The following is a 110623-nucleotide window of genomic DNA, read 5'->3' as shown; positions in this document are numbered from 1 at the left end:
CTGACGACCCACACTTTTGCCGGATTCGAAAAACTGGTCGAGTTGAACCTGGCGGCCTCCAAGGCTGCTTTGGCTGAATCTTTCAACTACGCGCGAGCCGCTCTGGGCGCCAAAGATGCGCAGCAGCTGCTGGCCCTGCAAACCGGCTTGCTTCAGCCCCTGGCCGAGAAGTCGGCTTCCTATGGCAACCATGTCTACAGCGTTGCCGCTGAAACCGGAGCCGTATTCACCAAGGCTTTTGAAGCCAAGGTGGACGAAGCAAAAAAAGCTTTTGCCGTTGCGGTGGAAAATATGACGAAGAACGCCCCCGCTGGAACCGAGTCCGCTGTTGCTGCTTTCAAGAGCGCTGTGAACGTGAGCCAGAACGCTATCGAAACCGCCCAGGGAACGGCAAAGAAGGCCGTCGAACTGGCTGAGGCCAACTTCACGGCCGTGACCAAGCAGGCTGTCAGTGCAGGCGCCGCTGCTTCCAGGAAGCGTTAATGGTTGATTGGGTTGATTGCCTTACGGCATAAAGGCATAACGGCATCAATAAGCAACTGCTTTCCGGCAGTGAAAACTCTGGAACAGTCCCTCAAGAAATGCCTCGCTATCGCGGGGCATTTTCATTTTTGTTGCTGGCTCCGTTGTTTTTGCGTTTTCCCCTGGCCGATCTTCAGCGGCAGCGGAACTTGTCTCAATTCCTGTCTCAATTCCGCTCGGCATCCGCGAGCATTCCCTGTTCATCATCGGTTAATCCAGCCACAGGCGTAGCCTTGGCCAGTGCCATCCATACCCCCAGCGGCAAGGGCTGTCGTGAGCGCCGGGGCGCTGCGCGGGCGACGGCCAGGCGATCGGCATCCATCACCATGACGCCGCACTCCAGCGGGATCTCATCGGCCGTGCCAATGGGCCGGCCTTTGGCGTCGCAACCCAGTACGTACCAGCATTCGCCGCCCAGGTCCAGATAGGCGGCACGTTTTTCGGGACGGCGAAGGTCGCCCAGCAAGTCGGCGCGATGGACCTTGACCTCGTGAACGATGGGGTCCACATACTCCTGCACCGAGGTATTGCGGATAGAGAACACGTCAGGGCGTGCCATGCACCAGCGCGCTGGCACGCCTTCGCCAGCGGCAGGCAATTGCGCACGTAGGCCGAGGCCACGCCAGGTGATGCGACCTGCGCGCACCATCTCGCAGGCCACGCGCTCTACCAGTGCTTCGTGCTTCGACAATGCCGCGCGGTTGCGTACCAGGGTGGCGGCGAGGTAGGCCACGCCCGTATCGGTGACCCGCAGGGTTTCATGGCCTGCCGGGCCGGCTATGCGCTGCAGCAGGCCGGCCGCCAGCAGTTCAATTTCCAGCACATCCTGGCAGGGCCAGCCGGCCGAGCGGTAGACCTCGCGCAGGCGCCGGGCGTGCGCGCGGCCGAGCGGCGCAGTAAACGATGCTTCCAGGGGGGTGGTGGCGGGCTGGGTGTCGGTCATGGCTCAGAAGTTTCGATTTTGCCTCGCAGCTGGGGCATATGCACTGCATGGTCGCTGCATGGCCAGGATTCGCGGCAAGGGGGCAGGCTCTACCGGCCGCAATGAAATCACACGTGCCCGACGGCCACCCTGCGTGCTAATCTTGACACTGATTTGTCCCCGTTCTTCACATTGATCATGGCCACACAGCATGCAGACATCAGGTGCATCTCTATCCAGCCTGTTGGCCCGATAGCCCCCGGCTTGCAAGCCCTGCCGTATTCATCCGGCGTCGAAAGAGAGGTCCAGCATGCATAACCACGCTTGGTATTCCCGATTTGCGAAGGCGGCGGCGCATTTTTGCGGCCGGCCGAGGGTGTTTGTTCTTGCCGTTGCCGTCATCGCAGCCTGGGTTGTGACCGGACCTCTGTTCGGTTTCAGTGACACCTGGCAATTGGTCATCAATACCGGCACCACGATCATTACCTTCCTGATGGTCTTCCTGATTCAGAACACCCAGAACCGGGATACGGAGGCGATCCAGGTGAAACTCGATGAACTCATTCGTGCAACCCAGGGTGCGCATAACGCGCTTCTCGATCTGGAGGAACTGGAGGAGGGGAGTCTCGATGCATTCCGGGCCAGGTACGAAGCACTTGCCGCGGTAGCGAGGGCGGAGTTAACGCGTGGATTGCAGGACACCGGAACGCCAGAGCCCTGAAGCACCCGTAGTTGAAACGCGCCGCAGTTGAAACACCCGGGAGTGGTGGGTCCGGACCGGCCATTCGGGCAGTTGCTGATTGGAGAGGATTGGTATGAGCCGGTACCAATGTGCCCTCAGCCGCGAATCTCAAACCGCGCATCTCCCATCTTTTTGCCCAATGGCCTGAACGCGGCCACGATGGCATCGGCTTCAGCCTTTTCCCACAGCGCGATGACCTGTTGCTCAGCCTCGGCTAGCGATTCAAGGGGCGAGTTTTCGTTGAGTGTGCGCACGAGCAGGCAGGCCTGCAGCGTGGGCAGCACGCTATCGGGCCCGCCCAAGGCAAATTCAAGGGCCATGCGAAAGCGCAGTTCGGCGGCGCTCCGCTGGGCGGCGCTCAGGCCGGGGGCGTCGACCAGTTTGACGGTGTAGGCGGCGGGGGGGGGGCAGTAGTCATGGCCAATTGTCGCGGGCGAATGACGCCATCCGGGCGCCATCAGGCAGTTTGTGTCTGGCGGGTGCGCCGTCCTACAGTGAAATCACTGGTGTCTGACAGCAGGCGTGCATGCTAGTCTTTAAATTAACTCATCTCCTCTCCTCCTTCAGACTTCCGATTGCCCATGGCCATACAAAATGCAGACCTCAGCCGACCCGACGCCAAACCTGCCAGCCCGGCAGCTCCAGCGTTACAAACCTCGGCTTCAGCAGCGAAACAGCCTGCACCGTCCGGGAAAACCGCCCATGCCTGGCCATTCATGGTGCGTCCGGGAGATGAGGCGAAGGCGCAGTGACGTAGTGAATGACGGGTGCCCTGCCTGGATGGCGCCTTACGTGGCCTGCCTGAAGGGGCTGCGCCGCTCCAGCTCTTCCATGTAGTTTTCAATTCCTGCGCCTTCGCGGGCGAGGAAGCGCTCGACGGCGTCGGCAAACGAGGGGTGTGCCAGCCAGTGGGCGCTGGTGGTTTTGACAGGCAACAGGGCTCTGGCCATTTTGTGCTCGCCCTGCGCGCCACCTTCAAAGCGCTGGTAGCCGTGTTCTATGCACCAGGCCAGCGGCTGGTAGTAACAGGCTTCAAAGTGCAGGCAGTCGACCCGCTCCAGGGCGCCCCAGTAGCGGCCATAGGCTATTTTGGGTGAATTTTTTAAGTTCGACTGATCTGTAGCCTCAGCCCCTGTAGATCCTGGATCGACAGCTATCAAACTAGTAGCTATTTTGCGTCCCCGTCGTTCCGCTACAAATAGCAGCCAGTTCTCGGGCATGGTGCGGGCCATGCGCGCGAAGAAGTCGCGGCTGAGATATGGCGCGTTGCCATGCTCGTAATAGGTGCGTTCGTAGCACCGGTAAAAGAAGTCCCAGTCCCCTTTGCTGATGCCCTCGCCCAGAGACCAGCGGAAGGTCACGCCAGCTTCAGCGACCTTGCGTCGCTCCTGACGGATTTTTTTGCGCTTTTCCTGGCTGAGGGTCATCAGGAAGTCGTCGAAGTCGCGGTAGCCGCATCCGCTATCGTTTTGGCAAGAAGTGTCTCCGGTGCTCCCTGAGCTGCCTGTCCTGTGCAGCACCGAAAGGGCGGAAGAGCTGACCGAGGCGGGAGTTGCACCGGCAGGCTCAGCCCGACCGGAACCGGTTTCAGTGGTCGGGGGGAGGTTATTGCTTTTGCTTTTGTTCTGCCAGTGAAACTGCACGTTGTGGCGCAGCATCAAGCCTGCTTCTTCGCAGGCCGCTACGTCCTCGTCGGCGGCAAACAGCAGGTGCAGTGACGACAGCTTTTCTTTTTCGCACCAGGCCACGAGCGCCTGGATCAGCAATGTGCGTGTCGCCGCGTCGCGTGCGAGCAGCCGCGCGCCGGGTACCGGGGTGAAGGGCGGGGCAACCACGGCTTTGGGGTAGTAGGCCAGGCCGTGTTGCTGGTAGGCGTTGGCCCAGGCCCAATCAAATACGTATTCGCCGTAGGAGTGGGTCTTGAGGTAAAGCGCGCAGGCGCCCGCCAGCACATCGCCCTGCCAGAGGGTGATGATGCGGGGCGTCCAGCCGGTCTCGGGCGTGGCGCTGCCGCTCTCATGCATTGCCGCCAGGTATTCATGGCGCATGAAGGGGTTCATGCCGCTGTCCGGACTTTGCGCCATCAGCAGGGAATTCCACGCAGTGCTGCTGATTGCCAGCGGCGAATCCAGCACGCGGATGACATAATTGTTTTCAGGCACGCAATCCCCCATACACCCTGAGTTCAGCCTGCCCTGAGCTTGTCGCCGGGGCCAGGGGTTGTGTGCATTGATTGACCAAGGCTTCGACAAGCTCAGCCCGAACGGAATTTGTTGTTTTCATGACCCTCAAAATCTGCGTTGCCCAATTGAACTACTGCGTGGGCGACATGCCGGGTAACGCGCAAAAAATCATTGATGCGGCCCGCACTGCCTATGCGGATGGTGTGCGCTTGCTGCTCACGCCCGAGATGGCGATTTGCGGCTACGCGGCCGAAGACCTGTTTTTGCGCCCATCTTTCATCCAAGCCTGTGATGATGCCGTGAATCTGGTGGCCCGTGAGCTGGCCGGGTTAAAAGGCCTGACGGTGGTGGTGGGCACACCTACGCGCGGCGACAACGGCAAGGGCCTGCGCACCAAGAGCGTGGAAGTACAGCAGCGCTACAACGCCGCCAAGGTGTTGCATGAAGGGCGCACCCTTGAAACCTATGCCAAGCGTGAGCTGCCCAATTACCAGGTGTTTGACGAGCGCCGCTACTTCACACCCGGGCAAGGCGTGTGCGTGTTTCAGGCCGGGGAGGGCGAAGACGCTATCAGCATCGGCCTGCTGATCTGCGAAGACGCCTGGTTTGAAGAACCGGCGCGGCTGGCCAAAGCGGCCGGCGCCGAACTGCTGGCCGTCATTAACGCCTCGCCGTTCCACGTGGGCAAGGGAGGCGAGCGCGAGCTGATGATGCGCAGCCGGGTGCAGGCCACCGGCCTGCCGCTGGTCTATGCGCATCTGGTGGGTGGTCAGGACGAGATCGTGTTCGAAGGCCATTCGTTTGCACTGCAAGCCGACGGCGCATTGGCCGGACGGGCTGAAAGTTTCAAGGAGAATTTTTTTGTAGTTCAGGCGGAACGTACGCCGGATGCTATCAAATTAGTAGCTGATATTGAACCAGATCGCAGCAACGAAGCCGACTTGTGGGACGCGCTCGTGCTCGGCGTGCGCGATTACCTGGGCAAAAATGGCTTTCCAGGCGCGATTCTGGGCCTGTCAGGTGGCATCGACTCAGCTCTGGTGCTGGCCATCGCGGTGGACGCGCTGGGCGCCGACAAGGTGCGTACGGTCATGATGCCGTCCCCTTATACGGCTGACATTTCATGGGTGGATGCGCGTGAGATGGCGCAGCGCCTGAAGGTGCGCTATGACGAGATTTCCATTGTTCCCGAGTTTGAAGCTTTCAAGGGCTCGCTGGCCCATGAGTTCAAGGGCCTGAAGGAAGACACAACCGAAGAAAACATCCAGGCGCGCATTCGCGGGGTGTTTCTGATGGCGCTGAGCAACAAGTTTGGCTCCATCGTGCTCACCACCGGCAACAAGAGCGAGATGGCCACCGGGTATTGCACGCTGTATGGCGACATGGCTGGCGGCTTTGCGGTCATCAAGGATCTTGCCAAGACGACGGTGTTCAAGCTGGCGCGCTGGCGCAACGAAAATGATCCGTATGGGACGGGTGCCAATCCGATTCCCGAGCGTGTCATCACGCGGCCGCCGAGTGCCGAGCTGCGCCCCGACCAGACCGACCAGGACAGCCTGCCGCCCTACGAGGTGCTGGACGCGATCCTGGAGCGCTACATGGAAAACGACCAGAGCGTGGAAGCCATCATTGCCGCCGGCTATGAGCGCGCGGTAGTTGAGCGCGTGGCCAGGCTCATCAAGATCAACGAGTACAAACGCCGCCAGGCCCCGGTGGGCATCCGGGTCACACACCGCAGTTTTGGCAAGGATTGGCGCTATCCTATTACCAGCAAATTTCGCGCCTAGAGCCGGGCTTGGGAGCCGCATTGGCGCTACATTCAAGGCAGTAGCCAATATTCAGAATTCAGAACCAACGGAGATCTTTCAGTGAAACAAATTACCGCGATCCTTAAACCCTTCAAGCTGGAAGAAGTCCGGGAGGCCCTCGCTGAATGTGGGGTCACTGGCCTCACCGTGACCGAAGTCAAGGGTTTCGGTCGCCAGAAAGGCCATACCGAACTCTACCGTGGCGCCGAATACGTGGTCGACTTCCTGCCCAAGGTCAAGGTGGAAGTGGTCGTGAAAACCGACGACGTGGAACGCTGCGTGGACGCCATCGTGCGCGCGGCACGCACCGGCAAGATCGGCGACGGCAAGATTTTCATCACCGCCGTCGAGCGCACGGTGCGTATCCGTACCGGCGAAGAGGACGAAGCGGCCGTTTAACCGGCCCCCACGCCCGTCACTTCGTGTATGAGGCGGCCCTTCGCTGCGTTCGGTGGCTACGGCGTTCTGCCGGGCAGCGTTAAATCTGGTCCAGCCGTGCGGTGGACGCCGTCATGCCCGCCGCCTGCACCAGTTGCTCCAGCAGCGCCTGCGCGTCCTGGCCGGTGCAAATCAGTTCCATCTGCCAGTCGCTCATGAAGCCGCTTTTGACGGCAGAGCCCAGAAACGCCAGCAGGCTGTCGTAATGGCCGGCCATGTTGAGCAGGCCCACGGGTTTGTCGTGGTAGCCGAGCTGGCGCCAGGTCCAGACTTCAAAAAACTCCTCCAGTGTGCCGATGCCGCCCGGCAGCGCCAAAAACGCATCGGCATGCTCAGCCATGATGCGCTTGCGCTCGTGCATGGTGTCCACTATGTGCAGCTCTGTGCAACCGGTATGGGCCCATTCCTTTTCCACCAGTGCCTTGGGAATCACGCCCAGCACGCGCCCACCCGCTGCCAGTGCAGCGTCTGCCATGATGCCCATCAGCCCATTGCGGCCACCGCCGTAGACCAGCTGGCCGCCGTGTCTGCCTATCCAGCTGCCGACTTCACGCGCCACCGCGGCAAATTCAGGGGTATTTCCGGGCCGGGAGCCGCAGTAGACACAGACGGAAAAAGCGGGTTTCAGGGTGCTGGAATTCATGCTGCAAACCGCTGAAACAGGGCCAGAGCCCACGTGCCTGCGCAAAGCAGCAGGCTGAGCAGCACGGCGGCGCTGCCCATGTCCTTGGCGCGCTTGGAAAGGTCATGCCACTCGGGACCAATGCGGTCAATCGCGGTTTCAATCCCGGTATTGAGCAACTCGACAATCATGATGAGAATGACCGTGCCGGCCAGTAAAACGGTTTCGACCCAGGTTCGACCCAACCAGAAGGCGGTCGGAACCAGCACGATGGAGGCAATGGCTTCCTGGCGAAAAGCCACTTCGTGCCAGCCGGCGCGCAAACCGGCGACAGAGTAGCCCAAGGCGTGCCAGACGCGGGAGAGGCCCTTGCGGTGTTTTTGAGGGTTGACGGGGTCGTTGGTGGTCACTCGAGGGATGGTGCTGGCTGCTGCGGTAGCTGAAAACGGGGCTTGTTCGGACATGGGGGCATTGTCTCGCAGCTTTGTGGCATGTTGATGTTAGGACGGATCGGGGGCTACTGGGTTGTTCTTCGGCTTGCGCTTGCCTTCGCGCTTTTGTTTTTCGGGCGCCACCCAGGTCACCAGCCTCGTGCCAGCCCAGGCGTCGTGCCAGAATTGCCGTTCGGGATGAAAGCGCGCCAAAATCGCCCAAATGGCGACCCAGCCCAGCGTCAATACGCCCCCTTCCGCACCTGAAAGGCCGAGCAGCCAGCTCGCACCGAGCGGCGGCAGAAACCACAGCCAGCTCAGCAGGTAGCGCAGCAGGGCGCGTTGCTGGGTAATGGGAGCGCCGTTTACATCGACCACGCGGATGTTCCAGGTCTTCATGGCAAGTGTCTGGCCTTTCGCCCAGAACCAGACAAAGTAAATGCCGAAAATGACAAAAACAAAGGCCTGCAAGGCATGGCGATTGTCCAGCGCATTGCGCGTCTGGCTAAGGGTGCCGAACAGATAGCCGGCGATGAAGACCACCCCGAACATGAGCAGGCCTTCATAGACCCAGCAGGCCATGCGCCTGGGAAGTGATGGTGTAGGCGGAAGAGGGGTAGGTGTGTTAACCGGAGTGTTGGATACTATCAATTTTATAGCGCCAAGTAGGCGCCCCAAATGGCTGCGGCACTGCTTATTAAATAACCTCGGCCAGTATGCACACTGGCGGGTTCAGCGCTGGGGTGCGGTACCGGGTCGGCTGTTGGCGGCTTCACCCGGGCGCGGTGCCGATGGGTTGCCGGCCTCCGCCGGTTGTGAAGGCATGATTTTAGGCGCAGGCTTGGGGGCCGGCTTGTTGGTATGGGGCGGAACGGCGGCGAGTTTCTGCGGAGCCACCGGCTTGACAGCCGTGGCGGCGCCAGTCGGCTTGGGGCTGGCCTTGGCAGCCAGCTTCTGTTTTTCTTCGGCGCTCAGGGCCTGGTAAGTTTCCCACTTGGCTTTTTTCTCTTCCGGCGTCAATTGCCCGGACAGTTCCTTTGTTTTGCCAAAGTTGAGCCGTGCCTGCGCGCGTTGCTGGGGGCTCAACATGACCCAATCGTTCATGCGGCTGTGCATGGTGGCCTGGCCTTCGGGAGGCAGCGAGGGGTAATTTTTGGAGATTTCCAGCCATTTGCGCTTTTGCCCCTCATTGATGGCGTTCCAGCTTGAAGCCAGCGGCTTGAGCGCCTGCTGCTGCATGGGCGTGAGTTCTGTCCAGGTAGGGCGAGATATGGCGGGCTTGACCTGCGGCGGCGCCAGGGATGGCTTGCCGGTTACCAGTGCGCTGGCGGGGGCTGCAGGCTGGGCTGCCTGGGCGAAACAGAAGGTGGGCAAGGCCAGCAGGCTGCTCACCAGCAGCCCAAGCGACAGCAACCGCAGCCTCAAAACCCGGCCACCCGGCGCTTGGCGCATCAAACAAGGTGGACGGTTCGCTAGCGGTTGGACGTGTAAGGCTGCTTGCGCGATCATTTGAGCAATGAGGAACGTCGGGGCTTAGCGCGTAGCCTTGAGAAACTGGACGAAGCCAGGGTCGGCGAATGCGTCGGGCGGTAGTTCATCGGTCAGCAGGGCCACGTCCACTTCGGCCAGTTCCCGGGCCTGGTTGTCGTTTTGAATCGAATTGATGACCAGCAAGCCGACCACCAGCGCGATGAGCGGCAGCACCGAGGCAATACGGGACCACCAGTTCAGGCCGTCATCGGAACCCCAGGTGAGCGCAGCGCCGCCGCCGGCATTGACAACGCTGCCGGCGGTTTCGGTTTTTGCGATTTTTCGCTGGGAAATCGCTTGGGCGCGGGCAGCACGCAGGCGTTCGGAGACGTCGTAAGGCAGGTCCGCTGCTCCAGAGGACAGGTACGAGACGGTTTTCAGGCCAAAACGATCCTGCAGGATATCGGCTCTTCTTTTATGTAATGAATTAGTCATAGTTTTAAACCTTTGGCGCTCAATGCTTTACTGAGGGCCTGAACTGCACGGGAACAGTGCGTTTTCACGCTTCCTTCCGAGCAACCCATGGCAGCAGCCGTTTCAGCCACATCCATCTCCTCCCAGTAACGCATCAGAAACGCTTCCCGTTGACGGCCGGGCAGCTCCTTGACCGCCAGTTCGATTTCCCGCAATACCTGGGCCCGTTCTGTGGCGTCCTGGGCGCTTTCTGTACCTTCAGAGTTTGTCAGGGCCTCTAAAGTTTCCAGAAGATCGAAATCTCCGTCTTCACCCGGCGATTCGAAGTCGCTCATGTTTGAAAACAGGGCGTTTCGGGTCTTGCGGCGGCGAAACCAGTCCAGGGTGGTGTTGGACAAAATGCGCTGAAACAGCATGGGGAGTTCGGCGGCTGGCTTGTCGCCATAGTGCTGCGCCAGTTTCATCATGCTGTCCTGAACGATATCCAGAGCGGCTTCTTCGTCCCGTACGTGATAAACGCTGCGCTTGAAAGCGCGCTTTTCAACGGTTTTCAGGAAATCAGAAAGTTCTTGTTCAGTTGCCAACGGTTTGGGGTTCCGGTTTGTCCCAGCACTGTCATTATTGTGTTTGCGGATACCGCCTAAACATGCCTGCCAAGCATGTATCTCAAGGATTCAGCCTCAAAATTATCGCATCAGGGTACCTGCGCATAGCCCTCGCCGGACACTTTTTCCGCCATTGCTGCTATTGCGCAACGCGAAATGTCATAATACGGCTTGCAATTCAAACGGCAAACGGGTCATGACTCGGCGGATTATGTCTCTGCTTATGGTTCTGGCCTCAAGTCTCAACGCCGCTTCACAAGAGTGGGCGAAGAGGCACCCAAGGTATTTCGTTAGAGAAATTCACAAAGGTTCATCATGGAAGTCTCCAAGGCGGAAATTGCTTCCGCGGCAGCCGCGTCTGCCAACACAAACGCAAATTCACAGGAACTCCGGGGCGCAGAAATCCTCGTGAAGTCGCTTCAGGCTGAGGGTGTCAAGTACATCTGGGGCTATCCGGGCGGCGCAGTTCTTCATATCTACGATGCTTTTTACAAGCAGGACTCGATCCAGCATATCCTGGTGCGCCACGAGCAGGCTGCGGTGCATGCGGCCGATGGTTATGCGCGTGCTACGGGGGATGTCGGGGTCGCGCTGGTCACCTCCGGCCCGGGCGTAACCAATGCCGTGACCGGCATCGCCACGGCCTATATGGACAGCATCCCGATGGTGATCATCACCGGCCAGGTGCCAACCCACGCTATTGGCCTGGATGCTTTTCAGGAATGCGACACCGTCGGCATTACCCGACCCATCGTCAAGCACAACTTCCTGGTCAAGGACGTGCGCCAGATGGCCGACACGCTTAAAAAGGCGTTCCATATCGCCCGCAGCGGCCGGCCGGGCCCGGTGGTGGTTGACATCCCCAAGGACGTTTCGTTCAACAAGACGTCGTACACCGGCTATCCGCAGAGCGTCGAAATGCGCTCCTACAATCCGGTGCGCAAGGGGCATGGCGGGCAGATCCGCAAGGCGCTGCAACTGCTCATGTCTGCCAAGCGGCCGTACATCTACACCGGGGGGGGCGTGCTGCTCAGCAATGCTTCGCAGGAGTTGCGCACACTGGTGGACATGCTGGGCTATCCCTGCACCAACACGCTGATGGGGTTGGGCGCCTATCCGGCCAGCGACAAGAAGTTTCTCGGCATGCTGGGAATGCACGGGACCATTGAAGCCAATAACGCGATGCAGCATTGCGATGTGCTGCTGGCGGTAGGGGCCCGTTTTGACGACCGCGTGATTGGGAACCCAAAGCACTTTGCGCAAAACGAACGCAAGATCATTCATGTCGACATTGATCCCTCGAGCATTTCCAAGCGCGTCAAGGTCGATATTCCAATCGTGGGCGATGTCAAGGACGTGCTGACCGAGCTGATCAGCATGATCCGGGAGTCCGGTCTCAAGCCCGATGCCAATGCACTGGGCGGCTGGTGGGAGACGATTGAAGGCTGGCGCAAGCGCGACTGCATGAAGTACAGCATGGGCAAGGGCGATGTGATCAAGCCCCAGCATGTGGTCGAGACGCTCTGGAACATGACCAAGGACGCCGACACCTACATCACTTCGGATGTGGGCCAGCACCAGATGTGGGCCGCGCAATACTACAAGTTTGACCAGCCGCGGCGCTGGATCAATTCGGGTGGCCTGGGGACCATGGGCGTTGGCATTCCCTATGCGATGGGCATCAAGCTGGCCAGACCCGACTCGGAAGTGTTCTGCATCACCGGTGAAGGTTCGGTGCAAATGTGCATTCAGGAACTTTCCACCTGCCTGCAGTACAACACGCCGATCAAGATCGTGTCGCTCAACAACCGCTATCTGGGCATGGTTCGCCAGTGGCAGGAAGTGGAATACGCCGGGCGTTACAGCAGCAGCTACATGGACGCGCTGCCTAATTTCGTGAAGCTGGCCGAAGCCTATGGGCATGTCGGCATGCTGATCGAAAAACCGCAGGATGTGGAACCAGCGCTTCGTGAGGCCCGCAAGCTCAAGGACCGCACGGTGTTCATGGACTTCCGCACGGATCCCACTGAGAACGTGTTCCCGATGGTGCAAGCCGGCAAGGGCATTACGGAAATGCTGCTGGGCTCTGAAGACCTGTAAACCCGCACCGTTCTATTTATCAACCGTCAACTGACGAATCTATTGTCTGCCAAGCCTGCGCATTACCGTGCGCGGGGGAGGGCAACGAAAAGAGGAATCTTCTTATGAAGCACATCATTGCAGTTTTGCTGGAAAACGAGCCGGGCGCTCTTTCCCGCGTGGTCGGCCTGTTCTCGGCGCGCGGCTACAACATCGAAAGCCTGACCGTCGCCCCCACCGAGGATCCGAGCCTGTCGCGCATGACCATCCAGACCACCGGATCTGATGACGTGATCGAGCAGATCACCAAGCACCTGAACCGGTTGATCGAAGTGGTGAAGGTGGTCGACCTGACCGAAGGCTCCTACACAGAGCGGGAACTGATGATGGTCAAGGTGCGCGCCGTCGGCAAGGAGCGCGAGGAAATGAAACGCATGGCTGATATATTTCGCGGGCGGATTATTGACGTGACTGAAAAAAGCTACACGATTGAGTTGACGGGCGACCAGTCCAAAAACGATGCGTTTCTGGAGGCGATTGACCGCAGTGCAATCCTGGAAACGGTGCGAACCGGTTCAAGCGGCATCGGCCGTGGCGAGCGAATTCTGAGAGTTTGAAGTTGCCGGTAAAGGCATCGCTTGCGGCGCTTTTGCCGGATTTGTTTGATTTATTTGTGATTACTTAGGAGCCAGAGATGAAAGTTTTTTACGACAAGGATTGTGATTTGAGCCTGATCAAGGGCAAAACGGTTGCGATCATCGGCTACGGCAGCCAGGGTCACGCCCACGCACAGAATCTGAACGACAGCGGCGTGAAAGTGGTCGTAGGACTGCGCAAAGGCGGCGCTTCGTGGCCCAAGGTCGAAAAAGCCGGCCTGAAAGTTGCCGAGGTTGCAGATGCCGTCAAGGCCGCCGATGTGGTCATGATTTTGCTGCCCGACGAACAGATCGGCGCGGTTTATGCCAACGACGTGGCACCCAACATCAAGCAGGGCGCTTCGCTGGTGTTTGCCCACGGTTTCAATGTGCACTACGGCGCCGTGATTCCGCGCGCCGACCTCGACGTCTGGATGGTCGCTCCCAAGGCGCCAGGCCACACCGTCCGCAACACCTACACCCAGGGTGGCGGCGTGCCTCACCTGGTGGCTGTACACCAGGACAAGAGCGGCAAGGCGCGCGATCTGGCGCTCAGCTACGCGATGGCCAATGGCGGCGGCAAGGCCGGCATCATTGAAACCAACTTCCGCGAAGAGACCGAAACCGATCTGTTCGGCGAACAGGCTGTCCTGTGCGGTGGTACGGTCGAACTGATCAAGGCCGGCTTTGAGACGCTGGTGGAAGCTGGCTACGCCCCGGAAATGGCCTATTTCGAGTGCCTGCATGAACTCAAGTTGATCGTGGACCTGATTTATGAAGGCGGCATCGCCAACATGAACTACTCAATCTCCAACAACGCCGAGTATGGCGAGTACGTGACGGGCCCGAACATCGTGACCTCCGCTACGAAGGAAGCCATGCGCAAGTGCCTGAAGGACATCCAGACCGGTGAATACGCCAAGAGCTTCCTGCTCGAAAACCGTGCCGGTGCGCCAACGCTGCTGAGCCGCCGTCGCCTGAACGCCGAGCACCAGATCGAGATCGTGGGCGAAAAACTCCGCGCCATGATGCCCTGGATCGCCAAAAACAAGCTCGTCGACCAGACGCGCAACTGATTTCACGATCCATCAGGCCTTGTCCTGCAAAGGGCCGCGCAATTTTCTTGCGCGGCCTTTTTATTGGCTGCGCGAAACTCGGGCAAGGTTCCCTGTCGCTTTGCCTTTATCCGGGCAATTGATTTGGTATCCTCAGACAGTCAACCTTCAAAGGACACCTTTTAACGCAGGGTGTGATTTCTGGGCCACGTTTGGCGGATATTGGTGTGCTATTGATTTGGTGTGCGCTACAGACGCCAATAAATGCTATGAATTGAATAGCATGTAACCATTGCACACAAGGCTTGTGCTTCAGGAGTATTTTTATGCATGACGGCGAGGAATCGAATTCAGTGCCCGACGAGATAGTCGTGCGCAAACGGCGTAAAGGCATTTACATACTGCCCAACCTGTTTACGCTGGCTGCGCTCTTTGGTGGCTTCTATGCCATCGTCATGGCCATGAACGGGCGTTTTGACCAGGCCGCCATTGGTGTATTTTGCGCCATGGTGCTCGACAGCCTGGATGGCCGGGTGGCACGCATGACCAATACCCAAAGCGCTTTTGGCGAGCAGATGGACTCCCTGTCGGATATGGTGTCTTTTGGCGCAGCACCTGCACTGATTGCCTATGTGTGGGCGCTGACCAGTCTTGGGCGCTGGGGCTGGATTGGTGCCTTTGTGTACTGTGCCTGCGCGGCATTGCGCCTGGCCCGCTTCAACGTCAACACCGCCGTGGTTGACAAGCGCTTCTTTCAAGGCCTGCCTTCGCCGGCCGCCGCGGCACTCGTGGCTGGTTTTATTTGGCTGATGACCGACGCGGGAGTCGAGGGACTGGAGGTTCGCTGGATTACTTTTGGCCTGACGCTTTACGCCGGTCTGACCATGGTGACCAATGTCCCGTTTTACAGCTTTAAAGACCTCAGCCTGAAGCGCAGTGTGCCGTTTGTCGTCATTGTGCTGATTGCGCTGGGAATTGCGGTGATCAACATTCACCCACCCACCGTGATGTTTGCGCTGTTTGTGCTTTATGGTTTGTCCGGTTATGTCTTGTACGGCTGGCGCAGGGCCAAGGGCCTGCAGACCAGCGTGATCTCGACGTCCACGGATGAGCCTGACGAGCGCGGTCTTCACAAATAAAGTGTGGTATATTTATTTCATGAAACAAATTTCGCTGGCACTACTGCTATCTCCCCACGGGCGGAGACGGTAGCGCGCACGCGTACACCCAATTCAACGGCCCGTTTGCAACAGCAACGGGCCGTTTTTCTTTGGGTTGCTGTTTTTTTGAAATCTTCAGAGTTGACGAGATGAACATGTTGAAAACACCTTCGAGCAAATACAAGTCCTTTCCCCCTATTCGCCTGGCCGACCGTAGCTGGCCTGATGCGGTGCTGACACGTGCTCCGATCTGGTGCAGCGTCGACCTGCGCGATGGCAATCAAGCGCTGATCGAGCCGATGGATATCCCGCGCAAGCTCAAGATGTTCGAGACACTCGTGAAGATCGGCTTCAAGGAGATTGAAGTCGGTTTCCCCTCGGCCTCGCAAACTGAATTCGACTTTCTCCGCCACCTGATCGACGACAAGCTGATCCCTGACGACGTCACCATCCAGGTACTCACGCAGGCCCGAGAGCCGTTGATCCGTCGCACGTTCGAGGCGCTCAGGGGCGCCAAAAAAGCGATCGTCCATCTCTACAATGCCACCGCGCCCGTCATGCGCCGGGTCGTGCTTGGCATGGACGAGGACGAAATCGTCAAACTCGCCACAGATAACGCGCGTCTTTTCATGCAGCTGGCTGCCGAGCAGCCCGGCACGCACTGGACATTCCAGTATTCGCCTGAAATGTGGTCGGGAACCGAACTCGAGTTTTCCCGGCGTGTCGTCGATGCGGTAACCGAGGTATGGCAGCCCACGCCCGGACACAAGTGCATCATCAACCTGCCGTCGACGGTGGAGCATTCCACTCCCAACATCTTTGCCGACATGATGGAGTGGATGCATCGGCACCTGGCGCGGCGCGATGCCATTGTCTTGTCTGTTCATCCGCACAACGACAGGGGAACGGGTACAGCGGCCGGGGAATTTGCCCTGATGGCTGGCGCCGATCGCATCGAAGGCTGTCTTTTCGGCAACGGTGAACGCACGGGCAACCTTGACCTCGTCAACGTTGCGCTCAACCTTTACACCCAGGGTGTATCGCCGGGCCTCGATTTCTCGGAAATCGACGAGATACGCCGCACGGTGGAGTACTGCAACCAGTTACCCGTGCATCCGCGTCATCCTTATGCGGGCGACCTGGTTTACACGTCGTTTTCTGGTTCGCACCAGGACGCAATCAAAAAGGCTTTCGCCGCGCGCAAGGAGGGCGATATCTGGGACATGCCCTACCTGCCCATCGATCCGAAGGACCTCGGCCGCAGCTACGAAGCGGTGATTCGCGTCAACAGCCAGTCGGGCAAGGGCGGTATTGCCTACCTGCTCGAAAGCGAGTTCGGCCTGGAGCTTCCGCGTCGCCTGCAGATCGAATTCAGTCAGGTTGTGCAGGGCGTGATGGATGCCACAGGCAAGGAACTGACGGCGCAAGATATTTTTGCGTTGCTTGAAAAAGAATATGGCGTTCAGACGGTCGCCGCACCTCAGCATCTTGTGATCGAGGAAACGGGCGGCGCCGATGGCAAGTCGTTCAACATCAAGGCCGACGTGCGAATCGCCGGCCGCAACCACCAGGTCGAAGGCAGGGGCACAGGCCCGATTGATGCCTTTGTCGCGGGCCTCAATGCGGCGACTGGCCATGCGGTTCGCGTTCTCGATTACCACGAGCACGCCATCGGCTCCGGTGCCAGCGCGCAGGCCGTGGCTTACCTGGAACTGCGCATCAACGACCAGACGCTCTTTGGCATCGGCATGGACGGCAATATCGTTTCGGCGTCGCTCAAGGCGATCGTTTCGGGCCTGCAGCGCAGCAGGGCCGGACAGGGCGTCGCTACGGCTACCATTGCGCATTGAGACCTACAGTACACCGACCAGCCCATCAGGAGCTTGCCATGACCGACAAACTTATCATTTTTGATACCACCTTGCGCGATGGCGAGCAGTCGCCCGGCGCGTCCATGACGAAAGATGAAAAACTGCGCATTGCGCGCCAGCTGGAGCGTCTCAAAGTTGATGTGATCGAGGCCGGATTCGCAGCAAGCTCCAACGGCGATTTCGAGGCCGTGCAGGCGATCGCCAATACGATCAGGGATTCCACCATCTGCTCGCTGTCGCGCGCCAATGACCGTGATATTTCTCGCGCCGCTGAAGCACTCAAAGGCGCCAACAACGCCCGTATTCATACCTTCATCGCTACCAGTGCGTTGCACATGGAAAAGAAGCTGCGGATGACACCGGAGCAGGTACTTGAACAGGCCAGGCTCTCGGTGCGTTTTGCGCGCAATCTGGTGGCGGATGTCGAGTTCAGTCCCGAGGACGGCTATCGCAGCGACGTTGACTACCTGTGCCGCGTCCTTGAAGCCGTGATTGACGAGGGCGCCACGACCATTAATGTTCCGGACACCGTGGGGTATGCCGTGCCGGAGTTGTACGGTCACTTCATCAAGACGCTGCGTGAACGCGTGCCCAATAGTGACAAGGCCATCTGGTCCGTTCATTGCCACAATGACTTGGGCATGGCGGTTGCCAATTCACTGGCGGGCGTGATGATCGGCGGTGCGCGGCAAGTGGAATGCACGATCAACGGACTCGGTGAACGCGCCGGCAACTGCTCACTTGAAGAAATCGTCATGGCCGTGAAAACACGCAAGGACTATTTCAAGCTCGACATGAACATTGATCCGCTGCATATCGTGGCTGCAAGTCGCATGGTCAGCCAGACCACCGGCTTCGTGGTGCAGCCCAACAAGGCCGTGGTGGGCGCAAACGCCTTTGCGCACGCGTCGGGTATTCACCAGGACGGCATGCTGAAGGCGCGCGAGACATACGAGATCATGCGTGCCGAAGATGTGGGCTGGAGTGCCAGCAAAATGGTGTTGGGCAAGCTCAGTGGCCGCAATGCCTTCAAGCAGCGATTGCAGGATCTTGGCGTGTCGCTGGAAAGCGAAGCCGACATCAATACGGCATTTGCCAGGTTCAAGGAACTGGCCGACCGGAAAAGCGAGATTTTCGACGAAGACATCCTGGCGCTGGTCAGTGACGAAAGCATCATTCATCATGACCAGGAGCAATATGGATTCGTGTCCCTGGCACAGCACAGCGAAACCGGTGAGCGGCCGCATGCGGTCGTTGTATTCACCGTGGCTGGCAAGGAAATGCGCGGCGAGTCAGACGGTAACGGCCCGGTAGATGCCTCGCTCAAGGCCATCGAAACGCATGTGAAAAGCGGAGCGGAGATGGTGCTGTATTCCGTGAACGCCATCAGCGGATCCACCGAGAGCCAGGGTGAAGTGACCGTGCGGTTACAAAATAATGGACGCGTGGTGAATGGCGTTGGGGCGGACCCGGATATTGTGGTGGCGTCGGCGAAAGCCTACCTTAGCGCGTTGAACAAGCTTCAGAGCAAGGCTGACCGCGTTGCTGCACAGGGTTGATCTCCCAGTCGTTGGCTTAAATATTGTTTATATTCAATGACTTAGAGTGATGTCATAGCGAAAATCTCAATCTGAGTTGTAGAACTTCCCCCCGAAACTGATGAGTTTTTAGGAAAGTCACGCAAGTTTTTGATATTGCGTGACTTTTTCTATTTGTATACACTGCATCCATTACTTACATTGCAATCCACGGCAGGCAAAATTCACCATGTCTCATCAGATTTTCAATCGCGCATTAAAAATCGTTGGATTCCTGGCTTTGTTTGCTGGACTTGCAATGCCGGTATCCAACGCGGCAACTGACAAGACCGAAATTGTAAAAAAGCAGCGCGCCGCGAAGACAACTGTTACCAAAAAAGCTGTCACGGCCCGCAAGAGTGCCCGGTTTACAGCGGGCACAAAAGGTAGAACCATTGTTCGCGCGGCTATTCCCGGCAAACCTTCTTTCGGTCAGATGGCCGGCCTGCATGGGGCCCAGGATCCACTGGAATTGAAGTCTAGTGTGGCGCTGGTCATTGACCAGGATACGCGTGAAGTACTGTTCAGTAAAAATGACCACGCCGTATTGCCGATTGCTTCACTCACCAAATTGATGACCGGCGTCATCATCAGCGGTGCAAAGCTGCCCATGGACGAGATGATCACGGTGACGCAGGATGACGTCGACACCGAAAAAGGCAGCAGCTCACGGCTCAGGGTCGGCACCACGCTGACCCGCGGAGAATTACTCCATCTGGCCCTGATGTCCAGCGAGAATCGTGCAGCGCATGCCCTGGGCCGTACTTACCCTGGCGGCATGCCCACATTCGTCAATCTGATGAACGCCAAGGCAAAGATGCTGGGTATGAATGACACCAGCTATGTCGAACCAACGGGCCTTTCCAGCCGTAACCAGTCCAGCGCGCAAGATTTGGCCGCGCTGGTCAATGCGGCGCATGGAGACCCGATGCTTCGTGAATTGTCCACGTCGACCGGCTATCAGGTGGCTGTCGGCAAGCGTACGCTGCAGTACAACAACACGAACCGTTTGGTGAAGAATCCGGAGTGGGATATCGGCCTGCAGAAAACCGGCTATATCTCTGAAGCGGGTCAATGTCTCGTGATGCAGACCAAAATTGCGGGCCGCAAGCTGATCATGGTGTTTCTCGATTCCGCTGGCAAGCTCAGTCGCCTGGGTGATGCCGAGCGCGTGCGTCGCTGGGTAGAGTCAACTCCTTTGACCGATAACAAGATAGACATCAGCGCTTCAGCCAAGCAAATTGGTGGTTGATGTCTGGCGGGGGTGCCCCGCGTTGTGTCATCGCGGCCCATGCGCAGAGCCGGGTGGACAGCCTCTTTTACTTGGCTTTGTAGCCCAGCGCCGCTGAAATTTCGTTGGCAGTCGCCTGCAGCTTGGGTAGCCAGTGCTCATCAAGCCTGTCGGCGGGGGCCGAAATGGAAAGACCAGCCACCAGCCTGTTCTGATCGTCGTAGATACCGGCTGCCATGCAGCGCACGCCCAACTCCAACTCTTCATTGTCGCGCGCAATGCCGTATTGTCGCGCCTTTGACAGTTCGCGCTCCAGTACCGATAACTGGGTGATGCTGTTACGGGTTTGGCCCGACAGGCCGGTACGAGTGGCGTAGGCGCGCAGCCGTTGTGGGTCGTCAAAAGCCAGAAACAGCTTGCCGACCGAAGTCAAATGCAGCGGTGCCCGCCCACCGATGGCACGCACCACCTGCATTCCGGATCGCTCACTGTAAGCACGTTCTACGTACACAATTTCATCACCCTGGCGCATGCTCAGGTTGACGGGTTGTTGAGTGAGCTTGTGCAGCTCGCGCATCGGCGTAAGCGCTGCGTCGCGTACGTTCAACCGCGCTTTGACGAGATTGCCCAGCTCCAGGAGACGCATGCCCAGCCGATAGTTGCCTGCTGCCGGACGGTCCACAAAACGCCCGGTGGCCAGGTCGTTCAGGATACGGTGGGCGGTGGAGGGGTGAAGCCCTGATTTTTCACTGATCTCCTTGAGGGAGACCGCCTCTTCGCGATTGGCGAGAATTTCAAGCAAAGTGAACATGCGTTCAATCACCTGAACGGTTGGGGTAGAGGCAAGGGCAGTGTCTGGCTTTTTCATGGGTATTACGTACTAAATTTTACCCTGTGAAATCGCAATGCACCTATTGATTTTGTTCGAGGCTATTTCGGTGATGAGTCCTTCGGCCAGATCAATCCGTTTTATGTTCCGGGGCCATAGCGGGGTGGGAGAGTGTCCATTGGCCGTTCAGCAGTACTTCGTTCGGTTTGAATCCGGCCTTGTAGCTCATTTTGGGACTTTGAGCGATCCAGTAACCCAGATACACGTAAGGCAACTCAAGCCGCCTGGCCTGCTCTATTTGCCAAAGGACGCTGTAGTTGCCATAGCTGGCTCGGGCGTCCGGTTCGTAAAACGTGTAAACCGCCGAGATCCCGTCTTCCAGCACGTCGAGAATGGAGACCATTTTCAGGGCGCCTGCCTCGCCATTGGGCAGGCTTTCCCGAAACTCCACCAGACGCGAATTCACGCGGCTTTGCAGCAGGAATTGCGTGTACTGGTCGATGCTGTCGTGGTCCATGCCCCCGCCCGCATGCCGGCCGTTCTGGTAGCGCAGGTAGAGCTGGTAGTGCTCTGGCATGAAACACAGCTTGAGTACGCGTGCCTGCATCGTGCGATGCCGGTTCCACGCGCGTCGCTGGCTGCGATCTGCCTTAAAGCTTTTGACGGGCACACGAAGCGGAACGCAGGCCTGGCATCCATCGCAATAAGGCCGGTAGGTAAACATGCCACTACGCCGAAACCCGTTGGTCACAAGCTCCGAATAGGCGTCGTTGTGGATGAGGTGACTCGGGGTAGCAACCTGAGAACGGGCCTGCCTTCCCGGCAGGTAGCTGCAGGGATAGGGTGCCGTTGCATAAAACTGCAAGGTTTGCAGGGGCAGATCTTTGAGGTGCGTCACGGTAGCCTCGGCTTTTCAGCCGCCAGTATCTGATTCCAGTATACGGTTTCAAATTGCCAGGCGGGAGTGGTTTTCCCCACGTTTTGACCGAGATGGGTCGCGAAAGTGGTGCGGTCAATTTCAGCCGCCCCAAGGGATGCCAAATGCCGGGTGTTTTGCTGGCAGTCGATCATGGTGATCTGGTGGGCGCGGCAAAAGCCCACCAGCGCAGCCAGTGCAATCTTGGAGGCGTCGGTCTGATGAGCGAACATGGATTCTCCAAAGACCATCCGCCCCAGCTTCACGCAGTACAGGCCGCCAACCAACTCGCCCCGTGACCATGTTTCTACGCTATGGGCGTGCCCGGCCCGATGCAGGGCGCAGTAGGCTTGCACCATGTCCGGAACAATCCAGGTGCCTGGCTGGCCCGCACGGGGTTGGCTGGCGCAGGCTTTGATAACGCGGTCAAAGGCACTGTCAAACCGTATTTCGCATTCTGGATCGTCCAAAAAACGATTCAGGCTTTTGCGCAGGGATCGATGCAGCTTGAATTTTTCGGTATGCAGCACCATGCGAGGGTCTGGACTCCACCAGAGCACCGGCTGGCCCAGACTAAACCAGGGGAAAATCCCGCGCGAATAAGCCTGAATCAACGTTGGCACATCAAGCGCCGCGCCAGCGGCCAACAGACCGGGGGCAGGGTCGTGACGCCCCCAAGCGAATTCCAGCGGAGGAAAATTCTCCCCGGCGGCAAGCCAGGGTACGGGGCGCGGCAGTTTTCCCATGGCTCAGAATCTCGGCAACATGAGGGCTTTAAAAATGTTTCAGGAGAGACATCTGCAGATGGTAGCTGAGCTGGCAGCTTTGAGTGGGCGCAGTGGATTGGCAGGGCTTGATGTTTTTGCTATTAAATCGATAGCAAATGTGTCCTGTATAAAAATCGGCGATCCTTGTTTGTTGTTTGTGGAATAAAAGACTGCCGATGAGGTGCGTTGATAAGAATGCGTCGCACGGAAAAGTGGAGAAAAATGACGCTATAATCTAAGGCTGTATTCCTCAATAGCTCAGTTGGTAGAGCGCCGGACTGTTAATCCGTAGGTCCCTGGTTCGAGCCCAGGTTGAGGAGCCATATAAGCCGCATCGGCATTGAAAAGCCCGCTATCGAAATGGTAGTGGGCTTTTTTACTTTTAGACAAGTATTAGGCAGCTGTCTAATATCCAGTGCTTCACAGGTACTCAACTTTGTTGGCGGCTGTGGTCAGCTTGGCGCGACTGGCTTATGTCGGGCTCGGTTTCCACCGGGTAGCCGTCAACCAGTCAACGGATGACGTGATCGGCCTGCATTGTGGCGGCGGGGATTTGTATGAACTCGAAGAAGGTCTCGGTCACGCGCTGGGTACGCGAGGGACTGGCGTTGCCCTTGTAAACCGTGTTGCGCAGCAGTTCCGACAGGTTGAGTGATATGCCGAAGTAGGCGTGGCGGGCCGGCGGAGTCAGCGCACGCGAGTTTGTGTCGAAGTTGCGCGTTCCGTAGCCGAGGTTAATCTCAAGGTACTTGAGCAGCGGGTGCTGCTTGAATTCCGGCACGCCGCTGGCCTTGAGCACCAGCAGGTAGCGCTGGCTGGAATAGTCGCCAAACGGATCGAATTTGTGCCCTCCTGACGGCGAGCTGTATTGAAGTCGTAGATCGATCAGCGCGTCCAGCTTCGGGTTGCGCTCCATCATATAAGCCAGTGCGCCGCCTGCAAGATTGGCCACGGCATCTTCTTTTGAGAAGCGCCATTTCTTGGAAAAGCCATCGATCAGCTCGACCCCCATCAAGGTACCGACCGATGTCCATAGACCCAGCTTCAAGGCGGTTGTTGAATCGTTGCCCGCCCACTCGAAAGCCCGCGTCAACAACCGGGTACCGGTATAGGCAAACATGGCATGGCCGAGCTTGTCGGCGCCCCCAGAATTCGTGTCCTGGCCGAACCATCCTTCATTGACGGTCTTAAAGCCGCCGGCGAACCCGTTTCGCCACCACTTGGCCCGCCCGTAGGCCAGCGTTCCGCCGATGCTGGTGGCCATCAGCGCAGCAGTGCGAAAGCGTGTGGTTCTTTCATTGAGCACTGCAGGCTGCGCGGGTACAGGTTCTGCTGCAGCAGATGCTTCGTCTACAAGCGTTCGCGGCTGATCGCCTGCTGGCTGGGCAGCGGGAGTCCCGGCGGTATCCGGTGTCATAGCCGCGGCGGTGGCGTTGTTCAGTACAGCAACTTCCCGGTCATCTTGCAGCGCTATTGAAAGTTGYGAGGCGAAGATCAGTCTTTCGTCGATGGTGGACGGCGGCGATGCAATACTGGAGGTAGAAAATAGACTGACTGCGGCGATCAGCAAGCCTGCGCAGAGGTTTCGAGGCTTAAGGAGGATGTACATGCCGCTGGTCCTTGTTAATTGCCTGCAGGCATTATGAGAGTCGCAGTGTATTTTCAGCTACTCCTGTGCGGGTCCTCTAATTCCAAAGGTGCGGTTTTGCCGTGACAAGCTTGGCAGTTCCTGGCGAAATGTGATGAGCGAAGGTGGGTATAAGTTATTGAAAAGTAAGGATTTTTATCCCCCCTGTTTCACCGTAGGCCCCTGGCTCGAGCCCAGGTTGAGGAGCGATATAAAGAAAGCAAGGGCCCGCACGTAAAGGTAAAGTGCAGGCCCTTTGTCTTTCTGTGATCGCGCCCTGAATTCACTGCCGGCGCATCAACTCCTCACGCCGGCGCAAGGCCCGCGCGAAGAAAATGCCGATGGTTACCAGCACGCCACCTCCCAGCGCGATCACGGAACCGGAGCCAATCCGCTCCACCAGGCCGGCGGCCAGCAACACGCCGACCGACTGGCCCATGAAGAGTGCCGAGGCGAAAAGCGACACGCCTGTGCCGCGCGCCTTGGGCGCCATCTGCGTGGCATTGGTCTGCATGGTGTTGTGGAACATGAAGAAGCCAAAGCCGGCGATCAGGCACGCCGGAAGGCTGGGCAACCAGTGCGGCGTGAACCCCAGCACCAGGGCAGACAGCCCCATCAGGCAGACCCCCAGCACGGTAAGCCCCTGTTCACCCAGGCGGCGAATCAGGTGGCGCGCCACCGCCATATAAAGCATGCCGCCCAGACCGAACAGCGCCACAATGGCACCAGCCGCCGACAGCGACAGGCCCTGCGCCCGGTGCAGATGCGACGCCCAGATGGCCAGAACGCCGAAGCCCGCCGCGCCTTCGACAAAAGCAACTGCCAGCACGATGCGCGACCATGGCCCGGTGACGATGATGAGCGCCTGCGCCACAAAACCAGGGCGAACGATGGGTTCGGTGCTGGTGACCGGTACGTGCGCAGCTTGCTGGCGGCGCCGGTCGACGTAGAGAAGCGATCCCACCACGCCGAACAGCAGCGTCATGAGACCGAACGCCCAGCGCCAACCCAGCGTGTCGGTCAGCAAGCCACCTACCAGCTGGCCACACACAATGCCCAGCGTGGTGCCAAGGCCGACACGTGCCAGCGTTTCCTGGCGCAGCTCGTAGGCGACTGTGTCGCCGATCCATGCCATGGATAGCGGAATAATGGCCGCGGCGCCCAGCGCAACCATGACACGCGCCAGCACCAGCATGTCCAGGCTGACAGCAAAAACCGACATAAGGCTACCAGCGCAACACGACAGCGTGGCAAAGGTGACGATGCCGAACTTGCTCAACCGGTCGCCCAGTGGGCCATAAACCAGCTGGGCCAGGCCGTACACCACCGCAAATACCGAGACCACCTGCGCTGCCTGCGCAAGGCTTGCGGAAAAAGTGCGCGACAGCTCGGGCAGCATTGCGTCGCAAATACGCTGTACCGCCATGCTGGCAAAGGTGGCAAACGACAGCAGCAGGACGGAACGTCGCGTAGCCGCAGAGAGGGTGACAGAAGCGGTGTTCATTGATGAATGAAGTCAGGCAGATCGGGTGCGCCAGTTCAGTACGGGTTGGAGCCGGACGCCTGTGCCGGTAGATTGTAGGCAGCGCCGGCCAACGTACCTGCCGGGGGTGTTTGAGGGCTTACTGCCCGGTGCTGGGGTTTTCAGGTGCCGTGGATTCTCGCAGGATAGGGACGCCGCCGCGATCGGGTGGGGCGGTCGGTCGGGAGGGGACGAACACGAACCGCGGATCCGTGGCGCCGGGGGGCGCCCCCGCTTGCGAAGGCGCGTTAGGCAAAACAAGGACTGATGGCGCCGCGGGCGTGGGCGGCGTGGCTGGTTCGGGTGCCGGAATAACCTCGGCGTCGGGAACCGGTGCTGGTGGCTGTGCGGGGCTGGGGGGGAACAGGCTGCTGAACCAGTCATTTACCTGACCCGCCATGCCACCGTTTTGCGGTGCGGAAAATCGTGCCTGCTGGTCTATCACCCGTGTACGCAGCGACTGCGCAAAGAAGTCACCGACGATGGGCAGTGCGCTGCGGGCGCCTTGCCCCCAGTAGTCGCCCATCGTCACCCGGTTATCGTTGAAGCCGACCCAGGCCCCGGCCACGAGCTGCGGGTGCATCAGGATAAACCAGCCATCGGTGTTGTCCTGGGTGGTGCCGGTCTTGCCCGCCACGTCGGCCTGAATGCCGTACCGGCTGCGAATGCCGGCACCGGTGCCCTGGTCAATGACGCCGCGCATCACATCGACCAGCGTTTGTGCATGGGCCAGCGACATGGCCTGCTCCGGCGGTTTGGCTTGGAACGCTTCAAGCACCTTCCCATGGCGGTCTTCTACAGCGGTGACCAGAATCGGCTCAATGTAGTTGCCGCTATTGGCGATGGTGCTGTAGGCCGAGACCATTTCCTTCAAGGTGACCGGGCTGGTTCCGAGTGCGAGCGATGGCACCTCCTCCAGCTTGCTTTGGCGCACGCCCATGGCATGGGCCAGTTTGGCTACCTTCGCGGGCCCTACCGTCTGCATGACCTGGGCGGTGATGGTGTTCTTGGAATACACCAGCCCGTCGCGCAGGGTCATCGTCAATCCACTGGGCGTGCCGGCGTCGGTGGGTCGCCAGACGGTGCCGCCCCCCAGCGGTATCTCCACCGCCTGGTCTACAAAAGCGTCGGTGGGTTGGGCGCCCTGCTCGAAGGCTGCGCCGTAAACAAAGGGCTTGAAGGTCGAGCCGGGCTGCCTGCGCGCCTGTTGCACGTGGTCGAACTGGTCCTGTGCAAAGTCACGGCTGCCGACCCAGGCCATCACATGTCCGTTTCTCGGGTCCATGGCCACAAAGCCGGCCTGCAGGCGGGTCTTGTCCTCGCGCAGCGCCCGCATCGTGGCCGCATCGGCCTGTACCTGCTTTAGCGCCTGCTCGTCGGTCTGTCCTGACTCACGTGCGGTTTTGTAGTCGCGCGTGTCCCGCACAAGGGCGCGTACCAGCTCTTTTCTTGTGCCCCAGGCCCGTGGTCCCCACTCGGCGTTGGCTGAGGCCTGCAGGCTGTTGGCCTGGCGCACCACCGCCTGGCTGGCCAGTCTTTGCAGCCGCGAATCGATGGTGGTGCGTACCACCAGGCCATCGGCGTAAATGTTGTAGTCGTTGCGGTCGGCCCATTCGATCAGCCATTTGCGCAGGTGCTGCGCAACGTGAGGCGCCATGCCTAACGGCTCGGTCTGCCGCTCGAAATCTATCTTCAACGGCCTTTTCTTCAGTGCCTCCAGCCTGTTGGCGTCCAGCTTCTGGTGCTTGGCCATTTGGCCGAGCACGGTGTTGCGGCGCTGCACGGCGCGCTCAGGGTTCAACACCGGGTTGTAATAACTGGTGCCCTTCAACATGCCGATCAGCGTGGCGCTCTCCAGCACATCCAGCTCGTCAGCCGATTTGTCGAAATAAGTGCGCGCCGCCATTTCAATGCCATAGGCGTTGTAGAGGAAGGGCACGGTGTTCAGGTAGGTTTCAAGAATCTCCTGCTTGGTATAAACGGCCTCAATTTTCAATGCCGTGATGACCTCCTTGAACTTGCGCGTCAAACTCCGCGCGCGACCGACCTCCTCGGGGTACAGGTTGCGCGCGAGTTGCTGCGTGATGGTCGAGCCGCCCTGCAGGTCGCCGGTAAAAGTATGAAACACCGAGGAGACCGTTCGCCTGATGTCGACACCGTGGTGCTCATAAAAACGGTGGTCCTCGGTGGTGATCAGCGCAGCTACCACGTTGGGCGAAATGTCGGCGAGCTTGACCCAGTCGCGGTTGGCGCGCTTGAACAGGGCCAGTTCTTTCCCATCCGCTGACAGGACCACCGCAGGCTGCTGCAATTTGGCTTTTCTGACGTCCTTGATGCTCGGGGTAAAAGGAATCAGGACCAGCACATACAGCAGCAACAGCACAGGCAAGGCCGCCAGCGCTAAAACCACGCCGCGCCGGGTAGGGTGGCGCAGTCGGTGAAGTACGTCAATAGCAAGGGGTTGGAGGCGGACAAGAATTTTTTTCATCAGCCCCCAGTGTAGGGCTGAGCGCCTGGCGGGGGCCGCGTGCCGGGCGTGCTGGCGGCATGGTCCGACATGGTTTTCAGAAACAGCAGCACCCCCGCCCACTGCATGGGGTTATTGGTAATTGCAATGCTCAGCAGGTACGCACTCAGCCGGTGCTGCAATAAGCTGCACTGTCCAGAAGTTCAAGGCCCGCCCGCACCGGCCAGGGCAGCGGTCGGTACGTGGATCAGTGCGCTATTCGCTCGCGCAACCAGCCGTTGTAGTCTTTGTCAATCAACAGCGTCCACAGAGCCAGCGCGGCGACAACTATCCCCGCAATCAGCGTACTCAGCATGGCATTGCGATGCATGCTGAACCCGAGTGCCCAAGGCGAGGCCATCAGCCACAGCCCGATTGCGCCTTCGGTCAATTCCTCCCATGCGCGCGGAACGAAGGTTGCCCCCAGCGCCGCGGCCAGCAGGGCCAGCCCAAAGACGACCGCATTCGCCATGGCCACCTGTGTGTCCTGAAATCCCAGAGCCCAAGGTGAAAGAATGACCCATACCCCGACAAGGGCATTTAAGGGGTCTTGCCAATGCTTCGGTTGCCTCATGATTACACCTCCTGTCACTGGAAATATCACCAAGTGACAGAATTTAGACCGGTCACCCCCAACTTTGTTCCCCCGTTCATCGCTTCCCCCGCGGTTCCTGGGTACAAAGGTTCGGGAAGGCCGCCTTGGGCGGAAAAGCAGCCTTGCTGGCGTCTGTGGCATCTGTTCAGGCCGGCGCAATACACTTCAGTGGAGGTAGCCATCCCGTATACAGTGGGCCGGCTGCAAGCGTGAAATGGACCGGAATCAGGAATGATGAATCAAGTTTTTGAATTTGAATACCCGCGCGTACTTTCGATTGCGGGGTCCGACAGCAGCGGCGGCGCCGGCATTCAGGCGGATTTGAAAACCTTTGCCGCGCTGGGTTGCTACGGCATGACGGCGATCACCGCGCTGACCGCTCAAAACACCTTGGGCGTTCGGGCTATTCACGGCGTTCCGCCGGCGATGCTGCGGGACCAGATTGATGCAGTGGTCGAGGATGTGGGTCTGGACGCGGTGAAGATTGGCATGTTGCATGCCCCGGATATTGTGCAAACCGTGGCTCAGGCCATCGATCGCCATGGGCTCAAAAATGTGGTGCTGGACCCGGTGATGGTTGCCACCAGCGGTGCCATGCTGATCGACAACCCGGCTATTGCTGTACTGGTCAATGAGCTGTTTTGGCGTGCAGCCGTGGTCACGCCAAATCTGGATGAGGCTTCATTGCTGGTTGGCCGGCCGCTGGACAGCGAGGGGGCAATGCAGATCGCTGCACAAGAGCTGCTGGCAAAAGGCGCGCGGGCGGTTTTGCTTAAAGGGGGGCATTTGGCCGGCGAGGTGGTGAGTGATTTATTGGTTACCAGCAGCGGGGAGCTGCACTGGATGCGCGCCCCGCGCATTCATAGCCGCAACACCCATGGCACGGGCTGTACCCTGTCGTCCGCGATTGCCGCGCACCTGGCGCTGGGGGCCTCACTGCTGGGCGCTGTACAGCTGGCACGGGCCTATGTGCGCGCGGCGTTGGAGGCCGGTGCCAACGTGCGCACCGGTGCCGGCAGCGGGCCCCTCAACCATGGTTACGCACCCCAAGCCATGCGGCTCAAGCCTCTAGGTTGACCCCTGGACGGCTCACACGTGTGAGGCCCGCCAGCACAAACGTCAGTACCAGCGTGGGCAGGGCGGCGCCCCAGCCAGGCGCCAGTTGTGCGCAGAGGTGGTAACAGGCAATCCCCAGCAGCCAGATAAGCACGGCGCTGGTGTTGACCTTGCGCCTGGTAACGAGCAGCGCCACCTCGGGGTGCCCGGCCAATCTCGCCAGAATGACGCCGTACAGCGGTACAAAGACTGAACTGAGCATCAGCAAAAACGGCTCCAGGCTGTGCATGGGCAGCACCAGGGCCAGCGCCGTACACAGCAGAGCCAGCGCCATGCCCCAGGCCCGCACGCTCCAGTTGGGCTTGAGGCTGTGGCCTGCGACCGAGCCTGAGTAAACATCGCCGTACGCGTTGTCCACTTCGTCGATCAGAATCAGCCCCAGCGCAAGCAGGCCGCCTTGCGCCAGCAACAGCGCCGCCACCAGGTCGGTGCCGGGCGTCGTCAGGGCCACCAGCACGCCCAGCGCATAGCACCAGGTATTGGCAATGGCATAGCCCAGCCAGGTGCCGCGCAGGGCGCTTTTGCCGTCACGCCCGTGTCGCGCAAAGTCTGCGACCAGGGGCAACCATGAGACCGGCATGGCGATCACCAGATCGAGCGCTTGCAGTGTGCTCATGCCGCCTTCGCCGGGGCGATTCCACAGCGCGGCGATGCCCTGATGGTTTGCCCTTGCAAGAAACTGCCAGCTTAGCCACAACAAGGAGGCGATCACCAGCGGCAGACCGTAGCGGCCTATGAATTTGCGCACCAGTTTCACCATGGAGCCCGACAGCAGGGCCAGCAGTATGCCGCCCCAGAGCGCCGTGGCCAGGATGGGCCAGAAGGTGCCGGAAAAACCGCCGGACTGGCGTGCAATGGCCACTGTGCCGTCGCGCATGATGACGAGTTCGAATGTGGTCCAGCCGATGAGCTGCACGATATTCAGCAGCACGGGCAGGCGCGCGAAGCTGCTTCCGTAAGTGGCATGCATCAGGCCGGCACTTGAGAGACCGCTGTCACAGCCGATTCTGGCGGTCCAGGCCAGCAAACCCGCGCCAATGACCGAGCCGCAGACAATGACCCCCAGGGCTGCCCTGGCGCCCAGTGCGGGCACCAGGTAGGCACCGACCTGCATGACGAGCAGGCCGACGCCGAGGCTGAGCCAGAGCGCGGCATGATCGCGCCAGCCGAACAGGCGCTCATGCGCCGCCAGCGGCGTGAGTGCGGTATTGCCTGCGCTGGAGGAGGGGGGAGAGGGGGGTGATGTCGGCATGGTGGCCATCAACTGCTCCGTTCGTCCATGACTGGTCGGCACGGTGGGCGCCGCGAGGCAGCAACTGGACACATGCTTGCCTGCGCGAGGATGACTTCAAACGGGTTCAAAGGGACTTTCTCAGTTGCTGCGCGCCACGGCGGCAAGCAGCGACATTCCCAGCGGATGCACGAACAATGCGGTTTTTGATTCTAGATGATGACCCCACAGAGGGGCTAAACAACAGGCTAAACGACGGAAGGTGATGGATGGGTCAACTGATAAGCCAAACCGATGGCGGTGACAGACCGGTCCCGCGCAACCATCCGCAGGCACGAAAAAGCCCGCACGCGGCGGGCTTTTTTCGGAGGCGTCTACCGGGACTCAGTCAAACACCGGCGACTCGACACCCAGCACCTTGTGCAGCTTGGGACTGGTTGTCGTGTATTGCAGATGGATTTTCTTGTCCGGGAAAATAAAGGGCGCAGCACCGAATGCGGCCAGGGCACATTCGTGAAATCCGCTGAGAATCAGTTTTTTCTTGCCGGGGTAGGTGTTGATGTCACCCACGGCAAAGATGCCTGGAATGTTGGTGGAAAACTTTTCAGTGTCCACCATGAGCTGCTTGCGCTCGATATCCAGCCCCCAGTGGGCAATGGGTCCCAGCTTGGGGCTGAGGCCAAAAAATACCAGGAGCACATCGAGCGGTACGACGCGGGTCACACCATCGGCGCCCGTCACCTTGGCACCGGTCATTTTTCCATTCTTTTCGTCGTAGCCGGTCACCTGGCCCACGATGAACTGCATCTCGTAAGCGTCGCAGAGGTCCTTCATTTTGGTTACGCTGGCAGGCGCCGCCTTGAACCCGTCACGGCGGTGAACCAGGATCACGCTTTCAGCCTTGTTGGGGCCTTCAGCCACAAAGTTCAATGCCCAGTCGAGCGCGGAATCACCACCGCCAACAATCACCAGATTCTTGCCGGCAAAGTCGGCCGGGTTTTTGACGCGATAAAACAGCTGGGTATTGTCAAACTGCTCCAGGCCGTCGACACGCAGCAGCTTGGGCTGGAAAGCGCCCACGCCGGCAGCAATAAAAATCGTCTTGGTCAGGAATTTGGTGCCCTTGGATGTCTCGACAAAAAAGCGGCCGTCTTCCTGTTTTTCGACAACGCTGACTTCTTGGCCAAAGTGAAAGGTCGCGCCAAACGGCTCGATCTGCTTGAGCAGTGAGTCGGTCAGCTCTTTGCCAGTGCACATGGGCACTGCAGGAATGTCATAAATCGGTTTGTCGGGGTAGAGCTCAATGCATTGGCCGCCGGGATAGGCGAGGGAGTCGATCACGTGGGCCTTGATCTCCAACAGGCCCAGTTCGAACACCTGAAAAAGGCCGACAGGACCGGCGCCCACAATGACGGCATCGGTTTCGATGGGGCCATCATGCTGGGCTGCGGTATTGATCACTTCTTGATTCAGTTGAGGTTCCATTTTTTCTTGACTTGCTTATTAAATAGCTCGGGCTAAATAGCCCGGGCGGGATCGGCAGCGCGCGAGTTTCAGCGCACCAGCTCGTCCAGCTTCGCGGTCTTGTCTTTCCACTCTTCCGCGTCGGGCAGGGCGTCTTTGCGCTTGGTGATGCTTTTCCAGCCCGCGGCGCGGCTCAGTTCGGCATTGAGCTTGATGAACTGCAATTGGTCAGCCGGCACATCTTCCTCGGCATAGATGGCGTTGACGGGGCACTCCGGAATGCACACGGCGCAGTCAATGCACTCGTCCGGATCAATCACCAGCATGTTGGGGCCTTCGCGGAAGCAGTCCACGGGGCAAACGTCAACACAGTCGGTGTATTTGCAGCGGATGCAGGATTCGGAGACGATGTGTGTCATGTTGTATTGGCTGATCGGTGGAAACCCTTGATTTTAAGAGGTTTCCAGTAATAGGGTTGAAGCAGTGAATTGAAAGTGCCTTGGCAGCTTAAAGAACCAGTGCGGCGCCGGATGTTTTGTGTGACGCCGTGTCCACCAGCACCAGCGAGCCGAGAATGCGGGACTGCAGGTAGGGCCGTGCCGGAATCGGCTCCAACAGGGCCAACTCGACGACGCCGATGGCGTTCGCGTCCAGGTGCGTTGCGTCGTGGGTCTCCAGGGTATTGATGTTCACCTGGTGGACGATACGCTTGATTTTGGCCTTGACCCAGCGGTGGCCCTGCAAGGCCCAGTACATGCGGCCCGGTACCAGGGGTTCGTCATCCATCCAGGCAACCTCTGCGGTGATTTCGCGCACGCCCAGCGGCGGTTCGAATCCACCCTCGGCCAGCAACCAGTCACCGCGCGATACGTCCAGTTCGCGGTCCAGGATGATGCCGGCGCCGTGCCCGGCCAATACCGCCTTGGGCTGGCGCGTGTGGTCCAGGACCTGGGCCACGGTGGCGGTTTTCCCGCCCGGCAGCACAGTAATCTGCTGGCCCGGTTGTACCGCGCCGCTGGCAATGCGACCCCAAAAGATACGGCGTCCCTGCGAGGTGTCGGCGCTGGATGAAAACTTCTCCACCCATTGCACCGGAAAGGCAAAAGCCTCCGACGTATCGGCCGGCGTGGCGGGAAGGTGCTCCAGAATCTCCAGCAAACTGGGGCCCTGGTAATCGCACCAGCCGGGATGCGCATCCACCACGTTGTAGCCAATCAGGGCCGACACCGGCACGATGGCCTTGACCGGAATTTTCGCCTCATCGGCAAACTGGCTCAAGGCTGCGCTGATATGGGCGAAGGCCAGGGCCGGATTGGCAACCGCGTCGAGCTTGTTGATGGCAAAGACGATGGACGGCACGCGCAGCAGGTCGACCAGCAGCGAATGGCGGCGGGTCTGCGGCAGCAGTTCGGGCGAAGGCGCCTCCCAGGTCAGCTTGGTCGCGTCAACCAGCACCACAGCGGCGTCGGCGCTCGATGCTGCCGTGACCATGTTGCGGGTGTATTGTTCGTGGCCCGGGGCATCGGCAATGATGAACTTGCGGCTCTCGGTGGAAAAGTACCGGTAGGCCACGTCAATGGTGATGCCCTGTTCGCGCTCGGCAGACAGGCCATCGGTCAGCAGGGCCAGGTCGGTCTCACCGCCGCGCTGCACGCCGGCCAGGTGGTCCTGCAGCACGGCGCGGCTGTCGACCAGCAGGCGGCCAATCAGCGTGCTCTTGCCATCGTCGACGCTGCCGCAGGTGACAAAACGCAGGGCGGCACGCGTGTCCTGGGCCGTCGCTGCGGCGGCCAGGCTGGCGGTTTCAACAAGGGGCGTGCTCATCAGAAATATCCTTCTTTTTTCCGCTTTTCCATGGAGGCATCGGAGGTTTTGTCGTCCATGCGGGTGGCGCCGCGCTCGCTGACATCGGCGGCCAGCGTTTCAATCACGATCTCGGCCGCTGTGGCTGCCGGGCTTTCCACCGGGCAGGTGCAGGTGATGTCGCCCACGGTGCGAAAACGCACGGTTCTTTCTTCGGCCTGTTCACCGTCACGCAATGGCGTCAATTCGGTCACGGGCACCAGCAGGCCCTTGCGCTCCACCACCTGGCGCTGGTGGGCGTAATACAGCGACGGCAGCTCGATCTTCTCGCGCTCGATGTATTGCCACACGTCCAGTTCCGTCCAGTTGGAAATCGGAAACACGCGGAAATGCTCGCCGGGTTGCAGGCGGGTGTTGAACAGCGTCCACAGTTCGGGGCGCTGCGCCTTGGGTTGCCACTGGCCAAAGGCGTCACGGTGCGAAAAAATTCGCTCCTTGGCGCGGGCTTTTTCTTCGTCACGCCGGGCGCCGCCGATCAACGCGTCAAAGCGGAATTCGTCAATGGCCTCGAGCAGCGTCACCGACTGGTGCACGTTGCGAGACTCGCCCGGATGTGCCAGGCGCACCGTGCCGCGCTTCATCGAATCTTCGACACTGCGCACCACCAGGTTGGCACTCAGCTGCTTGGCGCGGTAGTCCCTGAAGTCGGTCACCTCATGGAAGTTGTGGCCGGTATCGATCATGAGCAGCGGGTAGGGGATGCTGCCGCCACGTTCTTTGTCGATAAATGCCTTCTCGGCGCATTTAAGCAAGACCAGCGAGTCCTTGCCGCCGGAAAACAGCAGGGTGGGGCGCTCGAAAGCGGCGGCCACTTCACGCAGGATGAAAATGGCTTCCTCCTCCAGCGCGTCAAGATGGGCGTTGCTTAGGACATGGGGTGGATTACTGAGCATATGGGGTTCGGTGCGGGCGTTCATGTGGGGACCTGCCGGATGGGAATGATGCTGGACAGGGGTTCGAAGGCTGCAGGCTCCTGGGCTTCGTGGGTGCCGTCGGCCGCCACATGCAGGCCGCATTCCTTGGCGCTTTCCTGCTCCCACCACCAGCGGCCCGAGCGGAAGTCTTCACCGAGCGTGACGGCGCGAGTGCAGGGCGCGCAGCCGATGCTGGGGAAGAACTGGTCGTGCAGCGGGTTGTAGGGAATGGCGTTCAGCGCGATGTAGTGCCATACATCGCCCCAGGTCCAGTCGGCCAGCGGATTGATTTTCACGCGCTCGGCCTGCTGTTCGATGTCATGCACTTCGGCGCGGGCGCTGGACTGCTCACGGCGCAGGCCGGTCAGCCAGCCATTTTTGCCGGCGAGGGCGCGCTCCAGCGGCTCCATCTTGCGAAAGTGGCAGCATTCCTTGCGCAATTCCAGGCTTTTGTACATTGCATCCGGGCCGTTCGTTTGCACGAAGGCCGAGGCGGTGCTCTCGACCGGGCGATACACATCGACCTTGCGCTGGTAGCGTTCTTCGATGCGGCCAATCAGCGCCACGGTTTCGGCGTGCAGCATGCCGGTGTCCAGCACAAAAATGCTGCAGTCAATGCCGGCTTCCTGCAGCAAATGCGTGACCACCATGTCTTCCGCGCCCAGGCTGGAGGCCTGGGTCAGCGGGGCATGGCTGGCGGCGGATGACTTCAGCAAGGCCAGGCTGCGCGCGAGTTTTTCCGCAAAGTCTGGCGACGCCTTCGCGTAAAGGGAAATGGCACCCATGGTCTGACTTTCAGGTTGCAGAGGATATTGCCGCGGTCACAAAATGCGGCTGGATGTCGATTGCATCGCCCTGGTACTTGCCCACGCCGTAGCCGGGGTAGGCGGCCAGCACGCGCTGGGCGATGGCCATGTCCTGGTCGGCGCGCAGCACGGCCACGTCAAAGCCGCTGCGCTCCATTTGCGCCAGCTGGTCGACCAGCACATCGCCAGTGGCGCGGATCTCGCCCTTGAAGCCGAGCCGGCGACGCAGCAGGAATGCCTGGCTGAAGGCCCGGCCGTCAGTGAATTTGGGAAAGTTCAGGTCAATGCGGTCCACGCCCTCAAGGGAGACCTGGAATGGATCGGCGTCATTTGCCAGTTCAATGACATTTTGGCCTGCCATCCCTGTCGAGTGGGCGCTAGAAGCTATTAATTTCATGGTAATTTTGTCCTTGGAAGGTGCGGCAAGGTGGGCGCCTCAGGCGGCCGTTTCGGCCGTCTCGGCGCGGGTGGCGCTAAAACGCGCACCATTCGCAGCAGCCTTGAAGGGCTCGGCACCGACGCGGCGCAGCGTTGCAATAAAGGTCTCGCCCCCTTCGCGCTGCTGGCGGTAGGTTTCCAGCACCGCTTCGATCACTTCAGGCACTTCCGCCGCCGAGAAAGAGGGGCCAACGGCCTTGCCGGGCACGGCAGGGCCAGACAACGTAGAGCCGTCCGAGCCGCCCAGCGACACCTGGTACCACTCCTTGCCGTCCTTGTCGACACCCAGAATGCCGATGTGGCCGCTGTGGTGGTGGCCGCAGGAGTTGATGCAGCCGCTGATGTGCAGGTCAATCTCGCCCAGGTCATGCAGCTCGTCCAGGTCCTGGTAGCGCTCGGTGATGGCTTCGGCAATAGGAATGGAGCGTGCATTGGCCAGTGCGCAGAAATCGCCGCCGGGGCAGGCAATCATGTCGGTCAGCAGCTTGATGTTGGGCTTGGCAAAGCCTGCCTTGCGGGCGGCGCGCCAGAGCTCGGGCAGCTCGTCGCAGCGCACCCAGGGCAGCAGCAGGTTTTGCTCGTGCGTCACGCGCACTTCACCGGCGCTGAAGCGCTCGGCCAGGTCGGCGGCAGTCTCAAGCTGGGCCGCCGTGGCGTCGCCGGGGGCCTGGCCCAGGCGCTTGAAGGACAGCGTCACGGCGCGCAGGTCCGGGTTTTGGTGCGGCGCGACGTTTTGCTGCAGCCAGCGGCCAAATTCGACATCGTCTTCGGCCGCAGCGCGCAGGATGTGGGCGATCTTGGCGTCGGCTTCCTTGCGGTCGCAGCTGAGGGTGGGCTCCACGAAGCAGGCGGCCACGCGGTCGTATTCGGCTTGCGTGATGGTGTGCGGGCCACCGTCGTGCTCCATGATCTGCTTGTATTCGGCCTCGACGTCGTCGATGTAGCGCTGCCCTTCAGCCTTCACCAGAATCTTGATGCGGGCTTTGTAAATATTGTCACGGCGGCCATAGCGGTTGTACACGCGTACAACGGCTTCCAGGTAGTTCATGATCTGGTTCCAGGGCAGGAACTCGCGGATCACCGTGCCGATGATGGGCGTGCGGCCCATGCCGCCGCCGACCAGCACCTTGAAGCCCAGCTCGCCCTCGGCGTTGCGCAGCAGTTGCAAGCCCACGTCGTGCCAGCCAATGGCGGCACGGTCTTCCCTGGCGCCGCTGATGGCGATCTTGAACTTGCGCGGCAAAAAAGAGAACTCGGGGTGCAGCGTGCTCCATTGGCGCATGATTTCGCCAAACGGGCGAGGGTCGGCGATCTCGTCGACCGCAATGCCGGCACGTTCGTCGCTGGTGATGTTGCGGATGCAGTTGCCGCTGGTCTGGATGCCATGCATGTTGACGCTGGCCAGCAGGTCCATCACGTCGGCTGATTTGTCCAGCGGAATCCAGTTGTACTGGACGTTCTGGCGCGTGGTGAAGTGGGCGTAGCCCGTGGTCAGTTTTGAATGCACCGACTGGCCGTTTTTCAGCGGAATGGCGCCCAGCTTGTCCTGGGTGGCCTGCGCGCCTTCGAGCAGGGCGGCATTGGGCTGGTCGTATTCGCGGGCAATTTTGGCCAGCACACGCAGCTGGGCGCTGGAGAGCTCGCCGTAAGGCACCGCCACGCGCAACATGGGCGCATAACGCTGCACATACCAGCCGTTTTGCAGTCGCAGTGGCCGAAATTCGTCTTCGGGCAACTGGCCGGCCTGCCAGCGCGTGAGCTGGTCGCGGAACTGGTCGGCGCGGGCTTTTACGAACTGGCGGTCAAATTCTGTGTATTGGTACATGGCTGTCGGGGTATCAAACGGTTCAGGATGAAACGGTTTTCAGGGAGCTGCGTGAGCTACGGAAGGAAAAATAGTAGCCGACTATATCGAAATGAGCTTCACGCCGGCGTAGGCCAGCAGGACGGACAGCAGGGAGCGGATCACGCGGTCAGGCGTTTTATGCATCAGGTGCGAGCCCAGCCAGATGCCAGGCAGCGAGCCGGCCAGCAGCTTGATGAGCAAAGACCAGTCTACTGAGCCTATGGAAGCGTGCCCCAGGCCCGCCACCAGCGTGAGCGGCACCGCATGGGCAATATCGGCAGCCACAATGCGCGACAGGGGCAGGGTTGGGTAAAGCAGCATCAGCACGATCACGCCAATGGCGCCCGCGCCCACAGAAGTCATCGTGACCAGAGTGCCGATAACGGCGCCAAACAGTACGGGCAGCGCCCAGTGATGGGCACGGGTCGCCTCGCCCAGCAGTTCGGCGGCGATTTTCTTGGGCACCACTTTGCCGCGAAAGACCTTGTAGAACGTCGCAATAGCCGTCAGCAGCAGCGCCAGGCCTAGCGTTGTCGTCATGATGGTCTGGGTTGTCGGATTGGCCGGCCCCATTCGCTGCAACACGTACAGGGTGAGCAGCGACGCGGGCAGGCTGCCGGCGGCAACCTGGCCGACAATGCGCCAGTCCACGACCCGGGCGCGCGCCAGGCTGACGGTGCCGCCCATTTTGGTGAAGGCGGCGAACAGCAGGTCTGTTCCGATGGCCAGATGGGGCTTGATGCCGAAAAAGAAGATCAAGAGCGGCGTCATCAGCGATCCGCCGCCCACACCCGTCAGGCCGACGACCAGGCCCACGGCAAATCCTGCAAATACAAAGGCAAATTCATGCATAAGCCGGAAAATGTAAGTGGGCGGCTTATAAAAACAAACTACACATTTGTTCTACCTTTATGCGAATAAGCTTATTTGCATGTGTTTATAACGCTTTGCCCGGTTTGGGTGGGGCGTGAACCTGGCTGCGGAGATCGGACTCAACAAGGAGCTGCAGGCGCTGGTACAGTCCGTGCTTCCTCTTCCTGACCGGGGCCTTCCGCGCCTGCCAACACACTGCCAACCCCACTGTCACCCACGGCCAGCATCCTTGCCAGTTGGACCGAATGGCTTATTTTTGGAGAAAACCGTGAAATTTACGAAATCCGCCTGGCTGGGCAGTCTGTTGCTGGCCTCGGTGACTGGGGTGCTGGCGCAAGCCGGCTCAAAGCCGCCGATCAAAATCGGTGAAATCAACAGCTATTCGACCATTCCACAGTTCACCCAACCTTATCGCCAGGGCTGGCAGCTCGCCGTGGAGGAAATCAATGTGACGGGTGGCCTGCTGGGGCGCAAGGTGGAGGTAATCGCGCGCGATGACGCCGGCAAACCCGAGGAAGCGATGCGCCATGCCATCGAGCTCACATCGAAGGAAAAAGTGGACGTCCTGGCCGGCGGCTTTCTGTCCAATGTAGGCTTGGCGCTGGCCGATCATGCCCAGAAGAACAAGAGGGTGTATGTGGCCAGCGAGCCGCTGACCGACGCCCTTGTGTGGGATAAGGGCAACCGCTACACCTTCCGCTTGCGTCCGAGTACTTATATGCAGGCTGCCATGCTGGTCGAGGAGGCGGCCAAGCTGCCCGCCAGGCGCTGGGCCACCATTGCCCCCAACTATGAATATGGCCAGAGCGCTGTCGCCAGCTTCAAGGAGTTGCTCAAGGCCAGGCGGCCGGATGTGGAGTTTGTGGGTGAGCAGTGGCCGGCGCTGGGCAAGCTGGATGCCGGCACCACGCTGCAGGCCACCATGCAGAGCAAGCCCGACGCCATCTTCAATGTGACCTTCGGCGCCGATCTGGCCAAGCTGGTCCGGGAAGGCAACCAGCGTGGAATTTTCCCCAAAACGCCTGTAGTTTCCCTGCTTTCGGGCGAGCCCGAGTACCTGGATGTGCTGAAAGATGAAACACCCAAGGGCTGGATCGTGACCGGCTACCCCTGGGACCAGATCGATTCGCGGGAGCACGCCAGTTTTGCGGCCAATTACTACCGACGTTTCAATGAGTACCCCAAGGTGGGCTCGGTGGTGGGCTATGCCACCATGCAGGCCATTTTTGCAGCGATCAAAAAAGCCAACTCCACCGACAACGAGAAACTGGTGACGGCCCTGCGCGGCCTGAAGTTCTCCACGCCATTTGGACCGGCTGAATTCCGGGCGGTGGATCACCAGTCCACCATGGGGGCCTACGTGGGCAAGCTCGACCTGCGCGGCCACAAGGGCACGATGGTGCAGTGGCGCTATGCGGATGGCAAGGCTTATTTGCCCAGCGATGCCTATGTCAAGGCACGCCGTCCGCCTGATGCCATGAAGTGATCTGCTGGTGATGCGCACTCTGAATTTTCGGGACATGAAAAAGCTGGCTGAATCCCCGCATAATCACCTCCAAATGGCATGCATGGGCGATATGGGCGGCGAGGCAGTCAATCGAATTTTTGTCAAGGTGTTCGGGTTCAGTGACGTGGAGCGCCACGCCCTGAACACGATGTTTCGCCTTTCCGAGAGCCGGTCAACGGCTTATGCGCTCTGGACGGCGGCGGCTCCCCAGGCTGCAGAGATGGCGCTGATTGATGGAGACAGCTGGGAAGCCGCGCTGGAGCTGGCCAACCCCGCCCATGACAGTCTCAAGCTCATTTGGGTTGGTGACAGGGCGCCTGCCAGGGCGAGCCTTGTCGTGGCCCGCCCGCTTCAATGGGCAGCCGTGATTGATGGCATGGATGAGCTGTTTGCGCTGGACATGTCGCCGGCAATTCAACATGACCTTCCTGAGTTCGACCTCGACTTGCCTCTCGGGCCTGAATCCTCTCCCGTGCCGGATACGAACCTGAACCTGAACCTGAACCTGGACCTGGACCTGGATTTTGAGTTCACCACCTCCTCGGCACTACTGGAGCCAGCGTCCGGGATCTGCCGGCCCCACGCCTTGGTGGTCGATGCCAGCCATGATGCCCGTCTGTATATGCGGGCTCGGCTGGCGATGGCCGGGCTGATGCATGTTGACGAAGCCGCCAGCGGCGCAGAAGCGCTGCAATGGCTGAATAACCGGCTCTACAAGCTGGTCATCCTGGACCTGGAGCTGCCGGATATGGACAGCTGGCGGTTGGTCAAGCAGATGGGCGAGGCACGCCCGGCAGTCGATTTCCTGATACTGACCGGAAGCAAGGCTTCGCGATTCGATGCGGCGCGCGGCTGGTTGGCGGGCGCCCGCGCCTGCCTGTGCAAGCCTTTGCATCCCGGGAAGCTCGAGCACCTGCTGCTCAGCCTGACCTGACGCTGTCGCTTCTCCCCGCGCCCCGGCGCCCCCGCACGCTGGTGAGCTGACCCGGCTACAAATTCCTTCAGTCTTTCGACACCGGCTTTGCCTCGCCGTACTGAGGTAGCAAGGCCTCGGCCAAGCGCTGCTCCAGTGGCAGAGGCTCCGCATGAAGCCTGGCGGCCAGCAGCTCCGCGCAGAGCGTGGCAAAGGTCAGTCCCCGCGATCCCATGCCGCTGCATAGCCACAGGCCGGGCGCCGCCGCCAAGGGTCCCAGCGCGGGCAGGCGGCTGGGTGTTGCGCAGCGCACGCCGGCCCACGCCTTGACCTGTCCCGCCTCAAATTGCGCGGTCAGTTTGTGTGCCGCATCGGGAAGCAGTGTCTGCAGCCGGCCGAGATTGTGCCGGTCGTCTTCAGGCTTAAGCTCATTGAGGACGTTGTCCCGTTCAAAGGTCGAACCCGTGACCCACGCAAGCTCGTTGGCCATACCGTTGATGGGCAGCGCGGGAATCAGGCTGCCGTGGCCGTTGACCGGAAATGCCGGCAGCGCGTCAGCGGAGCCCGGTGGGTGCAATGCCCAGGAGACCTGGCCACGAATGGCCTGCAGAGCCAGCGGCGGGGCTGTTGGCGGCAAGGCTGCTTCGGCCAGTGCACGACTGGCATAACCCGCAGCCAGCACCACCAGCTCAGCGCGCGCCAGCACCTGCCCGCGGGCATCCAGCACTTGCCAGGAGTCCGCCTGGCGGACGAGCCGGCTCGCGACTGCGCGCCCATGAAACTCAACGCCTGGCGATGCCAGCCAGGTTTTAACAAGACTGGCGGGTTTGATCCAGCCCGCCCGCACGTGCCACAGGGCAGGTGCCGAGGCCGGCAGGTGGCATTGTGCAAGGTGCCCGGGTGTGGCCGAACAGGTCCAGTCTTGCGCGGCCTCGACCCGATCGGACTGCCAGGCGGCCGGCATCCTGCGCGCATGGTTCACGCAATGCTCCAGCACCCCGGTGGGGTTCCAGTCGCTGCCAGCGTGCAGCATCGTTTGGGCCTGGTGCAGTGTGGCCCTGACCCCGCTGCGCGACAGGCGCGAGAGCAGGCTGTCGTCGGGCGACACATGCGGCGCCAGCACACCCGCGGGCAGGCCGGACGCGCCGCCGGCAGGTGCGTCTGCCGCATCCAGCACCTCCACCTGCCAGCCACGGCGCGCCAGGCTCGCCGCCACCGCCGCGCCGGCCAGGCCAGCGCCGATCACGACGCAACGGCCCGCCCGGTGACGCAGCAGCGGCTGCGTCGATTTTTTGGGTTCCCACGCGGGGTTGAATTCTCCCTGCAGGTTGTCGCGTTTGGGCGGAATGCCCGGCGTTTTCTGCACCACAAATCCGCACTGCGCCAGCGCATCGCGCACACTGCGTGCCACCGTCCAGGTGGCCACGCGGGTACCGCGCCTGCAGCAGCGCGCGACTGCCTTGAAGGTATGCAGATCCCAGATATCCGGTAAATTTTCCGGTTGAAGCCCGGGACTGAAACCGTCGAGGTAGACCGAATCGGCTTCAAACGATTGTTCGCGCAGCATCGCTTTGGCATCACCGATGCACAGCGTCAGCAGCACCCGGCCTTCCTCGAAGGCCAGGCGGTGAAACCCCGGCAACAGGCCCCAGAGCTGCTCCTGCAGTTGCTGCGCAAAAGGCAGCAATTCGGGGTGAACCCGAACGCTGCGCAGCACATCTTCCGCGCTGGCCGGGAATGCTTCTGTAGATACGAAATGCAGCAGGCCAGGGCGCTGCGGGTCGGTTTTCCAGGCTGCCCAAGTCACCAGGAAATTCAGGCCCAGGCCAAAGCCGGTTTCAAGAACACACCATTGCGGTTGCCCGGCCCAGGCTGCGGGCAGGCCGCAGCCCTTCAGAAAAACTTCACGAGCCTGGTCCAGCCCACCCAATTCGCTGCGGTAGCGGTCGCCAAAACGCGGGCTGTAGGGGGTGCCGTCTTTCAGCCACTCAATGCGCTCGGGCATCCGAAATGTTCAGGATGTAAATCTTCGGGGTGTTTACGCGCTCACGGCTGGGAGGGTGGCACGTAGCCCTGTACCGCATCGGCGCCTTCGCCAAAAAAATGCTTTTCCATCTGCCGGGCCAGGTATTGGCGGGCGCGGGCATCGGCCAGGTTGAGCCGGTTTTCATTGACCAGCATGGTTTGCTGTTTCATCCAATCGGCCCAGGCCTCCTTGCTGACTTCTTCCCAGAGGCGCTTGCCCAGTGGGCCGGGATAGGGGGGAAAGTCGAGGCCTTCGGCTTCCCTGCCCAGTTTGATGCATTTGACCATGCGTGCCATTTGAATATTCTTTCGTGGTTATAAGATGTTTTAGGAATAACAAGCTGATTTCTTATTCGTTCCTGTTTTCAATGGCTGCTTCCAGAATCCAGTTTCCCGCATAAACATGCATTTTTGGACCGGAAAGCAACCATGAGTACACGCCGTCACTTTATCAATGTTTCCACCCATGCGGCATTGGCCGTAGCGTTGGCAGGGTCAGTCCTGGCCAGCCATGCCCAGCAACCGGCGGTGACGCTTCTTAATGTGTCCTATGACCCCACCCGCGAGCTGTATGTGGAGTACAACGCCGCCTTCGCCAAACACTGGAAAGCCAAAACCGGCCAGGACGTGACCATCAAGCAGTCGCATGGCGGCTCCGGCAAGCAGGCCCGCTCCATCATCGATGGCCTGGATGCCGACGTGGCCACGCTGGCCTTGGCGGGAGACACCGACGCGCTGGTGAAAAACGGCGGATGGCTCGCCCCCAACTGGCAAAAGAAACTGGCGCACAACTCCTCGCCCTACACCTCGACCATCGTGCTGGTGGTGCGCCAGGGCAACCCCAAGGGCATCAAGGACTGGGATGACCTGGTCAAGCCGGGCGTCAGCGTGATCACGCCCAACCCCAAGACTTCGGGTGGCGCCCGCTGGAACTATCTGGCGGCGTGGGAGTTTGCCAAGCGCAAATATGGCGGCGACGCCAAGGCCAAAGACTTTGTGGCCAAGCTGTACGGCAATGTGCCGGTGCTGGATACCGGCGCCCGTGGATCGACCATCACCTTTGCGCAGCGCGCCCAGGGGGATGTGCTGATTGCGTGGGAGAACGAAGCCTACCTGCTGGAAAAGGAATTTGGCACCAAGTTCGATGTCATCGCCCCGTCGCTCAGCATCCTGGCCGAGCCTGCGGTTGCCATCGTCGACAAGAACGTCGACAAAAAAGGCACGCGTGCCGTCGCCGAGGAATACCTGAAGTACCTCTATTCGGAAGAAGGCCAGGACATCGCGGGCAAGAATTTCTACCGCCCGGCGGTTTCCGAGAAGGCCAAGGCCAAGTACGCCAAGCAGTTCGCCAAGCTGAACCTGTTCACCATCGACCAGGCCTTCGGTGGCTGGACCAAGGCAGACAAGGAACACTTCGCCGATGGTGGCTCCTTCGACCAAATTTACACCCGGAAATAAGTAGCGCGTGTCAGCTCTTTCCCAGTGCCAGCGCGGAACCGGCTTTGCCGGGCCGCAGCTGGCGCCCCTTGAGGGGAGGCGGCCGCAGGCCGCTTCGGGGTGAGCTTATTAATCAGGGAAAACTTTAAACAATGTCCGCGCAACAATCCATCCTGCTGATCGCCGGCAGCCCATCCGAACAGTCGCGCTCGTCGGCGCTGCTCGACTCGGTCAGCCACCGGCTGGCCCTGCGGGGCGGCTTGGCGGTCGACCGCCTGAACATCCGCGAGCTGCCCGCCCAGGCGCTGCTGCTGGCGGAATGGGGGCATCCGGCCATTGCCGCAGTGATAGCGCAGGTGGCGCGGGCCCGTGCCATTGTGGTGGCCACGCCGGTGTACAAGGCGGCTTACAGCGGCCTGCTCAAGGTGCTGCTGGACTTGCTGCCGCAAACCGCCTTGAAAGAAAAAACTGTGCTGCCGCTGGCCACCGGCGGCAGCCCCCATCACATGCTGGCCCTTGATTACACGCTGCGGCCGGTGCTGCAGTCCCTGTCGGCCCGCCACATCTTGCCGGGTGTGTACGCCACCGACGCGCAAGTCCCGCAGGCAGCCGACCAGCGTTATACGGTCGGCCCCGACATTGCCGCCCGGCTTGATGACGCGGTCCTGACCCTGCTGGCCGAGAGCTTTCGAATGCCGGCCACGACCGGCTTTGAGCCGGTTCATTTCTCCAGGGTGCGATGTAGCGTCTGACGCGCACGTTCCCCGGTTTTCGGCCCCGGCTTTTGAGGCCGATTTTTAAATCTCTTCCAATTTTTCAAGAATGCTGCGCTGCCGGCAGGGCCAAGCCTTGCCTGCGCACCACCCAAAGGACATGACCATGACAACTGATACAACCACGAGCGCGCCCCATGAAAGCCCCAGCCGGCAAGGCTGGGTGCTGCGGGCCGTGCGTGACCTGGCCATCGCAGCGCTCACCGTGGCAGCGCTCGCCCTGATCGTCAGTTTTTTGCTGATGCCTGTGGCCCGCGCCCAGAGTGCCCGGGAGAAAGTCGAGCTGCGCATCGGCTACCAGAAGGCGGCCAGCCTCTTTGTGCTGCAAAAAGCCCAGGGAACGCTTGAAAAGCGCCTGGCACCGCTGAACGCCAGCGTGAAATGGGTGGAGTTTCCGGCCGGGCCGCAACTGCTCGAAGGCCTGAACCTGGGCTCGGTGGATGTCGGTTATGTGGGTGAAGCGCCGCCGATTTTTGCGCAAGCTGCCGGTGCCAAATTTGCCTACATCGGCTACGACCCGGCGGCGCCGGAAGCCGAAGCGATTCTGGTGCCCAAGGATTCCAGCATCAAGTCGGTGGCTGAGCTGAAGGGCAAGAAAGTCGCCCTCAACAAAGGCAGCAACGTGCATTACTTGCTGGTCAGGCTGTTGGAGAAAAATGGCCTCAAGCTCAGTGATGTTCAGCCGGTTTACCTGCCACCGGCCGATGCGCGGGCCGCATTTGAAAGCAAAAACGTCGATGCCTGGGTGATTTGGGATCCGTTCTCGGCGGCCGCAGAAAAAGCCATTGGCGCCCGTGTGCTGGCAGACGGCAAGGGCGTGGTCAACAACTACCAGTACTACCTGGCCGAGCGCAGTTTCGTCGCCAAAAACCCCAGAGTGATCCAGGCGCTGTTTGACGACTCGGTGGAGCAGGGCGCCTGGCTCAAGGCCAATCTGAAAAAAGCGGCCGAGCTGATTGCACCGCTGCAAGGCCTACCCGTCGAAGTGGTCGAGCTCAGCCTCAAGCGCTATGAGTTCAACGTCCGGCCTGTGCCCGACAGCGTGATTGCCGACCAGCAAAAACTGGCCGACACCTTTTTTGACCTCAAGCTGATCCCCAAAGCCATTGCGGTTCGTGATGCGGCTTACCGGCCTGCACCCTAAGACACGAAAAACACAAGAAACACAAGAAACACGAGAAGGAAACACACCATGAGCAAGTCCGTCAGCAAGCCCGCCTCTTTTTCTTTGCGCCGCCGTTTTCTGAAAATTGTCGGCACCACCGCAGCCCTGTGGGGCTTGGGCATCCAGGCCGCCAAGGCGCAACAGCCCTCTGCTACCACTGAGAAAGCACCCGAGCAGCTAAGGATTGGCTACCAGAAGTCCGCCGTCAATCTGGTCATTCTCAAACAGTTGGGCGTGCTCGAAAAGCGCTTCCCCAGCACCAAGGTGGTGTGGGCCGAATTCCCGGCCGGCCCGCAGTTGCTGGAGGCCCTGTCGGTCGGTAGCCTGGAGTTTGGCCTCACGGGCGACTCACCGCCGGTATTTGCGCAGGCGGCAGGCAAAGACCTGCTGTATGTGGGTGTCGAGCCTCCCAAACCCGACAGTTCGGCCATTCTTGTGTTGAACGACTCGCCGGTGCGCTCTCTGGCAGAACTCAAGGGCAAAAAAATCGCCCTGCAAAAAGGCTCCAGCGCGCACTACCTGCTGGTGCGTGCGGTCGACAAGGCCGGTCTGAAGTGGGACGACATCCAGCCGATTTACCTGGCGCCGGCCGACGCACGGGCCGCGTTTGAGCGCAAGAGCGTGGACGCCTGGGCCATCTGGGACCCGTTTTATGCGGCGATAGAGCTGGCCATCAAGCCACGCGTGCTGGCTACGGGGCGTGAGCTGTCAAGCAACAACTCGTTCTACCTCGCCTCAAGGCCTTTTGCCACGCAGCATGAGAAGACCCTGGCGGTGCTGTTTGACGAGTTGACGCGTGCCGACGCCATCGCGCAGAACAAGCGCAAAGAGGCCATCAAGCTGGTGTCCGATTTCAGTGGCCTCGATGCGGGCGTGGTCAGTCTTTTCATTCAGCGCCGTCCGGCCTCACCGGTCGGCCCGCTCAATGCGACGGCCGTGGCCGACCAGCAACGCGTGGCCGACGCCTTCCTGAAGTTGGGCCTTATTCCAAAGCCAGTCCGTGTGGCCGACATCGTGTGGCAGCCTGGGAATCCCCCCCGAATTGGCCTGGCGGCCGCCTCCCCCCCAGGGGGGCGCCACCAGCAGCCCGGCAAAGCCGGTTCTGCGGTGGCCGCTGGAACGCGCCTCGCCAGCGCATCAACAAGGAGTTTCTGATGCAGGTTTTCTGGTTCATCCCCACCCACGGTGACAGCCGTTACCTGGGCACGGGCGAAGGCGCCCGTGAAGTCAACTACGACTATCTCAAGCAGATTGCGCAGTCTGCCGACAACCTCGGCTACGAAGGCGTGTTGATCCCCACGGGGCGCTCCTGCGAAGACCCCTGGGTCGTGGCTTCCAGCCTGCTGCCGGTGACCAAAAACCTCAAGTTCCTGGTGGCCGTGCGACCCGGCCTGCACCAGCCCAGCCTGGCAGCCCGCATGGCCGCCACCTTTGACCGGCTCTCGGGCGGCCGCCTGTTGATCAACCTGGTGACGGGCGGCGACCAGACCGAGCTGGAAGGCGATGGCGTCTACCTGGACCATGCCCAGCGCTACGAGCAATCGGCTGAGTTCATTCGTATCTGGCGTGAGATCCTTGCGCGCAGCCATGATGGCGAGAGCTTTGACTACGAAGGCCAGCACTTGAGCGTGAAGGGCGCCAAGCTGCTGTATCCGCCGGTGCAAAAACCTTACCCACCGGTGTATTTCGGCGGCTCGTCGGCCCCGGCGCACGCGTTGGCTGCCGAGCAGGTTGATACCTATCTGACCTGGGGTGAGCCGCCTGCTGACGTCGCCAAAAAGGTGGCCGATGTGCGCGAGCGTGCCGCGAAGCATGGCCGGACCGTCAACTTTGGCATCCGCCTGCATGTCATCGTTCGGGAAACCGACGACGAGGCCTGGAAAGCCGCCGAGAACCTGATCAGCCGGCTCGATGACGACACCGTGATCCGGGCACAGTCGGCGTTTTCCAGAATGGACTCCGAAGGCCAGCGCCGCATGGCGGCGCTTCACGCGGGGGCAAGGAATAAGGCCCCCACGCTCGGCACTAACGTGTCCTCGCTGCCCCCCGAGGGGGCGCTCACGCCTAGGGGCGGCCCGTCGGCGTTCAGTCGCACACGCGCCGACCTGGAAATCAGCCCCAATCTGTGGGCCGGCGTGGGCCTGGTGCGCGGCGGTGCCGGCACCGCGCTGGTCGGTGACCCGCAGACCGTGGCGGCGCGCATTGAAGAATACGCGGCGCTCGGGCTGGACACCTTTGTGTTGTCGGGCTATCCGCATCTGGAAGAGGCCTACCGCTTTGCCGAGCTGGTGTTTCCGCTGCTGCCGCGCAAGTTGCGTCAAAAGCTCTCGGGGACGGCGCTCAATGGCCCGTTTGGCGAGGTGGTGGCCAACAACTACCTGCCGCGTGTCTCGCAAAGCTGAGCTCAAGGACGATCTGATGACCAACCATATCCGTGAACTGCAGGTCACACCTGTGCCTGGCTTTCCTGATTTTCCTGATGGCGTGGATACGCCGGGGCTGGGCTTTCGGTCCCTGGCCGGTTTGGCCTGGCCGCAGTTTTCTGTCGCCGCTTTCTTGCGTGACCTGGCCCAGCGCTTCCTGCCTTGGGCGGTACCCCTCGGCTTGGTGGCGCTTTGGCAGGTGGCCTCATCACTGGGGTGGTTGTCTACCCGCGTGTTGCCCGCGCCGCTGGAGGTGATCAAGGCCGCCTGGGCGCTGTCGGTGTCCGGTGAGTTGTGGACGCATGTGAAGGTCAGTGCCTGGCGGGCGCTGGCCGGGCTGGCGATTGGCGGCGGGCTGGGCCTGGCTGTTGGCTTGCTGACAGGCTCGGTGCGGTTTTTTGAAACCCTGCTCGACTCCACCATCCAGATGGTGCGCAACATCCCGGCGCTGGCGCTGATTCCGCTGGTGATCCTGTGGTTTGGCATTGACGAAACGGCCAAGCTCTTTTTGATTGCCGTGTCGGTGTTCTTCCCGATCTACATCAACACCTTCCACGGCATCCGCAATGTGGACCCGGGCCTGATCGAAATGGGCCGTACCTATGGCCTGTCGCGCTGGCAGCTGTACCGCGAAATCATTCTGCCGGGCGCGCTGTCGTCCATTCTGGTGGGGCTGCGCTTTTCGCTTGGCCTGATGTGGGTGATTCTCATCGTGGCCGAAACCATTTCGGCACAGGCCGGTATTGGCTACCTGACGATGAATGCGCGGGAGTTTTTGCAGACCGATGTGGTGCTGGTCGGCATTCTGCTTTACGCCCTGCTGGGCAAGCTGGCCGACGTGTTTGCCCGCGGGCTGGAGCGCTACTGGCTGCGCTGGCACCCCGGCTACCAGAGCGCTGGCGTTTAAGGAGGAAAGCCATGACCATTGCTAAAAAAACCGAATCCCGTGGCGTGCGTCTTGAAGTGCGCGGCCTGTCCAAGCGCTACGGCAAGCGCCAGGTGCTGCAACACACCGAGCTGACGATTGAACCCGGCGAGTTTGTCGCCATCGTCGGCCGCAGCGGCTGCGGCAAAAGTACCTTGCTGCGCCTGGTGGCCGGGCTGGAGCCAGCCACGCAAGGCAATATCCGGCAGGGTGGGCAGGACGTCAAGAGCCTGAGCAACGACACCCGCATCATGTTTCAGGACTCGCGCCTGCTGCCCTGGCGGCGCGTGGTGGACAACGTGGCGCTGGGCTTGCCGCCCGGCGGCCATGCGGCGGCGGCCGAGGTGCTGGCCCAGGTGGGCCTGGCCGACCGCCTGCCTGACTGGCCGGCCCGGCTCTCGGGCGGGCAGCGCCAGCGCGTGTCGCTGGCCAGAGCCCTGGTGCACAACCCGCGCCTGCTGCTGCTCGATGAACCGCTGGGCGCACTCGACGCGCTGACCCGCATCGAAATGCACCAGCTGATTGAAGGCCTGTGGCAGCAAAGCGGCTTCACAGCCCTGCTGGTGACGCACGACGTGCAGGAAGCTGTGGCACTGGCCGACCGCGTCATCCTGATTGAAGACGGCCGCATTGCGCTGGATGAGCGCATCCCTTTGGCCCGCCCCCGGGAGCGCAGCAACCCGCAGTTTGGTGTCCTTGAAAAGAGGATCCTGGACCGTGTGCTGCAGCAACCGGGTGAAGAAATATCACCGAGCGAGGCGGCCTGGCCGGGTGCGCTGGCGCATGGTTTGCGCTGGGCTGTCTGAGTGATAAGGAAAGTGGCGCTAGACCAATATTTACAGGCGCATGGGAGCTATTTATTCAATAGCGATTTCATAGCGTTTTTGATAGTGCTTTCAATCGTGTTTTTTTAACCCAAAGGAGTTTATTCATGTCCATCCAGGCCATCAACGTGCGCAACCAGTTCCGCGGCAAAGTCAAAGAAATTATCCGCGGCGACGTGGTCTCTGAAATCGATATCGAAACGCCCTGGGGCATCGTCACCTCCGTCATCACCACACGCTCGGTCGACCAGCTCGAGTTGGCCACCGGCAGCGACGTGGTGGCGCTGGTCAAGTCGACCGAAGTCTCCATTGCCAAGCTCTAGTGCATCACTGCAGTTCAACGCCCGCCTTTTTGACCAGCTTCGCGTACTTCACCAACTCGCTGCGGAAATACTGCGCGGCCGCCTCGGGTGTGCCTGGATTGATGGTGTTGCCCTGTTTGGCCATGGCTTCTTTCACCTCGGGGGTGGCGTAGGCGGCGGCCACGGCTGCCTGGATGCGCCTGGCCTCTGCCGCTGGCAGCTTGGCCGGACCAATCACGGCAAACCAGCCTTCCATGTTGTAGTTGGGCAGGCCCTGTTCGGCAATGGTGGGAATATCCGGTGCGGCGCTCACGCGGGCGCTGCCACCGATGCCAATGGCGCGCAGGGCGCCGCTTTTCAGGTGCGCCTGCACCGACGGCAGCGCCAGCACGCCCATCTCGACCTGCCCGCCAATCAGGTCAGCCACCATGGGGCCCACCCCTTTGTAGGGGATATGTTTGGCCTTGACTTGGGCCTCGTCAAGAAACATTTCCGCCGCCAGATGCAGGATGGTGCCGTTGCCCGATGAGGCGTAGTTGTAGCCATCAGGTTTGGCCTTGAGCAGCGCCACCAGTTCCTTGACGTTGGTGGCCGGCATCTTGGCCGGGTTGACCACCAGCACCATCGGGGTGGTGCCGATGATGGTGATGGGGGTGATATCGGCAATCGGGTCAAACGGCAGTGATTTGTAGACGCTGGGGTAAATCACATGGTTGTTGGACACCACGCTCAGCGTCATGCCGTCGGGCGCCGACTTGACCAGGGTCGCCGTGCCGACTATGCCGCCGGCGCCGGGCTGGTTTTCAATCACCAACGGATGACCCAGCGCCTTGCCCAGCGCAACGCTGGCGGCGCGAACAATGGTGTCCACTCCGGAGCCTGCGCCTACCGGCAGGATGAAGCGCACCACCTTGTCGGTGGTCTGGGCCAGCAGGGCCAGCGGTGTGCTCAGGAGCGTGCTGCCAAAAGCCAGGGCACCCAGGCGTTGCAGGGTCTGGCGCCGGGTCGTTTGTTTCGTGTTGAGGGTGGTCGTTTGGGTTGTCATTTTTTGTCTCCGTCTTTGGGGTGGGTTGCTGAAATCGTTTGGCCGCTCAACTCACGGCCGCCTGCGAATGCAAATTCTCGATGGCGCTGGCGCTGTAGCCCAGTCCCGAGAGCAGTTCCTGCGTGTGTTCGCCCAAGGTGGGTGGGTGCAGGCGCACGCCCAGGCGCTGGCCCTGCATGGTGATGGGGAAGAGGGTGGTTTTAACGGTCTGCCCGGCTTTCGGGCCGTCGGGCAGGCGCACATCGGCCAGGCCGCCGGTGGCCAGCAGGTGCTCGTCGTCGAACAGGTCCTCGGGCCGGCGAATCGGCGCAAAGGGCAGGCCGGCTTTTTCCATCAGGCTTGAGAGCTCGGCGGCGCTGCGCGGGGCCAGCCGTGCGGCCAAATCCTTCAGCAGCGCCGGGCGCACCTCAACGCGCTGGTTGTTGGTCGCCAGCGCGGCATCGCACTTCAGGTCGTCAAAACCCAGCACGGTGCAAAAGGTCTGCCACTGCGCGTCACTCACGGCGGCCAGGAATATCTGCTCGCCGTCTTTCACAGTGAAGACGTCGTACACCGCCCAGGGGTTGTCGCGGGCGGGCATGGGGGCAGGGTGTTTGCCGGTCATGGCGTACTGCAACATATGCTGGCCCATCAGGAACACATTGTTTTCATACAGCGCCGACTGAACTTCCATGCCCTTGCCGCTGATGCCGCGCTGGATCAGCGCGCCCAGCGCACCGATGGCGCCAAACAGGCCGCCCATGATGTCGTTCACGCTGGTGCCGGCGCGCAGAGGGTCGCCGGGGCGGCCTGTCATGTAGGCCAGGCCGCCCATCATCTGCACCACCTCGTCCAGCGCGGTGCGGTGGTCGTAGGGGCCGGGCAAAAACCCCTTGTGGCTGACGTAAATAACGCGTGGATTGGCGGCGCTCAAGGTGGCGTAGTCGAGCCCGTATTTGGCCATGGTGCCGGGCTTGAAGTTTTCGGCCACCACATCGGCGCTGGCGCAGAGCTTGCGCGCCACTTCCACGCCCGCGGCATCGTGCAAATCAATGCCTATGCTTTTTTTGTTGCGGTTGAACAGCGGGAAAAAGCCCGAACCGGCACCCAGCAGGCGGCGGGTGCGGTCGCCGTCGATCGGCTCGACCTTGATGACCTCGGCCCCCATGTCGGCCAGCACCATGCCGCAGGTGGGGCCCATGACCATGTGGGTGAATTCGACGACACGCAAGCCGGCCAGTGGCTGGGGTACGGCTGAGGTTTGATGGTTCTGCATGCAGCTACTCGTTATATGTTGATCGCGTTAATCGCGTTGATCGTTGATCTGGAATGTTTACGCCGTGGCGACTGCCTGCATGGTTTTGGGCAGGCCTGCGCGCCACAGCGTGCCGTGCAGGGTTTCGCCCTCCAGCCAGCCGGCCACCTGGGTGCGCAGCGCCATAAGCTTGTCGAAATCGATGCCGGTGCCGATGCCCATGCTGGCAAACATGTAGACCAGGTCTTCGCTGGCCACGTTGCCGCTGGCGCCTGGTGCGTGCGGGCAGCCGCCAATGCCGGCCAGGCAGGCGTCAAAACGCGTCACCCCGGTTTGCAGCGCGGCATACACATTGGCCACCCCCATGCCGCGCGTGTCATGAAAATGGCCGCAGGCCAGCCGGTCGCCGGCTATGGCGAATGCGGCCACGAACAGGTCTTGCACCATGGCCGGATCAGCATAACCCACCGTGTCGGCCAGACCCACGCGGTCCGCCCCCGCGTCCAGCACCGCCTGCAGCAGGCGCAGCACCTCGGACGGTTCGACCCGGCCCTGCAGCGTGCAGCCAAACGCCGTGCTAAAGCCCACCTCGATCAGGATTTTTGAGCCCGAGGCATCACGCGCCGCCCGGATGCGGCCAATCTCCTGCACCACTTCATCGGGTGTCTTGCGCAAATTGGCCAGGCTGTGCGCATGGCTGGCTGAAAGCGGTAGCAGCATCAGGTCGGCGCCTGAGTCGATGGCGCGCTCGGCACCCTTGAGATTGGGCACCAGCACCGAGGTGACGAGTCCCGGCAGGGTTTTGGCATAGGCCACCAGCTCCGCGGTGTCGGCCAGTTGCGGCAGCAGCCGTGCCGGCACAAAAGAGCCGACTTCGATTTCGCGCTGGCCAGCCTCGTAGGCGCCACGTATCCAGGCCAGCTTGCGGGCAGTGGGCATAACGGTAGCGATGCTCTGCAGCCCGTCACGCAGGCCCACCTCGCGAATGCTGACCTGCCGGGGCAGGGCCGGCTTGACGGACAGGGCGGACAGGGCGGCTTGGGGGGACACCGTAGCGCTTGAAAGCATGTTCACTGACTAGTCTCCAGGTATTTTGAAATTCAGAGGTGCAGTTTAGAATTTCCCGATTGCTTATGGTTATCAATTTTGGAACCTCCAGCGTTCCGTATCGGAATATTTAAAGCAGACAAGCGAGTCCTGCGCAACCGGAGCTGCCCATGAGAGACCTGGACATGACCACTTTGCGGCTGTTCGCCGCCGTGTGCGAGACGCGCAGCATCGCCCGGGCCGCCGAGCAGGCCAACATTGTCGGCTCAGCCATCAGCAAGCGGCTGGCCCAGCTGGAAGACACCGTCGGCACGCCGCTGCTGGTGCGCCGGCGCCGCGGCGTCGAGCCCACACCCGCCGGTGAGAGCCTGCTGGAACACGCGCGTACCATGCTGGCCAGCGCTGAGCAGATCGAGCGCGACATGGCCGCTTATGCGCTGGGCGTGCGCGGCCAGGTTCGCATCCTGGCCACGGCGTCTGTCATGGCCGAATCGCTGGCCGACGATGTGGCGGCCTTTTTGCAGGTTCAGGCGCACCACGACATCCGCGTCACCATGGAAGAGCGCGTCAGTCCCGACGTGATTCGCGGCATCAAGGAGGGCGTCGCATCGGTCGGCATCTGCTGGGATGCCGCCGACCTGACGGGCCTGCAGTCGCGCAGCTACCGCAGCGACCACCTCGCCATCGTGGTCCACCCGTCGCACCCGCTGGCCCGGAACGAGACGGTGCGCTTTGAGCAGACGCTGGATTACGAGCATGTCAGCCTGCCGGCGCACAGCGCGGTGCAGGTGCTGTTGCAGCGCGCCGCCGCGCTCCAGGGCAAGGCCGTCGTGCATCGGGTGATCGTGTCCAACTTCGAGGCCGCGCTACGCGTGGTGCGCGCCAACCTGGCCATCAGCGTGGTGCCGCGCGAAGTGGCCGAGCCGTATGCCCGCACCTACGGGTTGCGCGTGGTGCCCCTGCTTGATGCCTGGGCCAGTCGCCGCTTTGCCATCTGCTTTAGAGATGCATCCAGCCTGTCAGCGGCGGCGCAACTGCTGGTGAGCCATTTGGCCGCAAAGGAGAACGAGGGGGCGGAGTAGCGGTTTTATGGGGAAAACCGGTCAAAAAGCGGTGGGTGGCCCACGATGCACCATGCTCCTGCACCTCCGGTGGCCGGGGTCGCCGATACGGCTGAAAAGACCTGCTCAAAGCCGGGGAAAGCGGCCGAATTGCTTTTAGCGGTAAAATTGGTCTCCAACCCATGGCAGACAAGCACCGGAGGCTATAAAAAATATAGCATTCAGGGCACACCCAGACTATGCCGAAATGGCTCTGGCGACCGGCACAAGTAAACATGCGCCGGTGCTGCACGTGCTTGTATTTGGGGAAGGAACCCCCAGTTTCTTTTCATGAACGCCACCAAATCACAGCCTCCCAAAACCAACCTCACGGTAACGCACGTGCTGGCCGAACTGCTTGAGCGGCTGGAGCACAGTGCCGAACCGGTGGGGGCCGAGCAGTACCTGTCCGTGGTGCAGCATCTCGTCAATGAGCTCAGCGAAGTCGAGCCCGGCGTGGCGCTGGGCGCCTTGCTGGATACCCATCCGGCGGCCGCTGAACTCTATGAAAACGTCAACTACCAGTATGCGGGCCTCTGCCGCTCCGCACTGGATGCCTCGCTGGCTGCAGAGCGCGAGGCTAAAGCGGCCATTCATCAGGCCATGAACCGTTCAACAACCCAACCCAAGGAAGATCCAAACCATGGCAAGAGCTGACGCCAAAACCGCTGTCCTCGCTGACGGCCTGCGCTACAAGTCCAAGGTGTCGGGATCGCCGTTTGCCGCCACCACGTCTTTTGGTGCTGCCACCATGTCGTGTTTCATGTGCGGCAAGCATCGCGCCCGCTCCCTGATGGGCACCCGAAAGGTGCTCGGCAAATCCCAGGCGGTGTGCTCCCCCTCGTGCAAGGCGCTGGATGAAGCGCTGGAGAACGCGGCCGGCTGAGCCCCGCATTGATGCATTGATCATGGGCCTGCCCTTGGCGCATACTGCCTGAAAAATGCACAGATAAAGGCGCACGTAAAAGGTGACTGCCATGAAAACCCGGGACTCGCTGCTAGCCCCTGATGGGGCAACCGATCACATCCGTGGCCAGTCATTCGCCGCTGTCACGGTGATTGAGTACGGCGATTTTGAATGCGCGCTGTGCCTGCAGGCCTACGCGGGGCTGAAGGTGATGCTCCCGCATTTCGGTCAGCAGTTGCGCTTTGTATTTCGCCACTTCCCGCTGCGGGAAATGCATCCGCACGCCGAACTGGCCGCTGAAGCGGCGGAAGCGGCCGGTGCCCAGGGCAAGTTCTGGCCCATGTACGAGCTGCTTTTCACGCACCAGCAACACCTCACGGAAAAGCACCTGCTCGACTACGCGGAACAAGTGGGCCTGGACATGCCACGGTACCGGAACGAAATGAGAGACCACGTCTACCTGCAGCGCGTGCAGGAGCACATACTGGGCGCAAGGCATCTGGACATACGCTCGACCCCCGCGTTTTATGTCAACGGCGTGATCACCGATGTTTCATTTGGCGTGCAGCACCTGCACGAGGCAATTGACAAGGTGTTGCTGGCCACCTGACGTCCTTCGCAGCTCAGAGAGCAGGCGCCACCAGTGCGCCGGCCAGCGCGGCATTCCTGCTCTGCAAACGTCGCACCTGCAGTGTCGCACCAATGAAAAGCAGCACCAACAGCACCAACAGCACCAACAGCACTAATGGCACCCCGGTCACCACCTTCAGTTCCGGCGCTTCCGCGTGGGCCAGCAAAGGTGCGCCCAGCGGCCCAACAGTTTCCAGCGGCCCGCCACGGCCGCCAGCACCAATGCCATCGCGAGGTGCACGGAGCACGCGAAATCGCAAGCAAACCCTGTGCCGAGCAGATTGTGGCCTTTGTTGGCCGTTTGGCCTGGACCCGTGTCAGGGACCGATAATCGGGTTCTTCTGCATCAGGCTGCGCAATTTTGATGCGCCTGCCGGCGGCATTCGCCACACACCTGACACACCAATGACACACCAGGGATACCCGTGAGAAAAACCTACCAACTCAACATCGAAGGCAAGAACCGCGACCGCCTGTTCGACGCAGCCAAGCACGACATCCGCAAATACATCAAACGCGAACGTGCCAAAGCCTTGCCGGCGGGCGTTGATTTCTGGGACTTTGACTGCAAGTCAGGCGCCAGCGAAGCCACGGCTTCCGGGGTGCCGTTTGCTGACCTGATCAGTTCCGTGGATGCCCTGGTGAAAGAGGGCGGCGACCAGTTTTATGTGGAGGTGGTGAGAAAGCACGGCCACCGCGCGGCCCGGCCCACCGCTGCCGGGAGCGAAGCCGATGCGCAGTAAGCAGTAAGCGCGGTTTCGTTGCCCCTTTGTTGTTATTTATCGTGCGTCTGCGCGCGTGCGGCCGCTGCGCGCAGCTTGTCTTTCTTGCTTGGGCGCTTGCCCTTGATGCCACCGGTAGAAGCAGGGTCGGCAGCGTTGGGCGCCTGCGTTTCAAGTGGCTCAAAACCTTCAACCTGCTCACGCGCAACCTTGATGCCCTGGCGCTTTTCAATCAGGCGAAGGTGTGCCTCGGTGGCTGCGCTGACAAAGCTGACAGCCAGGCCGTTTTCCCCGGCGCGGCCGGTGCGGCCGATGCGGTGCGTGTAGTCCACCGCTGAGCGGGGCAGGTCGTAGTTCACCACCACCGGCATCTGCGCAATGTCAATGCCACGCGCGGCCACGTCGGTAGCCACCACCACCTGCACGGCCTTGATCTTGAAGTCCCGCAAAACCTGGGTGCGTTTGCCCTGGCTCAGCTCGCCATGAAAGGGCTCGGCCTCGATGTGCACTTTACGCAGTTTGTCTGCCACGATTTCTGCGGCGTGTTTGGTCGCCACGAACACCAGCACACGCTCCCACTTCTCGGTTTGCACCAGGTGGCGCAGCAGTTGCGTCCGGCGGCTGGCATCGACCTCAATGGCGCGCTGCGCGATGTCGGGTTTGGCCTCGGGCGTCGCCTGCACTTCAATGCGCAGCGGGTTGTGCAGCATGCTTTCAGCCAGCGCCTCAATGGCTGGCGGGAACGTGGCCGAGAAAAACAGGTTTTGGCGCCGGGGTGGAAGCTGTTCAAGGATACGGCCCAGTTCTTCGCCAAAGCCCAGATCCAGCAGGCGGTCTGCCTCGTCCAGCACCAACGTGCTCACTTCAGAAATTTTCAGTGCGTTGTGTTCAAGCAGGTCGATCAGGCGCCCCGGCGTGGCCACCACGATGTCCGCGCCACCGCGCAGGTTCATCATCTGCGGATTGATGGACACGCCGCCAAACACCACGGCCACCTTGACGCGCTGCGGCAGGTATTTGGCAAAGCCGGCGATGGCTTCACCCACCTGCGCCGCCAGCTCGCGCGTGGGCACCAGGATCAGGCCCCGGGTAGGCCGTGGTGTTCCAGTGGGCGCGTTTGCCAGTTGCTGCAGCATGGGCAATGCAAACGCGGCTGTTTTGCCCGAACCCGTTTGGGCGGAACCCACCACGTCGCGTCCCAGCAGGATCGCCGGAATGGCTTGGGACTGAATGGCGGTGGGTGCTCGGTAGCCTTTGTCGCCAATGGCGCGCAGAAAAGCCGGCAACAGCGCCGGCGAGAAGCCCAGTGAAGAAAATGGCATAGACAAAGGCTCAGGAAGGTGAAAGACGGGTGCGGGCCGACTTGCGGCGGGCGAGTGTGGTCGTCGGCTGGCGCGGTTTGAGGCCCCAGTGCAGGGGCGATACATTGCCGCCCGAAGCTGTGAGTTTAAGTCCGGTGCCCGCAGTGCCCAAACAGCGTCGGCATAAATGGGGACATGGGCGCCATGGGCGACATCGAGGTGTCATTTTCCCCGTGCAAGATTGAGCCTCGTCCTTTTTGTTTCTTTACATGCTTCCCGCAATTTCCACCGTTGTTTCCCGTCTCATGATTCGTACACGCTCCATTTCCGTCAAAGAAGCTTCCATCATCGCCGTCGCCGCCCTGGACGACCTCGTGAATGATCTGGTCAAGGCGAGTTGCCTCAACATGTCACCAGCGTTTCTGGATTGGGTAGCCGACGAAGCGACACCGCTGGTGGATCGGTATGTCGCGCATTTTTTCAACAGCCCGCGGTTTGCCAACAGCCTTCGCATGGGTGACCCGAGGGTTGCCATGGCCCGCTGGGTGCGCCACTGGGTGTGCCCCTGGATAGTGGTTAATTTCGACCAACTGGCCGGGTACCTGCCGGAGTTTGCAGAAAGTCGGCCTGCGGGCTTGGCTTCAAGGGCGCCGGCTGCCGCATCATTTGCATGAATTGCCACGCCGCCGCCGCGCTGCGGCAGCGGGTCAGCTCGGGGGCAAGCTGCCTTGCACAGGCTTGACCGTCTCACTTCGATGCCGGCCAGCTAGCGCTTGTCGTGGTAAGTGAGGTCGCTGTGGGGCGCTGCCATGAACTCCGGCAGTTGCTCCGCCTGCAACGAGAATTCACGCAACGCGGGGTAGCGGGTCATGGGTACCACTTCCGGAAGCATCGCTTGCGTGAAGTGCCAGGCAATCGCCGTGCTCACGCCGTCCTGACCCATGGTGTCGCTGGTGGTCGCCAGCGGTTTGCGCTGAAGTTCTGATTCCAGCCCATCGAGGGCGGCGAGAAGCTGGCCGGTGACACGAGTCACCCAGGGTTGATGCAATTTTTCGGCAGGCCGGAGGTTCCGCTCATAGACGATCTGGACGCTTTTTTCACAGGCAGCGAGGGCCAGGCCGATCACGCGCAGGGCCTGCTGGCGTTCTGGAATTGCGGCGGGCATGAGGCTCTTGCGCGGGGCGGCGATCGCTTCGGCGTAGTCGATGATGAGCGTGGAATCCATGAGGACCTGGCCGTCATCACAGACCAGCGAGGGTGCTTTGACCACCGGATTGATCTGCTGAAACTGGGCGAAGGTGCTGAACACGGAGACCGAGCGATGCTCGAAACGCAGACCGAGAAGCTGCAGGGAAATAGCCACGCGGCGAACGTAAGGTGAGTCAAGCATTCCGATGAGCTGCATGGTTTCTCCTGTTGGAACCGGTTACAAGGATTCAGGGCTTGCCGGCAATGGCGGACTTGTCTTTTTGCGGAAGTGGCGACGACTGAACAATGAGATCGCGCATCGAACCGAGGGCCAGTGCCAGGAACACGGCGGCGCAGAGTTTGTAGGTGACCTTGGCCCACTGCGTACCTGCGCGGCGAAAGATTCTGTCAACAACTGCCGCGCAGAAGAACGCCCACACCACCGACGACACCATGAACCCCAAAAAGAAGATGGTGTAGTCGGAGGCCTTTGGCTCATGGATGCCGATGGCCCCAAGGGCGCTTCCCAGAGCGGCCCAATAGGCAATGTTTTGCGGGTTGGTCACGGACAGGAGGACGCCGGCACGCATGGCCCGTTTGGGCTCGACCGTCGCCGAGCCGGTTAAAGAGAACTCCTGGCTGGCGGAAACCCAGGAGTCGCGGGCAAGCCAGAAAAGGTACACGGCCCCGGCGATGCCGACGGGCCAGCGAATCCATTCCAATTGAAGAAGCAGTCCTATGCCTGCCAGCCCCAGCAGGGCCCAGAGCGCATCTCCAGCCAGCGATCCGATTTGCACGGCAAGGGCAGGCCGAAACCCGCCGCGTACGCCCTGGCGCACGGTTTCGGCAAACACAGCGCCGGGCGCGGCGTTGAACAGAAGCCCGAGCAGGAAAGCGGAGATGAAGAGAGCGGCCACGAAGTCGGTGCAAAAAAAAGAAGACCCGACGTTTATACCGCGCAGGCCGCGGCCAGCTCCTTGAATTTCTCAACCTGCCACGCGAACTCGCCCTCAAAAGCCGTCGGATCGGTGACCGCATAGCCGCCATAGCCATAGACGGCAGCGTAAGCCGCGTAGCTGGCCGCTTCAAGGGCGCGGCCAGCCAGCGCGTTTGCTACGGCGTAGGTGGCAGAAACGGCCGCATGCGCCGAGCCGTCAATGGAGTTGGAGCCCCGGTGGCTGTTGGCAAGCGCGGCAATTTCCTGCGCGGCCTGTGCCAAGGCGGGCCTATCCAGTTTGCCGTCAACGAAGGCCTGAAGCATTGCGAGGCAGTCGATGGCCTGGGGGTCTTCCAGCAGGTGCTGCACACGGGAAGCACAGGCAAGGCCAAAGGCCAGACGGAGCGCTTCGTGGCGTGGTTCATTGATGTGGATGGCGGCCGCCAGGCGCGATAGTTCGTGGTTCATGGCAATTTCCCCGGAGCATTTTGCCGAAATGATGGGCTGGATTTTCGGGGCAGGACTAGTGCCGCCAAATGCCGCTGGCGCCTGGTAATTTCCAGGATGAACAATGGGAGCAGCACGCCTGCGGCAAGGCTTGCCGCACTGTTGAAGTGGCCGTTGTGGCTGATGCGGGAAAGTATCAGGAAGGTCCGTCCCTGGGCGAGGTAATGAAACACCAGGATGAGCAGGCTGCCAGATCCTATGTAGGTCAGCGGACGCCGCAATACCGCATATTTCTGCAACAGCGAAGAGGTGCAGAGAACGATGTAAATGCCCAGGGCAGCCTGTAAGGAAGAAATGAGCGGGTTGCCGTAGAACCTCAGATTCAAATCCATGGTTTCGTCAAAGTAGTAATGCAGCAAGGCGAATGCGATGGTCGAAACAAGAAACCCGATGGCGCTGAAATGCATCGATATCACCCGTTTCCTGAGCAGGAATCCGAACAGGATACAGGCCGAGCTGATGAATGTCAGGTCAAGGCTCCACGGAAGCCCGGGCAATCGGTTCAGGCCCATGAAGGGCAACTGCGAGGTATCGATTTGCCAGAACCAGTCTATGAGCCGGATCCCGGTTACCAGAAGGGCCGAGGCAATCAGGAAGATCCAGGCCGGGCGGTTCCTGGCGGCCGTGGTGGCGCGCAGGATTGCCATGGACACGAGCGACGCCACGAAGAGATGCGGCAAAAACCATAGCGGCGCCCACGCGATGGTGGGGGCGGTGGCATAAATGACACCGGAAAAATAAGCAAGCGGGGATGCATCGGCTGTTGGGACGGCTGCCGGATCGAATGCCTCTGCAATGCCCAGAAATATCAACACAACGAAATACGGCTTCAAAAGGGCGTCTGCCCGGGACAGCGCAAACTTCCCCAGGCGGTCGGAGTCCTTGAGAAACAAGCCCGAGAGAAAAAAGAACAGGGGCAGGTGAAACGAGTAAATAACCCGGAAGAGCTCGCCCTTTTCCTGCAAAACCGCCCAGTTATGACCAAGCACAACCAGGATGATTGCGATGCCCTTGGTTATGTCTACGGTGGCGTTACGGCTGGTCATGGCAAGCGGTCAGTCAAGTGTCATCATTTCATGCGCGCCAGACTCATGGAGGCGGTGGTGGTAGAACTTGGACACACCATTTTTCCCCAGTTGGGTTTTTCACGGGATGGGCGGCCGATTCACCGTATTTAAATACTGCGGAAAGGGCACAGGCGCTGTCTTGCTTTGCAGGAATTGCATTTTTGATGCAAACTACTTAATCATCTATTTAATCTATTTAATATTCTTTTGAGTTTTGATGAAATACCTCTAAATTCCCTATCTGTTCCAAAAAAAGAGCCCACCACGCTTGCGTAAAAGGTGAGGGGCATAACGGGTTTTCATGATCGAGCTCAAGGGTATTTTTCAAACGTACAAGGGGTCCACGGGCCCGGTCGAGGCGTTGAGGGGCGTCGACCTTCACATCAATCCCGGCGAGGTATACGGCATCATTGGCCGCAGCGGTGCGGGCAAAAGTTCGCTGGTGCGGGTGATCAACCTGCTGAACCGGCCCACCGCCGGCCAGGTGCTGGTGGATGGCCGGGAACTGACCTCGCTGAACGGCGATGCATTGCGTGTGGCGCGGCGCGACATCGGCATCATCTTTCAGCACTTCAACCTGCTCTCGTCGCGCACGGTGTATGGCAACGTGGCCTTGCCACTGGAAATTGCGGGCCTGTCCGCTGCGGACATCAAGGCCCGCGTCGAACCGCTGCTCGACCTGGTGGGTCTGTCGGCGCTGGCAGACCGTTACCCGGCGCAGATCAGCGGCGGGCAAAAGCAGCGGGTGGGCATTGCGCGTGCGTTGGCCAACCGGCCCAAGGTGCTGCTGTCCGACGAGGCAACGTCTGCCCTGGACCCTGAAACCACACGCTCCATCCTGGGCCTGCTCCAGCAGATCAACAAGGAATTCGGGTTGACGATTGTGCTGATCACGCACCAGATGCAGGTGATCAAGCAGGTGGCCGACCGGGTGGCGGTGATTGATGCCGGGCGCATTGTCGAAAGTGGCCCGGTGATTGACGTTTTCACCCGCCCTCAGCACGAGACCACGCGCAGCCTGATTGCCGAGATCGTGCCGCAGGACTTGCCCGAGAGCGTGCTGGCGCGCATACGCACGCTGATGAGTGCCGAGCACCCCGAAGAAGGGCAGCTGTTGCGCCTGGCGTTTGCCGGCGACGAGTCTGACAGGCCCTTGCTGTCGGACGTGATTCGCCGCTTTGGCATTGACCTGTCTATCGTGCATGGCCAGATCGATGAGATTCAGGGCAAGCCGTTTGGCACGCTGGCGGTGTTTGCGCGCGGTGCGCGCGAGCAGCTCAATGCGGCTGTGGCGCATTTGCGCGGCGCCGGCGTGCATGTGGATCAGGTCAATGGAGCGTTGCCAGGCGAGTTGGCGGGAGGTTTCAGCCATGTTCAGTAATTTTTCGCAAGCCCTGCTCGAGCTGTTTGTCAGCTCGCTCTGGGAAACCATCGTCATGGTCGGCATTTCAGGCCTGGTGGGTGCGTTGATCGGCGTTCCGCTGGGCGTGTTCCTGCGGCTGACGGACGAGGGCGGTGTGCTGCAGAACGCGGGCGTGAACCGCGTGGTCGGCGGCATCGTGAACGCTGTGCGCTCCACGCCTTTCATCATCTTGCTGGTGGCCATCATTCCGCTGACGCGCTTTCTCACGGGTTCGTCCATCGGTACGGCGGCAGCCGTGGTGCCGCTCACGATTGCGGCGGCGCCGTTTATTGCACGGCTGGTGGAAACCTCTTTGCGCGAGGTCGATCACGGCCTGATTGAAGCGGCGCTGGCCATGGGCGCGACCACGCGGCAGATCGTGCTCAAGGTACTGCTGCCCGAAGCGCTGCCCGGCATTGTGGCGGGCCTGACGATCACTTTTGTGAGCCTGACCGGCTACTCGGCCATGGCCGGCGCCATTGGCGGCGGCGGGCTGGGCGACCTGGGTATTCGCTATGGCTACCAGCGCTTCTTGCCGGAAGTGATGCTGGCGGTGGTGCTGGTGCTGATCCTGTTTGTGCAGGCGGTGCAAAGCCTGGGTGACTGGGCCGTGCGCAGGTTGAGCCACAAATGAGGGCGATCCCGCTCCTCTCCCTCTCCCCCTCCCCTTGGGAGAGGGCTGGCGGCGGTCGATGCGCCGCTACGGATGCCAAGGCCGCTGGCCCTCACCCCAACCCTCTCCCAGCGGGAGAGGGAGCAAGACAACAGCGATGTTGAGCGCCTGATTCCCTGATTTCTCCCTCCCCCCGCTGGGGGAGGGCAGGGGTGGGGGCCGGCGGCAGTCGAACGGCTGCTTGGCTTGCGAAGGCCGCTGGCCCTCACCCTAACCCTCTCCCAAAGGGAGAGGGAACAGACAGATTTTTTATGCCAACCAAAGGAAACACCATGAAAAAACGCACCCTCATCCAGTCAGCCATCGCGCTGGCACTTGCAAGCTCCTTCACCGGCGCCGTGCTCGCGCAGGACAAGCCGCTCAAAATCGGCGTCACCGCCGGTCCGCACGCGCAGATTTTTGAGCAGGTCAAAAAGATCGCTGAAAAAGATGGCCTGAAAATCCAGATCGTCGAGTTCAGCGACTACATCCAGCCCAACGCCGCGCTGGCCGCCGGCGACCTGGACGGCAACAGCTACCAGCACAAGCCTTTCCTCGACCAGCAAGTCAAGGACCGCGGTTACAAGATCGTCAACGTCGGCTACACCGTCAACTTCCCGATTGGCCTGTATTCCAAAAAGGTCAAGAGCCTGGCTGAGTTGAAGGAAGGTGCGCGCTTCGGCATCCCGAACGACCCGACCAACGGCGGCCGCGTGCTGCTGGTGCTGCAGGACAAGGGCCTGATCAAGCTCAGGCCTGAAGCCGGCCTCAAGGCCACGCCGCTGGACGTGATCGACAACCCGAAAAAACTCAGGTTTGTGGAACTGGACGCGGCACAACTACCGCGCTCACTGGACGACCTGGACGCCTCGGCCGTCAACACCAACTACGCGCTGTCAGCGGGGTTGAACCCCGCCAAGGACGCGATTGCGCAGGAAGCGGCCAAATCGCCTTACGTCAACCTGCTGGCTGTGCGCGAACAAGACAAGGACAAGCCTTGGGTGGCCAAGCTGGTCAAGGCCTACCACTCTGAAGAAATCCGCAAGTTCATCCAGACCGAATTCAAGGGGTCGGTGCTGGCCGGGTTCTGAAGTTCTGACAGGCCCTAGTACTACAACCCGAAAATATCGAAACATGAAAGCGCGTCTTCGCACCCATGGCGGCGTTGCAATCTTTGCGAAGGCGTAAAGCTTTCGCTGCAGCTTGCGCCTTGCCCTGGGCACGAATCCATCGCTTTCATGATGTTTCGCTACTTCCGGGTTGCAGTACTAGCGTTTTGTAACTGGCGCGGGTGCAGGCGTTAAAAACATGGCCGCACAGGCTGCCGAGGCCAGCGCGCACAGCACGGCTGCCAGCACCACCCAGCGAAACGCGTGGATCAGCGTAGTCGCGGGTGCGCCATCCAGGGGCCCACCCAAGGCAGCGGCAAACACCACGCCCAGCACGGCCACCGCGAGCAAGCCCGCCACCCGCGCCACCGCGTTGTTCACGCCCGAGGCCACCCCGGCGTGGGCCGACGACACCGCGTTCATCACGGTGGTGGTGAGCGGTGCAATGGCAATCGTCATGCCCAGGCCCAGCACCACCATGGCCGGAAAAAAGCCCGCCCAGTAAGGCCAGCCCACACCCGGCAGCGCCATCAACGCCAGACCGGCAGCGGCGATCACCGGACCGCAGATAAGCATGAGCCTGGCGCCAAAACGATCCATGGCCTTGCCGGCCGCAGAGGACAGCAAGCCCAAAATGATGGAGAAGGGCAGCAGCGTGGCACCCGCTGCGGTGGCCGAATAGTGGAAGGCGCCAATCAGTACAAAGGGCAGAAAAAACAGCACGCCGACCAGCGCAAAGTACAGCAGCAGTGTCAACAGATTGGCACCGACAAAGTCGCGCGACCTGAAAAGTGCCGGCGGCATCATGGGCGCACGCACCCGCGCCTGCGCCACGGCAAAAGCAGCCAGCCCGACTACGCCAAACACCAGGGGCCACAGCACGCTCGCGTGGCCCCATCCGCGCTCGGGCGCCAGCGTCAGCCCGTAGGTGAGGGCACCCAGCCCGCTGGCCACCAGCAACACACCGAGCCAGTCGAAATGCCGCGGCGCATCGGGGTCGCGGCTGTCGGGCACGGCATAGACGGCCAGCCAGATGGTGGCCACGGCCAGCGGTACGTTCAGGAAAAAGATGGCGCGCCACGACACCGCATCGACCAGCCAGCCGCCCAGCACCGGACCCGCCGCACCCGTGATGGACGCCCACGCCGCCCAAGTGCCAATCGCCTTGCCGCGTGCGTCGCCTTCAAACACGTTGCCAATAATGGCCAGGCTGGCTGGCACCAGCAGCGCCGCGCCCACGCCCTGCAGCGCCCGCGCGGCAATCAGGGCCAGCGTGCCGGAGGCCAGTCCGCAGGCCGCCGACGCGGCGGTAAAAAGCGCAATGCCGGTGATGAAAATGCTGCGCCGCCCGAACCTGTCCCCCAGCGAACCGCCCACCAGCACTAGCGAACCCAGCGCCAGCAGATAGGCGTTGATGACCCACTGCATGGCCGCCAGGCTGGCGCCGGCGCTACTGGCAAAGTCGCGCTGGATGGCGGGCAGGGCAATGTTGACGACCGAGCCGTCGATGAAGGCCATGGACGAACCGAGGACGGTGGCGGCCAGGGCATAGCCTTTTCGGGCGGCGGCGTCTGCACCGGCAGAAGAGGGCTGCGAAGTCAGTCGGGAAGAGGCCGAGGAAGTGCTGGGCAAGCAGCGTTGTGCCTGAATGACTCCTTTGTCACAAGGAGATTGCGCGTTACCCAGCATGGACTTTTCCGTTGGTTGGGGAGTTAAGTCGGGCATCGAACCGACAGCAGGCGGGAGGCTCTGAATGCGCAGAACGCCCGAGCGCTGTCGGCAGGTTTTTTTGGGATTATGTCGGTGTCATGGCGGCGCTGTCTAATCAGCGTGATGAGGCGTATTGTTAGCTTCAGTCCTACAAAGCACTTGCTCAAAGTGCTTTACATATGGGGCTGCCATTTCCCTTCAATCAACGTCTGATCGATTTCCTGGAGAATCTCATGGCCCAATACACCATTGCCGTCGTCGTCGGCAGTCTTCGCAAGGATTCCTTCAACAAGAAGCTCGCCAAGGCACTGGAAAAGCTGTTTCCGGCCGAGTTCAGCTTTACCCATCTGCGCATTGACGATTTGCCGCTGTACAACCAGGACGACGACGGCAACCCGTCCGAGCAGGTCAAGCGCATCAAGGGCGAGATCGCTGCGGCGCAGGGTTTGTTGTTTGTCACGCCCGAGTACAACCGCTCACTGCCCGGTGTGCTGAAAAATGCCATTGACCACGCTTCGCGCCCTTACGGCCAGAACGCATGGGCGCGCAAGCCCGCGGGTGTGATCGGAATCTCCGTCGGCGCCCTTGGCACGGCGCTGGCCCAGCAGCACTTGCGCAACATCCTGGCTTACCTCGATGTGCCGGTACTGGGCCAGCCCGAGGCGTTCGTTCAGGCCAAAGAGGGGGTTTTCAATGCGGACGGCAGCGTTGGGGATGGCATCAAGAAGTTTTTGCAGGGCTGGGTGGATCAGTATGTAGCCTGGGTGAAAACGCACGTGGGTTAAGCGCATGGGTTAATTTGATCCCGGTGGCAGGCTCGCTCGGACATGCAAAAAAAAGCCCGCAACCGCGGGCTTTTTTGTGGGTGCCTGAAGACGTCAGGCGGCCAATGCGGCCAGGGGCTGGTTGGCAGCCACCGTGGTTTGTGCCTTGATTTCAACTTCAGCCGCTGCCAGCGCTGCGGCCTTGGCCCCTTCACCCATGGCCAGACCTTCGGCACGCACAAAGCGTACGTCGGTGATGCCGAAGAAACCAAACACCACCTTCAGGTAGCTTTCCTGGTGTTCCATGGCGATGGCAGCGTCGCTGGTGGAATACACGCCGCCACGGGTAGAGGCGACGATCACGGTTTTGCCGCCGGCCAGGCCAACAGGGCCTTTTTCGGTGTATTTGAAGGTCCGGCCGACTTGTGCCACGCGGTCAATCCAGGCCTTGAGCTGGGTCGGAATCGCGAAGTTGTACAGCGGAGCACCGACCACGATCACATCGGCGGCCAGGAATTGCGACACCAGTGCTTCGGAGATGGCGTTTTCACGCTTTTGCACGTCGTTCAGCTCAGCACCGGCAGGGGCCCGAAAGCCGAGGGATTCGGCCGACAGGTGGCTGGGGGTTTCAACCGCCAGGTCCAGGTAGCTGACTTCGGTGCCGGGGTTGCTGGCGCGCCACGAGGCGACGATTTGCGCCGTGAGTTGGCGGGAAACCGAGTTGCCGCCAAGAATGCTGGAGTCGATGTGAAGCAGTTTGCTCATGATGAATTTCCTTGGGTTGAAGTTGAATCAGGTTGTTGGCCGTATTCACCATGAATCGCAGCCATGGATAGATTGTGCTGGTGGGTCGATTGTTTGATAAGTAGGCAAAATTGCGATAGATTGTCCTGCTTGTGTAGTGAATCTGCGCCTTGAATGCCGCTACAAGATCAGAACGGAGGAATTTCATGCAGGACCTGAATGACATGCTGTACTTTGCCGAGGTGGCGGAGCGGGGCGGTTTTGCCGCCGCCGGGCGCTCGCTGGGCTTGCCCAAATCGCGCCTGTCGCGCCGGGTGGCCGAGCTGGAGCAGCGACTCGGCGTGCGACTGTTGCAGCGCACCACCCGCAAGCTCTCGCTGACAGAAATAGGCGAGACCTACCTGCGCCACTGCAGTGCCATGCGCGATGAAGCCCTGGCGGCCGCCGAAGCGGTGGCCCAGATCCAGGTAGAGCCCCGTGGCACCGTGCGCATTACCTGCCCGGTCACGCTGGCGCAAAGCACGCTGGGCTACCTGGTGCCGCGCTTCATGGCGCTGCATCCCCAGGTCAAGATCGACATGCGCGTGACCAACCGGGTGGTGGATCTCGTGGAGGAGGGCATAGACATTGCGCTGCGGATAAGGCCCACGCTGGAAGACAGCGGCAGCCTGGTGGTTAAAAACCTGGGGTCGAGCGGCGGCGAATTGTTGGCCAGCCCAACGCTGTTGGCCCGCCAGGGAAGACCCGAAAAGCCCGAAGACCTGATGAAGCTGGACACCGTGGCCATGTCATGGGTGGATGGCCGTTCGTCCTGGACCCTGCTGGGGCCCGAGGGGCAAGAGTTCGTGTTGCAGCACCAGCCGCGCTATGTGGCTGACGATTTACAGACGCTCAAGCTGGCCGTGCTGGCGGGTACGGGCATAAGCTTTTTACCCAATTCGCTTAGCGCCGCAGAGCAGCAGGCCCAGTTGCTGGTGCCCGTGCTGCCCGGCTGGGCGCCCAAGCCCGGCGTGGCCCATGCCGTGTTTCCGTCGCGGCGCGGTCAGGTGCCTGCGGTGAGAAGTTTTCTGGATTACCTGGGGGAGCGTATGAGGGGTGATAGTCTGGTTTAAGGTCCAGGGCTCTTATGAGGCTGGCTGGCCGGGACTCGCCCCGGCGGGGCGAGTCCCGGCCAACACCCCTCAGAGGAGACCTCCCCCACCCGAAAGCACAAAAACCAAGCCTGATGGCCAAACTTAAAACCATCAACCCAAAACATCGTTATGCAAAAGTAGAGATAAATTAAGAGCTATATATTCTTTTGAGTTTTAACGCTTGCTCCCCACAATGCCTTTTTTAGTTCAGCAATCACAAGGAACAAACCATGGCAACTCTCAGACTCGGTGACATCGCCCCTGACTTCACACAAGACTCCACAGAAGGGAAGATTTCCTTTCACGAGTGGGCAGGCGATTCCTGGGTTGTGCTGTTTTCCCACCCCGCTGACTTCACGCCGGTATGCACCACAGAACTGGGCAAAACCGCAGCCCTGGGCAGCGAATTTTCCAAACGCAACGTCAAACCCATCGCGATCAGCGTGGATCCGCTGGAGTCGCATGGCAAGTGGGTGAATGACATCAACGAGACGCAAAGCACCACGGTGAACTTCCCCATCCTGGCCGATGCAGACCGCAAGGTGGCCAACCTGTACGACATGATTCACCCGAACGCCTTGAGCACCGGCCCCACGGCCACGGTGCGCAGCGTGTTCATCATCGACCCGAAAAAGGTGATTCGAACCACCTTCACGTACCCCGCCAGCACCGGCCGCAATTTCGACGAGATCCTGCGCGTCATTGACTCACTGCAGCTCACGGACGGCTATAAGGTGGCCACGCCAGTGAACTGGAAAGACGGCGACGATGTGATCATCGTGCCCAGCCTGCAGGACCCGGCCGAGCTGGCCCAGCGTTTTCCCAAGGGATTCAAGGCCGTCAAGCCTTACCTGCGCATCACACCGCAGCCCAACAAGTAAATGGCCCCCACGCTTTTCGCTTCGCGTAATGCGTTGCCCCCCGAGGGGGCCGCTGCGCCTGCGGCCCGGCAAAGCCGGTTCCGCGGCCCCGGCTTGCAAACGGCAGTGCCGTTGCCCGCAGTGGCGCCTGGCGTGGCTCACTTGCTTGAAACCCGCTGAGGATCACCATTTTGCGCTTCATCATTGTTCCCGGCTGGCGCGACTCCGGCCCTGGTCACTGGCAAAGCCTGTGGGCCGAGCGCCTGCATGGCGCGGTGCGTGTGCAGCAGGACGACTGGATCACGCCGTCCCGCAAGGCCTGGGTGGCCACGCTTGCACGCACCATCGTGCAGTTGGGCGAACCGGTGGTGATCGTGGCGCACAGCCTGGGCTGCATTGCCACCGCGCATTTGCCGCCTGAGGCGGTAGAGCGCATCAAGGGGGCCTTGCTGGTGGCGCCGGCCGACCCCGAGCGGCGTGCCGTGTTCAGCGACTTCGCTCCGGTGCCTTACCAAAAGCTGCCTTACCGCAATGTGCTGGTGGCCAGCAGCAATGATCCGTACTGCCCGGTGCGCCTGGCCGGGGCCTATGCCCGCGCCTGGGGCAGCGAGCTGGTGCGGATGCAGGATGCGGGCCACATCAACATCGAGTCGGGCCATGGCGAATGGCCGCTGGGCATGGCCCTGCTGCAGTCGCTGGCAGGCGATGCGCCCCCGACGGCGGCCCACCCTGGTTTTTCATCCCCATCTTCAACACCTCCTTCACCTTCTTCACCTTCTTCCTCTTCTCTTGGATCCCTGGAAACGRCATGACTTCAAAATTCAAAATCGCTCTTGCAATCCTGGCGCTGGTCACGAGCGGTATCTCCTCGGCGCAAACCTTGCTCAACGGTTCGTACGACGTGGCGCGCGAGTTTTACAAGGACTACAACGCAGCCTTCATCGCCCACTACAAGAAAACCACCGGCAAGGATGTGAAGGTCGACCAGTCGCACGGCGGCTCCAGCGCCATTGCGCGCTCCGTGGCCGATGGCCTGGATGCTGACGTGGTGACCATGAACACCAGCACCGACGTGGAGTTTCTGGCCAATGCCGGTGTCGTGGCCAAAGACTGGGCCAAGCGCTTTCCGGACAATGCCTCGCCCACCACCTCCACCATGCTGTTCCTGGTGCGCAACGGCAACCCCAAGGGCATCAAGGACTGGGATGACCTTGTCAAGCCCGGCATCCAGGTGATCGTGGTCAACCCCAAAACCGGCGGCAATGGCCGCTACGCCTACCTGGCGGCCTGGGGCTATGCGAAGAAGAAGGGCGCCAGCGATGCGCAGGCCGCCGAGTTTGTCGGCAAGCTCTACAAAAACGTACCCGTGCTGGGCAAGGGCGGTCGCGATGCCACCACGGTGTTCCTGCAGCGCAATATCGGCGACGTGCTGATCACCTTCGAATCGGAAGTGCTGTCAGTGAACAAGGAGTTTGGCGAAGGCAAGGTGGACGCGATTTACCCGTCTATCAGCATCCTGGCTGAAAACCCGGTGGCGGTGGTCGAACGCACTGTGGCCAAGAAGGGCACGGCGGACCTTGCCAAGGCGTATCTCAACTACCTCTACTCGGACGAAGGCCAGGAAATTGCCGCCCGCCACGCGCTGCGCCCACGCTCGCAGGCCGTGCTCAAAAAGTACGCCAACACCTTCAAGCCCGTGCAGCTGTTCACCGTACAGGAGTTGTTTGGCTCCCTGAGCGAAGCGCAAAAAGTCCACTTCAATGATGGCGGACAGTTCGACAAGCTCTACACCGTCAAGTAATCCCAAACCATGACTTCCCTGTCTTCTGTTGCACCGCCCGCCGCGGTGCTGCCGGGCTCGCCTGCGGGCGGCAAACGGGCCACCCGGCGGGTATTGCCCGGCTTTCACCTCACGCTGGGCTACACCGTGCTGTACCTCAGCCTGATCGTGCTGATCCCGATCTCGGCGCTGTTCTTCAAAACGTTCACGCTCACCCTGGATCAGTTCTGGGTGGCCGTGACCTCGCCGCGCGTGCTGGCCTCCTACCGCCTCACGTTTGGCGCGTCGTTGATCGCGGCGCTCGTCAACCTGGTGTTCGGCCTGCTGGTGGCCTGGGTGCTGGTGCGCTACACGTTTCCCGGTAAAAAGCTGGTTGATGCGCTGGTGGATTTGCCCTTTGCGCTGCCCACGGCAGTGGCCGGCATTTCGCTCACGGCGCTGCTGGCTGGCAACGGCTGGCTCGGCCAGTACCTGGAGCCCATGGGCATCAAGCTGGCCTTTACGCCGGCCGGCGTGGTGATTGCGCTGATTTTTGTGGGTCTTCCGTTTGTGGTGCGCACCGTGCAGCCGGTGCTGGAAGATGCGGAGAAAGAACTCGAAGAAGCCGCAACGTCATTGGGTGCCACACGCCTGCAGATTTTCACCAGGGTCATCCTGCCGCACATCATGCCGGCGCTGCTGACGGGCTTTGCCATGGCCTTTGCGCGGGCGATTGGCGAGTACGGATCGGTTATCTTTATTGCCGGCAACATGCCCATGATTTCGGAGATCACGCCGCTCATCATCATCGGCAAGCTCGAGCAGTACGACTATGCCGGTGCTACCGCGGTGGCCGTGGTGATGCTGGTGCTGTCATTCATCCTGCTGCTGGTCATCAACGCATTACAGGCCTGGCAGCGCCGCAACGCAGGAGCGCCGGCATGAGCGATAAACAGGCCCCCACACTTGTCGCTTCGCGTGCCTCCGGCGTTGCGCTGCCCCTCGCCGACGGAAAAGGGGCTGTGCTTGCTCGGGGCGGTCCTTCGCGGCGCACTCCTTCACAACCGGTTCGCCGTGTCACGGCCGGAACGACTGAGTCGCCTTGGGTGCGCTACACGCTGATCATGGGTGCTCTTTTATTCGTGTTCCTGTTTCTCGTGCTGCCGCTGGCCGCCGTGTTCACCGAAGCCTTGCGCAAGGGCTTGGGTGCCTACATTGCCGCGCTGCAGGAGCCTGACGCCTGGTCGGCGATCAAGCTCACCTTGATTGCCGCCGCCGTTGCAGTACCGCTGAATCTGGTGTTTGGCGTGGCCGCAGCCTGGGCCATTGCCAAGTACGAATTTCGCGGCAAGTCGTTTTTGACGACGCTGGTGGACCTGCCATTTTCCGTCTCGCCCGTGGTGGCCGGCCTGATCTATGTGCTGCTGTTTGGCGCCCAGGGCTGGTTTGGCCCCTGGCTGCAGGCGCATGACATCAAGATCATTTTTGCCGTGCCCGGTATTGTGCTGGCGACCGTGTTTGTGACCTTTCCCTTCATCGCGCGCGAGCTGATTCCGCTCATGCAGGCGCAGGGCAATGACGAAGAGCAGGCCGCCATTGTGCTGGGCGCCACCGGCTGGCAAACCTTCTGGCATGTCACGCTGCCCAACATCAAGTGGGGTTTGATCTATGGCGTGATCCTGTGCAATGCGCGGGCCATGGGCGAGTTTGGCGCGGTCTCCGTGGTGTCGGGCCACATCCGCGGGCAGACCAACACCTTGCCGCTGCATGTGGAAATTTTGTACAACGAATACCAGTCGGTGGCCGCCTTTGCCGTGGCTTCGCTGCTGGCCATTCTGGCGCTGGTCACGCTGGCCATCAAGTCGGTGGCGGAATGGCGCCACGAAGCAGACATGAAGGCCGCGGCTGATTTGCCGCCTGAACGTCCCGTGTTATCCCCTCTCCCCCTGGGAGAGGGCCTAGGGTGAGGGTGGCCCCACCCCGTAGCCAACGCCGGCCCTCACCCCAACCCTCTCCCAGTGGGAGAGGGAGCAAGAGAAAGAGAAAATTATGAGCATCGAAATCCGCAACGTCAGCAAACACTTTGGCGACTTCCAGGCGCTGGGCGACGTGAGCCTGGACATTGAGTCGGGCGAACTCGTCGCCTTGCTCGGCCCCTCGGGCTGTGGCAAGACCACGCTGCTGCGCATCATTGCCGGTCTGGAAACGGCCGACCGCGGCAGCATTCTGTTCAGCGGCGAAGACACCACCGACGTGCATGTGCGCGAACGGCAGGTGGGCTTCGTCTTCCAGCACTACGCGCTGTTCCGTCACATGACGGTGTTTGAAAACGTCGCTTTCGGCCTGCGCGTCAAGCCGCGCGGCCAGCGGCCCAGCGAAGCGCAGATCAAGGAGAAAGTGCATTCGCTGCTCAACCTGGTGCAGCTCGACTGGCTGGCCGACCGCTTTCCGTCGCAGCTTTCGGGCGGGCAGCGCCAGCGTATTGCGCTGGCCCGCGCCCTGGCCGTGGAGCCCAAGGTGCTGCTGCTCGACGAGCCCTTTGGCGCCCTTGATGCCAAGGTGCGCAAGGAATTGCGCCGCTGGTTGCGCCGCCTGCATGACGACCTGCATGTGACCAGCATCTTTGTGACGCACGACCAGGAAGAAGCCCTGGAAGTGGCCGACCGCGTGGTGCTGATGAATGCCGGCAAGGTCGAGCAGATTGGGTCCCCGCAAGAGGTCTGGGACCACCCGGCCAGCCCGTTCGTCTACGGCTTTCTGGGTGACGTGAATCTTTTCCACGGCCGCGCCCATGAAGGCGAAGTGCATCTCGAAGGCCTGCGCATCGATTCCCCCGAGCATGCCGACGCACAGGACGCCAAAGCCTTTGCCTATGTGCGCCCGCACGACCTGGAAGTGCAGCGTTATTCACCCGGCGCCGAAGGCATCGTCGCGCATCTGGAGCGCGCCATCGTGATCGGCCCGATTGCGCGGCTGGAGCTGATGCCGGTCGAAGGCTACGAGCAGAAGGGGAACGCGTCAGGCGACTCCCTCATTGAGGCCCAGATGCCGTCGCAGCAGTTCAAGGACATGGGCTTGCGGGAAGGCGACATGCTGGTCGTGACGCCGCGCAAGGCGAGGGTGTTTGTAGAAGGTTAATGCGGCTGTAAAGCGGCACCGATGGCTGGTCGCCGTCAGACGTTTTCTGCCCTGGTTGGTCATGTACCTTTTGGAGCGGTTGGGCGCCCGAATGTGACCGCGGCGGTTACCTCGGTTGGTGCTGCGGCCGCCAGCTGCCAATCCGGTTCTGCTCCGAGCGCATCGTTGACGACGGAAAAGGCAAGCCTGAACGCTATGAAAAAGGTGGCCTCGGCGATCTCCCGGTCCGTGAAACCGGCAGCACGAAGTCTGGCTACATCCTCAGTGGTCGTTCCATTCGGCTGGGTCACGACCTTTCGCGCCCATACCGACAGCGCCTGGTCTCGCAAAGTCAATTCGGTTGTGGCCCTGCCTTGCAGAACGGCTGCTGCGGACACTGGGTCCGAGGCCTCGGCAAGCTTCTTGCCCCACGCAAGCGCGCAGTACGAGTCACCAAGCGCAGCGGCGGTAGCGCATACGAGCACCGCCAGTTCCCGCTTGCCAAGGGACGAGTTGTCGGTAAGTTGGGAGCGTAGTGCTGCGAATGCGTCAAAGACATCCGGCCTCCATGCCCAGCCTCTTGTCAGGTTCATCACGAATCCCTGACTGTCAAGGCTCGACTGGTAGACGCGAGAAGTCGCTTCGGATTCGGGGGGCGGAGAGATAAGCATGTTATGACCTTGCTTGATGGTGGGCAGGGAATTCAGGCCGTTGAGGGGAAGTCCCAGTAGAAGGGGTAGACGCCTTCGACATCGGTGAGTCAGACGGTGCTGAGCCTGACGACGGGCCGCTGTGGCTTGCGACGCGCGACTTCCTGGAAACCGGCCTTGTCGTACATGGACTTTGCCCCAAACCACATAAAGTCGTCGTTGGAACGAGCAGGTTTGTCCACAGGATAGGCCTCGACCAGCGAGGCGCCGTTCTCCTTGGCGTAGGCAACAGCTCCCTTGAGAAGCGCCTGCGCAACGCCCTGGCCGCGGTGCTCGGCGGGTACAACAAAGCAGACGATGGACCACACGGGTTGTTCGTCAACAGGCTTCATCACGGACGAGCGCTTGAGCCTGGCAAACTCCTCGCGTGGGCCTATGGACACCCAGCCGACTGGAACCTTGCCTCGATAGCCGATGAGGCCTGGCGGATGGCCGGCATCGACAAGTGCTTTCAGCGCAGCACGATTCGCTTGTGCATGAGTCACTCCCGAAGGCGGCGGTTCGCGTGCCCCGCTGAGGCGGTAAGCCATGCACCAGCAACCGCGAGCGATTGAACAGCCTTTGGCACCAAATATTGCTTCAAGGTCAGGCCAGCGCTCGGGTGTGAGAGGCGCGACTGTGAGTTTCATGGGTGTCTCCTGAGGCGCCTAACTTTGAGACATCCCGCAAAACTGCGAAATAACATAGGGCGTTGCGGAATAGCATTGCGCGCAAAATTCGAAAAAATGGTTTGCTGTCATGAGCTTGGTCCACTGGTCTGCATGAAATGTGACGGTATATTGGTTTTGCCAACCCCCCAAACCAGACTTGGCAAGCTGCCGACTACTCAACTCCGTCCTTTTTCAACTGGTCGAGGGCCCAACCTTTGTGTGATGTGAAGAAAAACATCTTCCACGTGCCCCCTTCCTTTCTCCATCGGCTGATTACCGGGTCACTCTCAAATACGGTCTTGTATTTGCCATCGGTCTTGGGCAGGTACGAGAGCACCTCACTCATGGCGACAGTGGCCGTACCATCCGGCATCATCCGTATCCGAACAACCTGTTGGGCCAGTTCTGAATCCAGAAAATTGGACTTGAACAAATCCACTGCGTTGTCTCGACCTTTTTGACGGCCGTAGCTGTCCCTCGCCTGCGTGAACCAAATATCGTCAGTCAGGAATGACGACCACGCATTGGCATCATGGAGATTCCAGGCTCGTTCATAGTTACGCAATACCTCGCGCAGTTTCTGCTCCTCGGTGGCGGGCCCAGGCTGTGGATGCACCGCGATCGGCAAGGTAAGCGCCAAGACAGAGACGCCAAGAAGAAGCAGGTGACGTTTGTTCATGATGTGACCTCCGAGTTACGTCCTCTGACGTTGATTTGTCCCGCAAGACTGCGGAAAAACTGGCGCATGGCGGGAGAACATGTCGCGCAGAATTCAGGAAAGTCGTTTGCTGCTATTGGGTGAGCTCGTTGATCCGTATAGGTGGGGAGGTCGATGAATCTGGCCAAGTGGTCCCGAATTTTTTCATGATTTCCTTGGCTGAACAAGTTGCACGCCACCTCGCCCGGGAACTTATCCTCTCCCAAACCCACGAACCATCGGACAATTCACAATCAATCCAAAAAGAGGGTTCCCGATGTTTTTGACGTATTTCGACGCCATGCCACGCCGTGTGCTGGCCCTGGTGTCCGTGGCCTGTGTGGCCCTGCTGGCTTTTGGCTTGTACTTGCAGCATGTCGTTGGCCTGGAGCCTTGCCCCATGTGCATCGTGCAGCGCTACGCGCTGGTGCTGGTGGCTGTGGTTGCAGGTATCACCGCGGTAGCCAAAAGCAGGGGGCTGCTGATCACGGGCTCGGGCTTGCTGGTGCTGCTGTCCGGCTTTGGCGCCTTTGTGGCGGCCCGCCAGAGTTTTCTGCAGTGGTACCCGCCTGAGATTGCCTCCTGCGGCCGTGACTTTTACGGAATGATCGAAACCTTTCCGCTCAAGCGCGCGATTCCGATGATCTTCAAGGGCAGTGGCGACTGCACCAAAATTGACTGGACCTTTCTGGGCCTGTCGATTGCCAACTGGTCGTTTCTGTGCTTTGTGGCGATTGCCTTGGTGGGACTGGTCCTGATCACCCGCCTGGCTCGCCAGCGCTGAGGGCGGCGCTTTTTCGCTTTCCCGCTTTCTCTTTCTCCTTGGGCGCCGGGTCGACTACCCCGGCCCTTTTCGTTTTCATGTTTTTCGTTAATGGGATCAGTCTGTTAAACGGGCAGGGCGTTACACGCCCGAGCCGGGCGAAGGGGTAATTGCACAGGGCATGAGTCAGGCAATATACTGTACATAAATACAGTATTTGATTGAATTTTCACCCCTGATTGAGCCCACCCCATGCTTTCACCGATTCCTGTGGCCCGCGCCGAGCCGGACCTCGCCCACGTGTGGCGCGCGGGCGAGCTGGGCAGCGCGAGCCTGCAGACCGTGGACACGGGCTATGCGGCGCTCAACCATGTGTTGCCCGGCGGCGGCTGGCCGCAGGGTGCGCTGGTGGAGGTGCTGCAGCCGCAGGCTGGGCAACACGAATGGGGTTTGGTCGCGCCGGCTTTGGCTTGCATGCAGGCGGCGGCGCCTGATTTGTTGACGGTGCTGGCGGGCGCGCCCTGGCTGCCCTTTGGCCCGGCGCTGGGCGCGCGCCAATTGAATATGCAGCGCCTGCTCAGCATTCACGGCAAGCCCGGTGACGCGCCGTCGCTGCTGTGGGCCACACGCGAAGCCTTGCAGTGCGCCGACGTGCACAGCGTGCTGGCCTGGCTGCCCGATGCGCGCAGCGCGCATGTGCGCCGCCTGCAGATTGCAGCCCATGCGCACAACAAGCTGCTGTTTGTTTTCAGGCCGCTGCGGGCGCAGCATGAGTCGTCGCCCGCGCCGCTGCGGTTGTTGGTTGAAGGCGCGGTGAACGAGGCGGGCCAGTTGCTGGTCAGCGTGCTCAAACGCCGCGGCCCGCCGTTGGCCGCGCCGGTGCTGCTCGATACCCGGCCGGCCCGGCTGGCGGCGCTGCTGGCCGCCAGCCGCGAAAGAGCGCGGCGCCAGCGGGAAGAAGCCGGCGTTCCGGCGCTCATGCTGCTGCCTTCGCTGGTGTCGCCTCTTGTCACTTCACCTCAGGGCCCCATCCATGCGCTGCTGGATCGCATTGCACATCTCGACCACCATTGAGCCGGGCCCAGCCACCCCGGTGCTGGACGCCGCTGCGGCGCAGCGGTTGGTACTGGACGCCGCTGCCGTGCAACGGGCGGTGGCCAGCATGGCGCTGGGCTTTACGCCGCGTGTGGCGCTGGTGGACGAGGCCGTGCTGATGGACGTGACGGGCAGCCTGCGCCTCTTTGGCGGCTTGGCGCGGCTGATGCAGCTGCTGGAGCAGCGTTTGGCTGCTTTTTTTGAAGAAAACGGGTTGCAGGCCCAGGTAAAACGGGCGCAAGGCGCGACGTCCTTGATAGCGCTTGGCCGTTTGCGGCTGCAAGACGGCCAGACTCAGACTGATACCGTGAAAAAGCGCGTGGCCGACCTGCCCATGCACACCCTGACGGCTGCCCGCCCGCATCTGGGCGTGCTGGAGCGCATTGGCTGCCGCAACTGGGACGACCTGCTGCGCCTGCCGCGTGACGGCGTGGCCCGGCGCTTTGGCGCGGAGTTGCTGGAGGCGCTGGACCGCGCCCGCGGCAGCACGCCCGACAACTACGAGTGGCAGGTGCTGCCCGAGCACTTTGAGGAAAAGCTGGAACTCAACGCACTGGTCACTCACGCCCCCGCTTTGATGGCGGGTGTGGAGCGGCTGCTGGTTCACCTGCACGCCTGGCTGCTCGGGCGCCAGAGCGGGCTGTGCGCCCTGAAAATCATCTGGCACCTGGACAAGCGCCGCGACGTGGCGCCGACCGGCGAACTGGAGATCCGCACGGCCCAGCCCGCGCAAGACCTTCGCCATGTGGCGCGGCTGGTGGCGGAGCACCTGGCCCAGCAAAAGCTGCCGGCGCCGGTGCACAGCCTGACCTTGCAGTCACTGGCCACCGAGTTGCTGGCCGACTCGGTCGCCGCCACCGGCAGCCTGCTAATGGAGGCGCGCGAACAGGGTGACAGCGTGGTGGAACTGGTCGAGCGGCTGAGCGCCCGCCTGGGCGATGCGCAGGTGCAGGCCTGGCAGCCTTGCGCGGACCATCGGCCGGAGCTGATGCAACGCTGGGTTCATGCCAGGGGGGTGATTCAATCGATCGCTGCGCATAAAAATCCTGTCCGGGCTGGAGGGTTGAAACGTTCAAGAGATGCTTCAAAAACCCCTGGTCCGGAGATCAAGACCGAAGCTTTGTATCCGACCTGGTTGCTGCCCGAGCCGCTCAAACTGGCCACCGTTGGCAACAGCCCGGTCTATCAGGGCAAGCTGCATCGCCTGACGGGGCCGCAGCGGCTGGAGGCCGCCGAATGGCTGTTGGCCGACAGCGACGCCGCCCGCGGCGCCGGCCTCAGTGAAAAGCCGTGGGCGCTTCGCGACTACTTCATTTACCGCAGCCAGCAGGGTGGCCTGCTCTGGATTTACAGCGAGAGGCTGGGCGCCACACCCGAGGCCGCGCGACAGCGCGCCTGGTACCTGCACGGTTTTTTTGCCTGAGAGGAACGCATGTCCGCCTACGTGCTGCCCGATTACGCCGAACTGCATGCGCTGAGCAATTTCAGCTTCCAGCGCGGCGCCTCGCATGCTCAGGAGCTGGCCGAGCGGGCTTTCAAGCTGGGCTACAAGGCGCTGGCCATCACTGACGAATGCTCGGTGGCCGGTGTCGTGAGGGCGCATGAAGTGACCCGGGAGCTCGGTCTGCAGTTGCTGCCGGGGGCCGAGTTTCTGGTGCAGACCGGCCATGCGTTCAGGCTGGTGGTGCTGCCCCACAACGCGGCAGGCTGGGGCAACCTGTGTGAATTCATCACCGAAGCGCGCCGTGCCGGTGACGAGGTGAAGAAGGGCAGCTACCGCGTTGCGATGGGTGAGACGGATTTTTCACGGCTGACCGATTGCGAAATCCTGCTGTCGCCTTTGCCCGACGCCATCGATGTGCAAGCGCTGGGCGCGCACGCTGCCTGGGCCAAAGGACTGTTCGGCCCGAATGCCTGGCTGGCCGTCGAACTGCTGCAAGGCCTGGACGACGCGCTGCGCCTGCAGCAACTGCAGGAGGTTGCGGAGCACACCGGCATACGCCTGGTGGCGGCCGGCAACGTGCTGATGCACAAGCGCTCGCGCAAGCCGCTGCACGACGTGATGACGGCCATCAAGCTGGGCAGGCCGGTGCATGAATGTGGCTTTGCGCTGCAGGCCAATGCCGAGGCGCACCTGCGCCCGCGCATGCGGCTGGCCGGCATTTACCCGGCCGCGCTGCTGCGTGCCACGCTGGAGGTGGCGGCGCGCTGCAGCTTCAATCTCGACGAGATCCGCAACCTGTACCGCTACCCCCGGGAAGACATGGTGCCGCCTGCCGAAACGCCCGCACGCTGGCTCAGGCGGCTGACCTGGCAGGGGGCCCACACACGCTATCCGCGCGGTATTCCCCGGAAAATCGGGGCGCAGCTTGCGTTTGAACTGGCGCTGATCGAAGAGCTTGAATACGAGATGTTCTTCATCACCGTGCATGACATCGTGCGCTTTGCGAATGAGCAGAAAATCCTGTGCCAGGGGCGCGGCTCGGCGGCCAATTCGGCGGTCTGCTACTGCCTGGGCGTCACGGCCGTCAACCCGGTTGAAAGCAATCTGCTGTTTGAGCGCTTCATCAGCCGCGAACGCAGCGAACCGCCTGACATCGATGTGGACTTTGAGCACGAGCGGCGCGAAGAGGTCATCCAGTACATCTACAAAAAGTACGGGCATGACCGCGCCGCCATTGCCGCCACCGTCATCCGCTATCGGCCGCGCAGCGCGATTCGCGATGTGGGAAAGGCGCTGGCGATGGCGCCCGGGTTGATAGACCAGTTCGCCAAAGAGCATTTCTGGTTTGACGGCAGCGAGGTGCTGGAAGAAAAAATCAGGCAAGCCGGCCTGGCGGGCCAGGCGGGGCCGGTGCTGCAGTGGCTGGATTTGTCGGCCCAGCTGATCGGCTTTCCGCGCCACCTCAGCCAGCACGTGGGCGGATTTGTCCTCACGCAGGGCAAGCTCACGCGGTTGGTGCCGGTGCAGCCCGCCTCGATGGAAGACCGCCGCATCATCCAGTGGGACAAAGACGACCTGGAGGCGATGGGTTTGCTCAAGGTCGATGTGCTGGCGCTGGGCATGCTGTCGGCCATCAGACGCTGCCTGAGCCTGGTCAATGAAACCCGGCAACGCGATGATCAGATGCACACCCTCCCGCTGGAAGACCCGCAAACCTACGACATGATCTGCGAAGCCGACACGGTGGGCGTGTTCCAGATCGAAAGCCGCGCGCAGATGTCCATGCTGCCGCGCCTGCAGCCGCGCAATTACTACGACCTGGTGGTGGAGGTCGCCATCGTCCGGCCGGGGCCCATCCAGGGCGGCATGGTGCACCCTTACCTGAAAAACCGCGAAATCCTCCGCAAGGGCGGCGATATCAAGCCTGAATACCCGGCGCTCAACCCGGCCCTGGAACGCACGCTGGGCATCCCGATCTTCCAGGAGCAGGTGATGCAGATCGCCATGATCGCTGCCGACTTCACGCCCGGTGAGGCCGACGACCTGCGCCGCTCCATGGCGGCCTGGAAGCGCAAGGGCGGGGTGGATCGCTTTCATGGCCGCCTGGTCAATGCCATGGTCAACAATGGCTACAGCGCCGAATTTTCAGAGCGCATCTTCAGCCAGATCCTGGGCTTCGGCGACTACGGCTTTCCCGAGAGCCACGCCGCCAGCTTTGCCAAGCTGGTCTACGTGAGCTGCTGGCTCAAGTGCCACGAGCCGGCCTGCTTCCTGGCGGCCATGGTCAATTCACAGCCCATGGGCTTTTATTCGCCCTCACAACTGGTGCAGGACGCCATCCGGCACGGCGTGGAAGTGCGCGCCGTGGATGTGATGCACAGCCACTGGGACTGCACGCTGGAGCCGGCGGCAGCGCATGTCATGCCCCGCCATCCCGGCATCCATGCAGGGCAGCCGGCGGTGCGCCTGGGCCTGCGCCTGGTGTCCGGCCTGCGCGAAGACGCTGCCATTCGTCTGGTGGAGGCGCGGGCGCAGGCGGCTTTCAGCTCAACCGAAGACCTGGTGTCGCGCGCCCGGCTCAATACGCTGGAAATCAACGCGCTGGCCGCTGCCGATGCCTTGCTGCCCTTGTCCGGCCACCGGCGCCAGCAGGTGTGGGACGCCTCGGCCATCAAACCGGCGCCGCGGCTGCTCAAGTCCGTGCCCACGCATGAAACACCGCTGGCGCTGCCCGACACGCCCGAGGGCGAAAACATCCTGTTCGACTACAAAGCCACGGGCCTCACGCTGCGGCGCCACCCGGTCGCGCTGCTGCGGGAACGGCTGGCGCGCCGGGGCCTGCTGAGCGCCAGCGAGCTCAATGCCTTGCCCGACGGCGAAGAGGTGGCCGGCTGCGGCATCGTCACCGTGCGCCAGCAGCCGCAAACGGCCAATGGCACCATCTTCGTCACGCTGGAAGACGAGACCGGCCCGGTCAACGTGATCGTGTGGAAATCATTGCGGGAGGCGCAACGCGCCGAGGTGCTGCATGCCCGCCTGCTGGCGGTGTATGGGGTGTGGCAGCGCAGTGAAGAAAGCGGCACCGCCAAAGGCTATGGCGCGGTGCGCAACCTGGTGGCGCACCGGCTGGAAGACCTCACGCCGCTGCTGGGGCGGCTGGGCACCTCCAGCCGCGACTTTCATTGAGCCGTCCGGCGTCCGGCCCCCCGCCAAGAACCAGGCGTTTACTTCCTTCGCGCTTCGTCGATCTCGACCGTGCCCTGGTGCACGGCGTGCTCCAGCAGCTTGCTGTAGTTGTCCAGTTTTTTATACAGCAGACGGACTTCCAGCATGTTGTGGATGCGCGTCTTGACTTCAACCAGGTCAAAGGGCTTGCTGATGAAGTCCTTGGCACCGGCTTCCAGGGCGCGCAGCTTGTGGCCCGGCTCCGCGGTCAGGACGATGACGGGCAGGTAGTCGTCGCTGGTGTTTTTCTTGAGCTCCTGCATCACCTGGAAGCCGTCCATGCCGGGCATCTTCAGGTCCAGCAGGATCAGGTCATAGCGGTGCTCCGCGTGCAGACCGGCCACCTCCAGCGGGTCCATGGTGGAGCGGACGCGGGTGTAGCCGGTGTTGCTCAGAAACTGCTCCAGCAGCTGCACATTGGCGGCCTGGTCGTCTACCACCAGGATGCTGGCGTTCAGGATGTCGAATTCGGTGTTCATGAGGTTTTCTCCGGCACGGGAGGGCGTGGGGACTTTGTTTTTGAAAACTTCAGCGCCAGGTCCAGGGTGTCCATGAATTCATTGATCTTGATGGGCTTGGTGAGGTAGCGGAAGAAGCCGGCCTCCATGCCCTTTGCAATGTCGCGGGGCATGGCATTGGCGCTGAGCGCCACCACCGGAATATGCGCCGTCAAGGGGTCCGCGCACAGAACCTGCACCGCCTTGATGCCGCTGATGCCCGGCAGGTTGATGTCCATCAGGATGATGTCGGGCTGCGAGGCCTTGGCCATCGCGATGCCGCTGATGCCGTCCCGGGCGGACAGCAGGCGTATGTCGGAGCGGCGCGCGATGAGGTCTTCCACCAGCATCAGGTTAGCCGGGTTGTCTTCCACATACAGCAGGGTGTGGGCGCGGGGATCCGTCGGCACCTGGCTTTGCAGGGCCGGCGCCAGGCTGGCCAGCTCCGGGTGAAGCTCACGTTCCTCGGTGAGGTCCATTTCGATCCAGAACACGCTGCCTTTTCCGACAATGCTTTCCACGCCGATGACGCCGCCCATCAGCTCGATCAGCCGCTTGGTCATCACGAGGCCGATGCCGGTGCCTTGTTCGGTATTGGCTTCCTGGCCCAGGCGGTTGAAGGGCTGGAAGAGCTGGGCAATTTTGGCCGGGTTCAGGCCTTCGCCGGTGTCTTCCACGCAGATGCGTATGCGCTGGGGCGAAACGTTCACGCATTTGAGCGCCACCGTTCCGCCGCTGGTGTTGTACTTGATCGCGTTGGACAGTAAATTGATCAGCACCTGCTTGAGCCGTGTACGGTCGGCGCTGACGAAGCAGGGCAGGGAAAATTGCGGAAAAGTCACGCGGATGCCGCGCTTGGCGGCCTGCGATTCGACCATGGTTTCACATTCGAGCATGACTTCCGCCAGCGACACCGGCTCCAGCGACAGCGACAGCCTGCCGGACTCGATCAGCGCCAGGTCCAGGATTTCGTTGATCAGCTCCAGCAGGTACCAGCCGGCCTGGAGGATCTGGTCCACGCTGCGCTTTTGCGACGGCGTGGGCTGCGGCATGCCGGACTCGATCAGCTGCGCAAAGCCGAGGATGGCGCTGAGCGGCGTGCGCAGCTCATGGCTCATGCTGGACAGAAAATCCGATTTGGCGAGGTTGGCCTTCTCGGCCACCGCCATCGCTTCTTTCAAGGCCACTTCGACCTGCTTGCGCACTGAGTTGTCGGTGCCGATCAGCAGGTAGCCGATGATGGTGCCGAAATCGTCACGCAGGGCTGTGATCGACACAATGGCCGGAAAGCGGCTGCCGTCCTTGCAGATGTAGGTCAGCTCGTAAATGTCCTCAATGCCGCGTGAGGCCTTGAAGGCCAGCGCCTCGAAGCCCGGCGTGATGGTGGTGGCGAGCTCCACGCTCAGCGCCTGGGCCCGCGCCATCACTTCCTGCGGGTCGTGGATGTCGCTGGGGTTGATCTTGTTGACGACTTCGGCCGCCATATAGCCCAGCATGCGCTCGGCGCCGACGTTGAAAAGCTGGATGATGCCTTTCTCGTCGGTCGCGATGATGGAGAAATTTTCGCTGGTCAGAATGGCGGTCTGCAGTGCGCCGGTTTTCAGCAGGGCTTCCTGGCGCTTGACTTCAATGCCGTCGGCTTTGGCAATGGCGTCAAGAACGCTCAGACTTGAAATGGGTGACATGGGCCATGTTTCTGTAAAAGTAACGACGATCCTGCGAAGTGCCGACTGTGGGGCGGCGCGTCCAGGATCCTGGCCGGGGAGGGTGAGAAGTCTTTTAAAGACTCCGGAAGTTTTACAGATGCGCTGTGAAAAGTCCGTGCGCCAGCGCACATACCAAGCCCCGAAGATACCACGGGCGAACGAAATGAGGCCCCCGTAAGGAGCGGTGCGGTTTTTATGGGCCGGCGCGCAACCTGGTGGCGCGCCGGCTGGAAGACCTAAAAAGCCTGACAGGCGGCTATTGAGATGCGGTTGATGGCCACACCCCGATTCTCGACAATCCGGGGCAGATGAAGGAACTGATACCTGGTTGATCCCTGGCGAACGCCGGGATTGAACGCCGGCATTAGATACCGGAGGGGAAGGTTTCTGGCGCCTCACCGGTGTTCCAGACCGGGCCTTTGTCCAGGGGCTCCAGCGCACCGGTCTCGTCCAGGTGGATCACCGCATCAAACTGGCTGGCCAGGTGGGTGTGAAAGTAGTGGCTGTGGCGTTCCGTTTCCGGCCGGTAGATCACGCCGATGGCCCGCTGCAGCCGCAGCGGCGCCAGCAGGGGGCGCAGAGCCGCGTTGTCACGCAGCGCCAGCATGAAGCGGGCCGAGCCCGTCTGGTGAAACATGTCCTCCCAGCTGCCGGGCAGACCCGGACGCACCCGCTTGCGGTGTGCGGCTTCACCCCAATCCGATGCGGCCGTGACCCAGCCATGATGGGTGCTGAAGCCCACCAGTACGGCGTCGCCCGCGTAGCGGTCGCGCATGAGTTGGCCCACATTCCATTCGCCCCGCTCGCCCTTCTGGGTGGCCGAGGCATCACCCAGGTGAGAGTTGTGCGCCCACACCGCGATACGCGGCGGCGGGCCATTGGCGCTCAGGTGGCGGTCCAGCGCCTGGAGGGTCTCCACCATGTGGCTGTCGCGCAGATTCCACGAGGAGACACGCCCGTGAAACATGGTACGGTAATACTCTTCGGCGTTGTGCACCAGGCGTGCGTTCTGCTGGGCATGGAAAGCCTCGTCCCACTCCAGGCCGTTAACCGGCGAAAACTCACTGGCGCGGCGGTTCATGTCGCGCAGCTGCTGCACCGCCTCGTCCTCGCAGCTCGCTCCCAGGCCAAAGGCGGCGGCGTAGCCGTAGGCCTGGCTGTCTTCCGCCGCGTGGTCGAAGCAGGCATAGCGGTAGCGGGCGCGGCGCGCGGCTTGCGGATCGGTTCTGTCAAGATAGGCGAGCACTGCCTGGATGGAGCTGAACAGGCTGTAGAGGTCCAGCCCGTAAAAGCCGGCCTGCTGTCTGGGGTCTCGTCCGCTGTTGTGATCGCGCAGCCATTCGACGAAATCGACCACCACCGTGTTGCGCCACATCCAGGCTGGAAACCGCTGGAAGCCCGACAGCGCGGCAACCGCGTCCGTATCGTCCGACACGCCGCGCACATAGCGGTTAACACGCAAGGCGTCGGGCCAGTCGCCTTCGATGACCACGGCGTTAAATCCTTTTTCGGTGATCAAGCGTTTGGTGATTTCGGCCCGTTCGCGGTAAAACTCCTGCGTGCCGTGAGAGGCCTCGCCGAGGAGCGCGAAGCGGGCCTGCCCGATCAGCTGCATCAAGGGGTCATGGGCGCGGTCATGGTCTGCCAGCGGCAGAAGGTGCCCGCGCAGCCCTTCGAGCACCGCAGTGTCGCTGAGGCCGTGCCGGGTCTGGTGCTGGTTCATGGCAGATCCCCTGGCTTCTGGTGCTGCGGGCATCAATGGCTGGAATACGAGCTGACGATCGGGTTGCCCGTACGTTGTTCCCGTCGGGCCACTTTCAGCAGCAGACTGACTTGTTCGTCAGTGGCCTGGGGGAATGCCTCGTAGTGCAGCCCGACTGCACGAAACGGCTCGGGTTGGGCCGGGCAGATCACCTCGTCGGCGTGTCTGCGCAGCATGGCGCAGGTGTCGCGCGCGCCCACGGGCACGGCCACCACCACCCGCAGGGGATGCCGTTGCCGAATGGCCTGCACCGCTGCCTGCATGCTCATGCCCGTGGCCAGGCCGTCATCCACCACGATAACCGTGCGGCCCTCAAGCGGCAGGGCTGGCTGTTGCTGGCGGTAGAGCTGTTCGCGCCGCACCAGTTCGTCCTGTTCACGTTCGAGGGTCTCGGTAATCTCCTCCGGCCTGATCTGCATGCCGGACAGGGAGCTCAGCACCTGTACGCCACCGCTGGCAATGGCGCCCATAGCGTATTCCTCCTGGCCGGGATAGCCAAGCTTGCGCACGACAAGGATGTCCAGCGGCGCGTGCAGTTTGTGGGCCACCTCGTAGCCTACGGCAACGCCGCCACGCGGCAGGGCCACGACGACGAGGCCGTCGCGCCCACGGTAATGCGCCAGTTTGCCGGCCAGCACCCGGCCCGCATGCCGCCGGTCACGATAAGGCAGGTGTACGTCCGCCGTGCCATGCGCCAGGGCCCGGCCCAGGTGAAGGCTGAACCAGGAGGTAGCCAGTTCTGCGACTTCCTCCAAGGCTCCGGCTTCTTCAAACAGATGGGTGGCGTCGGGCACGATGACGAGGTTTTTCTCGCCTTGCAGGTAGGGGTAGGCAGCCTGGTTGAGCTCAATCACCTGGGGGTCGGCCCCGCCGACGATCATCAGCGTAGGCGCCCTGACGGCCGCCAATGCCGCCGGCCCGGCCAGATCGGGGCGTCCGCCGCGGGAAACGACGGCCGCAACACGGTCTCCCAGCCGGGCAGCCGCAATGAGTGCGGCCGCGCTGCCCGTACTGGCGCCAAAGTAGCCAATGGCGGCATGTTGCAGCTCGGGCTGGGTGGTGGCCCAAAGGGTCGCGTCCTGCATCCGCCGGGTCAGCAAGGGAATGTTGAAGCGGTGATGGCGCGTCTGCACCTCTTCCTGCTCCTCCTGCGCCGTCAGCAGGTCAAACAGCAGGGTGGCAATGCCCGCGTCCTGCAGGTGCCGGGCCACCTGCCGGTTGCGTGCGCTGTGGCGTCCGCTGCCGCTGCCGTGGGCGAACAGCACGAGGCCTTCGAAGCCGGACGGCAGTGCCAGATCACCGTAGAGCCAAGTGTTCTCCCCTACGGGAATGCGGACTTCCCGAACGACAACGCGGCTGTCACGGTCAGGCATTTTGTTTACCTCGTGAAAATCAGTTCCAACCTCAAATTCTTTTTCGATTGCGACCGTTAGTCGCGACAAGGAATGCTGTTTTTAATGTAGGACAAGCTGCGGTACTTGCGGGCGCGAAACGGCGCGCACTGTGTGGCGGTATTTGTGTTGGATCAACGGTGGCGTGAAAAATTCCAAAAAAAGCCCGGCAACCCGGGCACCACCGTCGAAATCAGGAGGCCATGCCGCAGCCTGATGGCTTGAAGATACGTTCCTTCGAGGCGGGATATTTGGCCAGCATGTCCGCCGGACGCCGCGGCCGCACGGCAAACTCGCCGCCGCAGTTCGGGCAAACCCCCTTGAGCCGGGTGCTGACGCAATCGGCGCAAAACGTGCATTCAAACGTGCAGATGCGTGCGTCGGTGGAGTCGGCAGGCAGATCCTTGTTGCAGCATTCGCAGTTGGGGCGAAGTTGAAGCATGGTGTTTCCCCGGTTTGATGGTTAGGTATCTGGCTATCGCCGGCCCGCATCGCCGCATCGGCTCCTTGCGTCATCCCCGCCGCAAAGTCATGACCGCACTCAGGCCAGCTTTTTCACCAGCACCTGGCTTTTCCGGTCCCAGTTGTACTTGCGCTTGCGCGCTTCGGGTAGCCAGTCCGGGTCGACCTGCACAAAGCCGCGTTTGATGAACCAGTGCATGGTGCGGGTGGTCAGCACAAAAATGCTTTGCAGGCCGGCGGCGCGGGCGCGCTGCTCGATGCGTTTGAGGATTTTTTCGCCGTCACCCTGGCCCTGGCTTTGCGGTGACACCGTCAGGGCGGCCATCTCGGCGGTTTTGGCTTCGGGGTAGGGGTAGAGCGCGGCGCAGGCAAAGATCACGCCGTCGTGTTCGATGATGGTGTACAGGTCGGCATCACGCTCGATTTCCGTTCGGCCGCGCTTGACCAGGGTACCGTCCTTTTCAAACGGCTCGATCAGCTGCAGGATGCCGCCCACATCGTCGGCGGTGGCTTCGCGCAGGGACTCCAGCTTTTCATCGACCACCATGGTGCCTATGCCGTCGTGCACATAAATTTCGAGCAGCAAGGAGCCGTCCACGGCAAAGGGCAGGATGTGGCTGCGCTCCACGCCCGCCTTGCAGGCCTTGACGCAATGCTGCAGGTAAAACGCCGTGTCGGTCGGGCGTTCGCCGTTGGGCAGGGTGGCCAGCAGCTTTTCGGCTGCAGCCAGGGGCAACTCGGTGTCTATCGGGTTGTCCTCACTTTCAGGCTGGTCGTGGTGGATACGGATGCCCGGGATTTCGGTCAGGAAAATCAGTTTGTCGGCCTGCATGGCAGCGGCTACCGAGGTGGCGACTTCTTCCATGGTCAGGTTGAAGGCTTCCCCCGTCGGGGAGAAGCCGAACGGCGACAGCAGTACCATGGCCCCGAAATCGAGCGTGCGGGAGATGCCCGCCACATCCACCTTGCGCACCATGCCGGAATGTTTGAAATCCACCCCGTCCAGGATGCCCACCGGTCGCGCGGTGAGGAAGTTGCCCGAAATCACGCGCACGGTGGAGCCCGCCATGGGTGTATTGGGCAAGCCCTGGCTGAAGGCGGCCTCGATTTCATAGCGCAACTGGCCGGCGGCTTCCTGGGCGCAGTCCAGCGCCACTTCGTCGGTAATGCGCATGCCGTGGGAATACCTGGCTGCGTGCCCTTTGGCCCTGAGCTGCTCGTTAACCTGGGGGCGAAAGCCGTGCACCAGCACGATCTTGACGCCCATGCTCTGGATCAGGGCCAGGTCCTGCGCGATGTGCGGCAGCTTGCCGGCGGCAATCGCCTCGCCCGCAATGCCCACGACAAAGGTCTTGCCGCGGTGTGTGTGGATGTAGGGCGCCACCGAGCGGAACCAGGGGACAAAGGTGAAATTGAAAACGGTGGACATGGCGCGCTTTCGGGGTCAGGAGAAAATGGGGCAAAAGCAAATCGGGCAAAATGCAGGCGGGCAGGAAGCGTGACTCGTCACCCCCTGGCGCTCCCTGGCGCTGTTTGCCCGCAAAACGAAAAAGTGCAATGAGTGTAAGGGAGGTAGCCGGGGAGCCAAGGCGGGTCGGGATAATCCCGTCTACCTGCAAGTTTTCTTTCAGGTATCGTTCACGTTCATGGAACAATTCGCCATCGGGTTTTGGGGCTGCTATTTCGGGGCGACAGGTTTGATGCTGGCCGGCTCGGTCTTTGCCTTCATCCGTTCCCTGCGACGAATCTCGTTCAATGCCGCGCTCGCGGCCATCGCGTCGGCCCTGTTTGTGGTGGCCTTTCTGGGCGGGCTTCCGATGGAGAGCGCCGACTCCCTGGCCCGGCTTCTTGCGCATGTTGCCAGCGTGGTGTCTGCGCTGCTGGCCTATCTGCTGTTTTCCTTCCTGGGTATCCTGCGGCAGCCCGAGGCTCGGTGGTACACCATCAAGGCTTTGCTTTTACTGGCGGTCGCGGTCATCGTGATCGGCTGGCTGCTGCCGCCCCAACAGGCGCTGGCCTTGAGCCTCGCCATGGCTTACCTGCTCGGGGTGACCGCGTTGGTCCTCAGCATCCGCAGCGCGCTGCGCGGCGACCGGCTCGCATGGGTGGCGGTATCGGGAGTCTCCTTTATGCTGGTGGCCATTGTCGGGCTGGGCTGGATTGCGCTGTATCGCGCCCATGCACCCTGGCAGGTCCATGCCGTGAGCGCTCTCGCCGGAACGGCTTACCTGGCCACCATGGCGTCGGTGCTGTGGATGCGTTATTCCTACCTCATCGAACTCAACCAGGTGATGGCGCATGGGCCCAGCTATGACCCGGTCACCCGCATGCGCTCGCACAGCGAGACGGGAAACATGGTGGGCGCGGCCTTCAAGCTCTACCGCGACGAGCCCGTGCCGCTGGGCGTGATTGTGGTGTCCATCGCCAACCTGTATGTGCTGGAAAAGCTCTACGGACTGGCGGCGATGAACCACGCGCTGTTTGTGTGCGCCGGCCGCCTGCGGCGCACCGTGCCGGCCCATGTAGAGATGGGCAGGCTGGGCAGGGACGGTTTCCTGCTCCTGGTGCGCAATTGCACGGACAGCGGCCGGCTGATTCACCTGGCGCACACGGTTCAGGCGCGTTTGTCCCGGTCCGTGGTGCTCAACACCAGTCCGGACGCCGGGCTGCCGGGCCAGCAGCAAACGGTGTGGGCGGCGGAGATCGGGTTGGGGGTGCAGCGGGTGTCCAAGACCGATGCGCGTGCAGCTACCGCGGTGGCCATGGGCCGGGGCATGTCGCGCACGGCCTGGAGCTACCCGAGCCGGATCGCCTGGTATGACGAGAAAAGCGGAGAAATTGTCGACATGCCCGTTCTCGCGGCCTGACAGCGCGCATCGCCGGCCTGCTACCCACCGCCCGCCGCCCCACAGCGCCTGACGCACCGAAAAGCGCTTGCACGCCAGCGCTGGCAAGAACACCGATTTGAAGAACACCGATAATTGGCAGCTTTGATTGCTGGTTCTTTCTTGTCGCTTTCCTTGCCTTCTTCCCTGCCGCCCCTGGCCATCACCTTTCCTGAGTCGCTGCCGGTCTCCGGCAAGCGCGACGACATCACCGCTGCGCTCAACGCGCACCAGGTCATCATTGTGTGTGGTGAAACCGGCTCGGGCAAAACCACCCAGTTGCCCAAGATTGCGCTGGCCATGGGACGTGGCAAGCTCAACTACCCGGCGGGCCAGGGCAAGCTGATCGGCCACACCCAGCCGCGCCGCATTGCGGCCTCCAGCGTGGCCAAGCGGATTGCCGAAGAGCTGAAAACGCCGCTGGGCGAGGTGGTGGGCTACAAGGTGCGCTTTCAGGATCGGCTGAGCCGTGATGCGTCCGTCAAGCTCATGACCGACGGCATCTTGCTGGCCGAGACGCAGACCGACCCGCTGCTTCGGGCTTACGACACCCTCATCATCGACGAGGCGCACGAACGCAGCCTGAACATTGATTTTTTGCTGGGCTATTTGCGCCAATTGCTGCCGCGCCGGCCCGACCTGAAAGTGGTCATCACCTCGGCCACCATTGATGCGCAGCGCTTTGCGGATTATTTTGCGTCGGCCAAAGGGCCAGCGCCGGTGATCATGGTGTCCGGGCGGATGTTTCCCGTCGAGCAGCGCTACCGGCCCTTTGAGGAAGCCCGCGACTACGACCTCAACGACGCGATCGCCGACGGCGTTGATGAACTCTGGCAAAACCCGCACAGTGCGGGCGACATCCTGGTGTTTCTGCCCGGTGAGCGTGAGATCCGCGAAGCCGCCGACCATTTGCGCAAGCACCTGGCCCACCAGCCGCTGACCCGCAACGCCGAAGTGCTGCCGTTGTTTGCGCGCCTGAGCCAGGCCGAGCAGGACCGAATTTTTGACGGGCACACCGGCCGGCGCATTGTGCTGGCCACCAACGTGGCCGAAACCTCGCTCACGGTGCCAGGCATCCGCTATGTCATCGACGCCGGTACCGCACGCGTCAAGCGCTACAGTTTCAGGAGCAAGGTGGAGCAGCTCATGGTGGAGCCGGTGTCGCAGGCGGCGGCCAACCAGCGTGCCGGGCGCTGCGGACGCGTGGCCGACGGCATTTGCATACGCCTCTATGACGAGCAGGACTTCCTGGGGCGGTCCCGCTTTACCGACCCTGAAATCCTGCGCAGCTCACTGGCGGCGGTGATTCTGCGCATGAAGGCCCTGCACCTGGGCGCGGTGGAGGACTTTGCCTTCATCGAGCCGCCGCAGCGCCGCGCGATAGCCGACGGCTACCAGCTGCTCGCCGAGCTGGGCGCCGTGGACGATGACAACGAACTGACCCCGGTGGGCCGCACGCTGGCCAAGCTGCCGCTGGACCCGCGCGTGGGCCGAATGATCCTCGAGGCGAAGGACCGGCAGGCGCTGGACGAGGTGCTGGTGATCGCCAGCGCCCTGAGCGTGCAGGATGTGCGCGACCGGCCCATGGACAGGCAGGCGCAGGCGGACCAGGCGCATGCCAAGTTTGACGACGAGAAAAGCGAATTCAGCGGTTATTTGAAGCTGTGGAAATGGCTGGCTGACTCACGTGGCGGGAAGCCCCTACCCCTAACTCAACCCTCCCTCAGGGGGGGAGGGAGCCATTCACCATCTTTATTCCCTCTTCCCTTGGGAGAGGGCAGGGGTGAGGGCTCCCCGGCCCACAAAATTTCCAACCGCCAGTACGAAAGCCTGCTGCGCGAGAACTTCATCAACATCCGCCGCGTGCGCGAGTGGCGCGACATTCATTCGCAACTGCACAGCGTGGTGGGCGAGCAGGGCTGGCACCTGAACGACCGGCCCGCCAGCTACGAGCAGCTGCATTTGTCCATGCTCTGCGGCCTGCTGGGCAACATTGGTTGCAAGAGCGACGAGGACGACTGGTACTTGGGCGCACGCGGCATCCGGTTTTACCGGCACCCGGGCGCCAAACTCAGTAAAAAACCGGGGCGCTGGATTGTGGCTGCCGAATTGGTGGAAACGACCCGGCTGTTTGGCCGCGGCATCGCCAACATCGAGCCGCAGTGGATAGAGCAGGTGGCCGGCCATCTCCTGAAGAAGCAGTTGCTGGACCCGCACTGGGAGAAGAAGGCCGCGCAGGTCACGGCGCTGGAGCGTGCCACGCTTTACGGGCTGGTGGTTTACAACGGCAGGCGCGTCAACTTTGGTCGGGTTGACCCGGTGTCGGCGCGTGAGATTTTCATTCGCGAAGCGCTGGTAGCCGGCAACTGGGACACGAAATTGCCGTTCCTGGCGGCCAACCTCAAGCTGATCCAGCAAGTGCAGGACCTCGAGCACAAGGCGCGCCGGCAGGACGTGCTGGTGGACGAAGAGCTGATTTACGCCTTTTACGACCAGCAGCTGCCTGCCGACGTGTGCAGCGGGGCCAGTTGTGAGAGCTGGTACCGGGACGAGGTCAAAAAGCAGCCGAAACTGTTGCTGCTCACGCGGGAGGAGTTGATGCGCCACGAGGCGGCGGGCATCACCACCCAGGCCTTCCCCAAGACCTTGCGCCTGGGCGGCGTGGACTGCATGGCGACCTATCTGCACGAGCCGGGCGACGCCAAAGACGGCGTGACGGTGGATGTGCCGTTGTTTGCGCTCAACCAGGTCAATGAAGAGCGCTGCGAGTGGCTGGTGCCCGGCATGCTCAAGGACAAGGTGCAGGCGCTCATCAAGACCCTGCACCAGCGCCCGCGCTCACGTTTGGTGCCGCTGCCCGAAACTGCTGCGCGCATGGCCGAGCAGCTGCTGCAGCCCCAGGTGTTTGGCGGTGGCTCGCTCACGGACGCGGTGCTCAAGCTGGTGCGCGATGCGACCTCGCTCGATGTCAAACGCGCAGACATGAAGCTGGACATGCTGCCTGCCCACCTGTTCATGAATTTCCGTGTGGTTGACGAACATGGCCGGCAGCTGGGCACGGGGCGCAACCTGGGTGCGCTCAAAGGCGAGCTGGGCTCCCAGGCGCGTGGTGCGTTTCAGGCGCTGGCAGGGCTGAAAAACCTGACGGTGCTGGTTGAGCCGAACCCAGCTGGAAATACCGGTTTCACCCCGAATTCAGTATCAAACAGGCCTCAAACCAAAGCAGGACAGGCGCAAGCAGTTCTTGAAGAGACAGCACCTAAAGCGCCTGATCGCTACACCAGCTGGAGTTTTGGCGAGCTGCCGGAACTCATGGAAATCCGCAAGGGAAGCCAGACATTGATCGGTTTTCCGGCCCTCATCGACCTTGGGGATGCCGTGACCATCGAGGTGTTTGACGAGCCCGACGCGGCCACGGTCAAACACCGTGCCGGCTTGCGGCGCCTGTTCTCGCTGCAGATCAAGGACGCGCTCAAGTACCTCGAAAAAAATCTGCCTGATTTGCAGAAAATGGCCACGGCCTACATGCTGGTCGGGCGTGCCGCCGACAATTCCGGCGGCGGGACGCTGGAGGAGCTGCGTGCGCAAATCATCGAGGTGGCGCTGGACCGGGCGTTTCTGCTCGATCCCTTGCCGACGGGCGAGGCTGATTTCAAGCGACGGGTGGACGACGGGCGAGGGCGCCTGACCTTGATCGCCAGCGAAGTGGCACGGCTGGCTGCCGGCATTCTGGCCGAATACGCGGTGGCCCAGCGCAAGATCAAGGACACCAAAAATGCGGCGGAAGCTGTGGCAGACGCCAGCCAGCAGCTGCAGCGCCTGGTGCCCAAACGCTTTTTGACCATCACGCCCTACCCGCAGCTACAGCACTTTTCCCGCTACCTCAAAGCGATCACGCTACGCCTGGAGAAATGGCGAGCCGACCCGGCCCGTGACGCGGTGCGGCTGGCCGAGCTGCGTCCGCAGGAGCAGCGCTACTGGCGCCTGGTGGCCGAACGCAAAGGCGCGACCGATGCACGCATGCAGGAGTTTCGCTGGCTGCTGGAGGAGTTGCGCGTGAGCTTCTTCGCACAGGAGCTGCGCACGCCACAGCCGGTGAGCGTGAAACGGCTGGAAAAAGCCTGGCAGCAACTGAATAGTTGATGTCAGCTTTTAGGATGGCTAACAAGTGCCGAAGGCTTGTGATGCCGTAACTACAAAGCCTGGACGCAGATCAACAGTTAAAGCCAGGGCTTCGCAGCGCGAATCAACATTGAACCTGGCGTTCACCAGGTGTTTGCCACGTGCTTGTCATGCTGTTGCTCAACGGATTGGCGTAGACCATACGTCGATTCGACTGCTGACTGCTCAAAAAAAAGACCTTGCAGTGCAAGGCCCTTTTGTTGCGCGAGAAGCACAATCTGGATGCTAGATGCGCCCCATCAGCAGCAGTATGACCAGGATGAGCACCACGAGGCCCAAGCCACCGCTGGGGCCGTAACCCCAGCTTCTACTGTGACCCCAGGTTGGGAGGGCGCCGATCAGGATCAGGATCAGGATGATGAGCAGTATGAGGGAGATGGACATGGAAGGGCTCCTTGTTGTATGCCTTGATTCTTGCCCGGGGCAGAGCAAAATCAAGCAGGAAGGAGGCCTGTTCGACCGTCAGGAGGCGCCTACAGTTTGGCCAGGCGGTCCCGCGCAGCGTGCAACGTCTCGTCATTTTTCACAAGGCAGAAGCGCACCACGCGCAGGTCAAAGCCGTTGCCGTAGAACGCCGACAAGGGAATCGCTGCCGTGGCAGTGATCTCCAGGCTCGCGTGGTCAGGGGTGGTCAGGGCAACATGGATTGAAGTCACGACTCAAAAAGTGCTTGACCCGAAATTCAACCCAGACGCGCAAGCGTGCCGTTTCAATGAATAATCGTCACTGCTGACGGCATCACTGCCTTCAAGCCATCAAGGTAAATGTAATTGAGATAATTTGGCATTTCAGCCTTGCTTGTCAGCTTGTTCCTGATTGCCCACCGTGCCTCGTCCTCCAGGGCCAGTATCAAGCCCTGGTCCAGGGACATGTTGAACCGGTACGACGGCCACGACGCTTTCAACTTCGTCGCATCCAACATACCCGCAGCAATCAGTTCGCGTGCCGCATCGGGCGCGTCGCTGCAAAATCGCGCACCCTTGGCCAACGCGCGCAGGACTTTTTTGATGGTTTCCGGGTGGCTGACGACATAGGCCCGCATTCCGGCAACGTTGTATAGGCTTTCGTAGATGCCCTGAGCGTAGTGAATCACGCCGTTGCCACCGAGCGCTGTCAACGATGTGTCCAGAAATGGTTCCCACGTTGCAATGGCGTCAACATCGCCTTGCGCGAGCGCTGTGGGAAGATCCTCCGGTTTATAGTTGCGCACCGTCACTCCATCTGACGACAACCTGTGCCGGCTGAGGAAAGCATGGAGAGTGAAGTGGCCTGAAGTGCTCAGCGTAACGCCTATGCGTTTTCCCTTGAGGTTCCCGGGCGTCACGACATCCCTGTCCCTTCGCCCGACAATCCCATGGTCTTTCTCCGCCTTGAATATTGTGGCGATGACAGATACAGGTTGATCGCTCATGCCGGCGAACATGATGGGAATGTCGGCAACGGTCGCCAAATTGGCCTGTCCTTGCAAAACCGCTTCCATGGCAGCCTTGCCGCTGGAGTGAGGTTGAACAACGGCAAGTATTCCCTCGCTCGCGAAATAACCTTTTTCTCGAGCCACGATGACCGGACAGCTTCCGACATAGGCGGTATTTGTCGCGATGGTTACTTGTTCCGGCGGTTCTGCCTGAGATGCTGGTGACGTGCGGGTAAGCCATCCATAGCCTCCGCCCAGTAACGCTACCGCAATGAGCAAGCCCGCGATCGCGGTAGTTTTTCCGCTGAATCGCCTTTCCGGTTTTCTTGTCATCGTGAATCTCCTTCAAGTCGTCAGAGTGCTCGCTGTCGTGAACAGAGGTACCGCGGCAAGCGCTACAGGAAGACAAAGTTGCCGAAACTCAAGGAACTGGCTGTCGATGCAGCAGGGTTTTGAATAGAACGGAAAATAAAGGCAAACTGAAGCCTCAATACGTGCGAGCAAGTTTCCAGGTCAAGAAAGGCTTGCGCCCGACTCTAACTCTTTCAATAAGCCTGGACAAGCAATTGCAGTTTTGTTGTGATTTATTTCCTCACGCCACGCCACGCCGCGTCAAAGCCGAAACAGCGGCAATGTTTGTTCCAGAAGAGCTCTGGACGGTGAAGAAATTTTCGAATATGCCGGTCCCTCTTCCGCATGGTATTTGAGGGCGGGCATCTCCGTTCAGGCCGGCCCTTTGTTTACAGCTTCGCCAGCCGCTCCAGCGCCGAGTGCAGCGTTTCATCTTTCTTGGCAAAGCAAAAGCGCACCACGCGCTGGTCAAAGTCGTCGCCATAAAACGCCGACAGCGGAATCGCTGCCACGCCAATCTCGGTGGTGAGCCATTGGCAAAAGTCAGCTTCATTCAGGTCGCTGACCTCTGAAATGTCCACGCACTGGAAGTAAGTGCCCTCGCTGGGCAGCAGCTTGAAGCGGGTTTTGGCCAGCCCGGCGCGAAAGAGGTCGCGTTTGCGCTCATAGAACGCGGGCAGGTCCAGGTAGGGCTTGGGGTCGGCCATGTAGGCGGCCAAGCCGTACTGCACCGGCGTGTTGACGGTGAACACATTGAACTGGTGCACTTTGCGGAATTCGGTGGTCAGCGCTGCCGGCGCTGCGACATACCCCACCTTCCAGCCGGTCACATGGTAGGTCTTGCCGAAGCTGCTGACGATGAAGGCACGGGCCGCCAGGCCGGGGAAGCGGGCGGCACTCTGGTGCACCTGCCCCTTGGCCACGTCAAACACCATGTGCTCATATACCTCGTCGCTGATCAGCAGCACATCGGTGGGTGCAAGGATCTCCTGCAGCTTGAGCATGTCGGCTTCGGTCCAGACCGTGGCACTCGGGTTGTGCGGCGAGTTGACCACGATGGCGCGGGTTTTTGACGTGATGGCGCCCGAAATCTTGTCGAAGTCGGGACGGAACGTGCCGGGCGTCAAGGGGACGCGTACTACCGTGCCGCCGGCGAGTTCGATATTGGGCACGTAGCTGTCGTAGCAGGGCTCCAGCACGATCACTTCGTCGCCGGGGTGCACCACGGCCAGGATGGCCGTGAGGATGGCTTGGGTGGCGCCCGCAGTGACGGTGATCTCGGTGTGGGGGTTGTAGCTTCGGTCGTGCAGTCGGGCCAGCTTTGCGGCAATGGCTTCGCGCAGCACCGGAACGCCTGTCATGGGGGGGTACTGGTTCAGCCCCTTGAGCATGGCATCGGTCACCGCATTGACCAGCCGGGGATCGCATTCAAAGTCCGGAAATCCCTGGCCCAGATTGACCGCCTGCTTTTCGGCGGCCAGCGCGGACATCACGGTGAAGATGGTGGTGCCAACGGCCGGCAGCTTGCTGGTGAGCGGGGGCGTGCGGACTGCGCTGGTGGGGGTGGAGAGCGGGACTGAAAGAGGGGCAGTCATCTGCGTGTTCATGCTTCGTAGTCGTTGATGCGGCCAGCCATGGCCTTGGTGATAAGGGCGCGGTCCAGCTTGTCGCTGAGCAGCTCGGCAAATTTATAGACGAAATTGCGCAGGTAGGCGCTGCGCTTGAAAGCCACGCGGGCCACGTTCACGCCAAACAGCGGCCCAGCCGGTTTGGCCACCAGGTCTGCGTTGGTGCCGTCGTCCTTGAGCGCCATCTCGGCCACAATCCCGACACCCAGCCCGAGGCGCACATAGGTCTTGATCACATCGGAGTCGATGGCTTCAAGGGCAATGCGGGGCTGCAGGCGCCTGGCCGCAAAAGCCTGGTCGACCTTGGTGCGCCCGGTGAAGGAGGGGTGGTAGGTGATCAGCGGTTCCTGGGCCAGATCCTCCAGCGTGATGTCGTCCTTTTTGGCCAGGGGATGGTCGACGGGCATCACGAGCATATGCTGCCATTCGTAGCAGGGCAGGGTCACCAGTTCTTCGTAGTGGGTCAGTGATTCCGTGGCGATGCCGATTTCAGCGACTTCGTCGATGACCATGCGGGCCACCTGATCGGGTGAGCCCTGATGCAGGCTGACGTTGACCTTGGGGAAGGCTTCGCGCAGCCTGGCCACCGGTTGCGGCAGCACATAGCGGGCCTGGGTGTGCGTGGTGGCGATCGACAGCGTTCCACTGTCCTGCGCCGAAAACTGCTCACCGATACGCCGCAAGTTACCGACCTCGCGCATGATGAGTTCTATGCTTTTGAGCACATGCTCGCCGGGTTCGGTCACGCGTTTTAGCCGCTTGCCATGGCGCGCAAAAATCTCCACCCCGAGTTCTTCTTCGAGCTCGATGATGGCCTTGGACACCCCGGGCTGCGACGTGTGCAGGGCGCGAGCGGTTTCGGTGAGGTTCAGGTTGCGCCGTATGGCCTCTTGAACGAAACGGAATTGGTGGAGGTTCATATCAAATTCAGGCTAATTATTGACTTTATTATGCCTGTTTGTGCTAATGAATTGATGGTTGCACGCTGATTTTTCGTCGCCTGAAGAAGGTCAGGACAGGGCGATGTCGGCCATCAGGGTGGTGAGCTGCTGGTATTCGCCGGCAGTCGGCAGAAGTTCAACCGTCACGCCGGGATGCGCGGCCCTTATTTGCTCGACAAGCAAGGGAAAATCCTCGCGTGCATGTTTGCCAACGCCAAGAAAAAGCGGAAATACCCTTATTCTTTCAACGCCTTCAGCTATCAAATCAGTAGCGGCTTCGGGCAGTGACGGTGCACTCAGCTCGAGGTAGGCACAGCGTACGGGTGTGCCGGGCTGGCGCGAGCGGATCTCCGTGGCGACGGCCTCAATGGGGGCCCGCCAGTGGGGGTCACGCGAGCCATGCGCAAACAGGACAATGCCTGTGCCTGCCGGCGTGGGGTTGGAAGGAGTCATGTTTGTCTTGCGGTGAGTGTGCGCCGGCCCGTCAGCGCCGCAGGACCAGCCAGCCAAACGCCCCCAGTGAAACGGCCATGTACATCAGCCCGGGTGTTGCTGCGGCCAGCCAGGGCTGCCAGTTGCGCAGGTTGCCGATGTAGCCGAACACGTTGTTGAGCAGAAAGAAGCTGATGCCAATCATAACGCCCGCAAAAACATAGCTGGCGATACCGCCGGAACGGAAATGCAGGTAGGCAAAAGGCAGTGCCAGCATCACCATCACCAGGCAGCTGAGTGGATAAAACACTTTTTTCCAGAATTCAATTTCATAGCGCTGGGCCGTCTGGCCGTTGGCGTTGAGGTGGCGGACGTAGTTGAAGAGGTCCAGGGTGCTCATACGCTCGGGCTTGAGCAGCGCCACCGACACCATCTCCGCGCTGATCTCGGTGGGCCAGCGAAAGGTCTGAAGGGTCGTCCGGCTGACCCTCGCGCCGTTCTGCGGTTTGCTGATCTCGGCAGGGCTGGCGGGAACGTCAAATTCTGCGCGGCTAGCCTGCTTGAGCATCCAGGCGTCGCCTCCGGTGAACACGGCCACGGGGGCCTGGGTAGTGGAGACAATCAGGCCCTTGTTGTCGAATTCGAAAATCTGCACGCCCTTCATTTCGTTGTTGGGCGTCAGCTCTTTGACGTTGACGACATAGTTGTTGTAGGGCTGTTTCTCCTTGAGCCAGGCGCCGGTCTGGCCGACGGTAATTTTGCTTTGATAGCGGGCTTTGAGCAATTGCGCCGCCCGCTCGCTGGCGGGGGCCACGTAGTCGCCCACGGCAAAGCTGAGCGTCACAAAAACGGCACCCAGGACCAGAAGCAGCCGCAGTGCCCGCCACGGCCCCAGCCCGCTGGTGCGCAAAATCGTGTACTCGGAGCTCTGGGCTAGCCGCGCCATGACAAAAATGGTGCCGATCAATACGGAAATCGGCAGGAGTTCGTAGAGGTGATTGGGAATCAGCAGAGCCACATACAGCAGCGCATGGCGAATTTGGTAAATGTCGGTTGCTGCGCTCAGGCCATTGTTTTTGCCGAGGTATTGCAGCTCGTCGACAAGGTCAAAAAAGAAGAACAGGGCCAGAAAACCCAGCGCCACCAACGCAATGGCGGTTAGTACTTCCCCGTAAATCAGCCGGCGTATGGTCTTCATGCGCTGCTTCCAAAGTCGGTGTCGCGCACGCCCAGGGGGGCATGCACAACGCGCCGGGCGGGCCGAAGCACCCAGTTGAAATGCCGTTTGGCCAGCCACAGCAGCCCCAGCAACAACACACCGCCATGCAGCACCACCAGGAAGTTGGTGAAACTGATCAGGCCCACAAAAATCCAGCTTTGCCCCAGATTCACCAGGTTGTTGTAGACGACAAACGTCAGCAGCACAAAAATCATGTTGCCGCTGCGCCCGCCGCGCGGGTTCACGCTTGCCAGTGCGACCGCCAGAATGACGAAATTGACTGCGGCCATGGCCAGACCCAATCGCCATGCCAGCTCACCCAGGTTGCTGCGCGTAGGCTCCTTGATCAGCGAGCGTGTGGACAGGAGCTTGGCTTCGGGTGTGCGTTCGCCAAGGTAGGCGGAGTCGCCCGTCCGGGTGCCGTACTCTTCAAAATCGCTGATCTTCAGGGCCGACTGCCCCACCACGTTTTCAAGCCGCTGGCCTTTTTCGAGCATCAGGAACTGGGCGTCGCCCCGGGTCTCGATACGGCCGGAACGTGCCGTGGTGACGGAGCTTTTTCCTTTTTCGGTCGCAGCAATAAAAACGTTGCTGCTGCTTTGCTCGCTTGCCAAATCCCGATCAATGAAAAATACCCGGTTGCCGCTGGACGATTCCTGGAACTGGCCCGGGGCGACCCGGCTCAGGTCGCCGCGCTGCGCGTAGCGGTTTTGCATGTCCTTGGTCTGCTGGTTGGCCCATGGCCAGACAAAAAGCGCCATCAGCGCAATGACCAGCAGAACTGGCCAGGCGAAGCGAAAGAGCGGCTTCAGGAAGCCCCCCAGTCCCTGTCCGCTGGTGAACCAGACCACCATTTCACTGTCGCGGTACATGCGTGACAAGGTACTGACCATGGCAATGAAGAGCGACAGCGTCAGGATAGTCGGCAGGCGCCCCAGGGCCGAGTAAGCCATGAAGAGCATCACGTCCTGGGGACTGATGGAGCCGCGCGAGGCTTGGCCCAAGGTGCGGATCAGCACAATGGTCATCACGATGGTGACCAGCACCACCAGTGTTGCGCCGAAACTGCGCGCCAGCTCTTTGCGTATCGAAGATTGGAATAACATGACTGACTATTGCCGTTGCTCTGCTTTATTGTTGTTTTATTTGCTCAACCCTGAATTATGGACTTTGAACTCAAACTGCTTCCCCGTGCCCGTCTTTGCAGCGAAAAATGCGATGCGCTGGTGGTGCTCATACCCCAGGACCTGAGCGCTGGCGATGATCCCCTGTCGACACTCGCAGCCCTTGCCATCAAGGCGGGGGACCTGGAAGCCAAGCCGGGCAAGCTGCTGAGCGCCTACCGTACGCCGGGCATAGCGGCAACGCGGGTATTGCTGGTGGGGGCCGGTGACGCAAGCCCCCGAAATATCCGTACTGCCGTGAATGCCGCGTTGGGAACCCTCAAAAACGGCAATACGCAACGGGTCGTGCTCAGTCTCGGTGCCCTGAACGACCCGCAGCCGGATGCCGTGCGGGCCGCAGTAGTGGCCTGCAGCGACGCTGCTTACGTGTACAGCACCACCAAATCCAAGCCAAACCCGGTAAAGCTGCAACGCATAGTGGTCGGTGTGAACGATCTTTCGGCTGCCAGGCCGGGGTTCGACAAGGGTGTGGCGTTGACCAAAGGCATTGACTTTGCAAAGGAGTGGGCCAATCGGCCCGCCAACCATGCTACGCCCACCTTGTTGGCTGGCGCGGCACGGGAGTTGGCCCGATTGCGCAACATCAAGGTGGAGGTTCTGGGCCCCAAGGAAGTCGCCAAGCTGGGCATGGGCTCGTTCATGGCGGTGGCCCAGGGTACATCAGAGCCCCTGCGCTTCATCGTGCTGCGGTATGAAGGCGCGGCCAAATCGGTGGCGCCCGTGGTGCTGATCGGCAAGGGTATTACTTTCGATACGGGCGGCATTTCGATCAAGCCGGCCGCCGAGATGGACGAGATGAAGTTCGACATGTGCGGCGCAGCCAGCGTGCTGGGCACGTTCCGGGCACTCGCCGAATTGCAGCCCTCGCTGAATGTCGTGGGGTTGATTCCGGCCTCCGAGAACATGCCCGGCGGGCGAGCCCTCAAGCCGGGCGATGTGGTCACCAGCATGAGCGGGCAAACGATTGAAATTCTGAACACCGATGCGGAAGGACGCCTGGTGCTGTGCGACGCCTTGACCTACGCGGAACGCTTCAAGCCGAGGGCGGTGATCGACATCGCCACGCTGACCGGCGCCTGCGTGGTGGCCTTGGGCGGTGTTCGCAGCGGGCTTTTTTCAAGCAACGAAGAGCTGGCCGGGTCGCTGGCTGCGGCGGGCGAGTCGTCTCTCGACCTGTGCTGGAGGATGCCGCTGGACGATGATTACGCGGAAGGGCTGAAAACGAATTTTGCCGACGTGGCAAATGTCGCTGGACGGGCGGGTGGCGCCGTGACGGCGGCGAAGTTCCTGCAGCGTTTTGCCGCCAGTTTCCCGTGGGCGCACCTGGACATCGCCGGAACGGCCTGGAAAGGCGGAGCGGCCAAAGGCGCGACCGGCCGGCCCGTGCCCTTGCTGCTGGACTATTTGCTGGACCATGTCACCGAGGCCGTCCCGCGAAAGGCCGAACCCAAAGCCAGGGCGGCAAAACGAAGCAAACCTGCATCCAGAACCCGGGCATGACCGAGATCGCCTTTCATTTCAACGTACCCGACAAGCTGGCCTACAGCTGCCGCCTGCTGCGCAAGGCCTATCTCAGCGGCGCCCGCGTGGTGGTAACGGCCGAACCAGAGGTCCTGGCGCAGCTTGATCAATGGTTGTGGAATTTTTCCCCCACGGAGTTTGTGCCGCATTGCCGGGCCGATGCCGGAGAAGACAGCGTGGCGGTCACGCCTGTGCTGCTTGCCGAGTCGCTGCAGGACTGTGCTCATCATGGCGTGCTGGTCAACCTGGGGCGGGGTATCCCCGTTGAATTTGAGCGCTTTGAGCGCTTTATCGAGGTGGTTGCACGGGATGACGACGACCGCCTGGCGGCGCGCGGCCGCTGGAAACATTACACCGACAGGGGGTACGCCATGAAGCGGCACGACCTTGCAACGGCCGGAGAGGGTGCATGAAGAGTTCGTCCGTTCCACCCCGTTTTGTGCCGACGCTGACCGAGGTGGTCCGGCCTACGGCGCCGCCAGCAGTTGCCCCGGGCAAGCCAGCAGCAAAGGCAGCGCCTTCGACCGATGCTTCCGGGCTCGAAGACCAGATGGTGCAACGCGTCATGCAACGGGTCGACCTGATTCTGGAACGGCGTTTGCGTGAAGTGGTCGGGCAACTGATCCTGGAGCATACCCAGACACTCGCCCCCCGCCTTCGCGAAGAAATCGAAATGGTCGTACGCGAATCGGTGAACCAGGCCTTTGAACAGGAAGCCCCCAAATAACGGCTCGGCCCTGGTCCGGATGCCGGTTGACGCACCCTGTTTTCGCGCCCGTGTCGCAGCGCGGGACGGGTGGTGAAACCCCACACTCACATAAGACGATCTACTCCTCGGGTAAACCCCCTCATCCAAATGAACCTAGGGCCGTTGCTATGGTGCGGGCCCGAAAATTGCGTTATGTTCGGCCCCGTTGAGTTATAAAAATTGTTCTCAACCTTTAACGGTAATTTCCTAATCGGAGTGTTTTTATGCAAATGAAATTAAAACTCACAGTAGTGGCTGCTCTCGCTGTTGTGGCGGGTTTTGCTTCTGCACAAGATGTAGTGGTCAAAATCGGTCACGTCGCGCCGCTGTCGGGCTCACAGGCCCACTACGGCAAAGACAATGAAAACGGCGTGCGTATGGCCATTGAGGACCTGAACGCGCAGAACGTTGTCATCGGCGGCAAGAAGGTCAAGTTTGAAATCGTTGCGGAAGACGACGCCGCCGATCCAAAACAGGGCACCGCTGCTGCACAGAAACTGTGCGACTCCAAAGTAGCCGGTGTGGTGGGCCACCTCAATTCGGGCACCACGATTCCCGCTTCCAAGGTTTACAACGATTGCGGTATTCCTCACATTACGGGTGCCGCGACTAACCCGGACCTGACCAAGCCTGGCTACAAAACCACCTACCGTATCCTCGCCAACGACAACGCGCTCGGCGCCGGCCTGGCTTTCTACGCGGCAGACGCACTCAAGCTGAAAAAAGTCGCCATCATTGATGACCGTTCAGCTTACGGCCAGGGCGTTGCCGGAGTCTTCAAAAAGACGGCTATGGCAAAAGGCATGACCGTGGTTGACGAGCAGTTCACCACCGACAAAGCCACCGACTTCATGGCCATCCTCACGGCTGTCAAATCGAAAAACCCCGATGCAATTTTCTTTGGCGGCATGGACCCGCAAGGCGGCCCGATGCTGCGCCAGATGGAGCAACTCGGCATGGGCAACGTGAAGTACTTTGGTGGTGATGGCATCTGCACGGCTGAACTGGCCAAACTTGCCGCTGGCGCCAAGACCCTCAACAATGTGGTCTGCGCTGAAGGCGGTGCATCGCTCGCCAAGATGCCTGGCGGCGAAGCCTGGAAAAAGCGTTACGACGCCAAGTACCCCAACCAGTTCCAGGTTTACAGCCCTTATACCTATGACGCGACCTTCATTTTGGTTGACGCCATGAAGCGTGCTGGTTCGACCGATCCAAAGGTCTACACCCCCGAGTTGATTAAAACCAACTTCAAGGGCGTAACCACCACGATCGCTTTCGAGCCCAATGGCGAATTGAAAAACCCCGCCATCACCTTGTACGTCTATAAGGACGGCAAGAAATCTGCCCTGAACTGATAGGTTCACGCGCATCAAAAAGCCACCGCAAGGTGGCTTTTTTTATGCTCTGCCGTCAGCTATCTTTGGAGGATGGCGTTTCTGGAAACCGATAGATTCCACACGCGCAGATTGCTTTCCCCGTTTGAGTCTAAAACCATTTAGGCACCGAGACCGGCATGGCTAGGGGCTTTTTGGGGTTTTGCCCGCCCTGCAGGGCGGTTAAAGCATTGCTGATTTGTTAATGTTGTACAGCGTTTTCGGTGTTAGATTCAGGCATGTGCCGTCGCGACTCTAGCGCGGTCAAAAAGGCCTTGTTTTAGTCATACTTTAGCTATGCAATCGAGCACCGACACTCATCATGGCCAGACGCCGGAAATCATCTGGGCCGAGATTTTCGGAAGCATGTACCTTTCACTCTCAAAGGGCGAGGGTGACCTCCATAGCCTGATTGACAGGGGCCACGAACTTTGGCCGACGCACGGTGCACGGGATGCCGTTGAGGTCGCGAAGGACGAGTTTGCCAAGGACAATCCGTGATTGTGGGCCTGCCGTCGACGTGACGAAGGGTTTTGTAAGTGTTTTCTCAGGTCAGCTAACCCGCCGCATGCGGGTTTTCCTTTGTCTGATGTATGGACCGGAGACATGGGCGAGGGTTTTGTAACGGAGGCCTGGGGCAGGCCGTGCAATACTGTTCACATTGCAATTGAAAAGAGGCTTGCTATGGTCGGACTTACTGAGAAATTGACTACTTACGAAGCTCTGTTCAAGATCCATCAAGATCAAGTCGACAAGTTCTTCAAGATGGCAGAGCATCCCTTCAACGAGGAATCTTTTCCTTCAATTCGGGTTACGCGCAGAGAGCCTGGCGAAGGCGTACTGGTAGCGCTGGGCACAAAGTACGAACTTAGCTTTCGATTCGTAGTCCTGGCGCATCCTACGAGTATCCTGGAAGTGTCTCTTCCGGCGACAACACACACTGACAAACAGCGGCTAGCACTATGGTACGTCGATGACTTGGGGAATGTGCGGGCTATGGTAGACAGTTCTTCCAGCTTGGCGAACATCAACGATAAGTCCTTTCTTGTCGCTCTCGTGGACAGGGCTCAAACAGCTTACTTTGCACTCGTCAAGAAAACGCTGTCGACCACACAATAGCTAGCGGGTAACCCCAAACAGACGGTTGATCGAGTGACATTGCCCAGATAGTAGGCATTTTGTGGGAACAGAAAGCAAAAACGGGGCGCGAGGCCCCGTATTTACTTTATCTCTGGCGGAAAGGGCGGGATTCGAACCCGCGGTGGGTATAACCCCACGCACGCTTTCCAGGCGTGTGACTTAAACCGCTCATCCACCTTTCCGCGAAGCCTTTGATTGTAGCAGTGCCAGAACACTTGTCAGAATGTGCCGGCTCTTAGAACCTGTTTACGATCTAAACGAGGCCGCGTTGGGGTGCAATCGGGATGAGTGGGGCGCCCGGGTCCGCCGCATGGGCTAATGCCCATGCAAGGGCCCGGGTGGCTCAATCGCCCGATTTCACCCCAACCCGAAGGGCAAGCGCCTTCTCGGGCGGTCTGCGGCGTTGCGGCGCTTGCCCATAGCCCAAGCTATGGGCGGCGCACCGCGCCTTGCATCCCATCCCGAGAAGGTGCTTGCGCGGCCCCGTTTAGATCGTAAACAGGTTCTTAAAACCGCGCTCAATGAACAGCGCCCTGAAACCGGTGCTTTTCCAGTTGCGCCAGCGTAACAAATTCCAGCGCGTTGATATGGGTGGCCTCCAGAATCACCGGCGGGGCAGTGCCTGCCTCCAGGGCCTCCCGCCAGCGCTGGGCGCACAGGCACCAGCGGTCGCCTAGTGGACTGTAACGATTGAATCGGGAGTAATGCGCCGTGACAGATCGCAGTATTTCCACTTTACGGGTTTGGGTTGCTCGTTGTACTGACGGATGTAGCGCATGAGCTTTCTCTTGAGATCAGGCAAGGACGTAAACACGCCACGGGCGATGACCGATGAC

106 protein-coding genes, 2 tRNA genes and 4 pseudogenes (1 of these 112 cut by a window edge) are annotated in these 110623 nt (G+C 61.1%); 53 read left to right on the top strand and 59 right to left on the bottom strand.

Going from position 1 to position 110623, the window contains the following annotated elements; genetic code table 11:
- Nucleotides 1-483: the 3' portion of a phasin family protein gene (locus AC1DUR_RS00560; RefSeq protein WP_477717220.1), read on the top strand. It extends 63 nt beyond the left edge of the window; the window shows 483 of its 546 coding nt (coding positions 64-546); the start codon falls outside the window, past its left edge; its stop codon occupies nt 481-483.
- 205 nt (nt 484-688) lie between these two features.
- Here AC1DUR_RS00560 and AC1DUR_RS00555 read toward each other — a convergent pair whose 3' ends face one another.
- Entirely contained in the window at nt 689-1465 is a 777-nt protein-coding gene (locus AC1DUR_RS00555) for a hypothetical protein (RefSeq protein WP_477716847.1), read from the bottom strand.
- A 289-nt stretch (nt 1466-1754) separates the two neighbouring features.
- On the opposite strand from AC1DUR_RS00555, the gene AC1DUR_RS00550 reads away from it, so the two are divergent.
- The gene (locus tag AC1DUR_RS00550) at nt 1755-2165 is read left to right on the top strand and encodes a low affinity iron permease family protein (protein ID WP_477716846.1); all 411 of its coding nucleotides are present in this window, start codon (nt 1755-1757) and stop codon (nt 2163-2165) included.
- A 116-nt stretch (nt 2166-2281) separates the two neighbouring features.
- Here the strand turns inward: AC1DUR_RS00550 and AC1DUR_RS00545 are convergent, their stop codons facing one another.
- Nucleotides 2282-2644: a hypothetical protein gene (locus AC1DUR_RS00545; protein WP_477716845.1), complete on the bottom strand. Its 363-nt coding sequence runs from the start codon at nt 2642-2644 to the stop codon at nt 2282-2284.
- A 330-nt stretch (nt 2645-2974) separates the two neighbouring features.
- On the bottom strand, nt 2975-4360 hold the full coding sequence (locus tag AC1DUR_RS00540) for a GNAT family N-acetyltransferase (RefSeq protein ID WP_477716844.1): 1386 nt from the start codon (nt 4358-4360) through the stop codon (nt 2975-2977).
- Nucleotides 4361-4467: 107 nt separating this feature from the next.
- Here AC1DUR_RS00540 and AC1DUR_RS00535 point away from each other — a divergent pair, with 107 nt between their 5' ends.
- Together AC1DUR_RS00535 and AC1DUR_RS00530 are read left to right on the top strand one after the other, a co-directional pair.
- Nucleotides 4468-6156 carry an NAD+ synthase gene (locus AC1DUR_RS00535; protein ID WP_477716843.1) on the top strand — a complete coding sequence of 563 codons (1689 nt, stop codon included), beginning with the start codon at nt 4468-4470 and terminating at the stop codon, nt 6154-6156.
- A gap of 81 nt (nt 6157-6237) precedes the next feature.
- The gene (locus AC1DUR_RS00530) at nt 6238-6576 is read left to right on the top strand and encodes a P-II family nitrogen regulator (RefSeq protein ID WP_011483231.1); all 339 of its coding nucleotides are present in this window, start codon (nt 6238-6240) and stop codon (nt 6574-6576) included.
- A 79-nt stretch (nt 6577-6655) separates the two neighbouring features.
- Here AC1DUR_RS00530 and AC1DUR_RS00525 read toward each other — a convergent pair whose 3' ends face one another.
- The 6 genes from AC1DUR_RS00525 to AC1DUR_RS00500 form a co-directional block, all read right to left on the bottom strand.
- Entirely contained in the window at nt 6656-7258 is a 603-nt protein-coding gene (locus AC1DUR_RS00525) for an LOG family protein (protein WP_477716842.1), read from the bottom strand.
- Entirely contained in the window at nt 7255-7701 is a 447-nt protein-coding gene (locus AC1DUR_RS00520) for a diacylglycerol kinase (protein ID WP_477716841.1), read from the bottom strand. Before AC1DUR_RS00520 ends, AC1DUR_RS00525 begins: the two co-directional genes overlap by 4 nt.
- Before the next feature lie 36 nt (nt 7702-7737).
- Nucleotides 7738-8316: an RDD family protein gene (locus tag AC1DUR_RS00515; protein ID WP_477717219.1), complete on the bottom strand. Its 579-nt coding sequence runs from the start codon at nt 8314-8316 to the stop codon at nt 7738-7740.
- An 84-nt stretch (nt 8317-8400) separates the two neighbouring features.
- Nucleotides 8401-9081 (bottom strand): DUF3106 domain-containing protein, encoded by a 681-nt coding sequence (locus tag AC1DUR_RS00510; RefSeq protein ID WP_477716840.1) that lies wholly within the window; start codon nt 9079-9081, stop codon nt 8401-8403.
- Between the two features lie 120 nt (nt 9082-9201).
- Nucleotides 9202-9633, bottom strand: a complete 432-nt coding sequence (locus tag AC1DUR_RS00505) for a DUF3619 family protein (protein WP_477716839.1) — start codon at nt 9631-9633, stop codon at nt 9202-9204.
- The gene (locus AC1DUR_RS00500) at nt 9630-10196 is read right to left on the bottom strand and encodes an RNA polymerase sigma factor (RefSeq protein WP_477716838.1); all 567 of its coding nucleotides are present in this window, start codon (nt 10194-10196) and stop codon (nt 9630-9632) included. Before AC1DUR_RS00500 ends, AC1DUR_RS00505 begins: the two co-directional genes overlap by 4 nt.
- A 336-nt stretch (nt 10197-10532) precedes the next feature.
- Between AC1DUR_RS00500 and AC1DUR_RS00495 the strand changes: the two genes are divergently transcribed.
- From AC1DUR_RS00495 to pbpG, 7 genes are all read left to right on the top strand, one after another.
- Nucleotides 10533-12317 (top strand): acetolactate synthase 3 catalytic subunit, encoded by a 1785-nt coding sequence (locus AC1DUR_RS00495; RefSeq protein WP_477716837.1) that lies wholly within the window; start codon nt 10533-10535, stop codon nt 12315-12317.
- 104 nt (nt 12318-12421) lie between these two features.
- Nucleotides 12422-12913, top strand: coding sequence for an acetolactate synthase small subunit (ilvN, locus tag AC1DUR_RS00490; RefSeq protein ID WP_011483239.1), 492 nt, complete (start codon nt 12422-12424; stop codon nt 12911-12913).
- Between the two features lie 77 nt (nt 12914-12990).
- Nucleotides 12991-14007 carry a ketol-acid reductoisomerase gene (gene ilvC / locus AC1DUR_RS00485; protein WP_477716836.1) on the top strand — a complete coding sequence of 339 codons (1017 nt, stop codon included), beginning with the start codon at nt 12991-12993 and terminating at the stop codon, nt 14005-14007.
- A gap of 305 nt (nt 14008-14312) precedes the next feature.
- Nucleotides 14313-15125, top strand: a complete 813-nt coding sequence (gene pssA / locus AC1DUR_RS00480; protein WP_477716835.1) for a CDP-diacylglycerol--serine O-phosphatidyltransferase — start codon at nt 14313-14315, stop codon at nt 15123-15125.
- 176 nt (nt 15126-15301) lie between these two features.
- A complete protein-coding gene (leuA, locus tag AC1DUR_RS00475) occupies nt 15302-16996 on the top strand; it encodes a 2-isopropylmalate synthase (RefSeq protein WP_477716834.1) in 1695 nt (564 codons plus the stop codon).
- 38 nt (nt 16997-17034) lie between these two features.
- Nucleotides 17035-18576 (top strand): 2-isopropylmalate synthase, encoded by a 1542-nt coding sequence (locus AC1DUR_RS00470; RefSeq protein ID WP_477716833.1) that lies wholly within the window; start codon nt 17035-17037, stop codon nt 18574-18576.
- A 208-nt stretch (nt 18577-18784) separates the two neighbouring features.
- The gene (gene pbpG, locus AC1DUR_RS00465; RefSeq protein WP_477716832.1) at nt 18785-19846 is read left to right on the top strand and encodes a D-alanyl-D-alanine endopeptidase; all 1062 of its coding nucleotides are present in this window, start codon (nt 18785-18787) and stop codon (nt 19844-19846) included.
- A 67-nt stretch (nt 19847-19913) separates the two neighbouring features.
- Here the strand turns inward: pbpG and AC1DUR_RS00460 are convergent, their stop codons facing one another.
- From AC1DUR_RS00460 to aat, 3 genes are all read right to left on the bottom strand, one after another.
- Entirely contained in the window at nt 19914-20693 is a 780-nt protein-coding gene (locus tag AC1DUR_RS00460; RefSeq protein WP_477716831.1) for an IclR family transcriptional regulator, read from the bottom strand.
- Between the two features lie 91 nt (nt 20694-20784).
- Nucleotides 20785-21552 (bottom strand): arginyltransferase, encoded by a 768-nt coding sequence (locus AC1DUR_RS00455; RefSeq protein WP_477716830.1) that lies wholly within the window; start codon nt 21550-21552, stop codon nt 20785-20787.
- A complete protein-coding gene (aat, locus tag AC1DUR_RS00450) occupies nt 21549-22316 on the bottom strand; it encodes a leucyl/phenylalanyl-tRNA--protein transferase (protein WP_477716829.1) in 768 nt (255 codons plus the stop codon). The genes AC1DUR_RS00455 and aat overlap by 4 nt, the downstream gene beginning before the upstream one ends.
- On the opposite strand from aat, the gene AC1DUR_RS00445 reads away from it, so the two are divergent.
- Together AC1DUR_RS00445 and AC1DUR_RS00440 are read left to right on the top strand one after the other, a co-directional pair.
- Nucleotides 22315-22503 carry a hypothetical protein gene (locus AC1DUR_RS00445; protein ID WP_477716828.1) on the top strand — a complete coding sequence of 63 codons (189 nt, stop codon included), beginning with the start codon at nt 22315-22317 and terminating at the stop codon, nt 22501-22503. The two genes, aat and AC1DUR_RS00445, sit on opposite strands and share 2 nt — an antisense overlap.
- Nucleotides 22504-22584: 81 nt before the next feature.
- A tRNA-Asn gene (locus AC1DUR_RS00440) sits at nt 22585-22660 on the top strand.
- 188 nt (nt 22661-22848) lie between these two features.
- Here AC1DUR_RS00440 and AC1DUR_RS00435 read toward each other — a convergent pair.
- The 4 genes from AC1DUR_RS00435 to AC1DUR_RS00420 form a co-directional block, all read right to left on the bottom strand.
- Nucleotides 22849-23946: a DUF2279 domain-containing protein gene (locus AC1DUR_RS00435; RefSeq protein WP_477716827.1), complete on the bottom strand. Its 1098-nt coding sequence runs from the start codon at nt 23944-23946 to the stop codon at nt 22849-22851.
- A 301-nt stretch (nt 23947-24247) separates the two neighbouring features.
- Nucleotides 24248-25468 (bottom strand): MFS transporter, encoded by a 1221-nt coding sequence (locus AC1DUR_RS00430; protein WP_477716826.1) that lies wholly within the window; start codon nt 25466-25468, stop codon nt 24248-24250.
- A 118-nt stretch (nt 25469-25586) separates the two neighbouring features.
- Nucleotides 25587-27974 carry a penicillin-binding protein 1A gene (locus tag AC1DUR_RS00425; protein WP_477716825.1) on the bottom strand — a complete coding sequence of 796 codons (2388 nt, stop codon included), beginning with the start codon at nt 27972-27974 and terminating at the stop codon, nt 25587-25589.
- A gap of 226 nt (nt 27975-28200) precedes the next feature.
- On the bottom strand, nt 28201-28566 hold the full coding sequence (locus AC1DUR_RS00420) for an SPW repeat protein (protein ID WP_477716824.1): 366 nt from the start codon (nt 28564-28566) through the stop codon (nt 28201-28203).
- A gap of 252 nt (nt 28567-28818) precedes the next feature.
- Here AC1DUR_RS00420 and thiD point away from each other — a divergent pair, with 252 nt between their 5' ends.
- The gene (gene thiD / locus AC1DUR_RS00415; protein WP_477716823.1) at nt 28819-29664 is read left to right on the top strand and encodes a bifunctional hydroxymethylpyrimidine kinase/phosphomethylpyrimidine kinase; all 846 of its coding nucleotides are present in this window, start codon (nt 28819-28821) and stop codon (nt 29662-29664) included.
- Here thiD and AC1DUR_RS00410 read toward each other — a convergent pair.
- The 9 genes from AC1DUR_RS00410 to AC1DUR_RS00370 all read right to left on the bottom strand — a co-directional run bounded on the left by AC1DUR_RS00410 (nt 29648) and on the right by AC1DUR_RS00370 (nt 39117).
- Entirely contained in the window at nt 29648-30955 is a 1308-nt protein-coding gene (locus tag AC1DUR_RS00410; protein WP_477716822.1) for a purine-cytosine permease family protein, read from the bottom strand. The two genes, thiD and AC1DUR_RS00410, sit on opposite strands and share 17 nt — an antisense overlap.
- A gap of 363 nt (nt 30956-31318) precedes the next feature.
- Nucleotides 31319-32419: an NAD(P)/FAD-dependent oxidoreductase gene (locus tag AC1DUR_RS00405; RefSeq protein ID WP_477721071.1), complete on the bottom strand. Its 1101-nt coding sequence runs from the start codon at nt 32417-32419 to the stop codon at nt 31319-31321.
- A 68-nt stretch (nt 32420-32487) separates the two neighbouring features.
- The gene (gene fdxA / locus AC1DUR_RS00400; protein ID WP_477716820.1) at nt 32488-32817 is read right to left on the bottom strand and encodes a ferredoxin FdxA; all 330 of its coding nucleotides are present in this window, start codon (nt 32815-32817) and stop codon (nt 32488-32490) included.
- A gap of 88 nt (nt 32818-32905) precedes the next feature.
- The gene (locus AC1DUR_RS00395) at nt 32906-34222 is read right to left on the bottom strand and encodes a sulfate adenylyltransferase subunit 1 (RefSeq protein ID WP_477716819.1); all 1317 of its coding nucleotides are present in this window, start codon (nt 34220-34222) and stop codon (nt 32906-32908) included.
- The gene (cysD, locus tag AC1DUR_RS00390) at nt 34222-35178 is read right to left on the bottom strand and encodes a sulfate adenylyltransferase subunit CysD (protein WP_477716818.1); all 957 of its coding nucleotides are present in this window, start codon (nt 35176-35178) and stop codon (nt 34222-34224) included. The genes AC1DUR_RS00395 and cysD overlap by 1 nt, the downstream gene beginning before the upstream one ends.
- On the bottom strand, nt 35175-35960 hold the full coding sequence (locus AC1DUR_RS00385; protein ID WP_477716817.1) for a phosphoadenylyl-sulfate reductase: 786 nt from the start codon (nt 35958-35960) through the stop codon (nt 35175-35177). The genes cysD and AC1DUR_RS00385 overlap by 4 nt, the downstream gene beginning before the upstream one ends.
- Before the next feature lie 10 nt (nt 35961-35970).
- On the bottom strand, nt 35971-36378 hold the full coding sequence (locus tag AC1DUR_RS00380) for a DUF934 domain-containing protein (protein WP_477716816.1): 408 nt from the start codon (nt 36376-36378) through the stop codon (nt 35971-35973).
- Nucleotides 36379-36417: 39 nt separating this feature from the next.
- Nucleotides 36418-38244 carry a nitrite/sulfite reductase gene (locus tag AC1DUR_RS00375; RefSeq protein ID WP_477716815.1) on the bottom strand — a complete coding sequence of 609 codons (1827 nt, stop codon included), beginning with the start codon at nt 38242-38244 and terminating at the stop codon, nt 36418-36420.
- A gap of 81 nt (nt 38245-38325) precedes the next feature.
- Entirely contained in the window at nt 38326-39117 is a 792-nt protein-coding gene (locus tag AC1DUR_RS00370; protein ID WP_477716814.1) for a sulfite exporter TauE/SafE family protein, read from the bottom strand.
- Nucleotides 39118-39406: 289 nt separating this feature from the next.
- Here AC1DUR_RS00370 and AC1DUR_RS00365 point away from each other — a divergent pair, with 289 nt between their 5' ends.
- Nucleotides 39407-40624 (top strand): ABC transporter substrate-binding protein, encoded by a 1218-nt coding sequence (locus AC1DUR_RS00365; RefSeq protein ID WP_477716813.1) that lies wholly within the window; start codon nt 39407-39409, stop codon nt 40622-40624.
- A gap of 82 nt (nt 40625-40706) precedes the next feature.
- Nucleotides 40707-41579 carry a response regulator gene (locus AC1DUR_RS00360; protein WP_477716812.1) on the top strand — a complete coding sequence of 291 codons (873 nt, stop codon included), beginning with the start codon at nt 40707-40709 and terminating at the stop codon, nt 41577-41579.
- 67 nt (nt 41580-41646) lie between these two features.
- Here the strand turns inward: AC1DUR_RS00360 and mnmC are convergent, their stop codons facing one another.
- Nucleotides 41647-43563 carry a bifunctional tRNA (5-methylaminomethyl-2-thiouridine)(34)-methyltransferase MnmC2/FAD-dependent 5-carboxymethylaminomethyl-2-thiouridine(34) oxidoreductase MnmC1 gene (gene mnmC, locus AC1DUR_RS00355; RefSeq protein ID WP_477716811.1) on the bottom strand — a complete coding sequence of 639 codons (1917 nt, stop codon included), beginning with the start codon at nt 43561-43563 and terminating at the stop codon, nt 41647-41649.
- A 41-nt stretch (nt 43564-43604) separates the two neighbouring features.
- A complete protein-coding gene (locus AC1DUR_RS00350) occupies nt 43605-43880 on the bottom strand; it encodes an oxidative damage protection protein (protein WP_477716810.1) in 276 nt (91 codons plus the stop codon).
- A 132-nt stretch (nt 43881-44012) separates the two neighbouring features.
- On the opposite strand from AC1DUR_RS00350, the gene AC1DUR_RS00345 reads away from it, so the two are divergent.
- The 8 genes from AC1DUR_RS00345 (at nt 44013) to AC1DUR_RS00310 (ending at nt 51453) form a co-directional block, all read left to right on the top strand.
- Nucleotides 44013-45041 carry a sulfate ABC transporter substrate-binding protein gene (locus tag AC1DUR_RS00345; RefSeq protein WP_477716809.1) on the top strand — a complete coding sequence of 343 codons (1029 nt, stop codon included), beginning with the start codon at nt 44013-44015 and terminating at the stop codon, nt 45039-45041.
- Between the two features lie 131 nt (nt 45042-45172).
- Entirely contained in the window at nt 45173-45772 is a 600-nt protein-coding gene (gene ssuE / locus AC1DUR_RS00340) for an NADPH-dependent FMN reductase (RefSeq protein WP_477716808.1), read from the top strand.
- Between the two features lie 127 nt (nt 45773-45899).
- Nucleotides 45900-46937, top strand: coding sequence for a sulfonate ABC transporter substrate-binding protein (locus AC1DUR_RS00335; RefSeq protein WP_477716807.1), 1038 nt, complete (start codon nt 45900-45902; stop codon nt 46935-46937).
- 48 nt (nt 46938-46985) lie between these two features.
- Nucleotides 46986-48113 carry a sulfonate ABC transporter substrate-binding protein gene (locus tag AC1DUR_RS00330; protein WP_477716806.1) on the top strand — a complete coding sequence of 376 codons (1128 nt, stop codon included), beginning with the start codon at nt 46986-46988 and terminating at the stop codon, nt 48111-48113.
- A complete protein-coding gene (locus AC1DUR_RS00325) occupies nt 48113-49360 on the top strand; it encodes an FMNH2-dependent alkanesulfonate monooxygenase (RefSeq protein ID WP_477716805.1) in 1248 nt (415 codons plus the stop codon). The genes AC1DUR_RS00330 and AC1DUR_RS00325 overlap by 1 nt, the downstream gene beginning before the upstream one ends.
- A 16-nt stretch (nt 49361-49376) precedes the next feature.
- On the top strand, nt 49377-50288 hold the full coding sequence (ssuC, locus tag AC1DUR_RS00320) for an aliphatic sulfonate ABC transporter permease SsuC (RefSeq protein WP_477716804.1): 912 nt from the start codon (nt 49377-49379) through the stop codon (nt 50286-50288).
- A gap of 11 nt (nt 50289-50299) precedes the next feature.
- The gene (locus AC1DUR_RS00315; protein ID WP_477716803.1) at nt 50300-51112 is read left to right on the top strand and encodes an ATP-binding cassette domain-containing protein; all 813 of its coding nucleotides are present in this window, start codon (nt 50300-50302) and stop codon (nt 51110-51112) included.
- Between the two features lie 125 nt (nt 51113-51237).
- Complete coding sequence (locus AC1DUR_RS00310; protein ID WP_477716802.1) at nt 51238-51453, top strand: TOBE domain-containing protein; 216 nt, start codon at nt 51238-51240, stop codon at nt 51451-51453.
- A gap of 4 nt (nt 51454-51457) precedes the next feature.
- Here AC1DUR_RS00310 and AC1DUR_RS00305 read toward each other — a convergent pair whose 3' ends face one another.
- Genes AC1DUR_RS00305 through AC1DUR_RS00295 form a run of 3 tightly spaced genes read right to left on the bottom strand, consistent with a single transcriptional unit; the run spans nt 51458 to nt 54779 of the window.
- Nucleotides 51458-52477, bottom strand: a complete 1020-nt coding sequence (locus tag AC1DUR_RS00305) for a Bug family tripartite tricarboxylate transporter substrate binding protein (protein ID WP_477716801.1) — start codon at nt 52475-52477, stop codon at nt 51458-51460.
- Between the two features lie 46 nt (nt 52478-52523).
- Nucleotides 52524-53732 carry a CaiB/BaiF CoA transferase family protein gene (locus AC1DUR_RS00300; protein WP_477716800.1) on the bottom strand — a complete coding sequence of 403 codons (1209 nt, stop codon included), beginning with the start codon at nt 53730-53732 and terminating at the stop codon, nt 52524-52526.
- A gap of 57 nt (nt 53733-53789) precedes the next feature.
- Entirely contained in the window at nt 53790-54779 is a 990-nt protein-coding gene (locus AC1DUR_RS00295; protein WP_477717218.1) for a hydroxymethylglutaryl-CoA lyase, read from the bottom strand.
- A 149-nt stretch (nt 54780-54928) separates the two neighbouring features.
- On the opposite strand from AC1DUR_RS00295, the gene AC1DUR_RS00290 reads away from it, so the two are divergent.
- The 4 genes from AC1DUR_RS00290 to AC1DUR_RS00275 all read left to right on the top strand — a co-directional run bounded on the left by AC1DUR_RS00290 (nt 54929) and on the right by AC1DUR_RS00275 (nt 57375).
- On the top strand, nt 54929-55840 hold the full coding sequence (locus AC1DUR_RS00290) for a LysR family transcriptional regulator (RefSeq protein ID WP_477716799.1): 912 nt from the start codon (nt 54929-54931) through the stop codon (nt 55838-55840).
- Nucleotides 55841-56149: 309 nt separating this feature from the next.
- Entirely contained in the window at nt 56150-56515 is a 366-nt protein-coding gene (locus tag AC1DUR_RS00285) for a hypothetical protein (protein ID WP_477716798.1), read from the top strand.
- Nucleotides 56502-56744, top strand: coding sequence for a hypothetical protein (locus AC1DUR_RS00280; RefSeq protein WP_011483276.1), 243 nt, complete (start codon nt 56502-56504; stop codon nt 56742-56744). The genes AC1DUR_RS00285 and AC1DUR_RS00280 overlap by 14 nt, the downstream gene beginning before the upstream one ends.
- A gap of 91 nt (nt 56745-56835) precedes the next feature.
- Nucleotides 56836-57375, top strand: coding sequence for a DsbA family protein (locus AC1DUR_RS00275; RefSeq protein ID WP_477716797.1), 540 nt, complete (start codon nt 56836-56838; stop codon nt 57373-57375).
- A gap of 13 nt (nt 57376-57388) precedes the next feature.
- On the opposite strand, the gene AC1DUR_RS00270 is transcribed toward AC1DUR_RS00275, so the two are convergent.
- Complete coding sequence (locus AC1DUR_RS00270) at nt 57389-57643, bottom strand: hypothetical protein (protein WP_477716796.1); 255 nt, start codon at nt 57641-57643, stop codon at nt 57389-57391.
- 177 nt (nt 57644-57820) lie between these two features.
- Between AC1DUR_RS00270 and AC1DUR_RS00265 the strand changes: the two genes are divergently transcribed.
- On the top strand, nt 57821-58138 hold the full coding sequence (locus AC1DUR_RS00265; protein WP_477716795.1) for a DUF6172 family protein: 318 nt from the start codon (nt 57821-57823) through the stop codon (nt 58136-58138).
- 32 nt (nt 58139-58170) lie between these two features.
- Here AC1DUR_RS00265 and AC1DUR_RS00260 read toward each other — a convergent pair whose 3' ends face one another.
- Nucleotides 58171-59439 carry a DEAD/DEAH box helicase gene (locus AC1DUR_RS00260; protein WP_477716794.1) on the bottom strand — a complete coding sequence of 423 codons (1269 nt, stop codon included), beginning with the start codon at nt 59437-59439 and terminating at the stop codon, nt 58171-58173.
- Between the two features lie 284 nt (nt 59440-59723).
- Between AC1DUR_RS00260 and AC1DUR_RS00255 the strand changes: the two genes are divergently transcribed.
- Nucleotides 59724-60092, top strand: a complete 369-nt coding sequence (locus AC1DUR_RS00255) for a hypothetical protein (protein ID WP_477716793.1) — start codon at nt 59724-59726, stop codon at nt 60090-60092.
- 92 nt (nt 60093-60184) lie between these two features.
- On the opposite strand, the gene AC1DUR_RS00250 is transcribed toward AC1DUR_RS00255, so the two are convergent.
- The 4 genes from AC1DUR_RS00250 to AC1DUR_RS00235 are packed head-to-tail and all read right to left on the bottom strand — an operon-like array spanning nt 60185 to nt 63096.
- Nucleotides 60185-60823, bottom strand: coding sequence for a glutathione S-transferase (locus AC1DUR_RS00250; RefSeq protein ID WP_477716792.1), 639 nt, complete (start codon nt 60821-60823; stop codon nt 60185-60187).
- A gap of 31 nt (nt 60824-60854) precedes the next feature.
- Nucleotides 60855-61523 carry a LysE family transporter gene (locus AC1DUR_RS00245; RefSeq protein WP_477716791.1) on the bottom strand — a complete coding sequence of 223 codons (669 nt, stop codon included), beginning with the start codon at nt 61521-61523 and terminating at the stop codon, nt 60855-60857.
- A 32-nt stretch (nt 61524-61555) separates the two neighbouring features.
- The gene (locus AC1DUR_RS00240; protein WP_477716790.1) at nt 61556-62011 is read right to left on the bottom strand and encodes a putative immunity protein; all 456 of its coding nucleotides are present in this window, start codon (nt 62009-62011) and stop codon (nt 61556-61558) included.
- Nucleotides 62008-63096, bottom strand: a complete 1089-nt coding sequence (locus AC1DUR_RS00235) for an acyltransferase family protein (protein ID WP_477716789.1) — start codon at nt 63094-63096, stop codon at nt 62008-62010. Before AC1DUR_RS00235 ends, AC1DUR_RS00240 begins: the two co-directional genes overlap by 4 nt.
- A 322-nt stretch (nt 63097-63418) precedes the next feature.
- On the opposite strand from AC1DUR_RS00235, the gene AC1DUR_RS00230 reads away from it, so the two are divergent.
- From AC1DUR_RS00230 to AC1DUR_RS00220, 3 genes are all read left to right on the top strand, one after another.
- Nucleotides 63419-64498, top strand: coding sequence for a methionine ABC transporter ATP-binding protein (locus tag AC1DUR_RS00230; RefSeq protein ID WP_477716788.1), 1080 nt, complete (start codon nt 63419-63421; stop codon nt 64496-64498).
- Complete coding sequence (locus tag AC1DUR_RS00225; protein ID WP_477716787.1) at nt 64488-65153, top strand: methionine ABC transporter permease; 666 nt, start codon at nt 64488-64490, stop codon at nt 65151-65153. The genes AC1DUR_RS00230 and AC1DUR_RS00225 overlap by 11 nt, the downstream gene beginning before the upstream one ends.
- A 311-nt stretch (nt 65154-65464) precedes the next feature.
- Nucleotides 65465-66262, top strand: a complete 798-nt coding sequence (locus AC1DUR_RS00220; protein WP_477716786.1) for a MetQ/NlpA family ABC transporter substrate-binding protein — start codon at nt 65465-65467, stop codon at nt 66260-66262.
- Between the two features lie 177 nt (nt 66263-66439).
- On the opposite strand, the gene AC1DUR_RS00215 is transcribed toward AC1DUR_RS00220, so the two are convergent.
- Nucleotides 66440-67969 carry a DHA2 family efflux MFS transporter permease subunit gene (locus tag AC1DUR_RS00215; protein ID WP_477716785.1) on the bottom strand — a complete coding sequence of 510 codons (1530 nt, stop codon included), beginning with the start codon at nt 67967-67969 and terminating at the stop codon, nt 66440-66442.
- A gap of 254 nt (nt 67970-68223) precedes the next feature.
- Between AC1DUR_RS00215 and AC1DUR_RS00210 the strand changes: the two genes are divergently transcribed.
- Nucleotides 68224-68775, top strand: a complete 552-nt coding sequence (locus AC1DUR_RS00210; RefSeq protein ID WP_477716784.1) for an NADPH-dependent FMN reductase — start codon at nt 68224-68226, stop codon at nt 68773-68775.
- Nucleotides 68776-68868: 93 nt separating this feature from the next.
- Here the strand turns inward: AC1DUR_RS00210 and AC1DUR_RS00205 are convergent, their stop codons facing one another.
- Entirely contained in the window at nt 68869-69519 is a 651-nt protein-coding gene (locus AC1DUR_RS00205) for an FMN-dependent NADH-azoreductase (protein WP_477716783.1), read from the bottom strand.
- A gap of 185 nt (nt 69520-69704) precedes the next feature.
- Here AC1DUR_RS00205 and AC1DUR_RS00200 point away from each other — a divergent pair, with 185 nt between their 5' ends.
- The 7 genes from AC1DUR_RS00200 to AC1DUR_RS00170 all read left to right on the top strand — a co-directional run bounded on the left by AC1DUR_RS00200 (nt 69705) and on the right by AC1DUR_RS00170 (nt 76388).
- The gene (locus AC1DUR_RS00200) at nt 69705-70610 is read left to right on the top strand and encodes a LysR family transcriptional regulator (RefSeq protein WP_477716782.1); all 906 of its coding nucleotides are present in this window, start codon (nt 69705-69707) and stop codon (nt 70608-70610) included.
- Between the two features lie 251 nt (nt 70611-70861).
- Nucleotides 70862-71512: a peroxiredoxin gene (locus AC1DUR_RS00195; protein ID WP_477716781.1), complete on the top strand. Its 651-nt coding sequence runs from the start codon at nt 70862-70864 to the stop codon at nt 71510-71512.
- A gap of 170 nt (nt 71513-71682) precedes the next feature.
- A complete protein-coding gene (locus AC1DUR_RS00190) occupies nt 71683-72303 on the top strand; it encodes an RBBP9/YdeN family alpha/beta hydrolase (RefSeq protein ID WP_477721070.1) in 621 nt (206 codons plus the stop codon).
- On the top strand, nt 72300-73292 hold the full coding sequence (locus AC1DUR_RS00185) for a sulfate ABC transporter substrate-binding protein (RefSeq protein WP_477716779.1): 993 nt from the start codon (nt 72300-72302) through the stop codon (nt 73290-73292). The genes AC1DUR_RS00190 and AC1DUR_RS00185 overlap by 4 nt, the downstream gene beginning before the upstream one ends.
- Before the next feature lie 9 nt (nt 73293-73301).
- Nucleotides 73302-74195, top strand: coding sequence for a sulfate ABC transporter permease subunit CysT (gene cysT, locus AC1DUR_RS00180; protein ID WP_477716778.1), 894 nt, complete (start codon nt 73302-73304; stop codon nt 74193-74195).
- Nucleotides 74192-75217: a sulfate ABC transporter permease subunit CysW gene (gene cysW / locus AC1DUR_RS00175; RefSeq protein WP_477716777.1), complete on the top strand. Its 1026-nt coding sequence runs from the start codon at nt 74192-74194 to the stop codon at nt 75215-75217. Before cysT ends, cysW begins: the two co-directional genes overlap by 4 nt.
- 82 nt (nt 75218-75299) lie before the next feature.
- Nucleotides 75300-76388 (top strand): sulfate/molybdate ABC transporter ATP-binding protein, encoded by a 1089-nt coding sequence (locus AC1DUR_RS00170; protein ID WP_477716776.1) that lies wholly within the window; start codon nt 75300-75302, stop codon nt 76386-76388.
- 59 nt (nt 76389-76447) lie between these two features.
- On the opposite strand, the gene AC1DUR_RS00165 is transcribed toward AC1DUR_RS00170, so the two are convergent.
- From AC1DUR_RS00165 to AC1DUR_RS00155, 3 genes are all read right to left on the bottom strand, one after another.
- A complete protein-coding gene (locus tag AC1DUR_RS00165) occupies nt 76448-76960 on the bottom strand; it encodes a carboxymuconolactone decarboxylase family protein (RefSeq protein WP_477716775.1) in 513 nt (170 codons plus the stop codon).
- A gap of 167 nt (nt 76961-77127) precedes the next feature.
- On the bottom strand, nt 77128-77706 hold the full coding sequence (locus tag AC1DUR_RS00160) for a GNAT family N-acetyltransferase (protein WP_477716774.1): 579 nt from the start codon (nt 77704-77706) through the stop codon (nt 77128-77130).
- Between the two features lie 193 nt (nt 77707-77899).
- Nucleotides 77900-78406 carry a nuclear transport factor 2 family protein gene (locus tag AC1DUR_RS00155; RefSeq protein ID WP_477716773.1) on the bottom strand — a complete coding sequence of 169 codons (507 nt, stop codon included), beginning with the start codon at nt 78404-78406 and terminating at the stop codon, nt 77900-77902.
- A gap of 295 nt (nt 78407-78701) precedes the next feature.
- Between AC1DUR_RS00155 and AC1DUR_RS00150 the strand changes: the two genes are divergently transcribed.
- From AC1DUR_RS00150 to AC1DUR_RS00135, 4 genes are all read left to right on the top strand, one after another.
- The gene (locus tag AC1DUR_RS00150; RefSeq protein WP_477716772.1) at nt 78702-79208 is read left to right on the top strand and encodes a disulfide bond formation protein B; all 507 of its coding nucleotides are present in this window, start codon (nt 78702-78704) and stop codon (nt 79206-79208) included.
- A 231-nt stretch (nt 79209-79439) separates the two neighbouring features.
- Nucleotides 79440-80261 (top strand): translesion DNA synthesis-associated protein ImuA, encoded by an 822-nt coding sequence (imuA, locus tag AC1DUR_RS00145; protein ID WP_477716771.1) that lies wholly within the window; start codon nt 79440-79442, stop codon nt 80259-80261.
- Nucleotides 80221-81705 carry a Y-family DNA polymerase gene (locus tag AC1DUR_RS00140; protein WP_477716770.1) on the top strand — a complete coding sequence of 495 codons (1485 nt, stop codon included), beginning with the start codon at nt 80221-80223 and terminating at the stop codon, nt 81703-81705. Before imuA ends, AC1DUR_RS00140 begins: the two co-directional genes overlap by 41 nt.
- Before the next feature lie 9 nt (nt 81706-81714).
- A complete protein-coding gene (locus AC1DUR_RS00135) occupies nt 81715-84912 on the top strand; it encodes an error-prone DNA polymerase (RefSeq protein ID WP_477716769.1) in 3198 nt (1065 codons plus the stop codon).
- 38 nt (nt 84913-84950) lie between these two features.
- Here AC1DUR_RS00135 and AC1DUR_RS00130 read toward each other — a convergent pair whose 3' ends face one another.
- From AC1DUR_RS00130 to argA, 7 genes and pseudogenes are all read right to left on the bottom strand, one after another.
- The gene (locus AC1DUR_RS00130; RefSeq protein WP_477716768.1) at nt 84951-85430 is read right to left on the bottom strand and encodes a response regulator; all 480 of its coding nucleotides are present in this window, start codon (nt 85428-85430) and stop codon (nt 84951-84953) included.
- On the bottom strand, nt 85427-87133 hold the full coding sequence (locus AC1DUR_RS00125) for a hybrid sensor histidine kinase/response regulator (RefSeq protein ID WP_477716767.1): 1707 nt from the start codon (nt 87131-87133) through the stop codon (nt 85427-85429). The genes AC1DUR_RS00130 and AC1DUR_RS00125 overlap by 4 nt, the downstream gene beginning before the upstream one ends.
- Before the next feature lie 385 nt (nt 87134-87518).
- Nucleotides 87519-88877 carry an erythromycin esterase family protein gene (locus AC1DUR_RS00120; RefSeq protein WP_477716766.1) on the bottom strand — a complete coding sequence of 453 codons (1359 nt, stop codon included), beginning with the start codon at nt 88875-88877 and terminating at the stop codon, nt 87519-87521.
- A gap of 32 nt (nt 88878-88909) precedes the next feature.
- Nucleotides 88910-89503, bottom strand: a complete 594-nt coding sequence (locus tag AC1DUR_RS00115; protein WP_477717217.1) for a phosphoribosyltransferase — start codon at nt 89501-89503, stop codon at nt 88910-88912.
- A 117-nt stretch (nt 89504-89620) separates the two neighbouring features.
- Nucleotides 89621-90289, bottom strand: a pseudogene (locus AC1DUR_RS00110) (dienelactone hydrolase family protein); the annotation flags it as partial.
- A 211-nt stretch (nt 90290-90500) separates the two neighbouring features.
- Nucleotides 90501-90749, bottom strand: a complete 249-nt coding sequence (locus AC1DUR_RS00105) for a DUF1272 domain-containing protein (protein WP_477716765.1) — start codon at nt 90747-90749, stop codon at nt 90501-90503.
- Nucleotides 90750-90848: 99 nt separating this feature from the next.
- Nucleotides 90849-92198, bottom strand: a complete 1350-nt coding sequence (gene argA / locus AC1DUR_RS00100) for an amino-acid N-acetyltransferase (protein WP_477716764.1) — start codon at nt 92196-92198, stop codon at nt 90849-90851.
- A gap of 217 nt (nt 92199-92415) precedes the next feature.
- On the opposite strand from argA, the gene AC1DUR_RS00095 reads away from it, so the two are divergent.
- Nucleotides 92416-93636 carry a 7TM diverse intracellular signaling domain-containing protein gene (locus AC1DUR_RS00095; RefSeq protein WP_477716763.1) on the top strand — a complete coding sequence of 407 codons (1221 nt, stop codon included), beginning with the start codon at nt 92416-92418 and terminating at the stop codon, nt 93634-93636.
- A gap of 141 nt (nt 93637-93777) precedes the next feature.
- Entirely contained in the window at nt 93778-97797 is a 4020-nt protein-coding gene (gene hrpA, locus AC1DUR_RS00090) for an ATP-dependent RNA helicase HrpA (RefSeq protein ID WP_477716762.1), read from the top strand.
- A 264-nt stretch (nt 97798-98061) separates the two neighbouring features.
- Here hrpA and AC1DUR_RS00085 read toward each other — a convergent pair whose 3' ends face one another.
- From AC1DUR_RS00085 to AC1DUR_RS00075, 3 genes and pseudogenes are all read right to left on the bottom strand, one after another.
- Nucleotides 98062-98220 carry a DUF3309 family protein gene (locus AC1DUR_RS00085; protein ID WP_477716761.1) on the bottom strand — a complete coding sequence of 53 codons (159 nt, stop codon included), beginning with the start codon at nt 98218-98220 and terminating at the stop codon, nt 98062-98064.
- A gap of 89 nt (nt 98221-98309) precedes the next feature.
- Nucleotides 98310-98429: pseudogene (locus AC1DUR_RS00080) on the bottom strand (methionine aminotransferase); the annotation flags it as partial.
- Nucleotides 98430-98545: 116 nt separating this feature from the next.
- Nucleotides 98546-99583: an NrtA/SsuA/CpmA family ABC transporter substrate-binding protein gene (locus tag AC1DUR_RS00075; RefSeq protein ID WP_477716760.1), complete on the bottom strand. Its 1038-nt coding sequence runs from the start codon at nt 99581-99583 to the stop codon at nt 98546-98548.
- Between the two features lie 119 nt (nt 99584-99702).
- Here AC1DUR_RS00075 and AC1DUR_RS00070 point away from each other — a divergent pair, with 119 nt between their 5' ends.
- Nucleotides 99703-99957, top strand: coding sequence for a hypothetical protein (locus AC1DUR_RS00070; protein WP_477716759.1), 255 nt, complete (start codon nt 99703-99705; stop codon nt 99955-99957).
- A gap of 33 nt (nt 99958-99990) precedes the next feature.
- Here the strand turns inward: AC1DUR_RS00070 and AC1DUR_RS00065 are convergent, their stop codons facing one another.
- The 5 genes from AC1DUR_RS00065 to lptF form a co-directional block, all read right to left on the bottom strand.
- Nucleotides 99991-101196 (bottom strand): pyridoxal phosphate-dependent aminotransferase, encoded by a 1206-nt coding sequence (locus tag AC1DUR_RS00065; protein ID WP_477716758.1) that lies wholly within the window; start codon nt 101194-101196, stop codon nt 99991-99993.
- A gap of 8 nt (nt 101197-101204) precedes the next feature.
- Complete coding sequence (locus AC1DUR_RS00060) at nt 101205-102149, bottom strand: CysB family HTH-type transcriptional regulator (protein ID WP_477716757.1); 945 nt, start codon at nt 102147-102149, stop codon at nt 101205-101207.
- 90 nt (nt 102150-102239) lie between these two features.
- Nucleotides 102240-102623, bottom strand: coding sequence for a sirohydrochlorin chelatase (locus AC1DUR_RS00055; protein ID WP_477716756.1), 384 nt, complete (start codon nt 102621-102623; stop codon nt 102240-102242).
- Nucleotides 102624-102654: 31 nt separating this feature from the next.
- Nucleotides 102655-103800 carry an LPS export ABC transporter permease LptG gene (lptG, locus tag AC1DUR_RS00050; RefSeq protein WP_477716755.1) on the bottom strand — a complete coding sequence of 382 codons (1146 nt, stop codon included), beginning with the start codon at nt 103798-103800 and terminating at the stop codon, nt 102655-102657.
- On the bottom strand, nt 103797-104927 hold the full coding sequence (gene lptF / locus AC1DUR_RS00045) for an LPS export ABC transporter permease LptF (RefSeq protein ID WP_477716754.1): 1131 nt from the start codon (nt 104925-104927) through the stop codon (nt 103797-103799). Before lptF ends, lptG begins: the two co-directional genes overlap by 4 nt.
- 57 nt (nt 104928-104984) lie before the next feature.
- Here lptF and AC1DUR_RS00040 point away from each other — a divergent pair, with 57 nt between their 5' ends.
- The 5 genes from AC1DUR_RS00040 to AC1DUR_RS00020 all read left to right on the top strand — a co-directional run bounded on the left by AC1DUR_RS00040 (nt 104985) and on the right by AC1DUR_RS00020 (nt 109766).
- Nucleotides 104985-106505, top strand: coding sequence for a leucyl aminopeptidase (locus tag AC1DUR_RS00040; RefSeq protein ID WP_477716753.1), 1521 nt, complete (start codon nt 104985-104987; stop codon nt 106503-106505).
- Nucleotides 106502-106939, top strand: a complete 438-nt coding sequence (locus AC1DUR_RS00035; RefSeq protein ID WP_477716752.1) for a DNA polymerase III subunit chi — start codon at nt 106502-106504, stop codon at nt 106937-106939. The genes AC1DUR_RS00040 and AC1DUR_RS00035 overlap by 4 nt, the downstream gene beginning before the upstream one ends.
- Nucleotides 106936-107253: a hypothetical protein gene (locus AC1DUR_RS00030; protein ID WP_477716751.1), complete on the top strand. Its 318-nt coding sequence runs from the start codon at nt 106936-106938 to the stop codon at nt 107251-107253. The genes AC1DUR_RS00035 and AC1DUR_RS00030 overlap by 4 nt, the downstream gene beginning before the upstream one ends.
- 245 nt (nt 107254-107498) lie before the next feature.
- Nucleotides 107499-108629: a branched-chain amino acid ABC transporter substrate-binding protein gene (locus AC1DUR_RS00025; RefSeq protein ID WP_477716750.1), complete on the top strand. Its 1131-nt coding sequence runs from the start codon at nt 107499-107501 to the stop codon at nt 108627-108629.
- A 624-nt stretch (nt 108630-109253) separates the two neighbouring features.
- Nucleotides 109254-109766, top strand: coding sequence for a hypothetical protein (locus tag AC1DUR_RS00020; protein WP_477716749.1), 513 nt, complete (start codon nt 109254-109256; stop codon nt 109764-109766).
- A 113-nt stretch (nt 109767-109879) separates the two neighbouring features.
- Here AC1DUR_RS00020 and AC1DUR_RS00015 read toward each other — a convergent pair.
- The 3 genes and pseudogenes from AC1DUR_RS00015 to AC1DUR_RS00005 all read right to left on the bottom strand — a co-directional run.
- Nucleotides 109880-109969: transfer RNA gene (locus AC1DUR_RS00015), tRNA-Ser, on the bottom strand.
- Nucleotides 109970-110305: 336 nt separating this feature from the next.
- A pseudogene (locus AC1DUR_RS00010) lies at nt 110306-110461 on the bottom strand (DUF2237 family protein); the annotation flags it as partial.
- Nucleotides 110461-110623: pseudogene (locus tag AC1DUR_RS00005) on the bottom strand (IS630 family transposase); the annotation flags it as partial. The pseudogenes AC1DUR_RS00005 and AC1DUR_RS00010, both read right to left, overlap by 1 nt.

This window comes from Polaromonas sp. P4_F4 (assembly GCF_056401355.1).
Note: the sequence above shows the minus strand (reverse complement) of the source record. Positions and strands in the feature narration are given on the sequence as shown.

Bases quoted from the DNA above. Each gene is read 5' to 3' on its own strand.
- AC1DUR_RS00555 (WP_477716847.1), bottom strand. From the start codon at position 1,465: ATGACCGACACCCAGCCCGCCACCACCCCCCTGGAAGCATCGTTTACT.
- AC1DUR_RS00550 (WP_477716846.1), top strand. From the start codon at position 1,755: ATGCATAACCACGCTTGGTATTCCCGATTTGCGAAGGCGGCGGCGCAT.
- AC1DUR_RS00545 (WP_477716845.1), bottom strand. From the start codon at position 2,644: ATGGCGCCCGGATGGCGTCATTCGCCCGCGACAATTGGCCATGACTAC.
- AC1DUR_RS00540 (WP_477716844.1), bottom strand. From the start codon at position 4,360: ATGGGGGATTGCGTGCCTGAAAACAATTATGTCATCCGCGTGCTGGAT.
- AC1DUR_RS00535 (WP_477716843.1), top strand. From the start codon at position 4,468: ATGACCCTCAAAATCTGCGTTGCCCAATTGAACTACTGCGTGGGCGAC.
- AC1DUR_RS00525 (WP_477716842.1), bottom strand. From the start codon at position 7,258: ATGAATTCCAGCACCCTGAAACCCGCTTTTTCCGTCTGTGTCTACTGC.
- AC1DUR_RS00520 (WP_477716841.1), bottom strand. From the start codon at position 7,701: ATGTCCGAACAAGCCCCGTTTTCAGCTACCGCAGCAGCCAGCACCATC.
- AC1DUR_RS00505 (WP_477716839.1), bottom strand. From the start codon at position 9,633: ATGACTAATTCATTACATAAAAGAAGAGCCGATATCCTGCAGGATCGT.
- AC1DUR_RS00495 (WP_477716837.1), top strand. From the start codon at position 10,533: ATGGAAGTCTCCAAGGCGGAAATTGCTTCCGCGGCAGCCGCGTCTGCC.
- ilvN (WP_011483239.1), top strand. From the start codon at position 12,422: ATGAAGCACATCATTGCAGTTTTGCTGGAAAACGAGCCGGGCGCTCTT.
- ilvC (WP_477716836.1), top strand. From the start codon at position 12,991: ATGAAAGTTTTTTACGACAAGGATTGTGATTTGAGCCTGATCAAGGGC.
- pssA (WP_477716835.1), top strand. From the start codon at position 14,313: ATGCATGACGGCGAGGAATCGAATTCAGTGCCCGACGAGATAGTCGTG.
- leuA (WP_477716834.1), top strand. From the start codon at position 15,302: ATGTTGAAAACACCTTCGAGCAAATACAAGTCCTTTCCCCCTATTCGC.
- AC1DUR_RS00470 (WP_477716833.1), top strand. From the start codon at position 17,035: ATGACCGACAAACTTATCATTTTTGATACCACCTTGCGCGATGGCGAG.
- pbpG (WP_477716832.1), top strand. From the start codon at position 18,785: ATGTCTCATCAGATTTTCAATCGCGCATTAAAAATCGTTGGATTCCTG.
- AC1DUR_RS00460 (WP_477716831.1), bottom strand. From the start codon at position 20,693: ATGAAAAAGCCAGACACTGCCCTTGCCTCTACCCCAACCGTTCAGGTG.
- AC1DUR_RS00445 (WP_477716828.1), top strand. From the start codon at position 22,315: ATGGCTCAGAATCTCGGCAACATGAGGGCTTTAAAAATGTTTCAGGAG.
- aat (WP_477716829.1), bottom strand. From the start codon at position 22,316: ATGGGAAAACTGCCGCGCCCCGTACCCTGGCTTGCCGCCGGGGAGAAT.
- AC1DUR_RS00430 (WP_477716826.1), bottom strand. From the start codon at position 25,468: ATGAACACCGCTTCTGTCACCCTCTCTGCGGCTACGCGACGTTCCGTC.
- AC1DUR_RS00425 (WP_477716825.1), bottom strand. From the start codon at position 27,974: ATGAAAAAAATTCTTGTCCGCCTCCAACCCCTTGCTATTGACGTACTT.
- AC1DUR_RS00420 (WP_477716824.1), bottom strand. From the start codon at position 28,566: ATGAGGCAACCGAAGCATTGGCAAGACCCCTTAAATGCCCTTGTCGGG.
- thiD (WP_477716823.1), top strand. From the start codon at position 28,819: ATGATGAATCAAGTTTTTGAATTTGAATACCCGCGCGTACTTTCGATT.
- AC1DUR_RS00410 (WP_477716822.1), bottom strand. From the start codon at position 30,955: ATGCCGACATCACCCCCCTCTCCCCCCTCCTCCAGCGCAGGCAATACC.
- AC1DUR_RS00405 (WP_477721071.1), bottom strand. From the start codon at position 32,419: ATGGAACCTCAACTGAATCAAGAAGTGATCAATACCGCAGCCCAGCAT.
- fdxA (WP_477716820.1), bottom strand. From the start codon at position 32,817: ATGACACACATCGTCTCCGAATCCTGCATCCGCTGCAAATACACCGAC.
- AC1DUR_RS00395 (WP_477716819.1), bottom strand. From the start codon at position 34,222: ATGAGCACGCCCCTTGTTGAAACCGCCAGCCTGGCCGCCGCAGCGACG.
- cysD (WP_477716818.1), bottom strand. From the start codon at position 35,178: ATGAACGCCCGCACCGAACCCCATATGCTCAGTAATCCACCCCATGTC.
- AC1DUR_RS00385 (WP_477716817.1), bottom strand. From the start codon at position 35,960: ATGGGTGCCATTTCCCTTTACGCGAAGGCGTCGCCAGACTTTGCGGAA.
- AC1DUR_RS00380 (WP_477716816.1), bottom strand. From the start codon at position 36,378: ATGAAATTAATAGCTTCTAGCGCCCACTCGACAGGGATGGCAGGCCAA.
- AC1DUR_RS00375 (WP_477716815.1), bottom strand. From the start codon at position 38,244: ATGTACCAATACACAGAATTTGACCGCCAGTTCGTAAAAGCCCGCGCC.
- AC1DUR_RS00370 (WP_477716814.1), bottom strand. From the start codon at position 39,117: ATGCATGAATTTGCCTTTGTATTTGCAGGATTTGCCGTGGGCCTGGTC.
- AC1DUR_RS00360 (WP_477716812.1), top strand. From the start codon at position 40,707: ATGGGCGATATGGGCGGCGAGGCAGTCAATCGAATTTTTGTCAAGGTG.
- mnmC (WP_477716811.1), bottom strand. From the start codon at position 43,563: ATGCCCGAGCGCATTGAGTGGCTGAAAGACGGCACCCCCTACAGCCCG.
- AC1DUR_RS00350 (WP_477716810.1), bottom strand. From the start codon at position 43,880: ATGGCACGCATGGTCAAATGCATCAAACTGGGCAGGGAAGCCGAAGGC.
- AC1DUR_RS00345 (WP_477716809.1), top strand. From the start codon at position 44,013: ATGAGTACACGCCGTCACTTTATCAATGTTTCCACCCATGCGGCATTG.
- ssuE (WP_477716808.1), top strand. From the start codon at position 45,173: ATGTCCGCGCAACAATCCATCCTGCTGATCGCCGGCAGCCCATCCGAA.
- AC1DUR_RS00335 (WP_477716807.1), top strand. From the start codon at position 45,900: ATGACAACTGATACAACCACGAGCGCGCCCCATGAAAGCCCCAGCCGG.
- AC1DUR_RS00330 (WP_477716806.1), top strand. From the start codon at position 46,986: ATGAGCAAGTCCGTCAGCAAGCCCGCCTCTTTTTCTTTGCGCCGCCGT.
- AC1DUR_RS00325 (WP_477716805.1), top strand. From the start codon at position 48,113: ATGCAGGTTTTCTGGTTCATCCCCACCCACGGTGACAGCCGTTACCTG.
- ssuC (WP_477716804.1), top strand. From the start codon at position 49,377: ATGACCAACCATATCCGTGAACTGCAGGTCACACCTGTGCCTGGCTTT.
- AC1DUR_RS00315 (WP_477716803.1), top strand. From the start codon at position 50,300: ATGACCATTGCTAAAAAAACCGAATCCCGTGGCGTGCGTCTTGAAGTG.
- AC1DUR_RS00310 (WP_477716802.1), top strand. From the start codon at position 51,238: ATGTCCATCCAGGCCATCAACGTGCGCAACCAGTTCCGCGGCAAAGTC.
- AC1DUR_RS00305 (WP_477716801.1), bottom strand. From the start codon at position 52,477: ATGACAACCCAAACGACCACCCTCAACACGAAACAAACGACCCGGCGC.
- AC1DUR_RS00300 (WP_477716800.1), bottom strand. From the start codon at position 53,732: ATGCAGAACCATCAAACCTCAGCCGTACCCCAGCCACTGGCCGGCTTG.
- AC1DUR_RS00295 (WP_477717218.1), bottom strand. From the start codon at position 54,779: ATGCTTTCAAGCGCTACGGTGTCCCCCCAAGCCGCCCTGTCCGCCCTG.
- AC1DUR_RS00290 (WP_477716799.1), top strand. From the start codon at position 54,929: ATGAGAGACCTGGACATGACCACTTTGCGGCTGTTCGCCGCCGTGTGC.
- AC1DUR_RS00285 (WP_477716798.1), top strand. From the start codon at position 56,150: ATGAACGCCACCAAATCACAGCCTCCCAAAACCAACCTCACGGTAACG.
- AC1DUR_RS00280 (WP_011483276.1), top strand. From the start codon at position 56,502: ATGGCAAGAGCTGACGCCAAAACCGCTGTCCTCGCTGACGGCCTGCGC.
- AC1DUR_RS00275 (WP_477716797.1), top strand. From the start codon at position 56,836: ATGAAAACCCGGGACTCGCTGCTAGCCCCTGATGGGGCAACCGATCAC.
- AC1DUR_RS00260 (WP_477716794.1), bottom strand. From the start codon at position 59,439: ATGCCATTTTCTTCACTGGGCTTCTCGCCGGCGCTGTTGCCGGCTTTT.
- AC1DUR_RS00255 (WP_477716793.1), top strand. From the start codon at position 59,724: ATGATTCGTACACGCTCCATTTCCGTCAAAGAAGCTTCCATCATCGCC.
- AC1DUR_RS00250 (WP_477716792.1), bottom strand. From the start codon at position 60,823: ATGCAGCTCATCGGAATGCTTGACTCACCTTACGTTCGCCGCGTGGCT.
- AC1DUR_RS00240 (WP_477716790.1), bottom strand. From the start codon at position 62,011: ATGAACCACGAACTATCGCGCCTGGCGGCCGCCATCCACATCAATGAA.
- AC1DUR_RS00235 (WP_477716789.1), bottom strand. From the start codon at position 63,096: ATGACCAGCCGTAACGCCACCGTAGACATAACCAAGGGCATCGCAATC.
- AC1DUR_RS00230 (WP_477716788.1), top strand. From the start codon at position 63,419: ATGATCGAGCTCAAGGGTATTTTTCAAACGTACAAGGGGTCCACGGGC.
- AC1DUR_RS00225 (WP_477716787.1), top strand. From the start codon at position 64,488: ATGTTCAGTAATTTTTCGCAAGCCCTGCTCGAGCTGTTTGTCAGCTCG.
- AC1DUR_RS00220 (WP_477716786.1), top strand. From the start codon at position 65,465: ATGAAAAAACGCACCCTCATCCAGTCAGCCATCGCGCTGGCACTTGCA.
- AC1DUR_RS00215 (WP_477716785.1), bottom strand. From the start codon at position 67,969: ATGCTGGGTAACGCGCAATCTCCTTGTGACAAAGGAGTCATTCAGGCA.
- AC1DUR_RS00210 (WP_477716784.1), top strand. From the start codon at position 68,224: ATGGCCCAATACACCATTGCCGTCGTCGTCGGCAGTCTTCGCAAGGAT.
- AC1DUR_RS00205 (WP_477716783.1), bottom strand. From the start codon at position 69,519: ATGAGCAAACTGCTTCACATCGACTCCAGCATTCTTGGCGGCAACTCG.
- AC1DUR_RS00200 (WP_477716782.1), top strand. From the start codon at position 69,705: ATGCAGGACCTGAATGACATGCTGTACTTTGCCGAGGTGGCGGAGCGG.
- AC1DUR_RS00195 (WP_477716781.1), top strand. From the start codon at position 70,862: ATGGCAACTCTCAGACTCGGTGACATCGCCCCTGACTTCACACAAGAC.
- AC1DUR_RS00185 (WP_477716779.1), top strand. From the start codon at position 72,300: ATGACTTCAAAATTCAAAATCGCTCTTGCAATCCTGGCGCTGGTCACG.
- cysT (WP_477716778.1), top strand. From the start codon at position 73,302: ATGACTTCCCTGTCTTCTGTTGCACCGCCCGCCGCGGTGCTGCCGGGC.
- cysW (WP_477716777.1), top strand. From the start codon at position 74,192: ATGAGCGATAAACAGGCCCCCACACTTGTCGCTTCGCGTGCCTCCGGC.
- AC1DUR_RS00170 (WP_477716776.1), top strand. From the start codon at position 75,300: ATGAGCATCGAAATCCGCAACGTCAGCAAACACTTTGGCGACTTCCAG.
- AC1DUR_RS00165 (WP_477716775.1), bottom strand. From the start codon at position 76,960: ATGAACCTGACAAGAGGCTGGGCATGGAGGCCGGATGTCTTTGACGCA.
- AC1DUR_RS00160 (WP_477716774.1), bottom strand. From the start codon at position 77,706: ATGAAACTCACAGTCGCGCCTCTCACACCCGAGCGCTGGCCTGACCTT.
- AC1DUR_RS00155 (WP_477716773.1), bottom strand. From the start codon at position 78,406: ATGAACAAACGTCACCTGCTTCTTCTTGGCGTCTCTGTCTTGGCGCTT.
- AC1DUR_RS00150 (WP_477716772.1), top strand. From the start codon at position 78,702: ATGTTTTTGACGTATTTCGACGCCATGCCACGCCGTGTGCTGGCCCTG.
- imuA (WP_477716771.1), top strand. From the start codon at position 79,440: ATGCTTTCACCGATTCCTGTGGCCCGCGCCGAGCCGGACCTCGCCCAC.
- AC1DUR_RS00140 (WP_477716770.1), top strand. From the start codon at position 80,221: ATGCGCTGCTGGATCGCATTGCACATCTCGACCACCATTGAGCCGGGC.
- AC1DUR_RS00135 (WP_477716769.1), top strand. From the start codon at position 81,715: ATGTCCGCCTACGTGCTGCCCGATTACGCCGAACTGCATGCGCTGAGC.
- AC1DUR_RS00130 (WP_477716768.1), bottom strand. From the start codon at position 85,430: ATGAACACCGAATTCGACATCCTGAACGCCAGCATCCTGGTGGTAGAC.
- AC1DUR_RS00125 (WP_477716767.1), bottom strand. From the start codon at position 87,133: ATGTCACCCATTTCAAGTCTGAGCGTTCTTGACGCCATTGCCAAAGCC.
- AC1DUR_RS00120 (WP_477716766.1), bottom strand. From the start codon at position 88,877: ATGAACCAGCACCAGACCCGGCACGGCCTCAGCGACACTGCGGTGCTC.
- AC1DUR_RS00105 (WP_477716765.1), bottom strand. From the start codon at position 90,749: ATGCTTCAACTTCGCCCCAACTGCGAATGCTGCAACAAGGATCTGCCT.
- argA (WP_477716764.1), bottom strand. From the start codon at position 92,198: ATGTCCACCGTTTTCAATTTCACCTTTGTCCCCTGGTTCCGCTCGGTG.
- AC1DUR_RS00095 (WP_477716763.1), top strand. From the start codon at position 92,416: ATGGAACAATTCGCCATCGGGTTTTGGGGCTGCTATTTCGGGGCGACA.
- AC1DUR_RS00085 (WP_477716761.1), bottom strand. From the start codon at position 98,220: ATGTCCATCTCCCTCATACTGCTCATCATCCTGATCCTGATCCTGATC.
- AC1DUR_RS00075 (WP_477716760.1), bottom strand. From the start codon at position 99,583: ATGACAAGAAAACCGGAAAGGCGATTCAGCGGAAAAACTACCGCGATC.
- AC1DUR_RS00065 (WP_477716758.1), bottom strand. From the start codon at position 101,196: ATGACTGCCCCTCTTTCAGTCCCGCTCTCCACCCCCACCAGCGCAGTC.
- AC1DUR_RS00060 (WP_477716757.1), bottom strand. From the start codon at position 102,149: ATGAACCTCCACCAATTCCGTTTCGTTCAAGAGGCCATACGGCGCAAC.
- AC1DUR_RS00055 (WP_477716756.1), bottom strand. From the start codon at position 102,623: ATGACTCCTTCCAACCCCACGCCGGCAGGCACAGGCATTGTCCTGTTT.
- lptG (WP_477716755.1), bottom strand. From the start codon at position 103,800: ATGAAGACCATACGCCGGCTGATTTACGGGGAAGTACTAACCGCCATT.
- lptF (WP_477716754.1), bottom strand. From the start codon at position 104,927: ATGTTATTCCAATCTTCGATACGCAAAGAGCTGGCGCGCAGTTTCGGC.
- AC1DUR_RS00040 (WP_477716753.1), top strand. From the start codon at position 104,985: ATGGACTTTGAACTCAAACTGCTTCCCCGTGCCCGTCTTTGCAGCGAA.
- AC1DUR_RS00035 (WP_477716752.1), top strand. From the start codon at position 106,502: ATGACCGAGATCGCCTTTCATTTCAACGTACCCGACAAGCTGGCCTAC.
- AC1DUR_RS00030 (WP_477716751.1), top strand. From the start codon at position 106,936: ATGAAGAGTTCGTCCGTTCCACCCCGTTTTGTGCCGACGCTGACCGAG.
- AC1DUR_RS00025 (WP_477716750.1), top strand. From the start codon at position 107,499: ATGCAAATGAAATTAAAACTCACAGTAGTGGCTGCTCTCGCTGTTGTG.
- AC1DUR_RS00020 (WP_477716749.1), top strand. From the start codon at position 109,254: ATGGGCGAGGGTTTTGTAACGGAGGCCTGGGGCAGGCCGTGCAATACT.